Source organism: Lacrimispora sp. (genome assembly GCF_047605665.1).
Lineage (GTDB): Bacteria > Bacillota > Clostridia > Lachnospirales > Lachnospiraceae > Lacrimispora.
This window is the reverse complement of record NZ_JASGFH010000001.1, coordinates 1-115,343: the sequence shown is the minus strand read 5'-3', so window position 1 is coordinate 115,343 and position 115,343 is coordinate 1. Positions and strand designations below refer to the sequence as shown.

The following is a 115,343-nucleotide window of genomic DNA, read 5'->3' as shown; positions in this document are numbered from 1 at the left end:
ATGGCACGGTCTTTTTTTCCGCTACATTACTTCCGGTCCGGTATTACAAGGAGCTCTTAAGCGGAGATCAGGAGGAATACGCGGTTTATGCCCAGTCCCCCTTTGACGGGAAAAAGAGGCTTCTCATGGTGGCTTCTGATGTGAGCAGCCGCTACACCAGAAGAAATGGCCGGGAATATCAGAAGGTGGTATCTTATATCCGGGCAATCGTATCCGCTCATAAAGGAAATTACATGGTATTTCTGCCATCCTATCAGTATTTAAAGGAAGTGGAAGCCCTGCTGGAGAGGACGGAGAAGCTGGAATTTAACTTTCTGTCCCAGGCTTCCCATATGAGCGAGCAGGAGAGGGAGGAGTTTTTAAAGGAATTTTCTGAGGAACGGGAGGATTCTTTTGCAGCTCTTTGTGTCATGGGCGGGGTGTTTTCGGAAGGAATTGATTTAAAGGAAGGGCGGCTCATCGGTGCCATTATCGTGGGAACAGGGCTTCCCATGGTCTGTACAGAACAGGAAATACTGAAGGGATACTTTGATGACAAGGGGCAGAAGGGCTTTGACTATGCTTACCAATATCCCGGAATGAACAAGGTCATGCAGGCAGCAGGAAGGGTCATCCGCACAGTCCGGGATGAAGGAATCATCGCTCTTTTGGATGAAAGGTTCTTAAAGCCGGATTATCAGGCTCTCTTTCCGAGGGAATGGGATGAATATTATCAGGTGAAGTTAAAGAATGCAGAAGAAGTGGTCCGGGAATTCTGGGAAGGCCGGTCAGAAGAAGGCCGGTAACCCGGCGTTCATGGAGCTACAGCATATCCATGAACTGCCGGGAAGCCTGGGAAACGGGAATATTTTCATTATAAGCTACAACCATCTGGCGGGTGGGCAGTTTTTCCGACAGCTTTACCTGGAATAAATCTCTGTCATCCCCCGGAATGCAAAAGTCCGGAACAAATGCGATTCCTAAGCCGATGCGGGCCAGATCAATCAGGAGGTCATTGCTGCTCAGTTCGATTTCAGGCACCAGGTCAAGCTGCTCCTTTTGGAACATATGATGAAGGAACTCGCTGGTGGTGCTTTTCCGCTCCAGCATGAGAATGGGGTAGGTCTGAAGCTTTTGAAGGCTGACAATCTGGTCTTTTAAAGGAAAATACTCTTCGTTGGCGACAAACACATCGGAAAATTCATTGATGACCCGGATGTTCTGGGAGCTTTGCAGGCCGGAATTGGGGTAATTGGTAATGATAAAATCCACCTGACCGTTTTCTAAAAGCTGGGCGCATTTTATGGAGGTCTGGTTGGTGACCTTGATGTGGACGTTGGGATAGGCTTTGTGGAACTGGTTTAAATAGGGAACCAGATAGTAGCGGCAGATGGTGTCGCTGGCCCCGATGCGGAGCTGTCCCCCGTTTAAGGTGTTGGCTTCTAAAAGCTGGTTCTCTCCCTTTTGAATCAGATTGATGGCAGGTTCAATGTGCTTTAGCAGAATTTCTCCTTCCGGTGTGAGCTGGACCTTTTTGGTGCTTCGGATGAACAGGGTCTGGTTTAATTTTTTTTCCAGGACCTTGACGGACTGGCTGACCGCTGACTGGGAGATGAAAAGCTGCTTGGAGGCTTCTGAAAAGCTCAAGGTAGCTGCTACATGATAGAAAACCTTGTATAGTTCATAATTAATATCCATGATTTGTTCTCCATAGTATCATTAAATTTTCTTATAAATTAGAGTTATTTTATCACGAAATTAATTGATTTGCAAAGGAATTTGACAAATTTCCTGGGGTAGGGTATAGTAACGTGCACAGGAAACAGGACGTAAAAAGAGAAGGAGAAAAGGTATGCATGATGATTTTTACCAGATGTATCTGGAAGAGATGGAAGGGATCGTTCCCTGCACTGGAGAGGAAAAGGCGGTTTTGCTGAAAGAGGCGGTAAAAGGAAGCAAAGAAGCGAAAAAAAGGCTTGTGGAAGGGCTGCTAAAGACTTCCCTGGAATATGCCAGAGAGTATCAGGATAAGGGCGTGCTTTTGACGGACCTGGTTCAGGAGGCTAATATGGCTCTTCTCATGGCAGTGGAGGAGTATGACGGGCCCGCAGAGGCAGCGGAATTTGACCGTTTTACAGAAGAAAAAATCCGTCAGGCCCTTATTTTTGCAGTGGAGGAAGAGGAATCGGCAGACAGAACCGGAGAAGAGCTGACTGCCAGAGTCAACGTGCTCCAGACCGTATCCCAGGCCCTTGCAGGAGAGCTGGGGCGGGAGGCCACAGTGGAAGAGCTGGCGGAAAAGATGAAGATGACAGTGGAAGAAATTAAGGGTATCATGAAGATGGCTATGGATGCCATGAGCATGAACGCTGAAAATGCGGATATAGAAGCCTTGTCCGGAATCGAAGGTCTTGAGATTTTAGAGGATGAGGAGCAGGCCGATTACAACAGAGAAGATTAGGAGAATTAAGATGAAGATATACCTGATACGCCACGGACAGACAGACTGGAACATACAGGGAAAGATTCAGGGAACGCATGACATCCCTTTAAATGACACGGGACGCAGACAGGCCGGGCAGTTGGCAGCAGGGATGGATTCCCGCCCCGTTTCCAGGATATTTTCCAGCCCCTTATCCCGTGCTTTTGAAACGGCAAAGGAGATCAGCAGGAGGCAGGAGGTGGAAATATCCCTGCTCCCTCAGTTAAAAGAGGTGGAATTTGGAAAGTGGGAGGGCCTGACCTGGGAGGAAATCCAGGAGTCATATCCCCAAGAGTTTGCCCACTGGCAGATCAATCCCGCCATAGCTGCCCCTCCGGGCGGAGAAACAAGGGCTGAGATCATAAGCCGCTGTAAATGGGCCATTCATGAGATTTTAAGGGTAACAGGGGGAAGAGAAGACGCTGCTGTAGTCACCCATGGGGCTACGGTGGCTTATTTGGTTTCCTGCATGGTGCCGGATCAGGAAGAAGAACCTGTCATTCCCGGAAATGCCAGCATTACAGCCATTCATTACAATCCTCTGACAGAGGATTTCCGGATGGCGGAAAATAATGATACCTCTCACCTTTCAGAGTAAAAGGGAGAGGTAATGGCGCTCAATCAAACAGGGTTTCTACCAGGATTTTCAGCATGGAAGGAGCGGTGCGGATGCAGAGGTGATCGTTTCCCTGGCATCGCAGTGAGGTCTTCATAAGCTCTTCCATAGAAACGGAGCTGTCGAAGATGGTGACCATGTTGGCGCAGGATTCCACGATGGAATTAATCTGCCCTGCTTTTTGGAGAAATAATTCGATGTGATCCTCTAAAAGCTGCAGGGATACCTCCAGGCCAGGTGTTTGCCCGTCGATTTTAAACTGGGCGTTTTCGAATGAATATTTTTGTGACAATTCATGAAGCTGCTGTTGGATATTCATAAAGTGACTTGCTCCTTTTGTAAAAAATTCTTTACTACTATATTGTAAAACTGGAAAACTTTCAAGTGATTTTTATAAAAAACTTGCGGAATTTTGTGGAATTATTTTTTATGGAAAAACCCGGAAGATGTTCTGAAAGTGCTTAAAATATTAATGGTTATAATTAATAGCATAAGATATATTAATTTTTCTTATTGATATGCTTTGTGGTATGATGGTGAAAGACAAATAAAAAGGATTTTTTACAAATAGAAGATCCCCTGGGGAATAAGGAGGAAATGATGAGTGTAAGAAGGGTGTATGTGGAGAAAAAAGCGGTTTATGCCGTAAAGGCCGGAGAGTTAAAAGAAGAAATAGAAGGCTGTCTGGGAATTGACGGCCTGGCCGGTGTGAGAGTGCTGATCCGCTATGACATGGAAAACCTGTCCGATGAAGTCTATGGGCAGGCTCTTACTTCTGTCTTTTCTGAGCCGCCTTTGGATGCGGTCTATGAAGAGGATTTTCCCGGAAAGGAAGGCAGCCTTGTATTTTCCGTGGAATATCTTCCCGGTCAGTTTGACCAGAGGGCGGATTCCGCCGAACAGTGCATCAAGCTGTTAAAGGAAGATGAGGAGCCTGTCATCCGGTCCGCAGTCACTTATGTGATTTCAGGAGCCCTTACCTTAAGCCAGATTTCCGATATCAAAGGCTTCTGCATCAATCCGGTGGATTCCAGGGAAGCGTCTGAGGAAAAACCGGATACTCTTTCTGCTGTATTTGAAACTTCGGCTGATGTGGCTGTTCTTCATGGCTTTCAGGATTTTCCCGAAGAGGAGCTGAAGGAATTGTACCATTCTCTCCATCTTGCTATGACTTTTCAGGATTTTCTTCACATACGCAATTATTATAAAAACCAGGAACAGCGCGATCCATCCATGACGGAAATCCGGGTGCTGGATACTTACTGGTCCGATCATTGCCGCCATACCACTTTCCAGACAGAATTAAAGGATATCACCTTTCTGGAAGGAGATTACAACCCGCCCATGGAGGACACCTACCGCCAATATCTTGCGCACCGGGAGGAGCTGGGAAGGGACAGCGACGGGAAGTTTATCTGCCTGATGGACTTAGCCCTTCTGGCAATGAAAAAGCTGCGCAAGGAGGGAAAGCTGGAGGATTTGGAGGTTTCTGAGGAAATCAATGCCTGCAGCATTGTTGTGCCTGTGGTGAGGGATGGAGAGGAAGAGGAATGGCTTGTGAACTTCAAAAATGAAACCCACAACCATCCCACAGAAATAGAACCCTTTGGCGGCGCTGCTACCTGCCTTGGCGGAGCTATCCGGGACCCTCTTTCCGGGCGGACCTACGTTTATCAGGCCATGCGGGTGACGGGAGCGGCAGACCCTGGGGTGCCTTTGAGTGAAACCTTAAAGGGGAAGCTGCCTCAGAGAAAGATCGTAACAGGGGCTGCAAGAGGTTACAGCTCCTACGGAAACCAGATCGGTCTGGCAACCGGACTCGTAAGAGAGATTTACCACCCCGGATACGTGGCCAAGAGAATGGAGATCGGAGCTGTCATCGGTGCGGCACCCCGAAAGAATGTCATCCGGGAAACCGGGGACCCTGGGGACATCATAATTTTGCTTGGAGGGCGGACCGGACGGGATGGCTGCGGCGGAGCTACCGGCTCCTCCAAGGTTCATACGGAAGCCTCCATTGAGACCTGCGGGGCCGAGGTCCAGAAGGGAAACCCGCCTGTGGAACGGAAGATTCAGCGTTTATTCCGCAGGGAAGAGGTCAGCAGACTCATAAAGAAATGCAACGATTTCGGGGCAGGCGGCGTGTCCGTTGCCATCGGAGAGCTGGCTGACGGTCTGGAAATCGATCTGGACAAGGTTCCGAAAAAGTATGCAGGGCTTGACGGCACGGAAATTGCCATTTCCGAATCCCAGGAGCGCATGGCTGTTGTGGTCAGCCGTTCTGATGCAGAGCAGTTTCTTGCCTATGCGGCGCAGGAGAACCTAGAGGCAGTTCCGGTGGCAGAGGTGCGGTCAGAGCCCAGACTGGTCATGAAATGGCGGGGAAAGACCATTGTGGATATCAGCAGGGCATTTCTGGATACCAATGGGGCACATCAGGAGGCATCTGTTGTGGTGGAGGTCCCGAAACAGGCTGGAAGCGCTTTTATAAAAAAAGAGATTCCGGATGTGAGGGAAGCCTGGCTGTCCCTGCTTTCTGACTTGAATGTATGCTCTCAGAGAGGTTTAGGAGAGATGTTTGACGGTTCTATCGGGGCAGGAAGTGTGCTCATGCCCTTTGGAGGGAGATATCAGCTTACTCCGGCTCAGACCATGGTGGCAAAGCTTCCCCTGCTAAAGGGAGAGTCTGATACCGTCACCATGATGAGCTATGGTTTTGATCCGTATTTATCAAGCTGGAGCCCTTATCACGGTGCGGTCTATGGGACGGTGGCTTCTGTGGCGAAGATCGTGGCAGCAGGCGGAGATTACAGAAAAATCCGCTTCACCTTCCAGGAGTACTTTAAGAGAATGGCGGAAGACCCGGTTCGCTGGGGACAGCCTTTTGCAGCCCTTCTTGGAGCATATAGCGTCCAGATGGGATTTGGCCTTCCTGCCATCGGAGGAAAGGACAGCATGTCCGGCACGTTTCAGGATATGGATGTGCCTCCTACTCTCGTTTCCTTTGCTGTGGATGTGGGAGAGGCAGGTCACGTCATCACACCGGAATTTAAGCGGGCGGGAAGTAAAATCGCTGTATTTTCCATGAAACGGGATTCCTACGACTTACCGGCATATGCCCAGGCCATGGAGGGCTACGAAAAGCTGCATGAGGATATTCTGGCAGGACGGATTATCTCTGCTTATGCGGTGGAAGGCGGCGGCATGTGCGAAGCTGTCAGCAAAATGGCCTTTGGCAATAAAATTGGCGTGAGAATTGAGCACAATGTGGATGCGAGGGATTTCTTCGGAGCAGGCTGGGGAGATATTGTGTGTGAGGTGCCTGACGGAAAGGTGGGCGAGCTGGCAGTTTCCTACCGCATCATCGGGCAGGTGACTGACAGACAAGTATTCGAATATGGAAATGTGTCCATTTCCATGGACGACGCTCTTAAGGCATGGTCCGGGACTTTAGAAGACGTTTTTCCGACTGAGGCGGGGGATCAAAAGACGCTTGCGGAGGAAGCCGTTTACCGGGCAGAGGATATCTATGTGTGCAGGAATAAGGTGGTAAAGCCCAGGGTGTTCATTCCCGTCCTTCCCGGCACAAACTGTGAGTATGACAGCGTAAAGGCTTTTGAGGAGGCCGGGGCTGATCCGGTGACAAGGGTATTTAAAAACTTAAGCCCCGGAGATATCAGGGAATCGGTCAGCGCTTACTGCAAAGAAATCTCCAGAGCCCAGATCGTCATGTTTCCGGGAGGTTTTTCAGCCGGAGATGAGCCGGATGGCTCTGCCAAGTTCTTTGCAGCTCTGTTTCGCAGTGAGGCGGTCAAGGAAGAGATTGAAAAGCTGCTCCATGAAAGGGATGGATTGATGCTTGGAATCTGCAACGGTTTTCAGGCTCTCATAAAGCTGGGACTGGTGACGGAAGGAAGAATCAGGCAGCAGAAGGAAGATTCCCCTGCCCTGGCTGTGAACACCATAGGCCGCCACGTTTCCAGAATGGTTTATACAAAGGTGGTCAGCAACCGGTCCCCATGGCTTTTGGAGGCTCAATTGGGAGCTGTCTACTGCAACCCGGTTTCCCATGGGGAAGGGCGTTTTTCCGCCAATGAGGAATGGCTCAGAAAGCTGGTTTTAAACGGTCAGGTGGCAACCCAATATGTGGATGATAAGGGCCGCCCCACCATGGAGGAACCCTGGAATCCCAACGGCTCCTGTCTGGCTATCGAAGGGATTACAAGCCCTGACGGCAGGATTTTCGGGAAGATGGCTCATTCGGAGCGAAAAGGCCGGCATGTTGCCATGAATGCATACGGTGAACAGGATATGAAGATATTTGAATCAGGAGTGAATTATTTTAAATAATTTTTAATCATGATACGGACTAAGCACCCTGACAGCGTATTGCCGGACCAATGGTCTGCATGCGGCTGTCAGGGTGTTTTATAATGCGCAATATTAAAAAAATCTGCTTGACAGAAGATAAAATTAAGCCTATATTCATCACATGTCCAACATATTCATGAAAAGCGGTGAAAATACTTTATATATTTTGGATTATCCAGGAATACTAAAATCAGATAGAAGAATATACCGGAGAGGATACGAACATGAGTTCAAAGAAAAAAATAAAAAATATATTGCTTGGAAATACGCTGAAAAGCGTTGATCTGGAAGGAGAGAAGCTGGGACCTTTCTGGGGCGTTCCCATTATGGCCAGCGATGCAGTTTCCTCAGTGGCATATGCCATTGAAGAAATGCTGCTGGTGCTGGTCCCGGTTCTGGGACTGTCTTCGGTGAATTACCTTGGGTTTGTCACATCACCCATCATACTGCTGTTTTTCGTTTTGGCATTTTCCTATTCACAGATCATTTCAAGTTACCCAAACGGCGGCGGCGCCTACATGGTATCAGCGGAAAATATCGGAAGAGGTGCTTCTATGGTGGCGGCATCAGCCCTGATCATCGGCTATGTCATGACTGTAGCGGTCAGCTTATCGGCGGCAACGGCAGCTTTGGTATCCGCATTTCCGGATTTTAAGGAATACCGGCTGATGTTTGCGCTGGTTTTTTTATGCATCATCACCTTTTTAAACCTCAGGGGAATGAGGGAGTCTTCCAAGCTGTTTGGAGTGCCCACTTACGGATTCATCGTGATCATGGTGCTGTTGATCGTCATTGGCTTTGCAAAGCTCATGACCGGAAATCTGGCCCCGGTTTCTTACTCTGGCATAGCCGGAATCGCATCAGAAGGGACGGGAATCGTATCTCTGTTTCTCCTCCTGAAAGCCTTTTCCTCAGGCTGTTCTGCCTTGACCGGCGTGGAGGTGGTCAGCAATGCGGTTCCAAGCTTTAGGGAGCCATCCCAGAAGAATGCCAAGAAAGTGCTGTTCATCCTGGTGGGAATCATTGTGGTCATCTTTGGCGGCGCTGTCTTGCTGGTCACATCCCTGGGAATCATTCCGCTGGAAGGAAAGACGGTCATTTCCCAGCTTGGCCTGGCAGTGTTCGGGTCCGGCCCCATGTTTTATGTCCTGCAGTTTGCGACCTCCCTTATTTTGCTGCTGGCTGCCAATACAGCCTATAACGGCCTGCCGACGCTTCTGGCGATTCTGGCGGAAGACGGGATGGTGCCCCGCCAGTTCATGCACAGGGGAACGAGACTCAGCTTTTCCAACGGGATTTTGTTTATCTTCTTTTTGACAGCGCTGCTTTTGATCATCTTCAACGCAGAAACCCATTATCTCATCCCTCTTTACGCAGTTGGAGTGTTCCTTTCCTTCACCCTGTCCCAGGGAGGAATGGTGGCGAGATGGATTCGGATTAAAGGCAGGGGATACCGCCATAAGATGATGATAAACGGTCTGGGCGCTCTCATGACAGGAACCGGAACGGTCATCGTTTTTGTGACCAGATTTGCCCAGGGCTCCTGGGTGCTGGCAATCGTCATTCCGGTCATTGTCTATTTAATGCACCGGACCGAACGGCATTACCAGTTTGTAGGTGATCAGCTCAAGGTGGAGGATTTTACGGAGCATTACCACAAAAGTGTCAGCGATGATACCAACCTCTGTGTTGTTTTGGTGGGCGGAATCAACCGTTCTGTGCTGAAAGCCTTAAATTACGCCAATTTGATTACTTCTAATGTAGTAGCCCTTCATATATGTACAGATGAGGCTCAGGGGGAGAGGATTTTAAAGGAATGGAAAGAAACAGGAGTTGATATCCCGCTGCAGATCATCATGTCTCCTTACCGGGAATTGATTCAGCCGGTGGAGGAATATATAGACGAGAAGGAAGCAAATCTTCAGCCCGGTGAGATGATCACTGTGGTCATGACCCGTTTTATGGAGAAGATCTGGTTTGCAAACTTTCTTCATAACCAGACAACCCACTTCATCATGCAGAGACTGAGGAAGCATAGAAATGTGGCTACGGTTTTAGTTCCCTATCTGTTTACCGGGAACTTCAAGCCAGTAAAAAAACAGAAAGATGAGACAACATCATAAATAGAAGGCTTAAAAAGTGCAGGGTCAAACGCCTTCTGCACTTTTTAAACCTTGACAGGCAGGTACAGTTCTATGTAATGAAGGGATTCCCCTTTTTCATCATCAGCGGCACAGCTTAAGAGAGAGCCGCTGTAAGCGCTGCCAAGGAGGGAATGGCCCTGGCTCTTTGCCCACTCTGCTGCCTTTAAAAGCTCCGGTGTGCCGGGAACAGGGGACTTTAATTCCAGGATGGTGTAAGCGCATTTTTCATGATAAACGGTGGGCGAGCCGCTGAGCTTTTGTTTGATCTTCATGGCGGCAGCCTTGTCCTCTGAAAAGAGAAAATATTCTCCTGTCTGCTCTGCGCTGTCTTTTGACAGCCGGTATTCCCGGTAAGGGCAGCATAAGTCAGAGATTTCCAGCTCATTGATCAGGCTGCTGTCCGTCATCACATAGGAAAGAGGAAGGGGACGTAAGCCAAAGCAGTTTAAGGACTGCTCCACATCCTGATACAGTTTTTGCAGCTCGTTCAGATGAAGAAGGGCCTGCCGGTGTTTTTCCGCCATCTGCTTTTCTTCTTTTATCTTTTCCCGGACCATGGTCCGGTGGGAGGAGATAGAGCTTTTGTAAAGAATCTGCTCAATATCCTCAATGCTGAAATCAAGCCTGCGGTAAAACCTGATTTTTAACAGTTTTAAAATATCCTCATATGTATAGGTGCGGTAGCCGTTTTTCTCTTTTTTTGGATGTATGATTCCTTTTTTTTCGTAAAACCGGAGGGTATCCCGGCTTAAGCCGATCCGGTCTGATACTTCTCCAATGCTGTACTTTTTCATTTCAAGTCCTCGTTTCAGTCAGGTATTACATTTACTATTTTATCATAAAAAATGGGTTTTTCAGCCTTACGGTTTTCTTTCTATGATTACAAAATATTAACAGAAAGAATTCAAAATATTAAAGATTTGTGATATGATGTTACAGGAAATAAAATCATTTTTAAGAAAAAACAAATGGGAAAAGGGGGAATTTACGTGGCAGAGGACAAAAACAAGCTGGTCAAATGCCTGGTGTGCGGTGCAATATTTGAAGAGGGGGAACCAGTTTGTCCGGTATGCGGGGTAGGTCCGGAATATTTCACTCCCCATGAGGAGAAGGAAAAGAAGTTTCGCAAGGACACCGAAGAGATCTATATTATACTTGGAAACGGAGCAGCCGGCGTCAGTGCGGCAGAGGCGGTCAGAGAGAGAAATGATACGTGTTCCATCGTCATGGTGACAAAGGAGGATGTTCTGCCTTATTCAAGGCCCATGCTGACCAAGGCGGTCATGGGAAAGGATGAGAGAGAGGAACTGCTTCTCCATGAACCGGAGTGGTACGAGGAGAGAAGGATTTTAAATCTTACGGGAAAACAGGCAGAACGGATCGATACAAAGGAGAAAGAGGTCATTTTTCATGACGGAATCCGCCTCAAATACGATAAGTGCATTTACGCCCTTGGTTCTGAATGCTTCATCCCTCCCATACCGGGCCATGAAAAGGGAGAGGTCATTGCCATCAGGCGTCTTTCTGATATAGAAAAAATCAATTCCCTTCTTCCAAGGTCTGAAAGGGCTGTGGTCATCGGAGGGGGAGTCCTGGGTCTGGAAGCGGCCTGGGAACTGAAAAAGGCAGGGCTGTCCGTAACGGTCTTAGAGCATGGAAAACAGCTCATGGGCCGCCAGCTTGATCGGGAAGCCGGAGAGTTTTTAAAGTCCCTGATTCTGGAAAAGGGAATTGAAGTGAGATTCCAGGCGGACACACAGGAGATCGAAGGAGATGACCGTGTGACAGGGGTGCGTCTGGAGGGCGGAGAAGTCCTCCCGGCGGACTTAGTGGTCATATCGGCAGGAGTCAGGGCCAATTGTTCCCTCGCCCAGGAAGCCGGAGCCAGCACTGGACGGGCTGTTGTGGTAAATGAGCATATGGAGACAACTGTACCGGGAATTTACGCCTGCGGGGACTGCGCCGAATACGAAGGAATCAACTACGCGATCTGGCCTCAGGCCCTGGAGATGGGAAAGGCCGCCGGAGCCAATGCTACGGGAGAGCGGGTATCCTATAAAACCGTGCTTGCAGCCCTCACCTTTCACGGTATGGACACCTCCCTTTTTGCAGTGGGAGATGCGGGAAAAGACCCTGAAAAGTCATATGAGGTGTCTGTCGAAAAGGACGAGACCCAAAAGACATACAAGGCTTATTATTACCAGGACGGCAGGCTGGCCGGAGCCATCCTCATCGGAGATACGTCTGAGATGGGCAAAATCCTGGAGCAGATGGAAACAGCATAAGAAAAGCAGAATAAAAACAAGTGCGGCAGATTGCTTTCAATCCCCGCACTTGTTTTTTTATTCAATGGAAATATGATACGTTTCCAGCCAGTAATTGATCTGAAGGATATAGGCCAGCATCTGGGGTCCGGCCATAAGCTGACCGTACCAGGGTTTTCCGTAATCTGAGGGGCTGGCTAAAAATCCTTCCAGCTTCTCCTTATCCAGAAATTCCATAACAGGGGAAGAGCTCCCCGCCGCCATATCCCGGACACGGCTGACTAACAGGGCCTCGTAATTGGTGTCATACGTTTTGGGGTAAGGAGATTTTTTGCGGAAGAGGATTTCGTCAGGGAGAAGGCCCTTTCCAGCCTGGCGAAGAAGGTTTTTCACCACGCCATCCCTGGTTTTCATATCCCAGGGCACGTTCCAGACGTATTCAATAATCCGGTGGTCTGCAAAAGGAACCCGCGCTTCCAGGCCGGAATACATGCTGCTGCGGTCCATACGGTTTAACAGTGTCTGCATGAACCAGCGCAGGTTTAAGAAGGCGATTTCCCTCCTTCTGGCTTCCACAGGGCTATCCTCTAACAGGATGGGAGTCTCAGCCAGGGATTTTTGGTAAGCTTCCTGCACGTATTCATCCATCCCCAGATAATCCAGAAAATCGTCTTTTAAAAGCATCTTCCGGGGCTTTAAGTCCATGGTCCAGGGGAAAGCAGCGGTTTTAAAGCATTCTTCCTTGTGAAACCACGGATATCCGCCAAAGATTTCATCGGCGCACTCTCCTGTTAATGTCACCTTGTTGTGCTGTTTGACGAGAGAACAGAAGTGGAGCAGGGAGGAGTCAATATCTCCCATGGCAGGCAGGTCATGGGCCTTTACAGAGTCATAGAGGCGGTCAGCCTGGGTCACGTTGTCGCACTCTAAAAAGTGATGGTCAGAATCCAGGTATTTTACCATCTGCTCCACAAAAGGCCGGTCTCTGGAGGGCTGAAAGGCGCTGGCTTTAAAGTATTTGTCATTGTTGACAAAGTCAAAGGAAAAGGTGGTGAGCTGTCTGCCCTGTTTCTTTAATTCTGCGGCACAGACTGCGGAAACCAGGCTGGAATCCACTCCTCCCGATAAAAGAGTACAGATGGGAACGTCGGAAACCATCTGGCGCCTGATGGAATCCTGGACCAGGAAGGAGGTCTTTTCAACGGTTTCCTCATAGCTGTCTTCATGGACCTTGCTTTCCAGCTTCCAATAGCATTGAAGGTGAAAGCCATCCCTGGAGCAAAGGAGCATATGGCCGGGGAACAGCTCGCTGATCCCTTTAAATACCCCGCATCCGCTGGTGCGGGCCGGGCCTATGGAAAATATCTCGTTTAAGCCCTTCTTATCCAGAACCGGTTCAATGCCGGGATAAGCAAAAAGGCCTTTTAATTCTGAGGAGAATACGATTTCGTCTCCTCTGATGGTATAAAAGAGGGGCTTTACCCCGGAGCGGTCCCGAAACAGGCAGAGCCGCTTTCTGACCGGATCGGCGATGGCAAAGGCGAAGATGCCGTTTAACTGTTTGACAAAGTCGGGGCCGTATTCCATGTATCCGGTCAGGATCACTTCTGTATCGCTGGTGGTGGAAAAGGTGTGGCCCTGTTTCTCCAGATCCAGGCGAAGCTCTCTCGTATTGTAAATCTCTCCGTTGTAGGTGATTCCAAAGGTATATCCGGCATCAGCCTTTTTCATGGGCTGGCCGCCTGTTGTCAAGTCAATGATGGAAAGCCGGGCATGGCATAGGCCGCCCTGTTCAAAGAGCCAGACACCGGAGTTGTCAGGTCCCCGGTGTTTTTGGACCTCGCACATCTGTTTTAATATGGCTTCATAACGGGCATTATCTTTCTGGTAATCCTGAAAAGGATTGTAAAAACCGGCAAATGCACACATATAATTCCTCCTATGAGCGAATGGTTATAAAAGAAAGCAGGCAGCAGCAAAGGTGGCAAGAAAGCCCAGGATAACAGGAGGAAGATTCTTTCTGGCAAGCTCCAGTGGTTCTACACCGCATATGGCGGCCACGGGAATCAGCCCCCAGGGAACGATGGTTCCTCCCCCCACGAAGACAGCGGTGATCTGTCCCAGAGAGGCCAGAACCGGAATGGATGCGTCCACTGCGGTGCCGAAGGTACGGGCCAGGGAACCGGTGAGGGGAAGGCCGGAAAAGCCTGAGCCGTCTAAGCCGGTCAATCCGCCTATTACCATTTGCACGCCGGCGGCTGCATATTTGTTAAGAGGAGCGTGCTGCGCCAGCCAGACGGCCCAGTCATTCATGATTCCCCCTTTAAACTGTTCTCCCATGATGGTGGAAATTCCCTCGCCTCCCAGGAAGAAAAAGGCTCCGATGATGATGACAGGGGCAAAAATCCGTATGGCAAAAAGAAAACCTTCCGTGACATAATCCGTCACCTTTTCCAGAGACTCTTTTCCAAAGCCCAAAACAGAGCCGATGGCCATTGCCAGAATTGCAGTACCGGAAACCATGCTGGTGGCTTCTCCGCCCTTTAAATCTAAGGTCAGCATGAGAAGGATGTCGGCCAGGAACAAAAGAGGGGTGAGAACCGCCATGATCAGGGCTGTTTTCCCGGCTCTCGGCTTTTCTTCCTGAGAGCTTAAGACAGAAAGGTTTCCGATTCCGGCTTTGATATTTCCCCTGTTTAACAGGTATGCAGAACATACGGTAACAATGCCCATGATGAGAAACAGAGGCCGCCCCTCGGTCAGGATATCGGAAGGGGAGATAGAGGCCGCTCCTGCGGAAATGGCCGGTGCTCCCTGGATGACCAGATCATAGCTTAAGGCAAAGCCGTGGCCGAATAAGTTCATGGATATGGCGGCTGCCAGCGGGTTTAAGCCGGCCTTGACGGCAAAAGGCAGCATGATGGCTCCTACCAGGGCAACGGAAGGAGAGGGCCATAAGAAAAAGGAAAATACCATCATGGTCAAACCCAGGACCCACCAGGTCAGATCAGGACTTTTCATGACCTTTGACATGGGAATCATCATCAGACGGTCGCTGCCTAGGTCCTTTAAGCATTTGGACAGAGCAGTGACCAGGGCAATGGTGGCAATGACCTCCATAAATTCCTTAGAGGCATAGAGGACGGCATTAAATATGGTCATAATGCCCCCTGTTACGGACCCAAGGCCCGTCAGTCCCAGCAGAAATAAAAAGGCAATGCACACCAGAGGGGTATCTTTTCTGAGGACCATGACGCTTAGAATCACGATAACACCTATGAGATAAATATAGTGCAGCGGTGTCATCATCAGATTGGGATCAAGCATAGGAACCACTCCTGTGAGAAGAATATATCTTATACTATGACAGGTGGGAATGGGCAGTGTGATTTTTTTACGGCAGAACTTGAAATTTTTCTGTCCGCCTTTTATACTTATATTCTATAAAGAAGTTCCAGAAGGTGATGCCCAGGGGAGGGACCATGCAGATTACATCAGTACACATCAAAAATTTCAAATCGATCCGGGATATGGAAATTCAGGATATTGAAAATGCCCTGATTTTAGTCGGGAAAAATAACACGGGAAAAACAGGAATCCTGGATGCCATAAGGGCAGCCACAGGGTTTTATGAGGTCCGTCCTGAGGATTTTAATGAGCAGAAGCAGAATATAGAGATCACCATGACTCTGGGTATTACAGAAGAGGATTTAAAGCTGTTTCACAAAGGAGGCCTGGTGAGCCAGTATAAGCGGTATGACGGCTGGTTTCAAGATTTTAAAGAAAAGCTCCCGTCTTATCAGGAGGGCAGTCTGACCTTTACTTTATTAGTCAATTGGAACGGAGAGGTGCGTTTTTCAGATGGACACCGGAAGAACAACCGGTATATCAAAGAGATATTTCCAAGGCTTTACTACATCGATTCGGAACGGGATTTAAAGCAGTTTCAGAATGATCTGCTTTTGTTCCAGGAAGATGACCAGTTGATTAAATTAAAGAACAACTTATGCCTGTTTGATGATACGAAGGAATGCAATCAGTGCTTTCAGTGCATCGGCTTAATCAACCAGAAAACGCCGGAAGAGCTGCAGGTTTATGAGACTGTCAAGCTGCTGGAATACAAGATGTACCAGCTTAATTTAAATGACTTTGCAGCCAGAGTCAATGAAAATTACAGGAAAAACGGCGGGTATGAGGAGATTCGTTTTTCCCTCAATATGAGCTCCAATGAGCTGTTTCGTGTGAAGGCAGAGGCCTATCATATGGAAAGAGGGCGGTTAAGCCCCATCGGCACCTTGAGCACCGGCATGAAAAGCCTGTATATGCTCTCCCTTTTGGAGACTTATACAGAGGATGAAAAACTGATTCCCAGCATTGTAATCGTGGAGGACCCGGAGATTTTCCTTCATCCCCAGCTTCAAAAGACCTCCAGTGAGATTCTTTACCGCCTATCAAAGAAAAACCAGGTGATCTTTTCCACCCATTCTCCCGGAATGCTCTTTAACTTCACCCGCCGCCAGATCAGGCAGGTGGTCTTAGATAAGGATGGTTATTCCACGGTCAAGGAGAGGACCGACATCGATGCGATTTTAGATGATCTGGGATACGGAGCCAATGACCTTTTGGGAGTCAGCTTTGTATTCATCGTAGAAGGAAAGCAGGATAAGAGCCGTCTTCCCCTTTTGCTGGAAAAGTATTATTCAGAAATCCAGAATAAGGATGGGAGCCTTTCCAGGATTTCCATTATTACGACAAATAGCTGTACCAATATAAAGACGTATGCCAATTTAAAATATATGAACCAGGTGTATCTGCGGGATCAGTTTCTGATGATCCGGGATGGAGATGGGAAGAATCCGGAGGAGCTGGTGAACCAGCTTTGCAAGTACTATGACGATCGCAGTCTGGAAGACGCTGATAAGCTTCCCAGAGTGACCAGAAGAAATGTTCTCATATTAAAATATTATTCTTTTGAAAATTATTTTCTCAATCCGAAGATTATGGCAAAGCTTGGGGTTGTGGAAAGCGAAGAGGCGTTTTACCGGATACTGTTTGACAAGTGGCGGGAATACCTTCACCGGATCAAAAGCGGAAAGGCATTTTTAGAGGCAGTGGGAAAGGATATGGAATCCGTGGACGAATTAAAGGCTCATATGGAGGAATTTAAAATTCATATGCGGGGGCATAATCTGTATGATATTTTCTACGGGCCGTTTAAGAATCAGGAGGGAGAGCTGTTAAAGAAGTATATTGACCTGGCTCCCAGAGCGGATTTTAAGGATATCTTAGATGCCATTGACCGGTTTGTTTATTTTGAAAGCAGGAAAACAGAAGGGTAACGGGCGGAGAAACACCCCAGGAGCTGCGGACAGAGGGCAGCGCCTGGGGTGTTTTTAATATTTCTGTTTTATGAATTCCGCCACATCGGATATTTCCGGGAAAAGAGAGGCTTTGTTGATGGAGCACTTGTCAAGCTGCTTTAAGATGCCCTCTTTTGCCTTGGATTTCACGATGAATACCTGGGTTTTCTTTTTTTCTTTATAGCGGTATTGGTTAATAGGATTTCGTTTTTCATCAAATAACCCGCAGATGATAAATGCCCCGTCCTGTTTAATGATCCGGTTGTTTTTCTTGGCTGATAAGACGAAAAAGCAGTCTTTTACATCTTCCTTATGGATTTCATCCCGGAAGGCCGGTTTTTCCAGCCTGATTTCATGGAGAAGTCTGCTGGCCTTTTTGTTAAAATCCGCCTGGCTGATTTTCGGATTGGATGCCCAGCTTGAAAAATCCGTTTTTATTTCGTGTGTGAGCTGCGCCAGGCTTGCCAGGATAGACACCGTATCGCTGCCCGGATACTTGATCTTGTGGTCTTCCACATCAAAGACAATCACCTCACCGGAATTTTTCGGATTTTGCTCACATGCGAAGTACAGGGCAACAAGAGGATTTCTCGTTATGTCCAAAAGCCTGGTGGGCAGTCCGTAGTGCTGCATGTGGACCAGATAATCGAGATGGGAAGAACAGTGGCCGAACTCGTCGGGACATTCAATGGCGATCTCGTTATACATATCCCGTTCATGGGTGAGCCAGCCCGGCTTTCGCATGACAGAGGGCAGCAGAACATAGTTTGAATGGGAATGGCCCCTGTAATAAAAATGGTGTTCCGGCCTGTCGATATTCTGGATTTTGTTGAGGAAGCCTGTAAAAGAGGTGATGATATTGATCTCGATCCTGCTTTTGACGTAGATGACACAATCGGCAAGATCCAGGTTTTTCACATGATAGAGTTCACTTATGGCGCTGAGGGAATCTCTTGTGGCGTCCTTGCGGTCTCCGATGGTTTTATAAGCCTGATAAACCCAGTTTACAATGGCTTTTGCCTCCAGAGGATTAAGCTGGAAATCAGATTCAGCCCTCAAATATGCAGGGTCCTTCAGGAACGCATTTTCAAACTCTTCCCACCGCCCGGCAGCATTTTCAAGGGCAGGGTAGGAGCCTTTATACAGAGCGGCAAAGGGTGAATCCGCTGCGGAAAGAGCGTTGAGCATTTCCCTCTTATCCACTCTGCCGAAAATATACTCCTCCATGTCACAGTAGTTGTCCAGGGAAAGCTTTTTGGCGCAGATTTCCCGGAACGCTTCCACAATTATTTGTTTTCCGTATAAACAGTCAAAAAAGAAGAAAAAGAAGATAACCGCCCCCCTCCAATGGTATAGAATCATTATAAATCATGGCGTGAATATAATCAATCCGGTAAATGACCGGAAAATTTACGGCTGAGTGTATAGCTTTGCCAGATTATGAATCCGGCGGATCAATTCATCCCTGACGTGAGCCGGCTCCATACACCGGCATTTATCCCCAAAGAATGCTGCATCATATCAGGAGTGAGTGTAAATTTGCACTTACTCCTTTGTTTTTAAGAATTAAAAAACGTCAATATCATACAAGAGGAATCTGTAAAAGTGTGCTATAATTTACACGAAGCATAAGGAGGACTGATTCATGGATGAATATTACGTGATTGGATTTATAGAGAGCGGTAAAAGGCATCCCAGGCAGTACAGGGATATATTTAAGGAAAGTAAAGGTTAGATAAAACATATGAAAACAAACAAAGGAATGACGGGACATCTGCTGGCAGCTATTACAACTTTTATATGGGGAACGACCTTTATATCCACCAAAATACTGCTTGTCAGTTTTACGCCCATTGAGATATTGTTTTTCCGTTTTCTCATAGGCCTGATGGTTTTAACGGCGGTATTCCCCCACAGGCTGAAAGGGACGACCTGGAGACAGGAAATGCTGTTTGCAGGCGCCGGACTGTGCGGGGTTACGCTTTATTTCCTGATGGAGAATATCGCCTTGACCTACACCCTGGCATCTAATGTTGGGGTCATTATATCCGTCGCACCATTTTTTACAGCTTTGTTTTCCCATTTGTTTTTGGAAAATGAGAAATTAAAAGCCAACTTCTTTATTGGCTTTATGATCGCCATGATCGGGATCATTCTCATTAACTTTAATGGAAGCATGGTTTTGAAATTAAATCCCATGGGCGATCTGCTGGCCGTGTCAGCAGCTTTTGTGTGGGCAATCTACGCAATACTTACGAAAAAGGTCAGCCAGTTCGGGTATAATACCATACAGACTACCCGGAGAATATTTCTTTACGGAGTGATTTTCATGCTGCCCGCATTAACCGTACTTCCCTTTGAATGGGGATTTGAAAGGTTTTTGCAGCCTGTTAATTTATTTAACATTCTGTTTCTTGGTTTGGGAGCGTCGGCCCTTTGTTTTGTCACCTGGAATACGGCTGTCAAGCTTTTGGGGGCAGTGAAAACAAGCATTTATATTTATCTGGTTCCTGCTGTTACCGTTATCACATCGATCCTCATATTAAATGAAACGATCACATGGATTGCGGCCTGCGGAACGCTGCTCACATTGGCGGGATTATTTATTTCCGAAAGGAAAGTGAAGGGAAAGTAAAACGAAAGAGATGCAGGTTATTTTAAAGCTTCGGGGGCAGCAGCCCCCTTTTCTGTTTGTTTTTATACCTTTGCCACCACTCTGCAGGGTAAGCCCGTCATTCCTGCATATTTGACAGGATAGGTGCTGGCAATGAATTCCCTGCTTTTATCCTGCAAAAGCAGAGCCTTTAAATTGCAGATATTCTCAACTACGAAAACATTTCTGTCCGCACAGTATTGATCCTTTGGCGTATGCTCCGCCCCACGTCTGATTCCGGCACAGTCTATGGCTATGATGGAGATATCCAAATCCAAAAGCTTTTCAATTAAATCATCAGAAAGCTGGGGATGCTCCTTAAAATAGCGCTTGCTGCCATAGCCCTCTTTCTCAATAAAGCCCGTATGAAAAGCCACAAACATCCCGCTTTTCACCAGTGAGACATCAATATCTGAAATTTCAATATCCCCCTCCGTCACTCCACTGACATCAAAGACGACTGCATTCCGCTCCACATATTCCAGCGGAAACTCCTTATTCATCACATCAAAATGTGTTCCCAAATGGCCTGCCAGGGCCTTTTTTTCATTTCCCTGAGCATCTGTAACCATTTTCGGCGTAATTAAAACGGTCAAATCAATAAACATAAGATTTCCTCACTTTGCTGTTTCCCCTTTTCCAATGAAAGAAGAAAATAAACTGTTAAGAATCATTCCAAAAACAATCAAAAGGATTCCCGCGCCGCCTAAGCCATCAGGCAGGGAATCACCTAAAAATAGAGTGCCGCCCAGCAATGTAAAAATCACTTCCCCGGCCTGAGTGGATTCCACCACTGCAAGCTGCTTTTGATTGGATTTTACCAAATCCGTTGCCCGGAAAAACAGGAGAGTGGCAATCACCCCGGAAAACAGGGCCACGCAAAATGACTGGAAGGACTGTCCCAAAGAAGGCAGCCCCATATTTACCGTGCCAAAGCCAGCCATGAGGAGCCAAAAGGGAAGACTGCACAAGGTCATTCCATAGGTCCTTTCAATGGTGGACAAACGGTTTTCACTCATCGCCATGGTTTTTCTGTTGCCAAGGGGATAGGAGACGGCTGCGATCAGGATGGGAACCAAAGTCAGGAGAGTGGTGCGCACTTCTAAATTCACGATATTATGTACCTGCATCAGGAAGACTCCCACCAATATGATTCCGGAAGCGGATAAGTTTTTAACAGGAACCGGGCTGCCAAATAATGGGGACATTAAGATTCCCATTACAATCGTCATCTGCCAGGAGGCGGCGATCAGCCAGGATTCCCCATAGTTTCCTGCATAGGAGAGAGGCCCGTAGAAGAGGCCGAATCCAACTGTGCTCCAGAGCAGCCAGTCCTTTGGGTTTTCCATAATGACCTTGTGGACGTTTTGAAAGCCGTGTTTTTTCCTCACGATGAGAGCCAGTATGGGCAGTGTAAACAGATACCGCAGGCTGGCGCTCCATATCCAGCTCCCGCCTGATAAATGCATGCTCCGGTTTAAGATAAATGTAAATGCAAAAAAGAAAGACCCGGCTATGCCCAAGAAAAGCGACTTTTTCATATTCATCTGATTCTGCTCCTATCATAAAATTAATCAGTCCGGAGAGTTTTCTTTCCTGAAAGCAAAATTCCCCCTATAATGGCTGTAATCACCTCTGTTGCCGGGAACGCGCACCAGACTCCGGTTATTCCTCCTATGGAAGAGAGGAAAAATGCCATTGGAATGATGATCAAAAATCCCCTGAGAATGGAGATCAAATGGGCCGGAAGCGCATACTCCGTTGAAGTGAAGTAAACGGATATGATGATATTGAATCCGGCAAACAAACAGGCTGTAAAATAAAGCTTCAGACCGGATACGGCGATGCTCTGCAAAAGAGGATTCTGCTCGCTGTTAAAGACACCGGCAATCTGCGGCGCCTGAAAGAACACTGTAAGATAAATGGCGCCCGACAGGATGAACAGGGAAATCAAAGCGTACTGCAGGACCGCCCGAATATCCCCGCGGCTTCCCCTTCCGTAATAACTGCTGATAAGAGGCTGAATGCCCTGGGCAATGCCCGTATAGATAGAAAGCACGACCAGGGAAAGGTTTGCAATGACCCCGTATGCAGCAATTCCGGCATTTCCCTGTAAGTTCATGATAATGATATTAAAAACAATCATGACAGTTCCGGAGGACACCTCCGTGATCAGAGACGGAAGTCCGCTGGAAAAGATGCGGCTGATTCTCTGCCTTGAAAAACCTGATTTCACCAGGTGAAAATGATTCTTCCTTTGAAAAAAGAAAGGGAAGAGGATGACCATGCTGATCACCGGAGCCAGGCCGGTAGCCAAAACCGCCCCGAAGATTCCCATCCCAAAGGGAAACATAAAGACATAATCCAGCACGATGTTGGAAAAGCTTCCTCCCAGCATTGCCATCATGGAAAGCTGGGGAGCGCCGTCATTTCTTACAAAGCATAAAAGCACGTTGTTTAACAGGAACATGGGAGAAAAGAGCAAAATCACCTGCAAATACGTTTTACTCATTTGAAAAACCTCTTCATCAGCGCCTAAAATCCTTATAATGGATTCAGAAAAAAATGCGCCCAGCAAAAAGAAGACTGCCGCAAAGCTGAGGGCCAGTAAAATGGCCGAGGTAAAGGTGCGGTTTGCTTCCCCCAGCCTGTTCTGGCTTTTGGAAATGGAATACCTGGTGGCCCCTCCCATGCCGAACATCAGGCCGCTTCCGTGGATGAAACTGTATATGGGAATTGCCAGATTGAGGGCCGCCAGCCCGTTGGCGCCAAGGCTTTTTGCCACAAAAAAGGTGTCTGCCAGAATATAGCAGGACAGTCCTATCATGCCCAGGACATTTAGTGATGAGTACTTTAAAAACTCCTTCAAACAAGATGAATTTTTCATAAAACCAGACCTCCATACAAAATAAAAGCGCCAGAGCTTCGTATCTTCTATGGCCTAACGATACGAAGTCTAACGCTTAAGTTTTTACCCGGCGGTAAAAATACGTTTACAGCTTATTTCACTGCACATAAGTGTAGCACAGGGTCTCGTTTTTGTCAAATTCCCGTCTTGTATCCAGTTTCATTGATGGAAGGGTATAAGAAAACCACAAAGCCTGTTTAACTTTGTGGTTCCTGTAGATGGAGATAGTGGGATTCGAACCCATGACCTCTTGAATGCCATTCAAGCGCTCTCCCAGCTGAGCTATACCCCCATGTCCGCTATTATAACAAAGCATGAAAAAAATTGCAACAACATCTTGCATTAATTTTTAAAAATGTTATAATACATCCAGAACATTTGAATATGGTAGTCTTCAGGGCAGGGTGAAATTCCCGACCGGCGGTAAAGTCCGCGAGCGCAGCAGCGCAGAATTGGTGTGATTCCAATACCGACAGTAAAGTCTGGATGAAAGAAGATGTGTTAAATAAGGATAATACACCTGTCTATTTTTAACACCTGAAAGACATACTTTCAGGTGTTATTTATTTTCAGGAGGATAGATATGAACACAACAAAAAAAACAAACAGACTCACCCTGATGGCCATGCTCTGTGCGCTGGCCTTCGTATCCGTAGCCACGATCCGGATACCGCTGATCCCTGCACTGCCGTTTCTGCAATACGAGCCCAAGGATGTCATCATCCTGACCGGAGGATTTATCTTCGGCCCTATGTCTGCGGCATTGATTTCCGTCATTGTCTCTTTCATCGAAATGTTCACCATCAGCAGCACTGGAATCATCGGATTGATTATGAACATCCTGTCAACCCTGGCCTTTGTCTGCCCCGCCGCTTCTCTTTATAAGAAATACCACTCAACAGGAGGGGCACTGGTCGGTATGCTGACAGGCACAATCCTCCTGACCCTTATCATGGTTTTGTGGAACTATCTGATTACGCCCATTTACATGGGATATCCGAGAGAGGCTGTAGCAGAACTTCTTCTTCCGGCAATCGTTCCTTTTAATCTTTTAAAAGGAGGAATCAATACGGGCCTGACTCTGCTTGTTTATAAGCCGCTGGTCACGACCTTAAGAAAATCCGGTTTGCTGGCCTTTGATTCTCCCAGCCCCCAGACCAACCGGAAATTCAGCCCAGGCATGACCTTGACTGCAGCGATAATCCTTATAACCTGCATCATGTTCATACTGGTTCTACGCGGAGATATGTAATGTAATTAAATACAAGAATGCCCTTTGGCTGGCCGGCATCTGCCAAAGGGCATCTTTTTCTTTTGGAAGTCACTGTTTAAATTCCTTCCATCTTTTTAAGCTTCCTTTTTCAAACACGTATTCCGGTGTGATCAAAGTATCCTGTATCTCCGATTCATAATACCAGGGGTCATTTTCATGAAGGGGATTTTTTAAAACGTGGAACTCCTGAGCTGGCATGTAACCCTGGGCCAGCAAGAAACACTGGTTTCCCTGGCTGTCCTCCGCCGTATCCACCACCATGATACAGTGGCCCGGACTTCCGCCCCGGATGAATAAGTCGCCGGACAGAATCCGGCCTTCTTCCACAGGAGTGGATTCCTTATCCAAAGAAAGGGTTCCGGCGTAAACCATAACCTGCCTCAAATATTTGGTAAAAGACTCCCTGGAATCGTCATAAGAAGCTTTCTTCACCCAGGAAACCTGATTTCCATTGACGGAAAGCCTGTTTCCCGACATCCAGGAGGAATAATCCATTAAAAAACCATTAGTAAGATGAAAGGAAATCGATTCATAATCCCCCATCCCCCAGAAATATTCCCCGTACATCCGAATCACGCTGTCCGCGCACTGCTGTAAATCTCCCTCTACCATGGGCATGGCAAAAACTGCTGCATGCACATCCTGAGAAGCTTTTTCCCTGCCATCGTACAGAAGCACCGGACTCTTGTCCGGTTTTAAGGGATACTGCCTTAAATATGCCTGGAAGCTTCCCAGCGGTTTTTCCACCCTCTTATAGCCTTTGGGCACAGAAAATCTCTCTTCCAGAGTCAGGCCGGAGGGATTAATCGCAGGTTTCTCTTCTTTTATGATTTCTTTTCCGGTTTCCTCCGGATAAATGATATCTTCATATGACGGTAAAACGGACGTACTTTCTGCACGTTCTTCCTGCAAAGCAGGCTTTTTATTCCTGGCATGGCTGAACAAGGGTGCTGCTGCGCAAAGAAGGCTTCCGCCCAGCAAGAGTGCCGCAAGTATCCTCATATTCATTTCTCCCTTTCCCATAACACACTTCACTTCCGAATATCCTTTTTCCATTGTAACACAAAAATTTTTTGATTTCCAATAAATAATTTTTTTATATTAATAAGGAAGGAATTTTTTTCCTGCTGTAAAGAAACTATAAAAAAGTGTGAAAAGTATCAACGATTACTTGACACAATCCCGGTATTGAATTATAGTTTTTAATAGAGTATTGTGTGTTTACGACAATGATCCTTCTGCTTTTTCATTGCCGGGACCATACAGTGCACGAGAACAGGGAGCATTGCTTTCTTAAGGCAGAGCGACCAGTTACATAGGCATGACCGAAATGGCATGACCTAAATAAAATTAAGGAGTGCTTTATGAAACAGTATTTTAACCTATCCGTTTCAGAGACCGCACAAGATTTACAGGTTGACTTGAACAAAGGCCTTTCCAGCCAGGAGGCCTCAGAGCGCAGCCAAAAGTACGGTCCCAATGTTCTGGAGGGCGGTAAAGAAAAGAGCCTTCTGGAGATGGCTCTTGAGCAGCTTAAGGATTTTCTGGTTCTGATCCTTATGGTTGCAGCAGTGATTTCGATTTTTCTTGGCGAAGCACTGGAAGGTATCGTTATTCTGGCAATCGTTGTATTGAACACCATTTTAGGTGTGTACCAGGAGAACAAAGCCAGCAACGCGCTCAAGGCACTTAAGGAAATGGCAAGTCCCCACGCCAAGGCGCTGCGTAATGGACAGGTCGTTGAAATCGCTTCCAACGAGGTGGTTCCCGGCGACGTGATCATTCTGGAGGCAGGTGATTATATTCCTGCTGACCTTCGTCTCGTAGAGTCCGTAAACTTAAAGATTGACGAAGCAGCCCTGACCGGCGAATCAGTTCCCGTTGAAAAGGATTGCAAGGTAGTTCTGGCTGAAGATTCCAGCCTTGGAGACCGCATCAACAGCGCTTACATGGGTACCGTCATTACTTACGGACGAGGAAAAGGTGTTATTACCGACATTGGCATGAAGACCCAGATGGGTAACATCGCAGGTATGCTCAATGACGGTGACGATGAAGCTACCCCGCTTCAGAAGAAGCTGGACAGCCTGGGTAAACTCCTGGGTATTGTTTGTCTGGCAATCTGCGGTATCATCTTCCTTCTCGGCTTAGTCCGCGGTATGGAGCTCTTTGATATCTTCATGACCTCTGTATCTCTGGCAGTTGCAGCTATTCCGGAAGGACTTACCGTTGTTGTTACTGTTGTTCTTGCCATGGGTATGCAGAAGATGGTAAAGGTCAACGCAATCATCAAGCGCTTAAGTGCGGTTGAGACTCTGGGAAGTACAACTGTTATCTGTTCCGATAAGACAGGTACACTGACTCAGAATAAGATGACCATTCAGCGCATTTATGATGGTAAAGAGCTGTACGATGTAAGCGGTACAGGCTACAGCCCTGTAGGTGATATTACAGACAAGTCCGGCAGCAAGAAAACAGAAGCAGTGCAGAAGGTGCTTGAAAGTCTTGTTCTTTGTAATGATGCCATTTATGATCCTGAAAAGGAGACCATTGTAGGTGATCCTACTGAGGCCGCCATGGTTGTTCTGGCACATAAGGCAGGTATGGTTAAGAAGCAGTGGGATGAAAAATATCCCCGTCTGCAGGAGGTTCCTTTTGATTCAGACAGAAAGCTGATGTCTACCTTCCACACCATTGACGGAAAGAACGTTATGTACACCAAGGGTGCGCCTGACGAACTGCTCCGCCGCTGCGTTTCCGTCGATTTGGGCGGCAATGTGGAAGAACTTACTGATGCAAAACGCGAGGAAATTCTGTCTGTAAACCAGAGCTTTGCAGAATCCGCACTTCGTGTAATCGGTGCTGCTTACCGCAACGTCGATGTAGTAAACGCTTCCTTTGAAGCAGAAAATGATCTTACCTTTATCGGTCTGGTAGGCATGATTGATCCTCCTCGTGAAGAAGCAAAGAGTGCGATCGACATCTGTAAGAAGGCCGGAATCCAGGTTAAGATGATCACTGGTGACCACAAGATCACAGCTACAGCCATTGGCCGTCAGCTTGGTATCGTTGAAGGAGATGCTGTTGCCGTAGAAGGCCGCAGAATTTCTGAAATGAACGATCAGGAACTCCAGGAATGTGTAAAAACTGTTAATGTATTCGCCCGTGTTTCTCCTGAGCACAAGGTACGCCTTGTTGATGCAGTAAGGGCAAACGGAAACATCGCCGCCATGACAGGCGACGGCGTTAATGACGCTCCTTCCTTAAAGCATGCCGATATCGGTGTTGCCATGGGAATTACCGGTACGGACGTTTCCAAAGAAGCGGCTGACATGATTCTGACTGACGATAACTTCGCCAGCATCGTAAAGGCCGTTGCAGAAGGCCGTACCATCTACAGCAATATCCGTAAGGTAGTAGGATTCCTTCTCTCCTGTAACATCGGTGAGATTCTGGTTATCTTCCTTGCCATGCTGGCAAACCTTCCGGTACCCCTTGTTGCAATTCAGTTGCTTTCTATCAACTTGATCACAGATGCATTCCCTGCATTTGCTCTTGGTATGGAAAAGGAAGAGCCTGGCGTTATGGACAGAGCTCCCAGAGATCCTGCTGAACCTATCGTTGATAAGAAGATGGCTATTGCAGTAGGAATCCAGAGTATCGCTCTGGCACTCGGAACTCTTGGTTCTTTCATGTACGGTTATTACGTACATGACGATCTGGACGTAGCCCGTACCGCATGCTTCCTGACTCTGGTACTTGGCGAGCTGCTTCGTGCATACTCCTCACGTTCAGAGCATATTTCCGTATTCAGAATGCGTATTCTGGAAAACAGCTACCTCAATAAATGCGTATTGGCATCCCTTGTTTTCCTGCTTGCCAGCATTTATATCCCTGCTTTAAATCCTATTTTCAGTACCGTTGCGCTTACCTTAGATGAAATGATCGCGGCTTTGGTTCTTGCATTTATTCCAATGCTGGGCGGCGAGCTGGCAAAGAAGGTAGTCAACAGATAAGTATTCCTAAAAAGATCCCTGACGGGACAGGAGCAGGAAACGGCCTTTTTACGTGGGCGGTTTCCTGCTCTTTTTAATGTTTTTATCAATGGCTGAAAATAATACAGGAGGGGGATATAAAATGAAATTGACGATGTTGGGAACAGGAAATGCACTGGTTACGGATTGCTATAATACCTGCTTTGTTTTGCAGGATGAAGACGAATATTTCATGGTGGATGCCGGCGGCGGAAACGGTGTTTTAAGCCAGTTGAAAAAAGCCGGGATTGACTGGAAAGAGGTCAGGAATATTTTTATTACTCATAAACATATTGATCACCTTCTTGGTGCGGTTTGGCTGATGAGGATGATTTGTCAGTATATGAGGCAGAACCAATATGAGGGTGAAGCAAATATATACGGGCATTCTGAGGTCATACAGACCCTTCGCTCTATTGCAGAGATGGTTCTTCAAAAAAGCGAAGTCACTTATCTTAACCGGCGCTTACACCTGATTGCAGTGGAAGACGGTGAAGAAAAAGAGATTATGGGCCGCCGGGTTAAGTTTTTCGATATACATTCCACAAAGGATAAGCAATTTGGTTTCACCATGGAACTTTCGAAAGGCAAAAAGCTGACTTGCTGCGGTGATGAGCCCTATAATATATCTGAAAAAGAGTATGTGGTGGGAAGCTGCTGGCTGCTGCATGAAGCGTTTTGTCTGCATTCCCAGGCGGATGTGTTTCATCCCTATGAAAAGCATCACAGCACAGTGAAGGATGCCTGCCAATTGGCCCAGGAATTTGGCGTGGAAAATTTGATTTTGTATCATACAGAGGATAAGTCCTTACATCAGCGCAAGAAGCTGTATATGGCGGAGGGAGAGACGTACTTTCGGGGTAATTTATATGTTCCTGATGATTTGGAAACGATTTTACTTTAGGAAATGATTCGTCATTGAGGATATTTATGAGCAGAATTGACAGCGCAGCAGTACCTCTATTTCTTTTTCTCGTCCGGATCATAGATTTCTTCCGAAAATTCCGTCAAAATACGGCGATGCTCCGGTGTTCCTGCCGGATACTGTTTCTGTTGGAGCAGTTTCTGTTTGCTTGCCGCCTTTACAATCACATAGCAGACCGTAAAAAAAGCAACGAGAGCCATGCCCGCAAAAAAGCCTAAGGTCTGCCCTTTTAAAAACGGCATGCTGAACATGGCTATGATCAGTCCGGCCATAGTAAACAGAGAACTATACGGAAATCCGCATAGACGGCACTTCCCTTCCGGCTTTCCGTTCTTTTTCCGGAAGCGGATATGGGTATACATGAGCACAATATAAGTGAAAAGCAGTGCGAACCCTCCGGAGCTGATTAAAAACAGATAGACTCCGGGAAAGAACAGTCCGACATATAGAAACAGTATCATGGATAAACCGGAAAATAAGATTCCCCGGTAGGGAACATCGGTTTTATCCCTTAAAAATGCGGGACCAAGCCCGTCCTCCACAAGAGAACGAAGCATTCTTCCGATTCCAAACATGGCAGCTACCATAGTGGAAAAAATTGCGCTGATTAATATAACCGTCATGGCAGTACCGGCCCAGGTCATTTGATATCGGTTTAAGGCGGTAACCATGGGACTGACGTTTTCGCTTAAGGATTCGCTGGGCACCAGCAGCAAAAGAACTGAAATACACAGAATATAAAGTGCTACGAGCCAGAAAACTGTCAGGTGGATTGCCCGTGGCACATTTTTTTCCTTATTTTCTGTTTCGCTGGCAGCCAGTCCGATGATTTCAAAACCTGCATAGGTGAATAAAACGATCAGCATGCTTCCTGCCAGGCTTTTTAAGCCGCCGGGGAGAAATGGCTCTGACCGCAGTATACTGGTTCCCAGGGGCTGGGAGTTCGGTAAGACACCCAAAACGATCATGGAGCCTAAAAGAATAAATCCGATAATAGCTATAATCTTTATTGCAGACAGAATGCTTTCCAGATGACTTAACTGTTTTGAACCCAAAAGGTTTAATAATGTTACGGCAATGATCAGTACAGTGCCCAGGATCGGAATTGAGACGGATGGAAACCACGTCCGGAACAGTAAGGAGACCGCGGTAGCCTCACTGGACATAGCAATGACCATTCCGGTCCAATAGACCCAGCCTACCACAAAGCCTGTACCATTGTTAATATACTGAGAAGCAAACGTTCGGAAGGAAGCGGCATCCGGATTGGATACCGTCATTTCTGAAAGTGCAAATAGGATAAAATAAACCATAACAGCGCAAATCAGATAAGAAAGAATAATTGCCGGGCCGGCAGCCTGTATGGCAACCGATGAACCTAAAAAAAAGGAACCGCCGATCACGGTTCCCAGAGCCATCATCGTTAAACGGCCTGCAGTAAGACCACTTACTTTATTTTTCATGGGATTCCTCGCTTTTGATTTTTGTATTATTATTCCGGGGAGGGGAAAAGTTATTCGGGACATTAAAAATACAATTATAAAGCGGAGTGCAGAAAAACTGTCAATTGATTTTTCGGCAGAAAGTTTTAAAGACATTCATTATTTTCCATAATTGTATAATTTTTAACAAAAGTGAATATGATGTAATAAAAGTTCCTGGATAAAGCCAATGTTCTGTAACAGTGATGGGAGAAAAATCAGCTCCTTAATGAAGACGATGGTTTTATAGAAGTATTTATAAAAAATCTGAATTCTCCAATTGAGATAGTTTTTAATGAAAACGGGGGAAAGAGAAACCCATGAAGCATATTGCAATATTATCCGACACGCACGGTCTGCTGCGGGAGCATGTTGTAGTTGAACTCGCTGAAGCAGATTGCGTTATTCATGCCGGCGATGCTGACACACCATGCATTATTGAGTCCATAGGGCAACTGGGAGAGACTTATGCGGTGCGCGGCAACAATGATAAAGAGTGGGCCAAAGCCTTGCCTGAAAGCCTTGCCGTCACAATTGAAGGTGTGAGGTTCTTCATTGTTCATAACAGGAAAGATGTACCAGAATACTTAAAAGATGTGGATGTGGTGGTCTATGGCCACTCCCACAAATATTCTGCAGAAGTTATTGAGGGAACACTGTTTCTCAATCCCGGAAGCTGCGGTAAACGGCGTTTTGATTTGGAAATTACCATGTGCCGTATGATTGTGGATGCAGGGCACTACAAGTACGAAAAAGTGATAATTCCCTATGACATCTAAAGGAATGATTATAATCCCCATTGCCTGTACAACCGGAAGTACTGATTTTAAATAAAATGAAAGAACCAGCTTATAAGCCGGAGAATCGGAGTGCCTAAATGCACTTTTATTCTCCGGCTTTGTAATTTTCTGGAAAGGGAAAAGTTATGCTGATGACATCAGTCCTAACTCAAGACCTTCCTTATGTTGATTCTCCTCAAGTTTTGATACAACAGCGCAGTGATGGCAGATAAAATCAAGACAGCGGCCACCGTAATAAGCTGCCCCTGTTCAGGGAACACAATGCCCAATGCAACAGGGGGAGCTATTGCTGCGAATCCAGCCAGCATAGCCGCCATAACTGACATAGACTGCTTTACCGCCTGCTGAGGGCTCTTCCAGTCAAACTTCAGGAATCGAATATTCGCAGACAGGCCCACGACAGCGATAAACCCTGCATAGACTACAGGTGTTACAAAAACCATGAGTATGGAAACGTAATTCAAAGGAAGGGTCATGGCCAGAATCAGGCTGCTGAAGATAATGGGCGGCAGCAAGACCGTTAAATTCACCAGAATCTTGGAGTCGAAAATTTCTTTGGCACTCACCGGCAGGGAGCTCAAAATCCAGCGGTTCTTCCCTTCCATGTTAAGTGAAACTGCGGTAGTGGAAGACATGACGACAAATAATGATGGAAAAAAGGGTGTCATGTGCTGCAGCAGTCCTGGAAGCCCTGGCATCTGCAGCATGGAAGAAAGCTGTTCAGAGCCGAACATCCTGAGGGCCAGGATGGCCGCCACCATCAGTACCGGTCCAATACAAGTGTTGAGAAGATATACCGGGGAGGAGGTCAGCAGCTTTAATTCTCTGCGATATAGTGCTTTGTTCGCCGTAGCGGCGGACAGTTGGGTGATGCGGTAGGAGGTTCGGGTATGCTGTGTGAAAAGTGCAGAGTTGATCTTTGCGTACACCTTGGACAGCAGAAATACGAAAAGGGCAGCAGCAGCGGCTGATAGCAGAACAAATGAGATCAGTGCCAAAACGTTTCTCTGGGACAGCGCAGCAGTGACCAGCCTGGCCGGAGGGTAAAAATGCCCGATTGCCTGCCCAAGCTGGAATCCCAGATCAGCCAGTAAATCCACATCCACCGCCTGCATGGAAAAAGACAGTGCCATTGCGCCGATGGTGGCTCCAAAGCTGAGAAGAGTGATCAACAGATTCTTGTGACGGAACCGGACGCTGATTGCGGTGATCACTCCTCCCACGGTCATGGCCGCAATCATAGGCAGCAGCGGAGCCGACAGCCATATGAGTAATGCAGACAGCCAGAGAATAGCAGGAGACCCGCTTTCTTTTATGAAGACCATCATAGCTGGAAGAAGAACGAGACCGCCAAAGAATAAGTTGCCCAGATATACTGTCAGCAGCCGGCTTAAAATGACTGAGGACCGGGGGACCGGAAGAGACATGATCAAGTCATAGTCAGAAAAGCCAAACAGAGTTCCGCTGCTGTGAATCAGGGTGAAGAACAAGGTAATCATGGAGAAAAGCAACAGAATGATGGCAGGTATCAGCTCCACCAGTCCAATAGCGGCGTATCCTACCGCAGTTATATAACTGAAAAAGACAATCATAGCCCCTAAAATCAGGCCCACCACTCCCATGAGGGCTGCCTGCAGCCGGGCCTGGGAATCCTTTGTATGGATCAACTGATTTATACCAAAGAGTCCCAGAACCTGAATTTTGGTAAGCAGAAATATGTTAGTCATGATCCAGCACCTCCAGGAACGCATGCTCCAGACTGGAGTCTCCCCGTACATCCTCGGTGCTGCCGCAGGCAATCAGCCTGCCATTTTTGATAATACCGATACGGTTACACAGTTTTTCAGCCACATCCAGCACGTGGGTGGAAAAGAAGATAGCTCCTCCTTCGTCACACATTTCCTTCATCATTTCTTTCAGCCGAAACGCTGCTGACGGGTCCAGTCCAACAAAAGGCTCATCCAGTACCAGAAGACGGGGCTTGTGCAAAAAAGCAGAGATGAGTGCCAGCTTCTGCTTCATTCCGTGGGAATAGGAGCCGATTAAATCCCCCAGACTGGCGGTCAATTCCAATCTTTTGGCATAATCTGCAATTCGTGTCTCCCGTTCCTGCTTGTCCACTTTAAAAACATCGGCAATGAAAGATAAGTATTGGATGCCGGTGAGATACTCATAAAGATCGGGGTTATCCGGCAGGTAGGCGGTAACCTGTTTGCAGGCCAATGGTTCATCCTGCAGAGAATGACCGTCAACCGTAATATTGCCATGTTCAAATTCTAATACCCCTACTGCGGAGCGGATCGCAGTGGTCTTGCCTGCACCGTTGTGTCCGATAAAGCCGAAGAGATCTCCTGCATGGACGCTGAGACTCAAGTCATCCACAGCCTTTTTATTTCCATAAACCTTGGTCAGATGTTCTATGCGCAGAATTTCACTCATGTTTGTTCTCCTCCTTCTTTGGGTGGTGTGACGATAATTGCAAGGGAATGCATCTTTCTGCCGGGTTTTGCCGCCTGTTCCGGTGTGCGGTAAGGTGCGGTCAGTTCCCCGATTTTAAGCATTAAGTCTTCCAGCTCCTCTAAATTCACCGCAATGGGACCGGTGGAAAAGCCTGAACCGTCCTTTAAAATATTAATATCATCACGGGCGGCGTAATCGGCAAATTCCCCCATGAGAGCGGCTGAAAACTGGGCAAACAGGCTCATATAGACATCTCCCCGGTTCTCTTCCAACAGGCGGGGGATGTCCTGGGCAGTGTCCATGTCCATTGCATAGACCTTTTCCACCAATGCACGTACCGGCCGTTCTTCCGCTATTTTCAGTACACCGCATTTGACCATTTTTCCCAGATGCCGGTACAGAGAGGCTTGGGGAATGTCGGGCAGTGCTTTAGCCAGCTCTTTGGCAGTGGCGGTTTTTCTCGCTGTAATCTCCATCAGGATTCTGCTGTCGGTGGGGTCTACAAAACAGGATATCAAATTTTTCATTGTTTTATGGTTCATATTATGCCTCCTAATGCTATCACTTATAATAATGTTATCATATTGATAATGTTATTGCAATTGATAATATCTGGATGTTGAAACAAAAGGACCATAAAGATTTAATAGCCGGACCGTCTGCGTAAATTGGCCGCGTCTTATCCAGCTTTTCGGATGAAGGCTGAGGCCATTATTGGCATTGTAGTTTAAATCATGAAATCGGTTGACTTTGCCGTAATTTTAATATATATTTATTTTACCACTTATTATAATTATTATAATAAGTGGTAAAATAGCGGATAACCTTATTAAGCAGGTATCCGGAAACCTTTTGGGAGGAGGAACTATTTATGGATTTTCATATGCATTCCTGCTACAGCGAAGATGGCGAGTACACGCCCTCTGACCTCATTCAAATGTGTATTGATGCGGGTCTTACCACAATGGCTATATCAGATCATAATTGTGTAAAAGGGGCCAAGGAAGCAGTCAAAGTGAAAAGCGCAATTGAAAAAGCAAATAATACCCGTATCTATTATTACCCAGCCATAGAAATTGACTGTACCTTTCAAGATGTCAATTTTCACGTCTTAGGTTATGATATTGATCTTGAAAGCCCTGATTTTGAGGCTATTGAACAAAATGTGAGAAAACAGTGCATTGATTCTTCAAAAGAACGGTTCCGGCTGATCAACCAAATGGGCTTTGACCTCACTGCTGTAGAGCTTAACGCCATAACTGCCGGGGGATACTGGAGCGAACATTGGACAGGAGAGGTTTTTGCCGAGGCCCTGCTGAAAAATGATAAATATAATGAAAATGATCTTTTGCAGCCCTACAGAGAGGGCGGTAATCGAAGTGATAACCCTTATGTGAATTTCTATTGGGACTACTGTTCACAGGGAAAGCCCTGTTACGTTCCAATGACATTTCCCGATATGAGGGATGTCATCGACATCATACATCGAAACGGCGGTACAGCTGTTTTGGCCCATCCGGGGGCCAATCTAAAAGGAAATTTTGATATGATAGATCAATTAATTCCCTTAGGCTTTGATGGAATCGAGGCTTATAGCAGCTATCATTCCGCTGAAACGGCCAAGTGGTTTTCAGAAAAAGCCAGACAATTTGATTTATTTGTTACATGCGGAAGTGACTTTCACGGAAAAACGAAACCAATGGTTAAGCTGGGCCATTGCGGCTTATAGGATATTACTTAAATTTTAAGGCAGGTGATTTTATGGGTATTAACATGCTGGACATGAAGCAGAGCAATGCGCAGACTGTTCTTTGGAAGCTATGTTCCTGCAGGACCTCCACAGTGAAGGACCTGGCTCAATTAACAGGACTCAGCTATGCAACTGTAGGAAACATATTAACTGATTTTGTGAACAGCAAAGAGGTGATGCTTGGAGAAATGCTTTCTGCCACCGGCGGAAGGCCGTCCCAATTTTATACATTCAACGCAGAACACGCTCACGTACTTGCGCTGTCGGCACGGACACGGGAGGGAAAACATATGATTCGTGCCTGTGCAGGAAATTTATACGGCGAGTTGGTATGGCAGGCGGAACAATGTTTTGATGATATCCAGCTTGCGAGTTTTGAACATATGATTGACTCTGCTCTGCATACTTGCCCGTCTATCCGCATTTTATCCTTTTCCCTGCCTGGAGTAGAACGGGACGGTGTCATTATAACCAATGATTATGCCAGGCTGCGGGGAGTTTCTTTTACAAAGCATTTTCAGGAGAAATACCATCTGCCTGTGATCATTGAGAATGATGTCAATGCGGCAGTCTCCGGATACGGGAAAAATGTAGAAACCGATTCTGCTATTGCAGGAATTTATTTTCCCAGGTATTTCAGTCCCGGTGCAGGTATCATCATTGACGGAAAAGTCTTAAAAGGGGCTTGCGGATTTGCGGGGGAAATATCTTTATCTCCGCTTGGCATTGATTGGATTTCCATGGATTATGAAAATCCCCAGGAGGTGGGTGCTGCAATATCCAGGCTCATCAGTGTGTTCTGCGGCATCATCAACCCTAAGTATGTGGTCTTGTACGGGGATTTCTTTACGGAATCTGTAAAGGAAGCGATTACGGAGGAAATTCCTGGAGAAGCTCTGCGCAATATTTTCCCCTCGATTATTTATCAGGATGATTTGGATTGTGACATTATCACCGGATTAATCACACAGGCAGTATCCGCTTATCAGTCAGGATTAAAAGGAGATTTTACATGATTTTTTTGGCATTGATCTATTTGGCATTTATCAGTTTAGGGCTTCCGGACTCTTTGCTTGGTTCCTCATGGCCGTTAATGTATGGGGAATACGGGGTTTTGGTGGGGAATGCGGGATTTATTTCTATCATTATATCCAGCGGCACAATCATATCCAGCCTTTTTTCACACCGGGTGATCCGGCGGTTTGGCACAGGTAAGGTGACTGTTGTCAGCGTCTCCTTTACAGCCATTGCGCTGCTGGGATTTTCTTTATCCCCCTCCTTTATATGGCTGCTGGTATGTGCTATCCCTCTTGGCATCGGTGCAGGGGCAGTGGATTCAGGGTTAAATGAATTTGTTGCGGAACATTACGAAGCAAAGCACATGAACTGGCTGCATTGTTCATGGGGAATCGGAGCCATGCTGGGGCCCATTCTCATATCCGCTTTAGCCCAGTCCAGCTATAGCTGGCGGAGCGGATATAAGAGCATATCAGTCCTCCAGTTTATTTTGGTTGTGCTGCTGCTGTTTTCTCTTCCCATGTGGCACAGGCTGGAAAAACCGGGTGCTGAGGGCGGGGAAACAGAGAAGCAGGCAAAAAGCGAGAGCCAGGGAGTGTTTGCGCCTTTGCAGGCCAAGGGAGCTATTTTTGCCATGCTGACCTTTTTCCTGTACACATCGGTGGAAAATTCCATGATGCTTTGGGGAGCCAGTTATCTGGTGAATATAAAGGACATCAGGCCGGAGAGCGCAGCGGGCTGGGTATCTCTGTTTTTCCTGGGAATTACAGCCGGACGTGCGCTGAGCGGGTTTATCTCCATGAAACTGAGTAATGAAGCCCTCATCCGCATTGGCGGGGCTCTCCTGATCGCAGGGCTGTTTATTATGCTGCTTCCTCTGCCTGCTTCCTTTACCATGGCGGGATTTATTATTGTGGGGCTGGGACTCGCGCCGGTTTTTCCATGTATGCTGCATCAGACACCTGTTTATTTTAAGAAGGAAAATGCACAGGCGGCCATGGGGCTTCAGATGGCGTTTGCATATTGCGGTACTACATTGATGCCGCCTCTGTTCGGCCAGATTTTTGCACACGTTTCTTTCTCCCTGATGCCTTACCTGCTTTTGATCAGCGCAATAGGAATGTTTGCATGCACAGCATGTCTTACTGTGAGAGCGAAAAAAGGTTTCGCTGTCCGGGAATGATGGAATGCAGGCTGTCACTCTCTGCCATTTTATATAAATTCAACACTATATTTTTTCTTTTTTATTTGCTATAATAAATCGGATCAGATTGTGAAGTACATAGATGAGTAAACCATATGAAAAAATAAAATGAGCAGAGGAATTTTGTTATATGAACAGTCATAAACCAGTTAATGCATTGATACCGGGCCTTGGGCAGAGGAGTATAAAAACTGCTTTATCGACGGCAATACTGGCCCTTCTTTACCTTCCCTTCGGTGAAAACCCTACGTTTGCCTGTATTGGAGTTATATTTGGAATGGGAAACGGCATGGAGGATTCGAAAAAGAGCGGCGGAAACAGGCTTGTGGGAACTATTATCGGCGGCCTTTTGGGGATCGGCATATTTTGGATCGAGCATTGGATATTTCCGAAGGGAAATTATTATCTGAGAGTTGTTCTGATCTTTTTCGGGGTGATTCTTTTGGTATGCGCATCAGTCATATTTAAGTGGCCGGGTGCGGTTCAGCCGGGGGGAGTGGTGCTTTGTATAATTCTGTTCAACACTCCGGCAGACCATGTTGATTATGCTTTCGGCAGAATGTTTGATACTGCTATCGGCGTTATTTTTGCCATAGCAGTCAATGCATTTTTCACGAGAGAACGGGTTGACAAATGGCTTAAAAGAGAGGCTGCGGCTGAAAACGTGGAATAAGTCAGGCTTAGGCAGTATACGTTACTGCGGAATACAACCGGCATTATAATGACAGGCAGCTTTTCGTCAATCAGAAGGAAGATGATGAAAAAATAAATCCGCAGGGAGGCTTCCTGTGGATTTATTTTTGGGATTTATAGCTGGTTATAACAATATAATTTAAAGTTATATGAAAGATTCTTAATTTGTATTATTGTTATACCGGCGGATGTGATAAAATGTGGCATATAACCATGAATTGAGGAGAGGTAAAGATGAGTCAAGGTAAAATCTATAAATTTCAGAATGATTTAGACACAGATCAGATTATCGGTTCACAGTATCTGCTGCTGCCCAGCATTGATGAAATGAAAAGCCATGCTTTTGAATCGCTGGATGCGGCATTTGCAGAAAAAGTATGCCCCGGTGATTACGTTGTAGGAGGTGAAAACTTTGGCTGCGGCTCCTCCAGGGAACAGGCTCCTGCCGTGTTAAAGGCGCTGGGAGTTAAAGCAGTGATCGCAAAGTCCTTTGCCCGTATTTTTTATAGAAATGCCATTAACATCGGGCTTCCCGCCATCGTCTGTAAGGAACTGCCGGACCATGTTTCCACCGGTGATCTCATGGAACTGAAATTGAGCGATGGTGTTGCGGCGGTGGGAGATCAGGAATACTCCTGCACAAAATTGCCTGAATATATGCAGAATATTTTAAATAAAGGCGGTTTGATTTCATTTCTGAATGAAGAGGAAAAGGAGGAAAACTAATTATGGGAATGACAGTTGCAGAAAAGATCATCGCAGATGCAGCAGGAGTTTCATTTGTAAAGCCCGGAGATATCCATACCGTGAAGCTTGACCGGATGATGAGTAATGATGGAACCACCCATCTGACCATAGATATGTATCATAATAAATTGAAAAACCCCAGAATTTCAGATGTGAAAAAGCTGGTTTTTATTGTGGACCACAATGTGCCAGCCGACAGCCCCAAAACAGCCGCTTCCCAAAAGAAGATGAGGGATTTTGCAAAGCAGCACAAGATCGATTTCTGGGAAGGAAAGGGTGTCTGCCATCAGATCATGATGGAGAACTATGTGAATCCGGGCGAGCTTATTTTCGGTGCGGACAGCCATACCTGCACTTACGGCGCATTGGGAGCTTTTGGAACCGGTGTGGGCTGTACAGACTTTTTATACGGTATGGTAACAGGCACTTCATGGGTGCTGGTTCCGGAAACCATTAAATTCAATCTGGTCGGTTCCCTGCCTGAGGGAGTTTACGCCAGAGACTTGATGCTTTCCATTATCGGTGAAGTGGGCGCTAACGGATGCAATTATCAGGTGATGGAATTTACGGGTGAAGGTGCAAAGTCCTTGAATATCAATGATCGTATGGTGCTTTGCAATCTTGCGGTGGAAGCAGGAGCCAAAACTGCAATTTTTGAACCGGATGAGGTTGCCCTTACTTACTTAAAAGAGCGGGGAAGAGAAGCAAAAAAGCTGTTTTTCAGCGATGAAGATGCCAATTATGTGAAGGAATACACCTTTGATTTATCAAAAATAAAGCCCGTGGTTGCCAGACCGGATTTCGTTGACGATGTGGTGGTTGTGGACGAGGCAAAGGGCGTAAAAATCGATGAAGCCTTCCTGGGCTCCTGTAACAATGGGCGGATTGATGATTTGCGGGTCGGCGCTGAGATCATCAAGGGCAGGAAAGTGGCGGATCATGTCAGATTTTTAGTGGTTCCAGCCAGTAACGAGGTATATCAGCAGGCCTTGGAAGAAGGGCTGATCCAGACCTTTATGGAGGCCGGTGCCATTGTGATGAACAGCAACTGCAGCGTGTGCTGGGGAAGCTGCCAGGGAGTTATCGGAGAAAATGAAGTGTTGATCAGCACGGGAACCAGAAACTTTAAAGGCAGAGCCGGACATCCGAGTTCTAAAGTATATTTGGGATCGGCGGCTACGGTAACTGCCTCTGCCATTGCAGGATACATCATAGAAAACACGTAAATGAGAGGTCAAGTATGGATGCAATAAAAGGAAAGATATGGACTTTAGGAAATGACATTGATACGGATATCATCATTCCTACGGAATATCTGGCATTAAAAACCATTGAGGAAATGAAAAAATACGCGTTTTCACCGCTGCGTACAGACCTGGCAGGAGAGATACAGCCGGGGGACGTGATCGTGGCCGGTAAAAACTTTGGCTGCGGCTCCTCCAGGGAACAGGCTCCTGAAATCATCAAAGCTCTGGGAGTTTCCTGCGTCATTGCAAAGTCTTTTGCAAGAATATTTTACAGGAATTCCATTAACAACGGGCTGTTGCTGATTGAACAGCCTGACCTTTATGACGATGTTCAGGAAGGCGGTCAGTTGACCGTTTATAAGAATCAAAAGATCGAATACAAAGGAAATTCGTACCCCATTACAGCTTTGCCCGATAATTTGTTGGAAATTATAGAGGCAGGCGGCCTTGTAAAGGCTATGAGAAAGAAAAATGGACTGGAGTAAGGGAAAAATGGGATTAACAGCGATTGAAAAGATCATAAAACATAATGTAAAAAAAGAATCGGTGAAAGCCGGTGACATTGTTACCGTTTCTGTAGACCGGGTCATGATTCATGATATCTTTATCCCATTTGTAGCCGGTAAATTTGAAGAAATGGGATTTGAAAAGCTATGGGACCCGGATAAGGTGGTGCTGATTTACGATCATCTGGTGCCTGCAAGCCAGTTGGATGATGTGCGCCATTTTAAGATCGGAGACCAGTTTGCGGCAAAGTACGGCATGAAGAATGTCCACAGAAGCGACGGAATCTGCCATCAGCTCATGACGGAGGCCTTTTATGTGAAGCCCGGTGATGTGGTATTTGGCACGGACAGCCATACCACAACTTACGGCTGTATCGGGGCATTTTCTTCCGGAATCGGATATACGGAGATGGCCAGCATTTTAGGCACCGGAAATATGTGGGTAAAGGTTCCGGAAACCATAAAGGTTGAAATTAACGGAACACTGCCAAAAGGCGTTATGTCCAAGGACATCATACTGACATTGATCGGAGATATCGGCGCTGACGGCGCTTCCTACTGTGCCCTGGAGTTTACAGGGGACACCGTTTCCAGAATGTCTGTAGCCAGCCGTATGGCCATGGCTAACATGGCGGTGGAAGCAGGTGCAAAGTGCGCGGTATTTACGCCGGATGAAAAAACAGCGGAATACTGCCAGATTGAGTTAAATGACTTTCAAAAGTCTGTTTATGGGGATGAGGATGCAGAATATAAAAGAGTGATCACCTATGATGCGGCGGATTTTGTTCCGGTTATGGCATGTCCGTCATCGGTTGATCTCATCAAGCCTGTTTCAGAATTAAAGGATATTTCCATTGATCAGGTGTTCATTGGTTCCTGTACCAATGGGCGGTTAGAGGATTTGATGGCAGCAGCAGAGGTTTTAAAGGGGCATAAGGTGGCGGATTACGTGAAACTGATTGTCACTCCGGCCAGCAGGAAGATATACCGGCAGGCATTGGAAAACGGAACCTTATCTGTGTTATCGGAGGCAGGGGCCATTATCACCCATCCGGGATGCGGGCTGTGCTGCGGCAGAACCGGAGGCATCTTAAGCGACGGAGAGCGGGTGGTTGCCACCAATAACAGGAATTTCCTTGGACGGATGGGAACTTCCAAGGTGGAGATATACCTTGCTTCACCGGTAAGCGCTGCCAAGTGTGCCGTGGCAGGAAAGATTTCATTGTAAAACAGGATCGGTTCATGATAGAAAGTACTGTGGAGAGCGTAATCACCTTCACAGTACTTTTCATTTAAGCAGAACATTGTGAAATAAATAATTTTATGTATGGAAAGGAATGCATGCGAAGAGCAGGTAAATAATTGACGAGTAAATCTTCCAATGATATAATTTTACTTAATAAACAGATAATCAAATCTGGTTTAGGAATGCACTCATGAAAGAGCATGCGAATACTGCGATTTTGACGGTAAGAGAACTGTCAGAAGTGAATACACCGATGGGAGCGGTTTATCTGAGTGAACGATGTAAATCACTAGCGGAAGCTGTTGCACACAGCAAAATAGCAACAGAATCAGTATACAGGTCAGTTTATTGATTCTACAAATGTGGAGGGATTGAAAAATGCGTGGAGTTGAAACAAGAATACAGGAGATACGTCATAAGATTTTTACAGAAGTTGCATGTCTGGCATATGAGATGGATGGTTCTATTAACAAAAGAATCGAAGAACTTCCCTATAAGATCATACCGGGTGAAGTAGGATCTTTTCGAAATAATGTATTCTGGGAAAGAGCAATCGTTGGAGAACGCCTTCGTCTGGCTCTGGGACTTCCTTACCGCAGTGCAGCCATTCATGCGCCCATATCAGAAGGAATAGAAGAAGCGGATAAACCGGAGAATTACTATACCCCACCTCTTATCAATGTAATTAAATTTGCCTGCAATGCATGTGATGAAAAGAGGGTATTTGTTACGGATGGATGTCAGGGATGTCTTGCACATCCTTGTGTGGAGGTCTGTCCCAAGTCCTGTGTCAGCTTAGATCACTTTAATGGCAGGGCACATATTGACCAGGATGCATGTATTAAGTGCGGCAGATGTGCGGAGGTATGTGCTTACAATGCAATTATCATTCAGAAGCGCCCATGTATGGTTGCATGCGGAGTCGATGCAATCGGCAGTGATGAAAATGGAAAAGCGGATATTGACTATGACAAATGTGTTTCCTGCGGTCAGTGCCTTGTCAATTGCCCATTTGGATCAATCGCAGATAAATCACAGATTTTTCAGGTCATCCGGTCCATTCAATCAGGAGAAAAGGTATATGCAGCCGTTGCCCCTGCCTTTGTCGGACAATTCGGTCCCAAGGTTACACCAGGTAAGCTCAGGGCGGCTATGAGGGAGCTGGGATTTGCCGATGTATTTGAAGTTGCAATCGGAGCAGACCTTTGTGCCAATCAGGAGGCCAATGACTTTATTACAGAAGTGCCGGAGCACATTCCATTTATGGCAACTTCCTGTTGTCCGGCCTGGTCAATGATGGCAAAAAAGACGTATCCGGAATATGAAAACTGTATTTCCATGGCATTGACACCCATGGCGTTAACTGCCCGCCTCATTAAACGTTATTACGAAAACGTAAAGGTTGTATTTATCGGTCCGTGTGCGGCTAAGAAATTAGAGGCAATGCGTAAGGCTGTCAGAAGTGAAGTGGATTTTGTGCTCACTTTTGAAGAAATGGCTGGAATATTTGCTGCAAAGAATCTGGATTTAGAGAATATTGAAGAAGATATGAACGGTGTCAACGATGCTTCCACAGACGGCCGGAACTTTGCAGTGGCTGGCGGCGTTGCACAGGCGGTAGCAGATGTAATTAAGAAACAGCATCCCGACAGGGAGATTAAGATTGCCAATGCAGAAGGCTTAAGAGAATGCAGGGATCTGCTGAAAAAAGCGGTTGCCGGAAAATATCCTGGCTATCTGCTGGAAGGAATGGCCTGTCCGGGGGGATGTGTTGCCGGAGCAGGAACCATGCAGCCCATTAAGAAATCACAGGCAGTTGTGAAACAGTATGCTTTAAAGGCAACCCATAAAGTGGCTGACGAAACAGAGCATGTAAAGGAATTGGATAAATTAGTTAAGCAGTAGATTTACTGCCTGTTGAGTTCTCAATAAAAATACGGTCCTCCAGAGTGAGATGTTTCTGGCTGCCAGAATATATTTACGCATAAAAACTCCTTCTAATGCTGTCAGAAGGAGTTTTTAACATCCCATGTGTGCAGGAAAGGGTAAAGACAAACAGTGCAGAAGTAAACGTTGGAAGCCTGAGAGGAAATGAAAATTTATTTTTTGATTTTTGTATATATGAAAGGTATATAAAAAACATATGAAAGAAGTGAAAAAATGTATTGACATTTTGTGAAGATTTGATACAATAAAGTTATAAAATGGGTTGAAAATATAAAAAATAAACAAAATATATTTTTCTGCGACAAAATGTAATCGATTACACCACAATAATACAAATGACGCGGTTATTTACATAGAAAAATGTAATCGATTACACTTTTAACATCGGAGGCAGAAAACGAAAGAAAAAACAGACTGCCGTTTACACAAAAAACACAAAAGAAGCACAGGGAGGAACAAACATGGTTACAATCGCAGAGGTAGCAAAGGAAGCGGGGGTATCCGTGGCCACGGTCAGCCGTGTGATCAATAAAAACGGTCCGATCTCCCCCAAGTCTCTGGAAAAGGTGAATGCAGCCATTGAGGCTTTAAACTATCAGCCCAATGTCTGGGGCAGGAGGCTGAGGCGGAAGGAAAGCCGTATGCTTCTGATCTTTGTGCCAAACATCGGGAATCCCTATTACGCCTCCATCGTGTCAGGCATTGAGGATACAGCCAGGAACGCTGATTACGGAACTATGCTGTGTATTACAAATCAGGAAAAAATCAGGGAGCGGGAGTTTACAGAGCTGTTGTATAACGGCCAGGCGGACGGAGCTGTCTTTCTCTACAGTGACAAGAACAGCAAAGAAATAAGAAAACTGTCCTCGGAGGTGCCCGTTGTCCAGTGCTGTGAGTTCAGCAGGGATTCCAGAGACGGTCATGTGTCCATCGACAATTTTAAAGCGGCTAAGGAGGCGGCAGAGTATTTGATCAGCCTTGGCCATGAACGCATCGGTTTTGTGGGAAGCGACAATCAGTTTATCAGCAGTGAATACAGACAGAAAGGATTTGAAGCGGGTCTTGCACAAGCCGGAATCGTTCCGGATGAAAGATATTTCGCTTACGGGGATCGGGACTACAGCTTTGAAAGCGGCATCCATGCGGGAAAAGAGCTTTTAAGCTTACAGGAAAAAGAAAGGCCTACGGCGGTATTCTGCGTTTCCGATGTGCTGGCTTTAGGGGTAATACGGGCGGCCGGCAATATGGGGCTTCGGGTTCCTGAGGATATTTCTGTCATCGGCTTTGACGACGTGGAATATGCGACCATGTTTGATCCGATGCTGACGACGATTTCCCAGCCCAGGTATTCTCTGGGGAAGGCCAGCGTAGAGATGCTTTTAAGCCAGATTGAGACAGGGGAGACAGGGGAAGCGGTTTACCTGGAGCACAGGCTTATTTTACGGGATTCTACGGTGAAAAACCGAAAAGAATAGATGCCCGAAGATATGGGCGGAAAAAAAAGGAGGAAGTTTTTTATGAGGAAAGCAATAGCAGCAGTAATGGCATCCGTAATGGTATTATCCATGGCGGCCTGCGGAGGTTCACAGACGGCGGTAACTACAGCGGCTCAGACAGAAGCGTCAAAGACAGAAGCGGCAAAGACAGAAGAGACGAAACAGGCAGAGAGCAAAGAGGGCGCGGGGGCTGCTCTTTCGGGCAAGCTTTTAGGCGTGGTAACTCCGGCGGCGGATCACGGATTTACGGCAGAGTCCATTCAGCACTGCGAAGCAGAAGTAAAGGCTATGGCGGAAAAATACGGCTTTGAGTACAAGTTTATGACAGCAGCAGAGTCAGGAGAACAGAGCAATGCCGTAGAAACGATTCTGGCTTTAAAGCCGGATGCATTTGTATTGTGGCCTGTAACCGGCGACGAGCTCAGAAGTGCAGCTCAGTCCGTTTCTGATGCGGGAATTCCCCTTATCATCTATGACCGTCTGATTGAAGGCTTTGAACCTACCACCTGGATCATGGGTGATAACGACACCATCGGAGAAGATGCAGGAACCTATTTTAATGAATATTTTAAAGATGATCTGGCAGCAGGAGAAGTGGGAATCCTGGAGTTTAAGGGAGATTCCTCTACCGTTCCCATGCAGCGTTCCAATGGCTTTTGGAAGAATGCGGATAAGAATTTCAAACTGATCCAGGAGTTTTCCACAGACTGGAGCCAGCAAAAGGCCATGGAGCAGATGGAAAACTTTTTAAATACAAAGAGCAAGGAAGAGATTGAATCCGTGAAGGCAATCTTTACCCATGACGACGAGATCGTATTCGGTATCGTAGAAGCTTTAAAGAACTACAGCGGCCCGGCAGCTATCAACATCAAACTGATTTCCGGCGTGTCTGCAGGCGAAGGCTTTATGAAGCTGTTTGACGGTTCCGGCCTGGAAGGTATTGAGTTCATGACCTATACGTTTTCCCCGTCTATGGTTCGGGAGGCTGTTGACTTAGGCGTTGAGGCCATGGAGGGCAAAACTCTGGAAAAGAGCTATCTTGTGGAGACACAGATGATCGACAAGACAGACTATAAGGAATATATGAAATCTGACCTTTATAAGATCCGCTACAGCTTAAAATAAGCGGGATTACAAAACAAGCCGGCCGGTCTTTTGGGATCGGCCGGCCTTCAGTTATCCGGGGCGAAGGAGGATTTTCGTTTATGAATCTGGAAATGCAGAATATAACTAAAGAATTTGGCCCAGTCATAGCCTTAAGTGACGTGAATTTCCGGCTGGGTCAGGGGGAGATTCACGGCCTTCTGGGAGAAAACGGGGCGGGAAAAACCACTCTGATGAATGTCCTGGCGGGGACATTTCCTCCAACAGGAGGAAAGATATTCATTGACGGAACAGAGATCACAGATATGACTCCCCAGAAATCCATGGATTTAAAAATCCGTTTCATTCATCAGGAGTTAAACCTCTGCAATGACTTGACTGTGTATGAAAACATGTTTCTGGGAGAGGAGATTACGGGCCGGGCCGGAGTTGTGGATAAGAAGGCTGAGATAAAGAGGGCTCAGGAGGTTTTGGACAGCATGAATGCGGCTGTTGATGCCAGAAGCGTGGTATCTGAGATAGAGACGGCAAAAAAACAGTTGGTGGAAATAGCAAAAGCTCTTTTGTTCCAGTCAGAGCTTATTATTATGGATGAGCCTACTACGGCTCTTAACAATCAGGAAATTGAAAATTTATTTGCCATCATGCGCCGGTTACAGGCACAGGGTGTGAGCTTTATTTATATTTCCCATAAGATGCCGGAGATATTTGCTGTTTGTGATAAATATACAGTGCTTCGGGACGGAAAATTTATTGATACCGGATTGATTAAGGACATTGATGAGCATAAGGCCACGGAACTGCTGATCGGCAAAACCTTTGTGGATGCCAATTTAAAAGAGCAGCAGAAGCCCGGCGTGAAAGAAGAGGTGCTTCTGTCAGTCAAAAATCTGACAGGAGAGTCCTTTGAAGATATATCCTTTGACTTGCATAAGGGTGAAGTAATAGCCGTAACAGGGCTTCAGGGGGCGGGAAGCGCAGAGCTGGCCACGGCTCTGTTTGGGATCACATCCGTAAAAGGCGGAACTGTTGAGACAAAGAATGGGGTAATTCACGGAAGAAGCATTTTACATGTGATGAAAAACGGAATCGCCATGATACCCTGCAACCGCAAGGAAAGAGGAATTCTGCCGGACTTAAGCATCAGGGATAACAATTCCATGTCTTATTTTACGCTGCTTCACAAAAAGCTGGTCATCAGCAATCAAGAAGAAAAGCAGCGTTTTGAAAAGAACCGGGCGAAAATGGAAATCAAAGCAGAGAGCGAAACAGATCCCATTACCTCCCTTTCCGGCGGAAACCAGCAGAAGGTTATTGTAGGAAGATGGCTGGAGACTGATGCGGATATTCTGATCATGGATAATCCCACCCAGGGAATTGATGTGGGTGCAAAATATTCTATTTATAAGCTGATTTTGGATCTGGCCTCAAAAGGCAAGGGGATTCTGGTGTTCAGCACAGAATTTCCGGAGATTTACCAGATTGCCGATCGGTGTCTGGTCATGTACAAGGGACGGCTGCGGGGGATTTTAAACAGGGAAGAGATGGATGAGGCGCAGGTGATGGCGCTTTCCACCGGGACGAAAATGGAGGTATTGAAATGAAAGATATAAAACAGACATGGCATACGGTTACGGCTAATTACAGCCACTGGCTCAGCTTTCTGCTGCTGATGGTGGTGGCGGTCATTGTAAATCCTTCCTTCCTTTCCTTCACAAATTTGACGAATCAGTTTGTTCAGGGAGCCATAGTGGGAATCTGCGCCATGGGCATGAGCCTTGTTATTTCCGCCGGAATGATTGATCTGTCGGTAGGCTCTGCAGTAGCCCTTATATCAGGTCTTGGAGTAACGCTTCTCAACAGGACACAGAGTATCCTGCTCTGTCTGGCTTTCTGCCTGGTATTCGGTCTTCTTTTAGGCCTGTTTAACGGTATTTTCATTACAAAGGGGAATATCGCTCCTTTCATTGTGACTTTGGCCACATTTTCCGCCTACCGTTCCATTATCAACCAGTTGGGACAGGGCGGCCCCTTTACTGTAGACAAAAGCCTGTATGATTCCTTCCGTTCCATTGCTGCGGGAAGGCTTTTGGGCATTCCCAATCTGATGGTGTTTTTCATCATTGTTTCCCTTGTTACCGGATTTATTATGAGCAAGACCAAGTTCGGCCGCTATGTCTATGCGATTGGCTCCAACCAGCAGGCAGCCAGGCTGACCGGAATTAAGGTTGGAAGAGTAAAAACCCTTATTTACTGTTATGCAGGGATTTTATATGGATTGGCGGCATTTCTTCTGGCCAGCCGTCTGACCTCGATTCAGGCCGCCAGTGCCGGAGACGGATATGAAATGGATGCCATTGCCGCTGTGGCAATAGGAGGAACCGCCATGGAGGGCGGACGGGGAAAGATTATGGGTACATTTTTAGGAGTGCTCATGCTTCGTATCATTCAGACTATACTTGTTATGGCAAATGTGCCCCCATTCCTAAGCGGGCTGGTGAGGGGAATTGTTATTTTGGTGGCGGTTCTGGCTCAGACCAGGAAGAAATCAAGGTGAGAGATAAAAAGGAGGCGTACAGCTATGTTTAACATAGGGATCATTGGCTGCGGGAAAATTGCCCAGGTACGGCATATACCGGAATATGCGGAAAATCCCGATGCCAGATTATGGGGATATTATGATTTAAATCAGGAAAGAGCCAAAGAGCTGGCAGAAAAGTACGGCGGAAGAGTTTACGGTTCTTATGAAGAGCTTCTTGAAGATAAGGATATTGACGCGGTCAGCGTCTGCGCGGCGAATCATGTTCACGCAGAAATTACGGTTGCAGCTTTAAAGGCAGGGAAGCATGTGCTCTGTGAAAAGCCTATGGCTATGGAGTTATCTCAGTGTGAAGCTATGGCAGAGGCGGCCAGGGAGACAGGAAAGTTTCTTATGATCGGACATAATCAGCGCCTGGTTAAGGCTCACGCTGAGGCGAAGAAGCTGATTGAAAGCGGTCTGATCGGAAGGATTATTACGTTTAAAACGAATTTTGCCCATGGAGGTCCCGAAACCTGGAGCATTGATCCGGGAAAAAATGTATGGTTTTTTGATAAGACCAGGGCGGTTATGGGAGCCATGGCAGATCTTGGGATTCACAAGACAGACTTGATCCAGTACCTGACCGGTTCTAAGATCAGTGAGGTAACTGCTTACCTGGGAACACTGGATAAAAAAGACGGAGAGGGAAACTTCATATCTGTGGATGACAATGCAATCTGCATCTATAAACTGGAAAACGGTACGGTGGGTACCATGACGGCAAGCTGGACCTGCTGCGGTAAGGAAGACAATTCCACCGTTCTTTACGGTACGGAAGGGGTTATGAAGATCTATGCGGACCCTCTTCATTCTATTGTAGTGGAGGGAAGGGACAGGACTGTGACATATTACGACACAGATCAGATTCAGACCAATGAAAACCAGACCAGGTCAGGCGTGATTGACGTATTTATGAAATGCTTAACAACGAACACGCCTCCCCAAATCAGCGGGGAAGAGGCTCTGGCGGCCATGAAAGCCGTGTTTGCGGCGGTGGAAAGCAGTGAAACAGGGAAAACAGTAAAAATAAGCTGAGAAAGCAATCGTTCCAAGGAGGCAAGATGCAATGAAATTAGGACTTGTAAGCGCAATTCTGGACTGGATGAATTTTGAAGAGATGATAGACACAGTGAGTGAACTGGGGTATGAATGTGTGGAGGTGGCCTGCTGGCCGGACGGAAAGGCGGAAAGGCGCTACGCCGGAGTCAGCCATATCGATGCAGAGAAACTGGATGAGGAAAAGGCGGCGTACATATTAGATTACTGCAAAAAGAAACATGTAGAAATTTCCGCCCTGGCCTTTTATCCCAACACCATGGATCCGGATGAGGAAAAAAGGACAGCTAATATCACCCACTTAAAAAAAGTGATCGAGGCTTCTGCCATGCTGGGGGTGGGAATGGTGACCACCTTTATCGGCAGAGACCAGTCAAAGACTGTGGAAGAGAATCTGGAGCTGTTTGAAGAAATCTGGCCGGATATTATAAGGGCTGCAGAAGATCATAAGGTAAAAATAGCAATTGAGAACTGCCCCATGCTGTTTGGGAAGGAGCAGTGGCCGGGAGGACAGAATCTGGCTGCAACGCCGAACATATGGAGGAAGATGTTTGCAAAAATCCCCAGTGATTCCTTCGGCTTAAATTACGATCCCAGCCATTTTATCTGGCAGCATATGGATTATATCAAGCCGATTTATGAATTTAAGGACAGGATATTTCATGTCCATTATAAGGATATCAAGCTATTTAAAGAAAAGCTGGATGATGTGGGAATTCTGGCTTATCCTCTGGAGTTTATGGCTCCTAAAATTCCGGGGCTTGGAGATGTGGACTGGGGGAAATATGTCTCTGCGCTGAGAGATATCGGTTATGACGGTTATACGTGTGTGGAGGTAGAGGACAAAAGCTTTGAAAAAAACCGTGAGGATGTGATACGGAGTATTGTGCTGAGCAGGAGATATATGAAGCAGTTTGTTATATAGAAAATTTATATGTGTTTTTTGTTTAATTGTTAAAATTGTCACAAAATATCGGATAAAAAGCCATTGACATTGTTCAAATAGTCTGATAATATCAATATAAATAACGGAAGAAGAATCCGAGAGAGAGCATAAAAACATGCCGCCGAAGGGGAATGCGAAAACTCTCAGGCAAAAGGATCGGGTTTGGACGTAACTCTGGAGAACATTTATGTACCGAAGAAGTCAATCTTTCAGGTAAAAGGACAGAGGCAGTTAGGAATATCTTATAGGGATATTTTTTTCTGCCTCTTTTTGTTAGATTAACGGAGGACTTTCCTATTATATGTAAATTTTAAGGAGGATTACGAAATGGAACTGAAAACACCGCTTTATGAAATGCATTTGAAGTATCATGGCAAGATAGTCCCTTTTGCCGGGTATCTGCTCCCCATCCAGTATGAGCAGGGAATTATCAAGGAGCATATGGCAGTAAGAACGGGAGCCGGGCTTTTTGACGTTTCCCATATGGGGGAAATCATCTGCAAGGGAAAAGATGCGCTGGAAAACTTACAGAAGATATTGACCAATGACTTCACTGACATGGCAATCGGACAGGCCCGGTACAGCCCCATGTGCAATGAGCACGGAGGCACGGTAGACGATCTGATTGTGTACAAGAAAAACGATGAGGAATATTTTATCGTGGTAAATGCTTCTAATAAGGATAAGGACTACCAGTGGATGCTGGATCATCAATCTGGAGATGTCGTATTTGAAGATATTTCCGGCCAGATTTCCCAAATCGCCCTCCAGGGACCTAAATCCCAGGAGATATTGATGAAGCTGACTTCTGATATTCCGGAAAAATATTATCATGCTGTTTTCGATGGAAAGGTGGCTGGAATTTCCTGTATCGTATCGAGAACCGGTTATACGGGAGAAGACGGTTTTGAGCTCTATCTGGACAATGAACACGCAGAAACCATGTGGGAAGCCCTTTTGGATGCGGGAAAAGAATACGAAATCATCCCCTGCGGCTTAGGAGCCAGGGACACCTTAAGGCTGGAGGCAGGAATGCCCCTTTACGGCCATGAAATGAACGATGAAATCAACCCTGTGGAAACCGGCCTGGGATTTGCCGTGAAGATGCAGAAGGAAGATTTTATAGGAAAAAGCCATTTACCGAATAAGGATTCCCTGACCAGAAAGCGGGCAGGATTAAAGGTGACGGGACGGGGCATCATACGGGAGCAGGAGGAAGTTCTCGTAAATGGACAAAAGATCGGTTTTACCACATCGGGAACCCACTGTCCCTACTTAGGCTACCCGGCTGCCATGGCTATTTTGGATAAGGAATATACAGCACCGGGCACAAAGGTGAGTGTCATGGTCAGAGGAAGAGAAGTAGAGGCAGAAGTAGTGCCCCTTCCATTTTATAAAAAATCAAAATAATTGATCAAAAAATTAAGAGAAGCCATAGTGAAAAGGAGAAGAAATTATGAAGGTATTGGAAAATCTGGTTTACACAAAAACACATGAATGGGTGAAGTTTGAGGATGAGACAACCGCTTTGGTAGGACTTACGGATTATGCCCAGCATACACTGGGAGAGCTTGTATTCGTGAACCTTCCGGAGGAAGGCGACGAGACAGAAGCTGGCAAGTCATTTGCCGATGTGGAGTCTGTAAAAGCAGTTTCTGATGTGTATTGCCCGGTAACAGGAGTCGTGGCAGAAATCAATGAAGAGCTTCTTGACGCGCCCCAGAACATCAATGAAGCGCCTTATGAGGCCTGGTTTGTAAAGATCACCGACATTACGGATAAGGAAGAATTCTTAAGTTCTGAGGAGTACGAAGAATTTGTGAAAAACGAGATGGAATAAAGAGGAGGTCCGCATATGGGTTCATTTATACCTGCAACCGATCAGGACAGAAAAGAAATGCTGTCAGCCATCGGCGTTGAGAAAATAGAAGACCTTTTTGGACAGCTTCCCCAGGAAGTCATGCTGAAGGGCGAATTAAACCTTCCAAAGGGAATGTCTGAAATGGAAGTTTACAGAAAAGTGGAAGGCATTGCAGCAAAGAATAAGGTGTTTCCGGTGGTATTCAGGGGAGCAGGTGCGTATAAGCACTACATTCCCTCTATTGTGAAAAGCGTGCTTTCAAAAGAAACCCTGTATACGGCTTACACTCCCTATCAGGCGGAACTGAGCCAGGGAATTTTGCGTTCCATATTTGAATATCAGACCATGATCTGCGAACTGACGGGAATGGATACGGCCAATGCTTCCGTATACGACGGTGCGTCTGCGGCTGCGGAAGCTGTGGCCATGTGCAGAGACCGGAAAAAGGATAAGGCCTTTGTATCCGCGGCGGTTCATCCTCAGGTTATGGAGACTATAAAAACGTATTGCTTTGGAAATGGGATGGAGCTGGTTGTCATTCCTGAAAAAGACGGCCTTACAGACCTGGACTTCTTAAAGGAGAAGGCGGATGGCCAGACTGCATGTGTCTATATCCAGAATCCTAATTATTACGGCAGCTTAGAACCGGCAGAGGAGATCGGAACCATAGCAAAGGAAGCCGGAGCCAAGTATATTATGGGAGTGAATCCCATTTCCCTGGCGCTCATAAAGACACCGGGAGAGTACGGCGCTGATATTGCTGTGGGAGAGGGGCAGCCCCTTGGACTTCCGTTATCATTTGGAGGACCGTACATCGGCTTTATGGCGTGTACCAAGGATATGATCAGAAGGCTGCCGGGAAGAATTGCCGGAGAAACCGTTGACGCCAACGGAAAGACGGGATACGTTCTGACCCTTCAGGCCAGGGAACAGCACATCAGGAGAGAAAAGGCGCTCAGTAACATCTGCTCCAATCAGGCTCTTTGCGCTCTGGCAGTATCCGTCTATTTATCGGCAATGGGACCGGAAGGGCTGAAGGAAGCGGCGCTCCAGTGCATGTCAAAAGCTCATTACATGGCTGACCGTCTGGCATCCATCGGATATGCGGTTATCAATGAAGGGGAATTCTTCCATGAGTTTGTAACTGTATCCAAGGTTCCTGCAGAAAAAGTGATGAAGGCGCTGGAGGAACAGGGAATCCTTGGCGGCTATCCTTTAACCGGTGAAAGAGCCGGGCAGATATTATGGTGCTGTACGGAACTGAATGCAAAGGATGACATTGACCGTGTCATCGACATTCTGAAGGAGGTGTAAGGGTATGCTGATATTTGAAAAGGGACGGGAAGGAAGAAGCTTAAGCATTCTTCCGGAGTGTGATGTTCCGGTCACCATGCCGGAGGAAGGAGATTTAAGAAAAATAAATCTGCATCTGCCTCAGATGTCTGAAAATGATATAAGCAGGCACTATACAGAGACTGCAAAGATGGCATACGGCGTCAATGACGGCTTCTATCCTTTGGGCTCCTGCACCATGAAATACAATCCAAAGATTAACGAAGACACTTCTTCACTCCCCGGTTTTACCCAGATTCATCCGCTGCAGCCGGAGCATACGGTACAGGGGTGTCTGGAGATGTTAAAGACAGCAGAGCAGTACCTCTGTGAAATTACGGGAATGGACCGGATGACCTTTCAGCCGGCAGCCGGCGCTCACGGAGAGTTTGTAGGACTTTTGCTGATGAAGGCGTACCATGAAAGCCGGGGCGATAAAAAGAGAACTAAAATCATAGTTCCGGATTCCGCCCATGGAACCAATCCTGCAAGCGCGTCCATGGTGGGATTTTCCGTAGTCAGCATCCCATCGGCAGAGGACGGCGGAGTGGATTTAGAGGCGCTGAAAAAAGCGGTGGGAGAGGATACGGCAGGCCTCATGCTGACCAATCCCAACACCCTGGGACTCTTTGATAAAAATATACTGGAGATCACAAAAATCATCCATGATGCAGGCGGTCTGGCTTACTATGACGGAGCCAATTTAAACGCTGTCATGGGCATGGTAAGGCCCGGTGATATGGGCTTTGATGTGGTTCATTTAAATCTTCATAAAACCTTTTCCACCCCTCACGGAGGCGGAGGTCCGGGAAGCGGACCGGTGGGCTGCAAGAGCTTTTTAGCTGAGTTTTTACCCGGTGATTTAACAGAGAAGGAAGACCGGTATCTGCTTAAGAATCCGCCCCAAACCATGGGCCGTGTGAAGAGCTTTTACGGAAATTTCTTAACTGTAGTCAGGGCCACAACTTATCTGCTCATGCTTGGAAAGGAAGGCGTTCCCCAGGCATCACAGCATGCTGTGTTAAATGCCAACTATATGATGGCAAAATTAAAGGACATTTACGATATGGCATACCCAGGGCTGTGCATGCATGAGTTTGTCATGAGTCTGGCAAGGCTTAAGAAGGAAACCGGAGTATCAGCCATGGACATCGCAAAAGGATTTTTAGACCATGGAATCCATCCGCCTACTATGTATTTCCCGTTAATTGTGCCGGAAGCATTGATGGCAGAGCCTACAGAAACAGAATCCAAGGAAACCTTAGATCATGTGATTTCCGTATTCCGCAGCCTTTATGAAACGGCAAAATCCGATCCGGAAACCCTGCATCAGGCGCCAGTCCGCACACCGGTCACCCGGCTTGATGAAGTGAAGGCAGCCAGAAATCCAATACTAAAATACGACTTCTCAGATAAGGAAACCGATAAAGATGATACAGGAAATTAAATATGTAGACGGAAACGGCTATGATCCCTATTTAAATCTTGCCATTGAAGAATATTTACTGGAGACAACAGGAAAAGACGCCTGCACCTTATACCTCTGGCAGAATGAAAACACAGTTGTAATCGGCAAAAACCAGAATCCGTGGAAGGAGTGCAGAGTCCGGGAGCTGGAACAGGATGGGGGCCATCTGGTAAGACGGCTTTCAGGCGGAGGCGCTGTATATCACGACCTCGGAAATCTGAATTTCACATTTCTTGTTCAGAAGGGAAATTACGATCTGGAAAAGCAGTTGGAAGTCATTTTAAGCGGGGTCAAAAAGCTGGGAATCCATGCGGAAAAATCGGGACGGAACGATATTACCGTGTCCGGACGGAAGTTTTCCGGCAACGCCTTTTATACGAGGGGAGATAAGTGCTACCACCACGGAACTTTGATGGTCAGTGCAGACCTCGATAAGCTGTCCCAATATCTGCAGGTTTCCAAGGATAAGCTGGCACTAAAAGGAGTGGATTCTGTCCGGTCCAGAGTGACCAACCTTTCCGAATACCGGCCTGATCTGACCATTGATTTGCTAAAGGAAAAGCTTCTGGAGGCATTTGAGGAAATTTACGGCTGTAAGGCGGCTATCTGCAAACAGGAGGAGCTGGACGGGAAAGCGCTGGCAGAGGGAAGGGAGAAATTTTCTTCCTGGGACTGGCTCTATGGACGGAACATGGAGTTCCAGTATGAGCTTTCAAAACGGTTTGTATGGGGAAATGTCATCTGGCAGTTTCAGGTGAATGGAGGAATGATAAAGGATTTACAGGTATTTTCTGATTCCATGGAACCGGACCTTATGGATATGCTTCCCGGTTATATAAAGGGCTGTAAATATGCCAATGATGATATCCGCGCCAGGCTGGAAGAAGTTCCTGCCGAAAATCAGGCCCACCGGACCATCATCGAGGATTTAAAAGAGTTTTTTGCAACTGCAGAATTGTAAAAATCAGGGGCGTTTGAAATTCACTTCAAACGCCCTTTAAGGAGGAATTGGATGGAGGAAATGTATGATCTGCTCATTATCGGCGCAGGCCCCGGAGGATATGTAGCGGCCATCAAAGCTGCAAAGCTAGGAATGAAGACGGCGGTCATAGAAAACCGGGAAACAGGAGGCACCTGCTTAAACCGGGGCTGTGTTCCGGCCAAGGCCATGCTCCATGCTGCAAAGCTGTATCAGGAGGTTTTGTCAGGAGAAAAGTTTGGAATCATTTCAAAGGATGTGAGCTACGATTACAGCAAGGTGATGTCCTATAAAGATGAGACTTCTGAAGGCCTCAGACTTGGGGTGGAGCAGCTTTTAAAGGGAAATAAGGTGGACCGCATTCATGGAACCGGAACAGTGACAAAGGATGGAAGCGTCAGGGTCACAACAGAGGATGGGGAAATCCTTCTGAAAGGGAAGCGTGTCCTTCTTGCAACAGGGTCAAAGCCCTCTTTTCCTCCTATCGAGGGAATCCGCCTTCCAGGCGTCATGACCAGCGATGAGCTGTTCCAGCTTGATCATGTGCCGGAAAGCCTGATTATCATAGGAGGCGGAGTCATAGGAGTGGAATTTGCCACGGTATTTGCCTCTTTTGGCACCAGGGTCATGGTGCTGGAGGCGGAGGAGAGGCTTCTGCCCGGACTGGATAAGGAAATCTCACAGAATTTAAAGCTGATTTTGAAAAAGAAAGGTGTTGACATTTACACCAAGGCGTTTGTGCAGAAAATAGAAAAAGAGGGACCGGAATTTATCTGTACGTTTCTGGAGAAGGGAAAAAATAAAGAAACGGTGGGGGTTGTAAAAAGCCCTTACCTGCTTTCAGCCGCAGGGCGGATTCCCAACACAGAGGGACTGATGGAAGAAGGCGTTTCCCTGGAAATGAACCGGGGCAGGATTGTGGTGAAGGAGAACTTTGAGACCAGCATGCCGGGCGTATTTGCCATCGGCGATGTGATCGGAGGAATCCAGCTGGCTCATGCGGCCAGTTCTCAGGGAATCTGCGCGGTGGAAGCGATGAACGGCGAGGAGCTATCCATTGATTTATCAGTCATTCCCTCCTGTGTTTATACTGATCCTGAAATTGCTTGTGTAGGGATGACGGAAGAGGAAGCCAGGGAAAAGGAAATTGAGGTTGTTGTCGGAAAATTCCTGACACACGGCAACTGCAAGTCTTCTGTTACCAAGGAAGAGAGAGGATTTGTCAAGGTTGTAGCGGATAAGGAAACCGGTGTGCTGCTGGGCGCTCAGATGATGTGTGCCAGGGCTACGGATATGATCGGTGAGATGGGGACAGCTATTTCCAATAAACTGACTGTCAGACAGCTTTTAAAGGCTATGCGGGCCCATCCTACGTATAATGAATCCGTTGCAGAGGCGCTGGAGGACTGTCTTGGCGGAGCGATTCATGTGCTGCCCCGCAGGTAGACTGCAATTGAGTTTTCTCTCCAACTATGGTAAAATAATAAGAACAAGCAAACATCAGAAAAATGGTTTGTCATTTATACAAGGAGGAAGGCATTGTGAGATTTTTTGTAGACACAGCGAATTTAGAGGAAATTAAAAAAGCAAATGAAATGGGAATTATCTGCGGAGTGACAACTAATCCGTCCCTGATTGCAAAAGAGGGAAGAGACACCAAAGCTGTAGTGGAAGAAATTGCGGACTTGGTTGACGGACCGATCAGCGGTGAGGTGAAGGCCACTACCGTTGATGCAGAGGGCATGATCGCAGAAGGAAGGGAAATAGCCTCCATTCATAACAATATGGTAGTGAAAATCCCCATGACAGTGGAAGGCTTAAAGGCTGTTAAGGTGCTGACAGCGGAGGGAATTAAAACCAATGTGACCCTGGTCTTTTCAGCAGCTCAGGCTCTTTTGGCAGCCAGAGCAGGCGCTGCTTACGTTTCTCCTTTCCTGGGAAGGTTAGATGACATCTCCATGCCGGGAATTGATTTAATCAGGGATATTGCGGAAATATTCATGGTTCATGAGATCGAAACAGAAATCATTGCCGCAAGCGTGAGAAACCCCATCCATGTGATTGACTGTGCCAAGGCAGGTGCTGATATCGCAACAGTGCCGTATCCTGTTCTGCTCCAGATGACAAAGCATCCGCTGACAGATCAGGGAATTGAAAAGTTCCAGGCTGATTATAAAAAAGTGTTCGGAGAGTAAGAATCATTTCAAAAATGCCGTAATTGCAGCCCTTAAGGAGTCCGCTCCTGGCCGCAGCTGCGGCGTTTTTTTATTTGCCGTGGTCTGTGCTCTGTGGTAAAATGGTATTAACAGGAAAGCACGAAAAAACAGGAGGTAGAGACGTATGAAAGACCCGATTCAGAAATATTTTCAGGTGGGAACCATCCAATGGATGAGCCACCCGCCTGTTCAGTACGATATTCTGGATTCTGTAAAAAGAATCGCATGTGATGAATATTTCGGAGCCATTGAGCTGACCCAGATTGCCGATGAGGAGAAGAGAAAACAGGTGAAAAAGATGCTGGAGCAGTCTCATCTTACGGTGTGCTACGGCGCCCAGCCAAGGCTCTTAGGCCCCAAATTAAATCCCAATGACATCGATGAAGAGGGCAGAAAAGCGGCAGAAAAGACTCTCATAGAAGCAATTGACGAAGCTGAGTACCTGGGAGCCAAAGGAATTGCATTTCTGGCAGGAAAGTGGGAGGCGGATACAAAGGATCAGGCCTATGAGCAGCTTTTAAAAACCACCGGAAACTTGTGCGATTATGCCGCCGCAAAAGGGATGATCGTGGAGCTGGAAGTGTTTGATTTTGATATGGACAAGGCGGCCCTCATCGGACCGGCTCCCTATGCGGCGAGATTTGCAGCAGATATGCGGATGAGCCACAATAACTTCGGCTTGATGGTCGATTTATCCCATTTCCCCACCACGTATGAAACCAGCCGGTTTGTAATCCAGACCCTTCGCCCTTACCTCACCCACTTCCATATCGGAAACGCTGTGGTGAAAAAGGATTGTGAAGCTTATGGAGACCAGCACCCCAGATTCGGTTATCCAAACAGCGCCAATGATGTGGAGGAGTTAAGAGACTTCTTTACCGTGTTGAAAGAAGAGGGATTTTTTAACAGCAAAAATCCATACGTCCTTTCCTTTGAAGTGAAGCCATGGACAGGGGAAGACGGAGATATTATCCTGGCCAATACAAAACGGGTCATCAACCGGGCATGGGCACTTTTGGAGGATTAAAATACAAAAAGATGATTTCACATATCAGAATGGGAGGCCGACGAAATGAAGATTGTGGTATTAGACGGTTATACGGAAAATCCTGGGGATTTATCCTGGAACGGAATGGAACAGTTCGGTGAAGTCACAGTATATGACAGAACCCCGGAAGAACGGGTCATTGAACGGATCGGTGATGCAGAGGCAGTTTATACCAACAAGACGCCTTTGAGCAAATCCACTTTGGAAGCGTGTCCCGGTATCAAATATATCGGTGTGCTTGCCACCGGCTACAACGTGGTGGATATTGAGGCGGCAAAGGAACGGGGCATTCCGGTGTCCAACATTCCTTCCTATGGGACGGAAGCTGTCGCTCAGTTTACCATCGCGCTGCTGCTGGAGCTCTGCCACCGTATCGGAGATCATTCCCGGTCCGTTATGGAAGGGGACTGGACGAGAAGTGAGGATTTCTGCTATTGGAATTACCCCCTTACGGAACTGGCTGGAAAGACCATGGGAATCATCGGATTTGGAAGAATTGGGCAGGCAGTGTCTAAGATTGCCCAGGCTTTGGGAATGAAGATTCTGGCTTACTCCAGAACCAGGGAAGAAAGCCTGGAAACGGAAACCTGCCATTATGCAGAGCTTAATGAGCTTCTGGCAAATTCTGACGTGATTTCCCTCCATTGCCCCCTTCACCCGGATACCCAGGGCATGATCAATAAAGAGACCATTGCCAGGATGAAGGATCATGTCATGATTCTCAACAGCTCCAGAGGCCCTTTGATTGTGGAAGAGGATTTAAAGGAGGCATTAAACAGCGGCAAGGTGGGCGGAGCAGCCGTTGATGTTGTCTCTGTGGAGCCGATGAAAGAGGACAATCCCCTGCTGCAGGCCAAAAACTGCATCATCACCCCTCACATTGCCTGGGCTCCCAAGGAAACGAGGCAAAGGCTGATGGATATTGCAGTGGATAACTTAAGGGCTTATGCCAAGGGCTGTCCCCAGAATGTTGTAAATAAGTGAATGAACTGAAAATTCAGCAGAAAACCGGAACTTATTTTCAGGATGCCGGTAAAAATAAAATGTTTGTGGAATGAAAAGGGATTGTTGCAATTATGATGAAATAAAGTGACTTTTGACCGGAAGAGGAGAGGCATATGATCGTTTCATGGATGACAACAAACCAGTGCAATCTTAAGTGCAAGCATTGCTATCAGGATGCAGGCAGCAAAAAAACGGATGAACTGACCACGGAGGAAGCAAAAAAACTGATTGATGAGATTGCTGCGGCGGGATTTCGCATTATGATATTCAGCGGAGGGGAACCGTTAATGAGACCGGATATTTACACTCTGGTATCGTATGCGTCCGGGAGAGGACTCAGGCCCGTTTTCGGCACCAATGGAATGCTGATCACGGAAGAGGCGGCTAAAAAGCTGAAGGAGTGCGGGGCCGCGTCTATGGGGATCAGTCTTGACAGTCTGGATGAAGAAAAGCATAACCAGTTCAGAGGGGATGAAAATGCATACCGTCTGACTCTTAGAGGAATTGAAAACTGTAAAAAAGCCGGCCTGCCTTTTCAGATTCATACGACCATCATGGACTGGAATCAGGAGGAGGTCAGCCATATCATTGATTTTGCCGTGAGGGCAGGAGCCGTTGCCAGCTACCTGTTTTTCCTGATTCCCGTTGGCAGGGGAATATATCTGGAAGAAACCTCTTTGGAAGTGATGGAGTATGAAAGGCTTTTGCAGACCATTATGGCGAAGCAGAAAGAGGTTCCCATTGATATCAAGCCTACCTGCGCCCCCCAGTTTACGAGAGTGGCAAAGGAGATGGAGGTGGACACCCGTTTTACCAGAGGCTGCCTTGCAGGGCTTTCTTACTGCGTGATAAGCCCTGTGGGAAAGGTCCGCCCCTGTGCCTATATGGTTGAGGAAGCAGGGGACGTCCGTGAGGAAGCCTTTGACAGGATATGGAAGACCAGCAGCCTGTTTGAAAACCTGCGCACCCAGGATTACAAGGGGACATGCCGGGAATGCGCTTATGGGAAAGCCTGCGGAGGCTGCCGGGCCAGGGCGGGATATTACCATGAAGGCGATTATATGGCGGAGGACAGTTACTGCGCTTACGGAAAACAATTATTGGAAAAAGGAGCCCTGCCCAATTGAAGATAAAAATAATGGCTTATGCAGTGATGCTTTTCGTGGTGTTAAACGGGCTTGCAGGATGCGGAAAAAAGGCGGCAGAATCAGTTTCCGCATCCCCGGAAGGATACCGGTTTACCGATGCCCTGGGCCAGGAAGTGACGGTTCAAAATCCTGAGCGTGTGGTGGCCTTGATGGGAAGCTTTGCAGAAATCTGGCTGTCAGCCGGAGGCACTCTGACAGGCGTTACAGATGATGCTTTTGAGGAAAGAGGGCTGGAGCTTTCAAAGGAAATTGTTTCTGTAGGGAAGTTCAACAGCCCCAGTATGGAAAAAATCATAGCCTTAAATCCGGACCTGGTTTTGCTGTCCTCAGAGACAAAAGAGCATGCAGCCCTTAAGGAAGTTTTTAAACAGGCAGGCATCCCGGCGGCTTATTTTAAGGTAACCCACTTTGAAGATTATCTTTCCATGCTTAAAACCTGTACGGAAATAACGGGAAAGCCTGAGCTGTATGAGAAAAACGGGCTGGATGCGGAAGCGGAGATCAAAGAAATTCTTTCCGGCTCAAAGCCTCAGACAACGCCCTCTGTTTTGCTTCTCATTACCTATTCCGGCGGAGCAGCGGGCCAGAATTCCAAGACCATGACGGGAAAAATGCTGAAGGATTTAGGGTGCCGAAACATCGCTGACGAGAATCAAAGCCTACTGAAGGAATTTAACATGGAAAGCATTGTGAAGGAAGACCCGGATTATATCTTTGTGATTCCCATGGGAAATGACGATGATCTTGCAAGGAAGAATTTAAAGGAAACCATAGAAAAAAATCCGGCGTGGAGCGGTCTCACCGCCGTGAAAGGCGGCCGCTATATCCTTTTGCCGAAAGAAAAGTTTCTGTATAAACCAAATGGAAAATGGGCAGAAAGCTATACATACCTTTGGGAGATTCTCTATGGAACGAACGAATAAAGCCAGGCTTTTCATTATCCTTTTATCAGCCGCAGGGCTGGCGGCTTCTGTTTTGCTGGGATTGTGCCTGGGAGCCAGTAATATCCGGCCTTCTGTACTGGTTGCAACCCTCTTTACAGGTGACCCTGATGACTCCCTATACCGGATACTTTTCACAGTGCGCCTACCCAGAGTGATGGGGGCTTTGCTTTCAGGAAGCGCCCTTGCGGTATCCGGCGCTGTGATACAGTCTGTTCTGAACAATCCTCTGGCGAGTCCCAATGTCATAGGAGTCAATGCAGGGGCAGGGCTGATGGTTTTGCTGGCTTCTGCCTTTCTTCCGGCGGCTCCTCTGCTGTTGCCTTTGGCGGCATTTTCCGGCGCGCTTTTGGCCTGTATGCTGGTTCTGGCAATCACCATGTTTGCGCGGATGTCGAGAGTTTTGCTGGTTTTGACAGGCTTTGTGGTCAACAGCATTTTCAGTGCGGGAATGAATACAATTATGATTCTGTATCCCGATGCGTATGTAGGTGCCGGAAATTTTCTCGTGGGAGGGCTTTCGGCAGCCACTTCCGGCGCTCTTTTGTATCCCGCAGTTTTTATTGGAGCCGGGCTCATTCTGGCTTTGTTCAGTTCTAAGGGACTTAATATTTTAAACCTTGGGGCGGACAGCGCAAGAGCATTGGGCATGAATGTAAATGCATGCCGCTGTATTTACTTAACCATTGCAGCCATACTGGCGGGGGCAGCAGTCAGCTTTGCAGGAATGATCGGCTTTGTGGGCCTTTTGATTCCCCATGGGGTGAAACTGATCATAGGGCAGGATAACCGGTTTGTCATTCCGGCCAGCGCTCTGGCGGGAGGCGTGTTCGTTATTTTATGCGATCTTCTGGCGAGAACCGTGTTTCTTCCGTATGAGCTTCCGGTGGGCATTCTGATGTCATTTCTGGGAGGTCCGTTCTTTCTTTATCTGATTTTTAAAAACAGGCAAAAGGGGTGAGGGAAAATTATGATCAGGCTGGAGGGTGTGACTTATTCCTACAGTAAGCAGCCGCTGATTCAGGAAATGGATTTAAGCTTTGAGAAGGGGAAGATAACCACCATCATCGGACCCAATGGCTGCGGAAAGAGTACTGTGTTAAAGTTGGCTTCCCGGCTTTTGCATCCCAATAAGGGAAAGGTGTTTTTAGAAGAGAAAGAGATCGGCGGCATGAAGAGGAAGGAACTTGCCAAAAAGGTGTCCGTGCTGCTGCAAAGCGGTTACATACCTGATATGGCGGTGGAGGATGCGGTGATGTCGGGAAGATATCCTCATCAATCCCCCATCAGCATCTCCTCTGCCGAGGATAAACGCTTGACGGAATATGCCATGGAAGTGACCTGCTGTCAGTCTCTCCGGAAAAAAAGCCTGCGCCAGTTATCGGGGGGAGAGCGCCAGCGGGTTTTTCTCGCAATGGTGCTGGCTCAGGATACTCCGGTTATCTTTCTCGATGAACCGACCACTTATCTGGATATCAATGTTTCCTATGAAATCATGGAACTGATCAGCCATTTAAATAAAGACCTTGGAAAGACCGTTGTTCTCGTTCTCCATGATCTCAATCTGGCTTTGAATTATTCAGACCGTCTGGCTGTGATGGAAAAGGGGAGGGTGGCCGCTTATGAGGACGCATCCAGCCCTGAGATTCATCGCTGCATCAGTGATATCTTTCAAGTGGATATCCGGCGGTTGACGGAGAATGGAAAGTCTTATTACTATTCCTTTAAAATATAAAAGCATATTCATATGATAGGGACAGATTTTATGCTCATGTGAAATATGCATGAACAGGTGGCTATAAAGAATGCTTTGTGGTATACTATCGCTATAACATTTAAGCAAAGGAGATGAGTTCCGATGTTGGTAAAAGCAGATAAAAAATGGGATTATGCCCTTGGTATGATTAAAGTGGATGGTCTGGAGCCTACCCCTGAAATGAAAGAATTGATTAGCAAGGAAAAGCAGGGAGAAATTTCTATGGAAGAAGTGAAAAAGGCACTTGACCGTAAATATAAAATGAAACGGTAGGAAAATATAGATGCGGGACCCTTATTTGTATCCGAATTCAGAAGTATTGAAAAATCTGGCAGATATCCATGATGAACAGACTTTGAAGGACATGGAAGCAGATTATACGTTATATCGGCTTTCTGAAGTTGTAACGGAGGCTGATTGGAGAAAGTTTGATTTTGATTCACTATGTAAAATGCATTATCATATATTTCAGGATATATATGAGTGGGCTGGAAAACCGCGAATAATCAATACGGAAAAGGCAGAAGTGGTTTTGGGTGAACTGTCTATAGAATATTCGGATTGTTATGATATTGAAAGAGATGCGAATCAGGTTCTGTCTGAAATGAATCAGTTTGATTGGAAGGCGGCAGAATTTGCCAAGGCAGCGGAAGCCTTTGCCGATTATATGGCAAGACTTTGGAAAGTACATCCTTATCGTGAAGGAAATACTCGTACAATTGTTACTTTCTGTTCTATGTTTATTGAATCGCAAGGACTTTATATTGAAAGCGATTTATTTAAAGACAATGCATCCTATATGAGAGATGCATTGGTAGCTGCAAATGCAATTTTTAATGATTTGGGTGATTTACGCAAACCCGAATATTTATACCAGATTGTCCAGGATGCGCTAGAACAAGGGCGGGAAATGCGTGAATATATTGAAAGGCAGTTCCAGGAAGCGGGAATACCAATTTCAGAGGAAAAAATTCATAAAATTGTATTTTGGAATCGAAAAGAGAAGGAAGAGCATACGGTAAAAGAAATAAAAAAGTATCTGGAAAGCGAGATAGAGGATTGAATTTGAAGACTTTCAGGCTTATTTTAGAAAGCTTTTCTTTAGGAATAAACTATAAAAAAAATATGAAGAGGGATGTATCCAAAGTATGGATATATCCTTCCTTTTTTCAGAGGAGAAGAATACGGTCAAATACAAACTTTCGTCACAAAAAATATATTGACAATAAATGAATGATCGTTTATTATAAAGGCATAGAGGTGATGTCATGAGAAAAAAAGACGACGAAAAGGCGAGAAGCATTAAAGAAGCAGTCATTAAGCTGATCCTGCAGGAGGGCTTTCACGGCACCTCTGTCTCTAAAATTGCCAGACTGGCAGGGGTTTCGCCGGCAACGGTGTATATCTATTTTGAGAATAAGGAAGATATGCTCCATGACATTTACTCGGAATATTCAGAGGAAATCTATGATTACCTGCTGGAGTGCATAAACCGGGAGATGGAAGGGCGCAAGCAGATTGAACTGCTGATTCGCAGTTACTACAACTATATATCAGAGAACAGGGACGTATTCAGCTTTGTGGAGCAGTTTTCCAACTGTCCCTCTTTAGCCAATAACTGTTCCGGAAAAAAGGGTGTCTGTAATATCTACGATTTGATGACAGACATGAAGAGGAGCCGCATCATAAAGAATTATCAGGAAGATAATTTACTGGCGATCATGTTTCAGCCGGTAAAAGTCATTGCCATTGATAACTGCAAAACCGAAGAACAGAAGGCAGACCTTTTGCAGGAAATGATTCAGATTATTCAAGATGCAATATTGTTATAGTTTTTTTAACAGGCGGGATTCTTTTGTAAAGCTGTTTTTACGAAAAGTCTCGCAAAAAAACAAAACATAATTAAACGAACATTCACTTTTAAAATATGCACAGAAAGGATAAAACCATGATGAATAACTATGAGAGCAAAACAGGAATCGTTTTTCCCGTATCAAATAAAGTTGTACTTCCCCATACCGATGCCATGTTTCTTTTTGACCCGGTAAATAACAGCCAGATTCAGCACTTAGAAGACGGCGAAACCGTAAAAATTGCCCTTCCTGTACACAGCAACAGCGGCGGCAGTCTGAAAGCATCAGATTTTCATAAAGTCGGTGTGATCTTTGCAGTGAGCGGTGCAGAGCTTACGGAAAAAGGCGCCAAGGTGGCTGCAAGGATTTTTGACCGTGTGGAAATAGGAGAAATCCGGACGGAAGGCGGCGTCACATACGCCCAGTACCGGCTCAGCCCGGATCAGGAGGACTTAGATGAAAAGAGCCGGGAGGAAATCCTTGGCTACATTAAAAATATCACCAGTGAGATCAGTGCAAAATTCACAGGCGGAGACCAGTATCAGAAAGTGGTCAACGGTTTTCATGACATAAATTCTCTCATATCCTACTTATCCCAGTTCACCCAGATACCGGCTCAGGAAAAATATGAGCTACTGGAAATCAGCTCCTTAAAAGAACGGAGCCTGCGCTTTATGGATTATCTCTTAAAGCAGAAGGAAATGATTGAGCTGCAGATGGAGATATCCGAGAAGTTTTCAGAAAAGGCCAACAAGAATTACCGGGAAACCGTGCTCAGAGAGCAGTTAAAGGCCATTCAGGATGAGTTGAACGAGGGCAGAGAAGGCGGCAAAAAAGACGTCGATTACCTGACCAGAATTGAAGAGGCCGGCATGCCTGATGAGATCAGGGAAGCCGCTTTGGAAGAACTGGATAAATTAAATGAACAGGAATCCAACAGGCCCGAATATAACATCATCCGCAACTACTTAGACCTTCTCGTCCAGCTTCCCTGGAAAAAGGAAGGGGCGAAGTCCATTGACTTGGAAAACGCCAGAAGGATTTTAGACGACCAGCATTACGGCCTGAAAAAGGTAAAGGACAGGATCATTCAGCATCTGGCTGTTATGCAGTTAAATAAGAACAAAAAAGGCTCCATCCTGCTTCTTGTAGGACCTCCCGGAACAGGTAAGACCAGCTTAGGAAAGAGCATTGCAGAAGCCCTTGACAGAAAATATATCCGTTTAAGCCTGGGCGGTGTCCGGGATGAATCTGAAATCAGAGGCCACCGGAGAACGTATGTAGGGGCTATGCCGGGAAGGATCATCCAGAGCATGAAAAAGGCCGGGGCGACCAACCCTGTTATGATTTTAGATGAAGTGGATAAGCTGATGTCCGGCGGTTTCAGCGGAGACCCTGCCAGCGCCCTGTTAGAGGTACTGGACCCGGAGCAGAACAACACATTTACCGATCATTACTTAGACCTTCCTTACGATTTATCCGATGTCTTCTTTGTGGCAACGGCCAACTCCCTGGATACCATCCCAGGCCCGCTCTTAGACCGTATGGAGGTCATTCAGATATCCAGCTATACGTCAGATGAAAAATTCCACATCGGAAAGAATCATTTGATTCCGGCTGTTTTGGAAGAGCATGGCTTAAAGCAGGAGCAGATTGTGATTGATGACCAGATACTGCAAAAGATCATCAGCGACTATACCCTGGAAGCAGGCGTGCGGGGACTGAAAAAGCAGTTGGCAAGCATAGCCAGAGTGACCACAGAAAAGATCGTCTCCAATAAAGCAGAGCTGCCTTATGAAATCCGTGAGGAAGATTTGGAGGATATCCTTGGAAGAAAGGTATCCCGTCACGACAAGGCACAGCTTGACAATCCTCCGGGAGTGGTGACAGGCTTAGCCTGGACTCCGGTAGGCGGAGAAATCCTCTTTATAGAGGCAACCCATATGCCTGGAAACGGAGCCATTATGCTGACTGGAAAGCTGGGAGACGTGATGAAGGAATCAGCCAGAATCTCGCTGAGCCTCTTAAAATCCAGACTTCCTTTAAATGCCTTTGATTTTAAAGAAAGAGACCTTCATATCCACGTTCCGTCAGGAGCAGTTCCAAAGGATGGCCCGTCAGCGGGAATCGCATTGTTTACAGCGCTGGCTTCTCTGGTCACAGGCAGCAAGGTGGACCCCAAGCTGGCCATGACAGGCGAACTCACTTTAAGGGGAGCCGTACTTCCAATCGGCGGCCTGAAAGAAAAACTGCTGGCAGCCCAGAGAGCCGGAATCAACCGTGTTCTCATTCCAAGGGACAATGTCAGTGACTTAAAAGACGTTCCCGACGAAGTGAAAGACCAGCTTACCATTATTCCGGTAGAAACCATTGAAGATGTGCTGAAAGAGTCTTTAGGCATTTTCCTTCCCAGGATTGAACACGTGCTCATGCAAAACAGCGGCAACGGGCGGCTTTTGGAAGGGCCTGACCCATCATACATGAGTATGAAAGGAAATGCTTGACAAAGGGAATGATCTTATGTCAAGATAGGAAGACACCCTCCTGGCTGCCGGTATAAATCCGGAAAAGGGAGTGATACTATGGGTGAAATCGAAAAAAGGAGTTCAAAAAACTTATGATCAAGCCATACATCTTTTTTAACGGCAATTGTGAAGAGGCGTTCCAGCTATATGCAAATGCCTTTGACGGAGAAATAATCCACATGCAGAAATACGGTGAAATGCCGCCAAACCTTGATTTCCCCATTTCAGAGGAAGAGAAGAATTTTGTACTGCATGCTCAGGTGAGTTTAAAGGAAGCAGGAGTCTTAATGGGAGCTGATGTTGCAAGGCCCCTGGAAGTGGGAACAAACATCAATTTCAGCCTTGAAATGACCTCGGAAGAAGCCGCTAAAAAAGCATGGGACCTTCTGAAAGAAGGAGGCCAGGTGCTGATGGAGCTGGAACCCTCATTTTTTGCAAAGTTACACGGTTCTCTTCAAGATAAATATGGAATAATCTGGCTGTTTTCCGTATCATAGCCAGGATTTAAAAACGGGGGCAGTAAGAATGGCCCCTGCCAATAAGGATGTTTTCCTTTTTTGAGATTTGCCGTAGGATTTTGAAGTTCTACGGCTTTTCTCATGCCCTAAACTCTTCCAACAAAGTTGAAATAGACATCAACCTGCTGGGTGTAGTTTTTCTTCTTCCAACGCTCGGAACGCTCATGCACCACAATTTTTTCGATAAACTCCCGCACGATTTCAGGCGTCAATGCCTGAATATCGGTGTACCTGTCTACAACCGCCATGAAGCGGTCGGCGTTCAGCATGGTGTCCTTCCCATCGCTGATTTCCTGCTCCAGCTTGCCGGACAGGGTGAGCAACTCCTGCTTTTCGGATTCATAGCCGCCAGTCAGCGTCTTAAACTGCACTTCGGACAGATTTTTAAGTGCCAACTGCTCAAAGGCTTTGCGGAACAGCTTATCCAAGTCGGCAAGGCGCTTTTGAGCTTTTTCCAGTTCCCTTGCTTTAGAGGACAGCTCACGCTTTAACTGGCTTTGGTGCTTATCTATTGCCCTCTGTAAGAATTGCTCCGTATGCACCTTAGCCTCCGCTGTCACCCGCTGGATTTCCGACAGTACAATCTGATGCAGCGCCATGACCTTGACGGTGTGGGGCGTACATTCAGCCTTGTGCTTGTGGTATCTGCCACAAGTGTAAGTATACTGTTCCTCGTTCCAGTTTCCGCAGCGGCATAAGTAGTGCTTTGTCGCGCAGGTTTCGCACTCCACCAAGCCGAAAAGCATATCCTGTTCGCCCATCTTGTTGGGTCTGCGCTTGCCCTGCCTTACTTTTTGCACGATGTCCCATGTTTCTCGGTTAATGAGCGGTTCGTGGGCATTCTTAAACCGCAGCCACTTTTCCGGCGGGTTGTCCTTGGACTTTTTGCTCTTGAAAGAGGGTATATAGGAACGACAGTTTACGGTTGTTCCGATGTATTCCTCATGCTCCAAAATCCCGCTGACCGTTTTCTGGCTCCACCCATAGGGTTTATCCGTGTTTAGGAAAATGTGATTTGTTCCCTCCGTCCGATAGGCGTAGGCGGTGGGCGTAAGCACCTGTTCCTCTCGCAGAATCCGTGCAATCTTGCTGGGACCTAAGCCGCTGGCACACAGGGAGAAGATGCGCCGAACAATGGGGGCGGTGTCCTCATTGGGGACAATCCGTTTCGGATTATTGGGGTCTTTCTGGTAGCCGTAGGGCGGTTTTGAACCAATCCGTTCCCCACGCTTTGCCGCCGCCATCTTCACCGCCTTGATTTTCTTGCTGGTGTCACGGGCGTGCCACTCGTTGAATAAGTCACGGATGGCAAGGCTTTCGTCCACCCCCCTATCCGTGTCCACGGAATCATTGATGGCGATGTACCGCACCCCGTAGTCAGGGAATTTCTCCTCAATGAGATAGCCCATGAAAAGACGGTTTCTGCCAAGCCTTGAATGGTCTTTGACAATGATAGTGGACACATTCCCGGCTTCCACTTTGGCCATCATGTCGTTGTAGCCGGGGCGGTCAAAGCTGACCCCCGAATACCCATCGTCCGCCCATACCTTTGGGTTGGGAAAACCATTCTTTTCGGCATACTCCCTCAATATCTGCTTTTGATGCTGGATACTGCCGGACTCGCCCGCAAGCTCGTCCTCTTGGCTTAAACGGCAGTAAAGAGCCGTGATCGTGCCACCGGCGGCTCGCCGGTCGTTTTGCTGTAACATTCAATACTCCTTTCTTCCTTACAGCCAAAACGATTCCGAATAAATTGTATGAATCCATTTTACCCGGAATCGCTCTGCGCGTCCAGACAAAATCGACTCTCTATGCTGTTTCTATCTCTTTTTCAATTAAACGGGCTACCTTGTCCGCAGCAGTCAGTTTGCTCTGCTCTTTGTAGTATGCGGTCACAAGGTAAATCGCCCCGCCGATTTCAAATTTACGCTTCTCTTTGTCGCCTTCGGCAATCGCAATGTTCGATTGACCAAGGCTTTTCATGCGCTCCCTCCCTTCAAAAAGGAATTAAATTGTTTGATATATTTTAAGCCCCTATGGGCGCTTCTTTCGATTTTACGATTTACAGATTGGCTGCTGTCCCGCAGGCGTAGTTACCATCCTGTAAGATTTCATTGATTGTGGAATTGCTCTGCTTCATAAATTCCACGCCCATCCGTCCTGCCTGCTCCGCCATTTGGGCAAAGTCCTCCGCACTGAGATTGCCGGTCAAGTACATCAATACCTTAAGCAGCAGGAAGTATCCGGCAGCGGAGGTCTTACCGCTTTTGCGCTGGGGATTCTCAAACTTTTGGAGCGTTTCCTCCAGTTGTCCCGCCACCAGATGCTGAATGTCAGCAGGGTGGTAAATCGCCGTCAGCTCCTGCCGGATGATGCTGGCAATCAGGTCGATGTGCTGGGTATTGCCGCTCACTGACAGTCCCTCCCCGATGAAGCGGCGGAGCTGCTCGGCAACGGTAATCTGGTTGAAGGCGGCCAGCCGCTTGATTTGGTCTGCGGTGGTATCGTCTACTTTTACATTGAGTTGGATAGTCGTATAGGGTTTCATTTCACACCTCTTTTCCGGCTGTTAAGCCGACAGTCCACAGGGGTTCCATGATACCCCTCGGATTTCCGTTGCAGGCTTTGCCTGTAGGCTGTTTTTGGCGAATGTGACATTCGCCTATTCCTGCACTCCGGTCTAAAAACTGCGTTTTTATCCGGTGTTTTCTCCTGCCGCAAGCGGCAGGGTGTCGCTGCGCTCCAAAAGCTGAAAACCATGCTTGCACCTCCTTTCGGGGAAAAATATAAAGCCTGACAGAACCGACACGGCAGGCGTCGGATTTGTCAGGCTTTGCTCTATTCGATAATCTTCTTTCGGTACGGCCTTTTCTGCCGTGAATTTATGGTAACAGGTCCGGGGAGCTTTGTCAAGCTGGGGTGGGAATGTCAAAAGTGAAAACTATCAACTTATCCTTATGCAATAGAAAAAATAATAGTGCAAACCATTTTGCAGCCCCCCTTGAACTACTCAAGTGAACTGGTATCAATAGCGGAAAATAAGTTAATTGAAAGATCATGCAGTAGCCTGAAATATAAACCAGCCATCCTTAACCGAAAACTGAAATACACCGCCATGCTTTTCCACGATATGAGCCATGCTTTTTGTGCCAAAGCCATGCCCCTGTTCTTTTGATACTGGAAGCCCTTGTTGAAATATTGGCTCTGCCTGAAAGCTATTGTGCAGATCAATGCACAGCTTATTATTTTTGGAATACATACGCAGCCGGATGATGCGTTTGTTGCTGTCAGGTATCTGTTCACAGGCATGGATAGCATTTTCCAAAGCGTTCGACAAGAGCGAGCAAAGCTCAGTATCGCTAAAGGGAAGCAAATCAGGCAGTTTCGCATCTACTGTCAGCATGATTGACCCTTGTTTTGCTTTCGTAGCAAAAGTGGACAAAATCAGGTTGACGGTTTCGTTTCCACAAAAGCGTGTGGGCGTGATGGCATCCATGTCGGACTGGGCAGTTTGTAGGTACTCTTTGATCCCCTCGATGTGTTCCTTGGAGGCCAGTCCCTGTAAAAGAGCAAAATGGTGGCGCATATCATGCCGGTAGGATGCGGCGTTCTGCTGTAACTGCCGCAGAGAAGCAAACTCTGTCTGCGCCAGTCTAAACTGTGCATCCAGCATATCCTTTTCTCTTTGAAGGCTTGCCTGTTTTTGTGTCTCAGCGTAGTAGAGGATCACAAACACAAAATAGAAAACAGATATTGTTGAGGGCATGAACTGTACCGCCCATTCGGTTCCGCTGTAAAGCACATCGGTGTAGATGGCGGTCACATAGTCAAACAGATAGTAAAAAAGCGGAACTCCGCCTAAAAATAAGCAAGATTTCGTGGACTTCTCCATCAACTGCCGAACAGATCCGGCTACATATCTTTTCAAGAAATAATAGGCCAAAAACACGAATGCTATGTAAAAAATATGGTCTGCAAGCCTGCTTTCTAAAGCGGCTCCTGCAAGGAAACCAAACCAGCGCGGCGCTTGACAGCAAAGATAACCGGAAAGCACGCTGACGGCGGATATGAGCCACGGGCGCTTATAGTATAGGGTGAATATCACAATCAGCGGCAGGTGGATAATCAGCGGATACAGCTTTGATGTCAAATCCAAGCCCAAAAGCCAATAGCTGGCGGTCTGGACAAAAAGAAAAATGACACAGAGCAGGCCGGTGACAAGCCTGTTTTTCTTTGTGGGTTCTATTCCTGCAAAGAGAACGGACACCGTGAGGCCAAAGACCAAAGAAACACCAAATCGTAAGAGCCCAATCACGATTACTGCCATTTTAAGCGCCCCCCTCCATTTGATAATGCAGATATTGCTGCTTCATCTCCTTTGCCTTGCCCTGTGCAACAGGAACAGAGGAAAGAGTCTGCAAGGTAATCTGATGATTTTCAATGGTGTCCACATACTGCATATTCACAAGATAGGAGCGGTGGGGCTTCATAAAACACCCATATTTCATCAGATTATCACAGACAGAGGAAAAGGCTTCGGTACATTCGATAACTTTACCGGAGCGCAGATGATAGAGCACGTTTCTGCCGATGACCTCGGCAAAAGCTAAATTAGAAATCAATATTTTTTGGATACCCTCGTTACTCTTTACAATCAACGCATCCTCTTCTTTTTCCACGTTCATCTGTTCCAGCAGCTCATCAAAGGTGAAGAATAGTTTTTCCTTTGAGATTGGTTTGAGTACATAGTTGATAGCCTTCACCGAATAGCTTTCCAAAGCAAATTCTGGCGATGAGGTAAAAAATAAAATCGGTGCGGTTTTGTCAAAGGTGCGAATTTCCTTTGCCGCATCAATGCCGGTAAAGCTTGGCATCATAATATCCAGACAGTATATATCAAATCGCTTTCCTTTTTCCAATGCCGAAACCAGTTCAAACCCGTTTGGAAAGACGGCGTGTTCACAGTTTAGATGTCTTGATGTTCGATACAGGTCGATGAGCTGTACCATATTGGATAGCTCGTCAATATTGTCGTCACATAACGCAATTTGCAGCATAAGCATTCCTCCGCTTCTCCATAAATCTACTTCTCCAAAATAATTTTACCATAAAAGTCGACAATCTAAAACTATGATTCATGTCGAAAAAATCATGCTTCATGCGACAAGCGGTTTTCTGCGGCAAGATTTTGATAGAGTGAACACATGGGACTTTGCCCTACACACCCCAACAGAAAACGGAGGAGTTAGAAATGAAAAAATTACTGGTACTTATGATGGCGCTTGCCATGACACTGAGCCTTGCAGCCTGCGGCGGCAATGCCGAACCCCCTGCATCCACGCCGGAATCCACCCCCGCCGCTGCGGAACGGAAAGACAACGTAACCCCCGAGCAGGCAGCGGCAATTGTAGACATTATGGCGAAGATGGGCCCGCTGTACGAAGAGGCGGCGGCAGCGGCTACGGCAAACGGCTGGGATCAGGACGAGGAGGCGGTGCAGGAACTGAACGCAGTATATGCCACGATGGACTCCGCAAGAGTTGGACTTGGAGAACTTGACGGATACGGGGACACCAGCACAGAAGGAATTGACGAGGTTGTGGCAATGTATCAGGCTATGTTGGACGAAATGCCCAACATAATCGCCAAGTACAGCGAGCCTTACAGCAACTGACCATCGCCGTTTTATCAAATAGATAAAACATAAAAAATAATCTCATGGCAAAAGCGGATGCGGAACACCCGCATCCGCTTTTGCAAAAAGGAGGAAATGACTATGCTGCCAACTTTCATCACAATCACCGTAATTATTGCGGTTATTGCTCTATGGATTATCTCCACGCAGCGCAGACTGGTAGTGCTGGATGAGAATATCAGCAATGCCATGAGCCAGATCGGGGTGCAGCTTTCCAGCCGCTTTGATGCGCTGACGGCCCTTTTGGATTTGACAAAGGGCTATGCCAAGCACGAAAGCGAAACTCTGATTGAAACAATCAAATCAAGAAGAAGCGTCATCACGGCAAAATCCACGCCGGACGAGGTGATGCGTCAGGAAGGGGTTATTTCCGAAGCCCTTGGCAGGATTTCCATGGTAACGGAGCAGTACCCCGACCTGAAAGCCAATCAAAATTACATCAAAACCATGGACGCGGTGCAGACCTTTGAAAACATGGTTCGCACCAGCCGTCTGATCTATAACGACAGTGTAACAAAGCTGAACCGTGAAATCCGAATGTTTCCAGTCTCCATGGCCGCCGGAATGCTGGGTTTTAGGCAAAGAGACTATCTTGTGGAGCAGGCTGACAAGGCGAATATGCCCTGCATGAAATGAGGTGCCCGATGCGTAAAAAGGTGAGCAGCCTAATTCTATGCTTTGCCTTATTATTTGCCCTCCCTCTCCCGGCTTTTGCGGCAAATCAGGTCGATACCATGGATATTCAGGCGGTCATTTACGAGGACGGCTCCATGTATGTGACACAGGTGTGGGAGGGAGATTTTAACGAGGGAACCGAAAGCTACATTCCCATGAACGCACCCGACTATCTGACCATCAGCCAGCTTATGGTCTCCGACCAAAACGGGAGCTATGAGACGGTTTCGGATTGGAACATTGACTGGAGCTTTAAAGAAAAGGCGAGAAAATGCGGCATCCATGATACGGACAGCGGGTATGAAATCTGCTTTGGCATCAGCCGATATGGACAAAACCGCTATGCGATTGAATATAAGCTGGACAATGCGGTGGGCGGTTACAGCGACAGGGATGGCGTAAACTTCCGATTTGTAAACGATGGGATGAACACCACACCCACCGATGTGAAGGTTGAAATCCGGCTGGCGGACGGCACACCCATCACCGATGAAACCGCCGACATATGGGGTTTTGGCTATGATGGACAGGTGGAATTTTCAGACGGCGCTATTCTGGCCTACACGGAAAGCCCCATTGCTCCCGAAAACCATGTGACGGTACTGTTTTCTCTGGAGAAAGGAATCCTGTCCCCCTCACGGAAAGAACAGGGCAGCTTTGAGGAAGTAAAAGAAACTGCCTTTTCAGGCAGCGATTACGATGATACCGGCGAAGAAGTATCCACATTTGAAGCGATTGTCACGATGCTTTTGTCCATCGGACTTCCCATCGGGTTGATGATTTGGTTTTTCAGAATGAAAAAGAAACGTGCGGAGAAAAAAAGGCAACGATTTGCAGAGCGGTTCGGGTATTTCAGGGACATTCCCAACGACGGCAATCTGAGTGCCACCTATGCGCTGGGACGGCTGTTTGATGTGTGTGAGGACGGTGCGATTCTTTCCACCGGAATGCTGCGGCTGATTCAGCTTGGCTGCCTGTCCCCTGTGGAAACGCAGCAGATCGGTTTGATGGGCAAAACCAAAGAAATAGTGAGCCTGCGGCTGGTGGGCAGCAATCATAGCAGTATGAACGAATATGACGAGTACCTTTATACGGTGCTCGAAAGCGCGGCCGGTTCGGATTCCACTTTACAGGCAAAGGAACTGGAACACTTTGCAAGTCAAAACGACAAACTGCTGCGTGCCTACATACAGAAATGCGAAAACGCAGGCAGAACTTGGCTGAATCAAAAAATCTGCCTGAAACGGTGGGATATGCCCGCAAAGCTGACGGATCTGACGCCAACCGGTGAACAGGCGCTGGGCGAGCTGATGGGGCTGAAACGGTATCTGACGGATTTTTCACTCATTGCCGAGCGCGGCGTCAAGGAAATGCCGATTTGGAGGGAACTGCTGACCTATGCCATGCTGTTTGGCATCGCCGATCAGGTGGCGGAGCAGATGAAAGAGCTGTACCCCCAAATTTCTGCCGAGCTGACCGATTACAGCGGGAGCATGGCGGCCGCCTATTCCTACCACTACTTGCTTTACAGCAATATGAAGCAAGCCGAACAGCGGCGTGAGCAGGAAAAACGCAGCGGAGGCGGCGGATTTGCTTCCCTTGGCGGGGGCGGCGGCTCTATTGGCGGCGGTTCAGGCGGTGGAACAAGATAATGCGAACAAAAGGAGGAACGGGATATGGGCTTATTTTCTAAAAAACCCCCTTGCCCCATCTGCGGCGGCAAGATTCCACTGATTCTGCCATCGAAAATCGAGGGCGAATATATTTGCAACGACTGTTATAGCAAGATTGATATGGGTGCCGACAAGGAAAGCAATCTGACCATGCAGGGCTTTCGGGAGTATCTGACATTCTATGATCAAAACCAAATACTGAAAGGCCAGTTCGTGGTTTCTGAGCGGATTGATTTCGGCCTTTGGGATACTAAAATCATCTTTGATTACCAGAACAAGCTGTTCTGTATGAGCAAAAACCCGGATAAAACCGTGTTTGAAGGAAGGCAATTGAAATCCTTTACCATCAGGGAGGACAGTACCCCTCTGTTTGAGGGGTCAGCGTCAGGCATACGCCGTTATACCAGCACCGTAACCGAGCGGGCTATGGCGATGGCGCCGCAAATCGCACAGTTTGCAGCAAGTAAGCGGATGGCACGAACCCTTGACAGGCTGGACGACGGCAAGGTAAATAACTCCGCACCGGTGCAGTATTTTGATATTCCTGAACCCTTTCAGGCGTTTCACGTGGAGCTGCATTTCGACCACCCCTACTGGACGGTACTCAAATGTGATATGGACGGTCCCCGGTTTAATAACACCCTCCCGGATGTGAACAACTACCTCCGCTCCTATCAGCAAAGTATAGAAGAAATTGAAAAGCTGGTGGCTGCACTTAGGACGGTAGCCTTTTCCGGCGTGGCCGAGCAGTCTGTTGGCCACGGTATGATGGGAATGGGGGCGTTACATACCAACATGGCTCCACCTACCGACGCCATCGAAGAAATCAAAAGATACAAGGCGCTCATGGAGGACGGCGTACTTTCCCAGCAGGAGTTTGAGGCAAAGAAAAAGCAGCTCCTTGGGATTTGAAGAAAATCAGCCTGTCTATGCGGAAGGGGGACATGACATGACTTACGCCTGCGAGGACTGCGGCTTTTTATTCTGCCGGGTGGGAGCGGTAAAGGAATGCCCTTCCTGTGAAAAATCCCATATTCGCCCCGCCACTGAGGAAGAAATCGGGATGCTGGAAAAACTTTTGGAACAAGGAAAAACAAGTTTAGAAATCAAGGAGGGACAGACCTTATGAACAAACGACTATTAAGTATGTTTCTTGCGCTGTGCATGATTGTGACCATGCTGCCGGTATCGGCAATGGCGGAAGAAATACATACGACCATTGGCGGGAGCGGAGAAATTATCAGCTTTGCACCGCTGACAGAAACCAAAAAAGCGGTATCACTCGGAACATCCATTGAGGATTTGGAGTTGCCCGAAACACTGACCGCCACGGTGCGGACAGCCGTGCCTGCCGATGAAAATCCCACACAGGATTCCGGCAGCCCGGAAACGGCAACTCCCACAACGGCCTCCGAGCCTAAATGGAAAGAAACCACCGGGGATATTCCAGTGGAATGGGATTCGCCTGACTACGACCCAAACACCGGGGGCGTTTATGCCTTTACGCCGGTGATTGAAGGCTATACCGTCAGCGCCCCGCTACCGGAAATTAGCGTGACGGTTGGCGCGGCAATGCTGATTGACAAGACGCAGGCGCGGGAAAAGCCAACGTTGACGGCACAGTCGGCAGAAACCCGCGACCTCTACATTGTCCTTGTGGGGGACCGTATGTCCCCGTCCTCCCTTGGGTTTTTGAGCAACGACTGCGGCCTTTCTCCAATCAGCACGGCTGACAGTGACGATTATGCGCCTGATGATGATGGAAACGCAATGGTTAAATCATATCTATACCGAGCCGCTGTCGGCCAAACCATCACTTTTCACTGGGGTTTAGGTGAGGACGGCTTTCGCGGTTTGCTGTACGCATACTATGCGGACGATGACCCCATCCTCGATGCAACATTCGGTGCACAATGGGCTGTTTTGAGGAATTCGGGTCTGATAGGGTTTGCAACTGGCGCTAAACAGCCTATAGGCTTACAATTTGAAGTCGCGTCTCCGCCTGTGCTTTTGGCGCCTGACGCTGTCACCAACTACGACATATGGGTGGGCGGCGTGCAAGTGGCCAGTGATAACAAAGCGGATGTGCTTGGCGCAGCAGATGGTGAGGGAGCAACCGTCACCTATAACAGTGACACAAATACCCTCACACTGAACGGCGCTACTATCAACGGGAGCTATGAGGGGACATGGATTGACAGTACTACATCCGCCTATTACGGCATTTACGCCGACACCGCTCTGAAGATTGAGATGGTGGGAGACAGCACCATCATAGGCAAAAATCTGGCCAACATCGCCAGTATCGGCATCTATACCGGTAGCACGCTGAACCTCTCCGGTAGCGGCAGCTTGTACGTCAGCGGCGGCACAGGAAAATTTAGCGTCGGCATATACAGCGGGGGAAGTATCACAATTGAAGGCAGAAGGGTTACGGCTGTCGGCGCAGCAGCAACCCAGACCTCCATCGGCATAGCCTCTAATGCTGATATAACGATTCACGATGGAGGCGTAGAAGCGTCAGCGAACACTGCCGCAAGCACATCTTGGGGAATGATGGCAACCGACGGTTTCACGATTAACGATGGCGAGGTAACTGCAAGCGGAAAAACAGGCTTGCACACGAACGCAGCAGAAGGCCCCGTCACAATCTCCGGCGGCAAGGTAACTGCAAATGGCTCTCAGGTAGGCATAGCCGGTGTGGTAAGCGTCACAAGCGGCACGACGACGGTCAAAAGTGATACGAAGGCGCTGAACGGCAGCTTAACGACTTCGGGTTATGAGGGGTGCATCGTTACTGCGGGAGCCAATAAAAACGGAGATGGTGCGGGTACGTATAATGCGGCGAATCTCTCAACCTACAAATACATCAAGGTTGAGCCGGGCGCAGTGGGCACAGATGTTGCCCAAATCGGCGCACAAGGCTACCCCACCCTGCAAGCGGCTGTTGATGACGTTACAGAAGGGCAGACAATTACGCTGCTGGATGACATTACCGCGCCCAATACCGGCTCTTTGGCCACCGCAAACCAAAGCATAGCATTTACGGTTGACTTTAACGGATACACAATTACGGCATCCGGTAATTTCCCTGTAATTATTCACAATGGAACAGGTACAATCACTTTGAAAGACAGCGGGGAAAACGGGGGCATACAATCAACCGCAGCGCGGACGATTTATATAAACGGCGGCGCTATTATTATTAATGGCGGCGTATTTTGCACGGGTGGCGCCGGGTCGGATCTTGATACGATATATGTCCGCTCGGGTTCTTCATTAACCATAAACAGCGGCACGATTGCCACTAACGGGACAAGAAACAACGCTGTTTTCGCTGAATCTCTCGCCACCATAAAGATTAACGGAGGAACAATCGATGCCTCGGGTACAGATTCCATAGGCGTATCCAAGTCTATCGGTCATGCCGTTGAAATCGGTGTGGAAAGCGGTTCCGCCACGATTAAAGGCAAATACCGTGCGATGAGTTTGGCTCCGACGCTTGCCGATGGTATGCAGGTCACGGCAAGCACCAACTACAGCGGGAGCTCGACGGTCATTTATAATGCAGGGAATATAAACAACTACAAATACCTACGGTTTGAACCTGCCCCCCCAAAACACTCCATCCCCACCATCCAAATTGACTATGTCAGCGAGGCACTGACGGGTTTTGTGTCAGGCGAACAATACAGTATTAACGGTAGCTCTTCGTTCACGGTACCCGACGGCGATATATTTTCCATCCCTTCACAATTGATGGGAACAAGTGTATCCATTGTCCACAAGGGTGACGGTGCTACCACCTCGGATAGCCCCGCGCAGACACTTGCCATTCCCGCACGCCCTCCCGCGCCGAGCGGCAGCTACTATGAGGTTGAGCATGAAACCACGGCAGGCGCAAACGACGGCAAGCTAAAGGTAACCATCGCGGATTGCGAGTATAGATCCTTGAGCCACTACAGTGGATTTTGGCTGGATATTCCCCAGAATGAATGGAAGGAAAACTTGGCGCCCGGCATATATTATGTGCGCAAAAAGGCGGTCGAAAACAGCTCCTTCGCAAGCGAAAACAGTGCAGCGATTGTCATTAACGCAGGCGTGCCCGCACCCGTACCCAGCCTTTCCGTTGCCGATGTTACCCTTGGCGCCGTTACTGTGGGCTATATGTCGTCCGCCTACAAGTCTGTCGTCATCACCAACAGCGGCGACGCGCAGGCGACCATCGCCAGCGTGACAACTGACCGCCCATCCGTGTTTTCGATACATTCCGGCCAATCCTTTGTTAACGCCAACAGCAGCATCAACTCATGGCAAATAAGGGCTGCAACGGGTCTTGCGGTGGACACATATACCGCCACCATTACCGTCACTTATGACGGCGGACGCACGGCAACGGCAACAGTTTCCATCACCGTAAACGAGCTGGGAAGCCACACCGTCACCTTCAACCCGAACGGCGGCACGGTCAGTGAAGCTTCACGCTCGGTTGCGCCCGGTACGGTGGTAGGAACGCTTCCGATACCGACACGCTCCGGCAGTTACAGCTTTGACGGCTGGTATACGGCGGCAAGCGGTGGAACTCAAATCTCCGCAAGCACAACCGTCAGTGCAAATGTGACCTACTATGCCCATTGGACTTACACCAGCGGCGGTGGCTCTGGAAGTGGCGGCGGCAGCTCCTCAAACGACAACAGCAGCCCTGTCATCGTCACCCCACCCGCACCGGATAAGCCGAATTCACCCACTCAGGGAGAAATCAAGGTTCCCGGCACAGTGGACGGCAAGGGCAATGTCACAGTGAGCATCACTGACAAAACTGTGACTGACGCTTTTAACAAGGCATTGGCTGAGGCCAAGAAAAACGGCACGGAGCAAAATGGCATCACGGTGGTTCTTCGTGTGGATACCGGCAACAAAACCGGCTCCAATGTTACGGTCAATCTGCCAAAGGCCGTGCAGGATACCATCATTGCAAAGAAAATCGTCAACACCATTGTGGTGGTAGACAACCCCGACATCAGAGTCGGTATGGATTTGGCGACCGTACAGGAAATCAATAAGCAGGCAAAATCTGATGTAAATATCACCGCCACCCGCACGAACAGCGGCAAACTAACAGGCGAGGCGAAAAAGGCAATTGGCAGCCGTCCGGTATTTGACCTCAAGGTGAACTACGGCAACGGCAAGGCGGTCAGCAGCTTCGGCGCAGGCAGCGTATCGGTAACCATCCCCTATACCCTCGGCGCAAATGAAAAGGCAGGGAATGTGCAGGCTGTGTATGTGGACAGCAAGGGTAAGGTGCATTGGCTGGTAAACTCGGTCTATGACAGTGTGGAAAAGGTACTGCGCTTCAGCACCGATCATTTTTCCACCTACGGCATCGGCTATAAACAGGCCAACACCGCATTTACTGACATTGCAGGCCATTGGGCAAAGGAAGATATTGAGTTTGTGGCAAGCCGTGGGCTGTTCAGCGGAACTTCTGAAACCAAGTTCAGCCCGAACACCGCCATGACAAGAGGAATGTTCGTCACGGCGCTGGGGAGGCTTGCAAACGCCGATGTGAGAGGCTACGCAAAGAGCAGCTTCAGCGATGTGCAAGACGACGCCTACTATATGGGCTACATTGAGTGGGCAAGCAAAAATAACATTGTAAACGGGGTTGGCAATGGAAAGTTTGCCCCGGATCAGTCCGTCACCCGTGAGCAGATGGCGGTCATTATGAGCAATTATGCCAAGACCATCGGTTATACTCTGCCGAAGGTTCATATCGAAAATATCTTTACAGATAACGCTAAAATCAGTACCTACGCCAAGGAAGCCGTGAAGCAGATGCAAATGGCAGGCGTGATCAGCGGCAAAAACGGCAATCTCTATGATCCGCAGGGTACAGCCACAAGAGCCGAGGTGTCCGCTGTGCTGCGCCTCTTTGTGGAGCTGGTGATCTCCAGCGACACGGCTCAGGGCTGGACAATGAATGATTCCGGCAAATAGATGTACTACGAAAACGGCAAGCCTATCACTGGCGCGAAAGACATCGACGGCTCAACCTATATCTTTGATGGGTACGGCGTGACGGCGGATGTGCCGAAAAACCTGCGGTACACCACCTATATCGTGCAGAAAGGAGATAGCTTCTGGTTCATTGCTCATAAGCTAGGCTGCACCATGAGCGAGCTGGAGCGACTGAACAACAAAAGCCGGTTTTCTCTCATCTATCCCGGAGATGTACTCCGGGTGCCGGAGAAGTAAACAGGAACAACAAATCAATACAGCCATGGGCAAATCCGGTTAAAACAAAGGCAAACACCGGATATGCTCAAAAGGGCGCACAAGCTGAAGGTTTCAGCTTGTGCGCCCTTTGTAATATGGGAAATTATTTGGAATAAAGTCTGCGGGACAATTCTTGTGCAAGGTTTTTGTAACAGGCTTCCAGTCCGATTGTATGGAGATACTCTATATAATTGGGGAGCGCATTGGAAAATTCCATATAGCAATACCGTTCCAAAAGCCAGTCCATAAACCCCATGGGCGCATAACCAAACGCTAAGAGCATCTGCTCAATGTGCAGATATTTATATTCCTTGCCCTGTGGTGTTTCTTCAAAAAATGTCTTATGAACGGAACCGATTATATTAAACCGTTCCTGATAGCGATTGGCGAGTTTCTCCAAGGCCATAACCTCAGCCTGTAAGATTTCCAATTCTCTGCTGACAATCATCTGCTCACAGTATCGGCAGAAATCTTCCTCTGACAGAAATGGTACTTCTCTATTTTCTCCAAGCAATCCGTTTGCTTTCATTTTCTCAGCTATCGTTTCGCAATATTCTAAAACAACGGGGTTTTCCATGCACTCACCACGCTTCTGATTTTCTTACCATCATTATAGCAGCCGGAGTATTCGGATTCAAGAATGTGTGCGTTAGAAATGCCCTGCTGTTTGGTCAGCAGGGCATTTCGAGTTATTGGGAAATCAGGTCATGTATCACGCACTCGTCTGTAATTTCTTGTGCCATTTCAGATAAGCGGATGCGTTCCATGGTATCCTCATCCGATATAGGATGTGTTTTTAGATAGCCAGCTCGAATACGCTCCGCCATTTCAAAGCCTGCCTTGTCAATCTTCGCACAATGCTCTGCCAGCTTGCCGGTGAGAAGCAGTTCCCGGTACATCCCCGGTTTTTGTTCGTGCAAATAGATTAAACGAAGCCGCCCATATTTCCCCAAGTTATCAATCTCGGCTTTTCCATCAATCTCAATGTTAGGGTACAACAATCTGTCAATCTCAGTGTATTGAAATTCAAATCTTGCCATAAAGCAAATCCTCCAATAAAGACTATTTACAATTCATCGGTAATCGTTTGGCTGTGTGCTGAACAATCATGATTTTGTAAACATCCTTATTGGAGGACTGCTAAAAACTGTCTCCGTTTTTATTTGAGCTTTAAAAACTTTTCCGAAAAAGATTGACAAAAACGCAAGGGACTAGTATAGTAAACATATATGTTTAGTATGCTATGAATATGAGAGAGGAAAAAAGATATGAAAATCAATCGCCGACAGACCATGAATAACAAAATGCAGTGCTGTTGTTGCTGTAGATGCTTCGTCCATGAAGAGATACAGCCTGTTGGTGTGCGCATTTAAGTGTCTGATTTCCAATTTTTGTCTTGGAGTATTGAGAGAATAAATGGAAGGGAGCGGGTGTGTGCGCATGCCGCTTCCTTTTTCATTTTATATGAATGAGGGAGGAATATGATCATATGTATCAAATAGAGGATAAGGCGGGAGGAGAGAAAAATCATGGATTTTGAATTTATCCAAGCCCATGTGCCTATGTATATAGAAGCGGCGGGTATCACCCTCCGGATATCCCTGGTGGGGATTTTGCTGTCAACGGCCATTGGGCTTTTATGCAGCCTGGTCAAGGTTTTTCATATACCGGTGCTTAAAAATATCGTAAACGGATACATCGAGGTTTCCAGAAATACACCTCTTTTGATCCAGTTATTCTTTTTATATTTTGGTCTTCCCAAACTGGGGATCGTTTTAAGCTCTGAAAGTTGCGCCATTATCGGCCTGTCCTTTCTGGGCGGAAGTTATATGGCGGAGGCGTTTCGAACCGGAATTGACCAGGTGCCGCCCATTCAGTCGGAATCGGGACTCAGCCTGGGACTCACAAAGGGGCAGGTATTTCTCCACATCATCCTTCCCCAGGCCATTACCACATCGGTTCCGGTGTTTTGTGCCAACATCATATTTCTCATCAAAGAGACATCGGTGTTCAGCGCAGTTGCTCTGGCTGACTTGATGTTTGTGGCAAAGGATTTGATTGGAATTTACTATAAAACAGATGAGGCCCTTTTCATGCTGGTCATTGCGTACTTAATCATCTTGCTTCCAATATCCTTACTTTGTACCTGGTTAGAGAGGAGGGTCCGTTATGCAGAATTTGGGAATTAGAATCCTGTTTGAGGGAACCAACTTCCTGCGCCTGCTTGGCGGGCTCTGGGTATCCCTCCGGATTGCGGTCATAGCCATGGCGCTGTCTGTGGGCCTTGGAATTATTCTTGGCATGGTCATGACCAGCAGGAAAAAGCCCATTCAGATATTATGCCGCCTTTACTTAGAGACTGTGAGGATCATGCCTCAGCTTGTGCTCTTGTTCCTGGTTTACTTTGGAGCGGCAAAGCATTGGAATGTCAACCTTTCAGGCGGAACAGCAGCCATTATCGTATTCACCTTCTGGGGAGCCGCGGAAATGGGAGATTTGGTGCGAAGCGCCCTGGAGTCCATACCGGTTCACCAGTATCAGAGCGGTTTTGGACTGGGAATGACAAAGCTTCAGGTGTACCGCTACATCATCATCCCGCAGACCGTGAGAAGGCTGATTCCGTCGGTCATGAATCTTTTGACCAGAATGATCAAGACTACCTCCCTGGTGGTGCTGATCGGAGTCATTGAAGTGGTCAAGGTGGGAAAACAGATCATTGACGCTTCCAGATATACCATTCCCGATGCATCCCTTTGGGTGTACGGTGTGATCTTTGTGATGTATTTTGCAGTCTGTTACCCGTTTTCCAGGGCAGCCGCTCTGTTGGATAAAAAATTAAAGGATTGAGAAAAATGAGACAGGAAGAGATTTTAAAAATAGAAAACCTCAGGAAATCTTACGAAAATGGGCAGCCGGTATTAAAGGATGTTTCCTTCACCCTGGAAAAGGGAGAGGTAGTCGTGGTAGTAGGGCCTTCCGGATGCGGAAAGAGCACATTTTTACGCTGTATCAACATGCTGGAGCCCATTGATTCCGGGACGATCCAGTTTAAGGACCAGGTCGTTGACAGAAATGGCCGTGATGTTTATGAGATCAGGCAAAAGATCGGCATGGTATTCCAGAGCTACGATCTATTTCCCCATAAGACCATTCTGGGAAATATCCTGTTAGCGCCTTTGAAGGTGCAGAACCGGGATAAAAAGGAAGTAACAGCAGAAGCGGAAAAGCTTCTGGAACGGGTGGGGCTTTCAGATAAGAGAGATGCTTACCCAAGACAGCTTTCCGGCGGTCAGAAGCAGAGAGTTGCCATTGTGCGGGCCCTCATCATGCACCCGGAAATCCTGCTTTTAGATGAAATTACAGCCGCCCTGGACCCGGAAATGGTGCGGGAGGTTTTACAGGTAGTATTGGAACTGGCAAAGGACGGTATGACCATGGTCATCGTCACTCACGAAATGGAGTTTGCCAAGGCAGTGGCGGATCGGGTCCTGTTTATGGATCAGGGCGTCATTGTGGAAGAGAGCCGGCCGGAAGAATTTTTCACCTCTCCGGAAACAGACCGGGCGAAACAGTTTTTAAATACGTTTCATTATGAAGCGTTATAAAAAAATATAAATGGAGGATATTATTATGAAAAAGAAAGTATTAGGTGCATTGTTGGGCGTTGCCATGGCAGCAAGTCTTTTAGCAGGCTGCGGTCAGGCCGGAGGAACAAAGGAGAGCGCAGGAGCGGCAGGCGGAGCATCTGCACAGGCCAGAACTCTGGAAGAAATCAAGAAAGACGGAACCATTAAAATCGGCGTATTCAGCGACAAGAACCCATTTGGATACGTGGATTCCAACGGAGAAATCCAGGGCTATGACGTTTATTTTGCAAAGCGTATGGCAAAGGACCTGCTGGGAGGCGAAGACAAGGTTGAATTCGTATACGTTGAGGCTGCAAGCCGTGTAGAATATTTAAAGTCCGCTAAGGTAGATGTGATTTTAGCTAACTTCACTGTAACCGACGAGAGAAAAGAGCAGGTAGATTTTGCACTTCCTTACATGAAGGTTGCTCTGGGCGTGGTATCACCGGATGCAAATCTGATCAAGGATGTGGCAGAGTTAAAGGATAAGACTCTCATTGTGGTAAAGGGAACAACAGCGGAAACGTATTTCTCTCAAAACCATCCGGAAGTGAAGCTGTTAAAGTTTGATGAGTACCAGGAAGCATACGATGCGCTGTTAGACGGAAGAGGAGACGCTTTCTCAACCGATAACACAGAGGTTCTTGCATGGGCAATCCAGAACAAAGGATTTACCGTAGGAATTGAGTCCATCGGAAATCTGGATACCATCGCTCCAGCCGTTCAGAAGGGCAATAAAGAGCTGTTAGACTGGATCAACAGTGAGATTGAAACTCTTGGAAAAGAGCAGTTCTTCCATAAGAATTTTGAGGAAACCTTAAAGCCGGTATACGGCGATGAGATCGATCCGGAAAATCTGGTTGTAGAAGGCGGCCAGGTTTAAGAAATAGAAAACAGAATGAAACGGGCAGAGGCAGTCGGAGAATATCTGACGGCCTCTGCCCGTTTTAATATTGGATGGAAAATGGGGGGAGATGGTGGTACAATACAGATATGCGGGATGTTTTACTGTAATAGTCAGATGAAACTGAGAAAATAAAGGAATGGAAATGATATTGAGAAAAGAGGAGTCGGTGCGGGTATGAGATTATTTCAGATTTATTTTAGTCCGACAGGCGGGACAAAAAAGATTGTGGATATCATGAGCAGGTCATGGGACTGTGAGAAAACAGAAATAGATTTGTCAAATTCTTCGGAGGATTTTTCGGAATATGTATTCGGTGAAAATGACGTCTGTATGGTGGCAGCTCCTGTATTTGGAGGGCGTGTACCTATGCCGGCGACGTCAAATATCCGGAAGATGAAAGGGAATGGCGCAAAAGCAGTTCTCGTTGCAGTGTATGGAAACCGGGCTTACGAGGATGCATTGCTGGAGTTGAAAGATACCGCAGCATTGGCCGGATTCTGCAGTGTTGCCGGGGTTGCTGCTGTTGCACAGCATTCTATTATGAATCAGTTTGCAGCGGGCAGGCCGGACTTGCAGGATGAGGAGGAATTGACAGAGTTTTCTGAAAGGATTAAGGGGATTGCTGGACAAAATACATTGGAAGCTGAATTATGGGTTCCTGGAAATGATCCATACAAAGAATATAAAGTGGTTCCGGTGATTCCGAAAACCGGAGAGGAATGCAACCAGTGTGGTTTATGCGCGGAAGAATGTCCTGCTAATGCCATTCCCAGGGAGAATCCTATGTTGACGGAACCGGAGCTGTGTATTTCCTGTATGCGGTGTGTGGTGATCTGTCCTCAAAAGGCCCGTTATGCAGATGAGGGGCTTGTAGAGATGATGTCAAAAAGATTATGGGAAGTCTGTTCTGTCAGAAAGGAAAATCAATTGTTTCTTTTGGATTTTGCGGAGAATTGATATGAATAAGGGGATTCAGGAGTATATTGAAAGGTACAGCAAAGAAATACAAGAACTTTTTGCCGAGATACGGAAACTTATCATTGAAAGTACCCCGTGTAAGACAGAAGAAAAATTATGGGCAAAACTGCCAAGTTTTTATGTTGGGGATAAATTTGTAAGAATCATTCCTTTTAAGGATCATATTAATATTGAAGCTGCGGCAGTTATTAAGTATAAATCGCAATTGGAACAGTATAAAATCACTCCTAAAGGGATGCTGCAGATTTATCTGAATCAGGATATTCCATGTGTTATTTTAGAGTCGATTTTTATAGAATCATTAACATAGGTATATTTTAGGAAGGAAGGGCAGATGGAAATTAAAAATATTGATCAGCTTTCAGATAAATTTATCTGGCAGGATTCTGTGGGGTTAATTACAAAGTCATTGGGTGCTGCGGGAGGCAGTCAGAAGGTTTATGTGAATATCGATTATGTTCCGCCGAAAGCATACAGTACGAAATACCATAGTCATTCCCAGCAGGAAGAATTTTTTTTGATTCTTTCCGGCACCGGGACCTTGCGTTTGCAGGATGAGGAACGGGCAGTCAGGCAAGGAGATTTTTTTGCAAAGCTTCCAGGGCAAAACATTGCTCATACATTTTATAACTCCAGTGATGAAACTTTAGTTATTTTGGATGTTGGGACAAATGAAAAAGAAGATACCTGCTACTATCCGGATGAAGACGTATATATGCAAAAGTCAAATGAGCAGCGCCGTGTTTTTCGGGGGTCGGATTTAGATATGCTGTGGACATCAAAACCGAATCCTTGAGCGCTGCACGAGTTTAAATCTCAACACATGAGTAAAAAGAGGGATATTAAGGATGTGCGCTGCGATGGAAATTAAGATATTAAAACCAACATTTTCAGTATGTAAAATTAAGGACTTGTCCAAAGTGGACTATTCAGATGAATTCTGTTTTATTGGAAAAACAGATGAAGAATTGTCTTTGGTTTGCAGTTTGGAAAAAGTGCCGGAAAACATCACGGAATGCGATCATGGCTGGAAAGCATTCAGGATTCAGGGAGTATTAGACTTTTCTCTTATAGGAATTTTGTCTAAAATATCCTCTTTACTGGCTGAAAATAAAATTGGGATATTTGCAATATCTACATATAATACAGATTATATTTTAACGAAAGAAAAGGATTTTGAAAAAGCCATTGATGTTCTTAGATGCAATGGCTACGAAATTGAACAGTAAAATTCCCGTTTTTGGGTTGAATTATAAGCTTGTGTTATGGGTTTCAAAGCTGAACCGTTTATCAGATGCAGAATATGTTTCAAAGCAATATACCAAATGGCCGCTGATTGATCGAAGTTTTCTGGATACTGCCTTATGGCTGAATGGGGAATTGATGAAGAATGCAGCAGAAATAGGTTACGGGCGATTTTTATATAAACCGTGTGAAAAATAGGCGGGAAAACGTGATGAATATAGGAGGAAAGGCATGAAATATACCGCATTGTTCAGAGGGATCAACGTCGGAGGAAAAAACATTGTCAAAATGGAAAACTTAAGGCAGCTTTTTCTTGATCTGGGAGTGTCTAAAGTAAAAACTTATATTCAAAGCGGAAATGTGGTTTTTGAAACGGACTTGGAAGAAACGTATTTACAGGGAGCAATTCATACAGGCTTTGCTGAACGCTTTGGATTTGAAAGCCATGTCATTTTGCGAGATATAAATGAAATAGAGACATTAATTACTCAGATTCCAATCACACCGGATGAAATTGCGGCAGCAGAAGCGGCTGATCCGAAGGTGGAACATCTTTATGTCTGTTTTTTAGATATTGCGCCGGAACAATCGCAGATTGATTCCATTTGCAGGGAGTATGTCGGAAAAGATATGCTATTGGCAGGAGAGAAGGAACTATACCTTTTGTGTTATGAAAGCATACGAAATTCAAAGATGGCAGTTTATATAGGAAAATCGTTTCCGGTTTCCACTATGCGCAACTGGAAAACTGTTAATAAATTGTACGGTATGATGACTGATCTATGACGCCTGCATTGTGATGAATTGCAGCGGTTGAAGCAGAAATTACGAAAGGACATAATCCATATGGCTGATGCACTGGTTGTTTATTATTCACTTTTCCATAACACGGAAAATCTGGCATTAGAAATAGCGGCACAAACGGGTGGTGATTTAAGAGAGTTAATTCCTGAAAAGAATTACTCCTTTGACTATAATACGGCTGCTAAAGAAGTGAGAAATCAAATCGCTCAGGGATACACCCCTAAGCTAATATCCGGACATGAGCCAATCGATGAGTTTGGAACAATATTTATAGGATCGCCTAACTGGTTTAAAACAGTAGCCCCTCCTGTTCTGAGTTTCTTAAGGCATCATGATTTTGCAGGCAAAACAGTGATCCCTTTTTGCACCCATGGAGGAGGCGGATTTGGGCAAATTGTAAATGATATATCCAAAGAATGCCCTGATTCCATAATTTTGCCCGGTATTGCTGCAAACGGTATTGCAGCACCGGAAGATGTTGTGAATTGGCTTAAGGCGATTGGGTATGAGATACGATAGGTTCTTCTTTTACAGAAGGGGATGGAAAGCTGCAAAACTAAATTTCAGGACAATTTGAAAAGTTGGATTTATTCCGTGAATAAGAACTTTATAAGGAAACTGGAAGCACTTTAAAATAATAACATGGAGGGATAAGAGAGATGGAACATTGTGGAACTCAGGTATTGGAAACAGACAGACTTTTATTGCGCCGCTTTACAGCGGACGATGCAGAGGCAATGTATAAAAATTGGGCATCGGATTTGGAGGTCACAAAATATCTCACCTGGCCAGCTCATGAAAGTGTTTCAGTCAGCAGGGCGGTTCTCGATGGATGGGTTTCTGCTTATGAACATGAAAATACCTATCAATGGGCCATTGTTTTGAAAAACGAGAGCATGGAACCCGTCGGATCAATTGGAGTTGTGCACCAGGAAGAAAGAATTTCAATGGCCAGCATTGGTTATTGCATTGGACGAAAATGGTGGAATCAAGGCATTACTTCTGAGGCATTGAGCGCGGTAATGGATTTTCTGTTCGATACCGTTGGTTTTAACCGCATAGAAGCCAGACATGACCTGCTTAATTACAATTCAGGGCGGGTAATGAAAAAGTGCGGAATGAGATATGAAGGAACTATGCGGGCTGCGGATTTAAACAATCAGGGGATTTGTGATGCCTGTTATTATGCATTGCTGAAAACAGACCGTTAAGTTCCATTGCCGGAATGAGCTAAAAAGCAAGGTTACATATCATCAGCATACGGTTGAAACCGTAGAACAGGGATTTCACAGGTGATTAAAATGAAAGATTTTAACAGGACAAACTTATCTTTTTCCCTTTGCGGACTTAATTGCGGATTGTGCCCAATGGGTTTAGACGGGCATTGCCCCGGATGCGGCGGCGGTGTTGGAAACCAATCCTGTGCCATTGCAAGATGCAGCTTGCAGCATGATAACGTTGAATACTGCTTTCAGTGCCCGGAATATCCTTGCCAGAGGTATGAGGGGATAGAAGAATATGATTCATTTATTACGCATCAGCGGCAGTTAAGAGATATGATAAAGGCCCAGGAAACAGGAATAGAAACCTACAATGAGGAACAGCATCAAAAGGCCAGAATCTTGAAAACACTTCTGTCTGATTATAACAGCGGGCGCAGAAAAACATTCTATTGCGTTGCAGTAAACCTTTTACCTTTGAAGGATATAGAAAACGTGATGGAGCAGGTTGTTAAAGATGCATCGTTTCATGACCGGACAGCAAAAGAAAAGGAAGAAAACATAGCTTCCCTTTTTCAGGAGATGGCAGCTCGGCAGGGGCTGATACTCAAGCTCCGCAAAAAGCCGGCTAAAAAGAGTGAATAAGAACTTGCGGCAGCTTTTGGTGCCGCAAGAGTAGGTATAGCAGAGGTAAATATGGATAAGCGGATACAGGAAGCCATTTTGAATTTGCAGCGGAATAATATGGCTGGATATTTTGTTGAAACGAAAGAGGAGCTGCTTCAGCTTATGGCTTCCTTGATAAAAAATGGAGAACAGGTTGGCTGGGGAGATTCTGTTACCCTGGAAGAAACAGGAGTGTTTGAATTCATCCGCAGCGGGAGCTATATTCTCAACGACAAGCATCAATCTGGCTTGACACCGGAGGAAAAACGGGCGGTATATCTGAAAAATTTTGATGTTGATACATTCCTGACCGGCACAAATGCTGTTACACTCGATGGGAAACTATTTAATATCGATGGAAACGGGAGCAGAGTTGCTCCTATGCTGTATGGGCCCAGGCAGGTAATTGTTGTGGCCGGTATCAATAAACTGACAGATCATGTGGAAGATGCCATGAGACGAACAAGGCAGATTGCGGCACCGCTGGATGCGGTAAGGCTTAATAAAAATACGCCATGCACAAAGCTGGGCAAATGTATTGATTGCAGGCACGAACAAAGAATTTGCAATGATTTTGTTTTGATTGCGGGACAATTTGTGAAGAACAGGATAAAAGTAATTCTCATCAATCAGGAATACGGTTTTTAATTGGCGAATAAAAATTGCAAAGGAGAGATGTGAGTTGAGTAAATATAATTTATTGTGGGAATATGTTCAGAAAAAAGGAAGTCAGTCATTCAAGTTGAGTTTTGATGAAATCAAAGATATTGCTGGAATACCAATAGACCATTCTTTTTTGAACTTTAAAAAGGAATTGGCGGATTATGGATATCAAGTGGGTAAAATATCGATGAAGGAACAGACTGTTATTTTCAATAAAATTGACTGATCAGTTCTTAACTCCGTGGTGTTAGAGAATCTCATCTGGCAGAAATGATGGCTTTTCCCTTTGTGAGGGAAATGAGTCCTGGGCATATACATTTGTTCTGAGGGGGTGATTTTGTGCTTAATGCTGGAACCAGAATTGTGAACAATTGGATTTATTCTATCCCAGAAGGGTTTGTATTAATTGATACCGGATATGAAAACGGATTTGCGCGCCTTAAGAAGCGGCTGTCTTTACAAAGAATCGATATACGAGACATACGTTATGTTTTTTTGACCCACGCACATGACGATCATGCAGGTTTTTTAAATGAACTCTTTATGGAATCGGCTGATGTTCAGGTAATTATGAGCGCCAGAGCCATAGAGGGACTATATAGGGGACAAAATTCATTTGCCGGGGGATGTACCAGCCGGCTGGCTCTGTTTTTCTGTTATTTCATGAAACTGCTGGGAAAAGGCGGGCATCGTTTTCCGCCGTTGAACGGAGAATTTGAAAAAAGATGTATCCTCGTGTCGGATCACAATCGTGAAGAGGCGGGAATGAGGCTGGGCGGTTCCATTATAGACACGCCTGGGCACACTGCTGATTCCATTTCTCTTTTGCTTGGTGACGGCAGCCTGTTCTGCGGAGATGCTGCGATGAATGGGTTTCCAAGCCTGCATAAAACAGCAATCTGGGCAGAGGATAAGGAAGCCTTTCTGCAATCGTGGCAAACAATTATTGGGCTTAAGCCTGCAAAGATTTATCCGGGACATGGAAATCCATTTGATTACAGCGAATTAGAGAAAAACCAGTCTTATGCCCGTAAAATGAAGCTGTATTCTTTAAAAAATACAGAATAAACAGGCTTGAAAGGAGAGCAACCCATGAAATACTATAAAAAATTGGTTGGCAGCAAGGTTTACTTATCACCTATGTGTCCGGAAGACGCTGCAACCTATACAAAATGGCTCAACGATCTTTCCGTAACTGAAAAACTTGGCACATCACATAATACCGTATCTGTTTCTGGCGAACAGGAGTGGATGAGAGAGAATGCTCAAGGCAGACTATTTGCCATGGTCAAGACCGAAAATGATGAACTCATCGGCAATTGCGGATTTAATTCTATTAATCAGGTACATCAATGCGGTGAAATTGGGATATTTATAGGTGATGAAGAAAACCGAAATAAAGGCTATGGGTCAGAGGCGATGTCTCTTCTTGTGGATTTTGGTTTTAACTATTTAAATCTCAATAATATAATGCTGACAGTTTTTGATTTCAATGAAAATGCGGTGAGCTGTTACAAAAAAGCTGGTTTCAAGGAAATTGGCCGGAGGCGCCAGGCGTATTACTTAAAGGGTAAATATTACGATCAAATCTTTATGGATATCATTCGGTCAGATGGACACGGGTGTCATTAAAATTGAACAGCAAGTCTTTTAAAGCCATAAAGTGAGCCGTGAGAGCGGTTTTTTCAGCGCTTTTGCAGCATGAATATAATTATTTTAGAGGGGGATTTTATATTGTGGAAGGAAACACGATGAGAATTGAAAAAGGATGTCCAGATGATATTAATGAGTTGGAATGTTTATATAACGATTTAAATGATTATCTCGAAACACATATCAATTTTCCGGGCTGGAAAAAAGGAGTGTATCCTGTTAAGGAAACTGCTTTGGAAGGTATTGAAGAAGGCAGCTTATTCGTGATTAAAAATGGTAAGCAGATTGCAGGCAGCCTGATTCTAAGACACGAGCCAGAACCGGCTTATTCCAGTGCTGATTGGAAAACAGACTTGGAATATGAAGATATTTTTGTCGTATATACATTTGCCGTGCACCCTCTTTATCTAAAACAGGGAGTGGGAAAGGCGTTGATGGATTTTGTTATTCAACACAGCAAAGATATGAATATGAAAGCAATTCGTTTGGACGTGTATGAAAAAAATACACCCGCGATCTGTCTTTACAAAAAATATGGCTTTCAATATATTGATGCGGTGGATTTAGGCTATAGTGAGTATGGCCTGGATAAATTTGAGCTTTATCAAAAGCTTTTATGAATTTAAATATGTAAAACAATCCAAACGAGGCATTTAAATGAGTGGCTGCAGCATTTCATTTGAATGCTTTCGTGAAACAGATAGAGATGGGATAAAAATTGCTTTATTATTCCGAAGTGAGAATATGAACAGGCAAAAGAAGTGTTAAAATAGGACAGTAATAAAAAAGCATTAACTGAGCTGCACAGTAGAATAGCTAAAATCTCGTTTAATGAAGAAAAATAAACGCGAATTTTGATTTTCCCATAAAGGAGTTTTTATATGAATCAAAAGATATATGAATTTGATGAAATCATTCATAAGGTTCCTGACATGGACGGCGCATATGTGGAAATCCCGTTTGATGTAAAGGCGGAATTCGGCAAGGGCCGTGTGCTTGTTCATGCCACATTTGACGGAGAGCCATATGAAGGGCAGATTGTGAGAATGGGAACACCATGCCATATTATTGGCCTGCGTAAAGATATACGCCAGAAAATAGCGAAGCAGCCAGGTGATACGGTTCATGTGACAGTGCAGGAAAGAGAGAAGAGTTAAACAGGAACAGAATTCGATAGAAAGAGAGGACATCAGCCATGAAAACACACACGACGAACTATTCAAATGTTTTTATCGAAACAGCAGAAGATTGCCCGGTAAAAACAGCAGAAATTCCACCCGAAAAGGAACCGAAAACAGCGGCGCGGAGAGAATACGAAATGCTGGCTGGTAGTCCATATCGATACACCTCAGATGATGTGATCTATGAAACAAAGGGAGAGCCCAAAGGAATCAGCCGTGAGGAATTTTTCTCAAAAGGCCAGCCATGTTTCAGAGCATCGGCGCTGACCAAACGATATGGCTGGGGTGTTCATAGCGATGCAGAAAGGAAAATAGCCATTTATGCCATGGAATCTGAAGAATACAGTCACCTCAAGTCTGACGAGTCCATAGACCATGTAAAGGTCATGCGAAATAAGAAAAAGTAAGAGCTCTCAGGAAGCTGACAGTATTTGCTGGGAATCGCATCACCTGATGGGATGAGCCGGGAAAACATGATTGTGGATTGTCAATATATGAAAAAACAGTAAAACAAGAAATTATGGAGGAAAAATTTTGAATATACAACTTAGTTACGAGGCTCCAATGGCACAGGATTATGTGAATCTTCGTTTACGTTCTGGGATGGGAAATAAAGATATAAAGAGAAGCCAGATTGCACTGGGAAATTCCCTGTTCACAGTATCCCTTTATGATGAAAAAAGGCTGGTCGGATTCGGCAGAGTAGTTGGTGACGGAGGAATAACCTATGTTGTGAGCGATATTATGGTAGACGAAGAATATCGGCGGAAGGGTTTTGCAGAGCGGATTATGGGAGAAATTGACAATTATTTTGAAGAAAATACACATGAGGACAGCTATATCTGTCTGATAGCGAATTGCCCTGCGGACAAGCTTTATTATAAACATGGATTTCAGTATTTGCCAGAAGGAAGATGTGGAATGCTGCGGAATCAGAAGGGTAATAGCGCCAAATTCTGAGTCTGATTCGCATGAGGAAATAAGTTTGCCGGCAATTGGTTTATCTGAACGTGATGGAAAATGCAGTTACAAATTATTGAATTGTATATGAGATGATAAAACGGAAATTTGTAGTTGTAAAGGATGACTTTGGCAGGTTGTTGAAACGAAACATAAAATTAAAATTCTTCTGAAGAATTATGACAGAGAGGTAAAAATACACATATGCAAGAATTGGTAATAAGAAAAGCAACTGACCTGGATATGGGCGACATCATGAAGCTGCAGGTAAATGTATTTTCAGGAGAACAAAAGATACCCGAAAATATGATTGAAGTGATTGGAGAAGAGGCTGTCCAGTGGTGGTGTGCTACGATTGAGTCATCTATTGTAGGGGCGGTAGCGGCATGGAAAGAAGATGAGAAGATTCATTGGGGAAGGTTTGCAGTGAACAGCAGTTATAGAGGAAAACATATCGGCACGGCCCTGGCTAAATACTCATTGGAAGACTTATTTTCACAAGGGATAAAAGAGGTATATATGGAAGCGCGGGAGGCGACGGTGAAGATTATTTGTGATATGGGCGGGAAAATTGTTGGTAAGCCTGTCTCTTTTTACGAAGGTACAATAACTCCGGTGCTCATATGCGAAGAAGATTATTATAAATGAATGCCTTTTTACCATAACCCTAATTGACAGGAGGAAATAATTTGAAAACAATTGGATTGCTCGGCGGAATGAGCTGGGAAAGCACGGTTACATATTATCAAACCGTAAATGAAATAGTAAAACAAAAGCTGGGCGGATTGCATTCCGCGAAAGTACTGCTTTACAGTGTGGATTTCGCTGAAATTGAGAAATGCCAGGCAGAAGGTGACTGGGAAAAGAGTGCTGATATTCTGTCCGAAGCAGCAGAAAATCTTGAAAAAGCCGGTGCGGATTTTATTGTGATCTGTACTAATACCATGCATAAGGTATCCCCTCAGATTCAAAGCAGGATTAACATCCCTATTATTCACATTGCTGAAGCAACGGCAGAGGAATTGAAGGGCCGCAATATTACAAAAGTTGCACTTCTGGGAACAAAGTATACGATGACACAGGATTTCTACAAGGAAAAACTGATAAATGCAGGGATTACGGTCCTTGTTCCGGGCGAACAGGAAATTGAGATAATAAACGATGTTATTTACCATGAATTATGCCTGGGAATTATTTCAGAAGCATCAAAGGAAAAATACCGCCGGATTATTGACGGACTGGCGAAACAAGGCGCCCAGGGAGTGATTTTGGGATGTACGGAAATCGGTCTGTTAATCCAGCAAAAGGATACGGATTTGCCTGTATTTGATACAACTCAAATTCACGCTTTAAAGGCTGCCATGCTTTCCATAGAAAATTAAAAAGTGAAAATTTTTGAAGGTGAGAACATGAAAAATATCTTAGTCGTTCAGGGCGGCGGACGCCCGAAAGGAAATACAGCACAGCTTGTAAACGCATTTATAAAAGGAGTACAGGAAGCCGGCCATCAGATTGAGCTTGTGTCTCTGCTGAAAACAGAAGTAAAGGGCTGCCTCGGATGCAATGCCTGCCGCTTTGGCAAGCCCTGTATCCAAAAAGATGGTTTTAATGATCTGGTTCCTAAAATAAAGGCTGCCGATCTGATCGTATTTGCATCTCCTGTCTATTTCTGGACAATTTCTTCCCGGATCAAGGCTTTTATCGAGCGTTTTTACTGCATTGCAGAGGAGGACCCCAATCCGCCTTTAGGCCGCTACGAGAGGTATCCGATCAAAGACTGTGCGCTGCTTATGACAGCAGCAGACGATTTCTTCTGGACCTTTGGGCAGGCGGTTTCTTATTATGAATTTGCACTGGTAAACTATATTGGCTTTCACGATAAGGGCATGGTGCTGGCAGGCGGATGCGGCGATACCAACGGCAAGGCCCAGATCCATAAGACAAACCATTTGACCAGAGCGTATGAATTCGGCAAAACCATATACAACGGCTGACGGCAAGCGTGAACCGGAGCCTGATAAGGAGGACCTCATGATTAATCACGGTAAAGAAGAATCAGATGCATTGAAAATAATATCTTCCACCATCAGCAACTGTGAAAAGGCGCAGCTCAAATTTGCAGCCGGAACATCCCAGCATTCTCTGCTGAAAAACAGGATAAAAGCGCTCTATATATCCCAGGCAGTGATATCAAATGACGGTTCTATCAAGACGTATACCGGGGAAGAGCTGTCAAAAGCATTGCCTCCTGTAATTTCCATTATCAGTAAAACAGAAAAAGCCCAGAGCAAATACGAAAAGGAAAGTGCACAGTACAGGCGGTTTGAGCCAATTATTAAGGCAATGAGAATTTCTGAATCACTGATTAAGGAAGAATTATGTAAAAGAGAATTGTGAAAAAGAGAAGACCGTTAAATTTTCCATTGCCATTTTGAACTTGAATATAAAATTTACAGGAAGACTGCGCATGGTAAAACTCCCTGTTGACATTTTAGCACACTTGTACTATTCTATATTTAGTACAAGTGTGCTAAAATAAACACATAAAACAAGTCCTGCCTAACCGGCATCCCCGTAAGACATGCCAGCAGGAAAGCCCCACTCACCGCGATAAAGGAGAAGCCACATGAGCAAAGAGACAAAAAAGACAACGTATGAGGCGATCATAACCGCTGCCCGAAAGCTGTTTATAGAAAATGGATATGACAATGTCAGCATGCGTGATGTGGCGGCAGAGCTTTCAATCAGTGTGGGAAACTTAACGTATCATTTTAAGAAGAAAGAGGACTTGCTGGAGGCAGTGGTCATGGATTTTTCCAGCCGGTATTCCCCTCATTCTGTCTGCACCACATTGGAAGAACTGGATGACCTCCTGAAGTTCTTTGAACAGTTGGAGGAAGAGAATTTATTCTATTTCAGCAACTATACAAAGATGTCCCGGATGAGCGGACAAATCCGGGAAATCCAGCGCAGGGTTTTCATGGACAATACGGTTTTATGGGAGGATTCTCTTAAAAAACTGAATGAGGCGGGCCTGGTACAGCCGGAAGAATTTCGGGAGCAGTATGCGGAAACAGGAAATACGCTTCATTTTATGAAAATTTACTGGCACCAGAGGGAAGAATCCCAGCGGCAAATGGGCGTTCCCATTTCAAATTTCAGGCAATCGGCATGGGGGATTTTATTTATGCTGCTGACGGAAAAGGGAAAAGAATTTTACTTTAAAAATGTGGAAAAGGAGAAATTATCATGAAGGTGATCGCATTGGAAGAACATTTTATGTCAGCAGCCGTAAACGAAGAGTATACAAAAATCTTCTCAGAACATGCGAGTCCTGCGGCACGGATAAGGGCTGCGTTCGTGGCAAATTATATAGAAAAAGACAACAGCCTGCTGGAAGTAGGGGAAAAGAGACTGTCTTATATGGACAGAAGCGGTGTGGACATTCAGGTTATCGGATACGGAAACAATAATCCCATGGAGCTTCCCGCCGTACACGCCATACCTCTATGCAGACAGGCCAATGATGAGCTGGCAGCCCACATTGCAAAGAACCCGGAACGGTTTTACGGCATGGCCAGCCTTCCGGTTGCCGATCCGAAGGCGGCGGCAGAGGAGCTTGACAGAGCGGTAAAGGAACTGGGTTTTAAAGGTGCCATCCTCAACGGAACTTACAACGGCCGTTTTTTTGATGATGAGGAGTTCTTCCCCATTTTTGAAAAAGCCGCAGAGCTTGATGTTCCCGTTTATTTTCACCCCGGTGAAATTAATGAGCAGGTAGCCGGTTATTATTACAGCGGAAGCTGGTCTGATTCTGTGGCCTCTATTCTGGCGAATCAGGGTTTTGGATGGCATGTGGACAGCGGAATCCATGTGATCCGTATGATTCTCTCCGGTATTTTTGATAAGCTTCCTGACCTCACCATCATTTCCGGTCATTGGGGAGAGCTTGTACCGTATTTCCTGGAGCGCCTTGACAGACAGCTTCCCCCTGGTCTGACCGGGCTGAAACAGGAATTCTCAAAGTATTACAGGGAGCACGTCTATGTCACACCAAGCGGAATGCTCTATAACGCTCCGTTTCGCCTCTGTCTGTCTGAACTGGGAGCAGACCGCATCTTATGGGCCGGGGATTATCCTTACTTAAGGCCTGAAAATGCCAGGGAATACTTAGAAAGTGCAGATATATCCCAGGAGGATAAGGAAAAAATCGCTTATATCAATGCAGCCAGGTTATTAAAGCTTTAAAAGGAGGTGCATGAGCTTAAATGCGCACCAACGAAAGCAGACGAGTTTTGAGCTGCATAAGAACCATCAGATATCCGGCCTTTCCCTGGAAACCATACGGGCGGATTTAGGATTTACAGCGGAGGAGCTTTCTGCTGCATTTGAGCTTTCTACTCCCGGACACGATCCGACTGATGTGTGGAAGCTGCGGGACTATCTGGAAAAGAGCATCAGGGAACAGGGGAAAGAACCTTATCCATATTCGTCGCTGAAAGTGAATATCTGGTATCAATATTAGAGATAATAAATGAGGAAAGACCGGCTTATTAAGCCGGTCTTTCCTCATTTATTATGGAGAGAACCGTCTGATCAGGCAGATGCTTGTTTCAAAAAAAGGATGAGGTGTATCCTTTTATGTATTTTTGTAATATAGTAAACACTATTTATTGAAATGTAATTTTTGTAAACTATTAATGCACAAATAAAAATTCTAAGTTACAAAGACGGGGTAAGAATAGAATGAAAAAGACATTAGGAAGAAGAATCAACCAGTTACGGAAAGACAAAGGTATGACCTCTGAACAATTGTCAGAACAGTGCGGTGTGAATGCGGTGCATATTCGCAGGATTGAAAGCGGAAGCGGCTTGCCAAGCTTCCATCTTTTTCTGAAAATATGCAATGTACTTGGAACTTCCGCAGATTATCTGCTGGGAGATCTTTTGGACAATCCTGTCATTCCTGACAGCGTCCAGCAATTGGGAAAGCAGCTCAAGCATTTAGAGCCGGAACAGGTTGACATGATCAATGAGATGATCGAAGTCATGATCCGGCACACCAAAAAGGAACAGGTGTAAGATGAGCGGGAGCCTCTGGTGAAGAGGCTCTATTTTAATATCTTAATTTGTCTTGCTTTTTTAATGCATTGTAGTATATAATGATACAAAAGAGGTTATTATGTTACAATTTTACAACGAAAGAACGTAAAAATAACTGTATCGGTTGGCATAAAAGTGAGTCCCCTGGAATTTTGGGCAAATATGAACACCCCAGTGAGAAATACCATACAGCAGATGAAGAATGGAGAAAGCGAGATGCGCAAAAGATCCAATCGCCAGAAAAAGTATTATTTCCCGGCCAGACTCATAAAACAGCTTGGCCGGATACAGGACTATCCATTGACCATTGTGGAGGCCCCGTCGGGATTTGGAAAAACAACAGCCGTCAGGGAGTACTTAAAAGGCAATCTTCCTGAGGGTGCCTGTGAGTATTGGTATACGTGTCTGGGAGGCCCTGTCTCTGTTTCATGGCAGGGTTTTTGTGAGGTATTTGCAAAGGTTGATGAAAAGGTGGCTGAAGACCTTAAAAATTTAAAGCTGCCGACCAGGGATACACTGTTTTATATGGCTTCGTATTTAAAAGATATTTTCTGTCAGTCAGAAACCTACTTTGTAGTGGATAATTTTCAGTTTTTTGACTGTGAGCTTCCTCACAAGGTGGGTATCGCTTTTTTTATGCATGAAAATCCCAATCTGCATATAATCCTCATCACGCAGCAGATGAAAATTGAACAGAAAATATCGCTCTATAACAGTGATGCTCTTTTGATTGATGCCCCTTATTTTTTCTTTGACAAAGAGAGTACTGATATTGTACTGCGCATGGAAGGGATTCAGTTAAATCGGGAGGAATTAGACAGGATATATGAGAATACGGAAGGATGGATATCGGCAATTCGGCTTCAGGCAATTAATTTGATAGAAACAGGTTCATTCAGTTTTAATGCGAGTATTGAACAGTTGGTGGAGACCTCCATCTGGAACAAACTCGATCCGGAGGAACAGGACTTTCTGCTTTCCGTATCGGTTTTAGACAGCTTTACAGCACATCAGGCAGCGATTATGCTGGGACAGGATTTCATCCCTCACAAGATTGAAGAGCTTCTTAAAAATCATGATTTTATACGCTATTTTCACGATAAACACCTCTACAGCATCCACAGCATCCTGCAAAATTATCTGAAAAACCGCTTTTATCATTTCTATCCGGAGGCATATCAAAAGCAAGTGTACTGCAGAGCTGGTGCCTCCTATGCTGCTATCTCACAGAATTACCTGGCTGCCATATTTTATTATAAAATCAGAGACTTTGATGCGATCCTGTCACTGCCCTTTACCGTTGAATGCATGGACATACAGGAAGCAAAATACCAGCCTGAATTTATTGTGAAAATAGTTCAGGGATGTCCGGAAGAAACCTGGATTAAGTATCCCTTTGCCATACTGGCTTTCGGCTATTATGCCCTGCTCCAGGGAGATATCCAGATATATGAAAGGCTCAGCGGTCTGCTTTACCGGGCGGTTGAGGATGAGACAAGGTTCAGTTTGGAGGAATTACGGCGAATAAAAGGAGAACATGCCATTTTAGAGACTTTGGGAAATTTCAACCACGTTCCCAAGATGATAGAAGGCCATGAGAAAACACTTCAATATTTAAACAGCCATTCCAACATGATCAAACCTGATACCCCCTGGCTGTTTGCAGCAACCTCTGTATTAAATATGTTTTGGAGGGAATCCGGCACATTAAGAGATACGCTGCGGCAGGTAGACAGAGGGGCCCAATTATATTGTAAGTTCACACAGGGAAATGGAGCCGGATATAACAGCATCATGTATGCGGAGGCCATGCTCATGTGCGGAGATGATAATGAGGCTGAAATTTTATGCTATAAAGCCCTTTATGAGGCCCGCAGCAATAAACAGACCGGCATGTGCATCTGTGCAGAGCTCATACGCGTCCGGATTGCCATTCTTCGCGGGGATGTGCGAGGTTACACAGAGTCCTTAACCAATCTCCAGAACTATGGGAAAGAAAACTCGAACTTGTATATCTTGAATATGATTGAATACTGTATGTCGGTCATCAGTGTTATATTAGGCGTTAAAGATTACGTGGCCCCCTGGCTTTACGATATGGAGCGCATAAAAAAAGTATTGCATGTACCGATCATCCCATTCGCCCAGTTGATTTACATAAGCCTTCTGCTCATGGATAAAAAGTACAATGAATTTTATGGGATTTGCCATATGGTTATGGATAAGAGGAGAGACTACAATGGGAGAATAAAGTATATCATGTATGATGTATACAGCCTCATATTTTTCTCTATGGCAAAGCGCAACAGCGGGGACTATCTGGGGGCTCAGAAGTGTCTGAAAGAAGCCCTTGATCTGGCGCTGCCGGACCAGATTTACCTGCCCTTTGCCCAGTTTTTAAGCATGGAAGAGTGCCTGTCTGAGCTGGTGGTGCGCCATTTTGACATGGAAAATGAAACAGAAGATCATGTGGACTGGGGCAGGGGAATGGCTGCCTTAAAGCTTCTTTGCAGCAGGCAGCAAAAGGGGGTATCCGTTATAAGAAAGGCCATTTTACAGGAAAAATCCCCGCTGACATCGAGGGAGAGAGAGGTTGCCCAACTGGCCAGGGAACGGCTGACCGCAAAGGAGATTGCTGAGAAGTTATATATTTCTCCGACAACTGTAAAAACAATCCTCAGAAATGTGTACAGCAAGCTGGATATTCATTCAAGAACCGATCTGGCTGCAAGAGATTTTTGACAAAATAGTCAAAAAAGGAGTATGCCATAAAAAATAATCTGCTGTATGTTTTATATAGCAGATTATTTTTTATGGCATACTCTCTTAGCTGATTTCGGAGGTGAAGAATATGAAAACCCGGCTTGAAAACAAAGACAGCTTAAATCCTGAAAAAAAGAAGAGGGACCGGTACTTTAAAAGTGTGAAGGCCTTACCGGATTACCAGTTGGAAGTGATCATGGAGACAGGTTCCATTATTCAGTTTGATTTTCGCCCCAGGCTGAATACTGCACGCTTTGGTGAGCTTCGCGATGAGAAACTGTTTCAAAGCGTGAAGACAGACGGCGATTATCTGATTTTCTGCAAAGAAAAAAGGATGCCGGTTAAGATTACGGCTTCCGAGTTTATGGACCTGGTACTGATTGATCGTGGGAAATAAGCAAAAAATATACCAATAGAGAAAGGACAAATGATATGTTAAATTCAAATTTAAACTCAAATCAAACAAAAAACAGCATTTTTAAAAATCTTACTGTTACAAAAAAGTTAGGTGTCGGATTTGGAATTGTACTCGCTTTGATGATGTCTGCGTCTCTTTTAGCTCTGTTTTGCATCAATAACATCAATAAACAGGTGGCGCTGTACGGAAAGTACACGGTGCCGAATGCAGAGCACGTCAGGAGCATGCAGGTGAATATGCAGGGAATTCTTCATTATCTGCTGGATGCAGTGGTGGAGGAGGACATTGCATCTTCCAAAACCAGCCTGGATGCGGCCGGCGCTCACGGGAAAGCGGTCATTGCTTCCCTGGATGCATATGAAAGCAACCAGCGCAATCATGACCTGGATGCAGATATTGAAACGGTCCGCACGATTTTGACAGAGGCTGCCCAGGAACGGGAGAAAATCTCCGCCCTTGTTTTGGAACACTCGGATGCGAGTCTTGGAGAAGCGCTGGCCTCTTTTAAGGATAAGTATGAGCCGAGAATTGAAGAGGCAATGGAAATCCTGTTTAAGCTGTCCACAGTCGCCCGGGAACGTGCTGTGCACCAGAGTCAGGAAGCTGAAGCTGCCCAGCGGCTTGCGTGGATTTTGCTGGTCGCTTTCGGTGTAATCTCCTTATTGCTCACGGTCCTGGTGGTCCTTCAAATCAGAAAATCAATCCTGCTCCCCATCAATGAGATCGTAGATGCTTACCGTGAAATGTCCAAAGGAAATTTAAATACGCAGATAACGTATAAAAGCAGGGATGAAATGGGCCAGATGGCTGAATTCATCCGAAACGGCAACAGCATGCTGATGGCCGTTATTCGTGATGTCATAGAGAAAATCACCCTGATCGCACAGGGGGACCTCCGGATCAGGGTAGATTTAGACTACCCAGGTGATTACACGGTTTTAAAAGAGGCGATCATCAATACTGCTTCATCCATAAACGGCACCATGCACACCATCAATGCCGCAGCCGGACAGGTCAGCATCGGTGCCGATCAGGTTTCCGGCGGAGCCCAGGAGCTGGCAGCTGGTTCCACGGAACAGGCCTCCTCTGTGGAGGAGCTGAGTGCGTCCATCATGCAGGTTGCAGAACAGGCTGCAAAAAATTCAGAAAGCGTCACAACCGCCGTCCGTTACGTGAAGCAGGCAGGGGAAGCGATTTCAAACAGCAATGAACACATGGAACAGCTCACCAGGGCCATGTCAAACATCGCTTCTGCATCAAAACAGATTGCCAGCATCACAAAAGTGATTGAAGACATCGCATTCCAGACCAACATCCTTTCCCTGAATGCTGCCATCGAAGCCGCCAGGGCAGGAGAAGCCGGAAAAGGGTTTGCCGTTGTGGCTGACGAGGTCCGCAATCTTGCTGTAAAATCTGCAGAAGCCGCCCAGCAGACAGGGACTCTCATACAGAATACGGTCAGTACCGTATCGGACGGCACGAAAATAACAGAGGACACAGCACACGTTCTCCAGGAAATGGAGGCTGACGCCAATCAGATCGGGGTCATCATGGGCACCATCAGAAGGGCATCTTCTGAACAGGCCGATGCAATCGAGCAGATCAAGCAGGGCCTGGAGCAGGTTTCTGCCGTTGTCCAGACCAATGCGGCAACTGCCGAGGAAAATTCTGCCACAAGCGAAGAGATGTCGGCACAGGCAGCCACACTGCGGAAAGAAGTGGAAAAGTTTAAGCTGAACTCCCTCCCTCCTTTTCATTTCGACGGACCTGTGACCGAAGCGGTATCGGTTTTGGGAAAATATTGAATACAGGGGATAGGAGAGTATGATTATGAACTTAAGAAAAATGAAGCTGGCGGCCAAAACATCTCTGGTGATGGCAGGTGTCTTGAGCGTTTCGCTGATCGTACTGATCAGTGCAACGGTTCTGTTCGTCAGAAAAGAGATGGGGGAAACCATTGACAGCGAGTTTTCAGGTATTGCCGAACAGAATGGGATCATCGTGCAGGGAATTATTGACGATGCCGCGAATGTGGCTCAGGGCTTTCAGGATTATCTGGAAGAGAGCTATGCGGAATATGATGAAATGCTGGTCTCACAGGCCGTAGATTCACAGGGAAATAAGGTGCCTTTTCCCACAAAAAAGAGTGCTGTTTATGAGACAGAGCTCATGGAACTGAACTATGAGGTTGAAAATTATATTTTACATAATGCCTGGACAACCGTCAAAAACAATCCGGATATCATCGGCATTGGGGCGTATTTTGAGCCGTACGCCTATGACGAATCGGTAAAGGATTACTCCCTCTATGTCAATGAGGAAGGCGCAATGAATCAGACCGCTGAAACCGATGTCCCTTATGAAGAGTATGGAGGAATGGAATGGTATTCCGTGGCGGCTTCCTCCCAAAAGAAGAATTTCACGAATCCATATGCGGAAAGCGGGGTCACAATGGTGACCGCATCATTTCCAATTGTTTCAGGAGGCAAAACACAAGGCGTGATCGTCGTCGATATTGCCGTAGAAAACTTTGCAAAGACAAAGTCTTCGGATGAGAAATATCCGACCATGTTTACGGATATCCTGACCCAGGATGGCACCATTGTTTACGACAGTGAGTCTCCGGAATTTACCGGCCAAAACCTCAGTGACCTGGTTGGCAGTGAGATCTATAACCAGATCAGTGAAAAGGCAAAGGCAGGCTCTGCCTTTAAAATAGAGGCTGCCTATGAGGGGACGGAATTAGTGGAATACTATTATCCGATTCAAGCCGGAGAAGAAATCTGGTGGTCTTCCACGGCTCTTGAAAAATCCGATTTAAATAAAGCTGTACGAAATCTTTGTATATTCATGGTTATCATGGCAGTTTGCGCATTGGCAGTCATTATTTCCATCACCGTCCTGCTGTTAAGGAAGATGTTAAGCCCCATCAACGGTGTTGTGGCCGCAGCAGAAAAAGTTGTAAGGGGTGAGCTGGATATTCACGTTGATATAAGGTCAGAGGATGAGATCGGAATGCTTTCCAAAGCATTTGCAGAAATGTCGGACAGGCTTAAAACCATCATTTCCGATGTGGGTTATCTGCTGGGAGAGATGTCTGAAGGGAACTTCCGCCTTTTAACCAGCCACGAAGAAAAATACATCGGTGAGTTTCAAAATATTTTACTTGCCATGGGCGGTATCAGCCAAAATTTAAGCAGAACCCTCAATGAAATCAACGTGGTTTCAGACCAGGTATCGGCAGGCTCTGAGCAGGTATCCAACGGGGCCCAGGTTCTCAGCCAAGGCGCCACGGAACAGGCCAGCTCCATAGAAGAGCTGTCAGCCGCGATCCTGGAGGTATCACAGCGCATTAAAGAAAATGCGGAAAACGCATCTGACGCAGGCCAGCTCTCAAACCAGGCCGGTACAGGCGTTATGGAAAGCAGCCGGCACATGGATGCATTGATTGGTGCGATGGAGGAAATTAAGAGCTCTTCCAGTGAAATCGGTAAGATTATCAAGACCATCGACGATATCGCATTTCAGACCAATATACTTGCTTTAAATGCAGCCGTGGAAGCAGCCCGTGCAGGCGAGGCAGGAAAAGGATTTGCCGTAGTCGCCGACGAGGTGCGCAGCCTGGCCGCAAGGTGCGCCGAAGCGGCAAAGAGTACGACAGAATTAATTAACAGCGCAGTCAGTGCTGTTGCAACCGGCACGGATCATGCGTCTGAAACAGCCCAGTCATTAAAAACTGTTGTAAAAAATGCAGAAATCATGGATGAAAAGATTCAGCAGATTGCCAGGGCCTCTGAGGAACAGTCTCAGGCCATCGCTCAGATTACAACAGGGATTGAAGGCGTCTCCGCCGTTGTCCAGACCAACTCCGCAACCGCCGAAGAAAGTGCCGGGGCCAGCGAGGAGTTAAGCGGACAGGCACAAATCCTTAAAAACCTTGTGGGTCAGTTTCAGCTTAGATAAAAGGATAGCGCTCATAATAACTTAGCCTTTATAGAAAGGATGATATAAATGACTGCAAACAACCTTCCTCTGGGTATCGGACATTTAGAACTGTTTTACCATCCTGCTGATTGCGCAAACATTATACGTTCAGGAAAGGTACATGAATCAACACAGTGGATCGAAGTATTTCAGCGGTATATGAAGATTACGGTCATTCCTTCGGATGACACGCATTTTAAGCTCACCCTCAGGGAGGTGGCGGAGGAATCCATTGCATGCAGCACTCCTCATCAGGGCCTTTCTGATGAGAGAAGCCGCAGGGATACCGTTATCCATACGCTGTTTGCCACACTTTGTGAAAAGAACGCGGAAGTAGAGAAGCATTCAAAGAGGATGGAAAAACTCTGTTATTCCATTGGCCGAAAGCTTCAACTGTCGCCAAAAGAGATTGATGAACTGACTTTGCTGGCGCTCATCCACGACATCGGAAAGGTGAGCATCAGCCCCAATATTTTACATAAGCCAGGCCCCTTAACGGATATGGAATGGGAGGAGATGAAAAAGCATCCGGAAATCGGTTACCGCATTGCCCAGACCATACCTGAGATTTCCTCTGCATCGAATTTAATCCTTGCCCATCATGAACGGTGGGATGGAAAAGGATACCCAAATGGATTGAAGGGAGAAAAAATTCCTTTCGCCTCCCGGATCATATCTGTCATTGACGCTTTTGACGCAATGACCAATGAACGTGTATACAGAAAGGCTTTAAGCACCCAGGAGGCGGTTTCTGAGATTGAAAAGAATTCGGGGAATCAGTTTGATCCGGGAATCACAGGATTGATGATTGAAGAAATTTTGAAGGAAGCCCAAAGCACCATGGGCGGGGGTATATAAATAGGAGGTGCCATGTTGTATAATCTGAACATATTTGCTCTGCTTGTCTTCGCGGCAACGCTGTGCTCAATACTTCTGGTATTATACTCTATCAAGCAGCACTATGCTGAAAAAGCTTACTTTCTGATTTTTTTGTCTGTCACCAATTTTATGTATAACTTCGGCTATCTGCAGGAAATCACTTCCAACACGCTGGAAACGGCTTTTTCCAACGTCCGCTTGCAGTATATGGGGCTGCCTTTTCTCCTGCCCATATCTTATTTATTCGCGCGTGATATTTACGGGCAGAAGAGGCTTAATAACGTAAGGCTTTTTCTGATTTTCTTTATGCCTTTCCTCAGCATGCTCGCTATGCAGGCATACCCGGTACTGAAAATTTTTTACAGAGATATGGAATATATCTCTAATGGCTATATCGCCAACTGCAGGGTATATCCCGGACCGGTGTACCACATGTATACCGTATACAGTTACGCAATTTTCCTCCTGATTCTCCGTCTGATCGTCAGGCATTTGTTTTCAAAGGAAAGCAGCAGGCTGAAAAGGCAGCAGAGCCGCCTCCTTTTGGTGGCATGTCTCGTTCCCATGTTGTGCAGCATTCCCTATGTGCTTTCTTCGGCCAAATTCCGGTATGACCCGACCCCGGCCGCCAACACCGTTTCCATGGTTCTGCTGCTTTATTCGGTCAGATACCACAACCTGCTCAGCGTAGTGCCTTTGGCCCGTGCCAAAGTGATCGAATCGATGGATGACGCCCTTATCGTCTGTGATAGGGATTTTAATTTTCTGGATGCAAACGAAGCTGCCAAAAGGCTGTTCCCTGTTTTAAAATCCCTGATACCCGGTGATGCCGTACCCGGCATAGAGCGGTTTAAAAATCCAACGGAACTGATGAGACTGCGGACGGATATAGGGACCCGGTGCTACAGGGCAACCCAGACCCCCATCCTGCAGGATGCCGTAGTCATCGGCATCTGCTTTCTGCTTCACGATGTGACTGAAAATGAAAAGCTGTTAAAGAAGCTGAGCATTCAGGCCTCCTTTGATTCCCTGATGTGCATTTATAACCGGAGGACGTTTTTTGACTTAGCCAGGCTCATGCTGTGTAATGGGGAGGCAAAACACATTCCCTATGCTATGATGATGATTGATATTGACTTTTTTAAGCGGGTAAATGATACGTACGGGCATCCCGCAGGCGATGCCGTCTTAAGGGCCGTGGCACTTATGGTGAAGAACAGCTTTCGCAGGGAAGAGGATATTGCGGGACGATACGGAGGGGAAGAAATCGTTGTTCTTCTCGGAAATATTTCCATGGAACGAACCCTTGCCGCTGCCGAAGAACTGCGCAAAAATATTGAGAAGATGCCTGTTTCTTACCAGGAGCACACGATGAATATCACAGTCAGCATAGGAATCGCCTGTTCCCCTGACGGAGAAAACGGTTACTCCCTGGAAGATATGTTAAATCAGGCAGATATAGAGCTGTATAAGGCAAAAGGAAGCGGGCGTAACCGGATAAGCCCTCCGTTACCAGATTCCCAGAAAGTGCTGTAACAAAAGGCTCACCGCCGTAATCCCCATCCAGCAGCAAAACCCCATGATCAGCGGTTTTCCTCCTGATTTCACCAGTTTGATCACATCGGAATTCAACCCAATGGCTGACATCGCCAGTACAATTAAAAATTTGCTCATTTCCTTAAACGGCAGAAAAACGGAAACCGGAACCCCAAAATGTGCAGCCGCTGTCGTGACAACAGACGCCAGTATGAAATAAATGATAAAAAACGGAAAGATATTTCTCATACTGACTTTCTTTCCGTCACCATTTCCCTTGCCTTTTGTCCGGGCGAATGCCAGCACAAGAGTGATGGGAATGATGGCCAGAGTTCTTGTCAGCTTAACCGTAACGGCTTTATCAAGGGTTGCAGAGCCTAAGCGGTACATGCTGTCCCAGGTGGAAGCGGCGGCAGTTACAGAAGAAGTATCATTAATTGCAGTTCCGGCAAAGATGCCGAAGGCTTCTCCTGAGGAAGAGGAAAATCCCAGCCATGCCCCAAGAGAGGGAAATAAGACAGCAGCAATGATATTAAAAAAGAAAATCACCGAAATCGCCTGAGCTATTTCCTCATCGTCTGCACCGATGACCGGAGCAGTGGCAGCGATGGCAGAACCGCCGCATATGGAGGAACCTACCCCAACTAAAGCGGATATGTTTGCCGGTATGCGCATGGTTTTATGCAGGATGAAAGCGATAGCGAGGGAGGCAGTGACGGTGCCCATGATAATCGGGAGAGACTGCCTTCCTGTTTCCAATATGACAGAGAGATTCAGCCCAAACCCCAACAGGATAACCGCATACTGCAAGACCTTTTTTGAAGTGAAATGAATGCCTGATTCGAATTTTCTTTTGTCTTTCACAAAAAAGGTGACAATCATGCCGGAGACAATTGCGATCACAGGCCCTCCGGCAATGGGAAACCGGCTGCCCATGAACCAGGACGGAACAGCAATAAGCAGGCACAGAGCCAGCCCGGCTCCGTTTTTTCTGATGAAGTTCATAGTTGCGCACTCCTTTTTCTATGTGAATATGTAAATCAGGTCTTTGTAAACGTCTATAAAGATATCACAAGGAGACAATAAAATGAAATTATAAATATTTATTATTTCATAAGAAAACATTATGGGTTGTGGTATAATATAAATAATTACTTAAGCGTATCAGAAAAGGAATGCAAAAAACATGAGAGACTTTCGAATTGACACATTTTTAGAAGTTTGCAGATGTATGAATTTTACAAGGGCCTCCGAAGCACTCAACATCACCCAGCCCGCAGTATCCCAGCACATTCATTATCTGGAAAGCTTTTACGGCGCAAAGCTGTTTAAATATGAAGGCAAAAAGATGTACTTAACCGATGCCGGAAACACCCTGTATCAGGCGGCCATTACCATGAAGCATGACGACCTTTACTTAAAGCAGATCATCAGGGACTCCGGAAAGAAGAAAAACAGTCTGGTCTTTGGCGCCACCTTAACCATAGGAGAATTTGTCATAGCCAGGGGAATCAGGAAGTATTTAAGCCTGTACCCGGATACCGAGGTGCGGATGCTGGAGGGCAATACCAGTGAGCTGCTGGAGAAGCTGAACGCAGGAGAAATTGATTTTGCAGTTGTAGAGGGGAATTACAGCAAGAAAAAGTACGATGATCTGCCTTACTCCCAGGAGCGTTATATCCCTGTCTGCGGCAGAGATCATGTATTTCAAAGCAAACCGAAAAAACTGGCGGATTTGCTGTCAGAGCGGATCATCATAAGGGAAAGCGGTTCCGGAACAAGGGATATATTTGAAAAAAACATGGAAGCCAGGAATCTTGAAATAAGAGATTTTAAATACACAGTTGAAATAGAAGGGATCAATGCCATAAAGTCCCTGGTAGAAGAGGGCTGCGGAATCACCTTCCTCTACGAAGCAGCAGTGAAAAAAGAACTGGAGTCAGGAAGTCTCATGGAAATCAAATTAGAAGATTTTCAGGTGCTCCATGATTTCGCGTTTATCTGGAACAGGGGAAGCATTTTTTCAGAGCATTACCGTGAAATATATAAGATACTGAAAACGTGAATATCCGGAAAAGAAAATCAATGATCAAAGAACAAGAGTGCTCTCAAAGCCATGAAATGACTTGAGGAGCACCCTTATTTATATTGCGGTTATATTCCCATTTCCAGGGTCCTGGCAGATAAAGCGCTTCCTTTACGCAGCTCCTGACGTGCTGTCTGTATGAGGGAATCCATTTTTTCCAGTTCCTCCAGCAGGACTTTTTCTTCCTCGCTGGTATCGATCACCTTGCTGATTCCGCCGTTTTTAATGATAATACGCCTGTCAGCCATGAGAGCCAGAAGAGGATCGTGAGTTGCCATTAAAACGATCTTGTCGGAGGACACCAAAAGGTCAAGAGCCTTTTTGCGGTCAATTCCGGCATTTTCAATTTCGTCGATCAAAACGATGGGAGAGGAGCTTAAGATGGCGGTATCCGCGATCATCAAAGCTCTGG

111 protein-coding genes, 1 tRNA gene, 1 pseudogene and 2 riboswitches (1 of these 115 running past the window's edge) are annotated in these 115,343 nt (G+C 46.3%); of the genes and pseudogenes, 89 read left to right on the top strand and 24 right to left on the bottom strand.

Annotation, left to right across the window (positions count from 1 at the left end; genetic code table 11):
* A protein-coding gene (locus QM657_RS00565) for an ATP-dependent DNA helicase (protein WP_415064578.1) crosses the window boundary here: on the top strand, window positions 1-785 show its 3' end. 1,633 nt of this gene lie to the left of the window's left edge; the window shows 785 of its 2,418 coding nt (coding positions 1,634-2,418); its start codon lies off the left edge, out of view; it ends in the stop codon at window positions 783-785.
* 16 nt (window positions 786-801) lie between these two features.
* Here QM657_RS00565 and QM657_RS00560 read toward each other — a convergent pair whose 3' ends face one another.
* Window positions 802-1,677, bottom strand: a complete 876-nt coding sequence (locus QM657_RS00560; RefSeq protein WP_415064577.1) for a LysR family transcriptional regulator — start codon at window positions 1,675-1,677, stop codon at window positions 802-804.
* 154 nt (window positions 1,678-1,831) lie between these two features.
* Between QM657_RS00560 and QM657_RS00555 the strand changes: the two genes are divergently transcribed.
* Window positions 1,832-2,440 (top strand): sigma-70 domain-containing protein, encoded by a 609-nt coding sequence (locus QM657_RS00555; RefSeq protein ID WP_415064576.1) that lies wholly within the window; start codon window positions 1,832-1,834, stop codon window positions 2,438-2,440.
* Window positions 2,441-2,450: 10 nt separating this feature from the next.
* Window positions 2,451-3,059, top strand: coding sequence for a histidine phosphatase family protein (locus QM657_RS00550; protein ID WP_415064575.1), 609 nt, complete (start codon window positions 2,451-2,453; stop codon window positions 3,057-3,059).
* A 19-nt stretch (window positions 3,060-3,078) separates the two neighbouring features.
* Here QM657_RS00550 and QM657_RS00545 read toward each other — a convergent pair whose 3' ends face one another.
* The gene (locus QM657_RS00545) at window positions 3,079-3,396 is read right to left on the bottom strand and encodes a hypothetical protein (RefSeq protein ID WP_415064574.1); all 318 of its coding nucleotides are present in this window, start codon (window positions 3,394-3,396) and stop codon (window positions 3,079-3,081) included.
* 281 nt (window positions 3,397-3,677) lie between these two features.
* Here QM657_RS00545 and QM657_RS00540 point away from each other — a divergent pair, with 281 nt between their 5' ends.
* Complete coding sequence (locus tag QM657_RS00540) at window positions 3,678-7,427, top strand: phosphoribosylformylglycinamidine synthase (RefSeq protein ID WP_415064731.1); 3,750 nt, start codon at window positions 3,678-3,680, stop codon at window positions 7,425-7,427.
* A gap of 245 nt (window positions 7,428-7,672) precedes the next feature.
* Window positions 7,673-9,571 (top strand): APC family permease, encoded by a 1,899-nt coding sequence (locus tag QM657_RS00535; RefSeq protein ID WP_415064573.1) that lies wholly within the window; start codon window positions 7,673-7,675, stop codon window positions 9,569-9,571.
* Between the two features lie 44 nt (window positions 9,572-9,615).
* Here QM657_RS00535 and QM657_RS00530 read toward each other — a convergent pair whose 3' ends face one another.
* Entirely contained in the window at window positions 9,616-10,386 is a 771-nt protein-coding gene (locus QM657_RS00530; protein ID WP_415064572.1) for a MerR family transcriptional regulator, read from the bottom strand.
* A gap of 195 nt (window positions 10,387-10,581) precedes the next feature.
* On the opposite strand from QM657_RS00530, the gene QM657_RS00525 reads away from it, so the two are divergent.
* Window positions 10,582-11,877, top strand: coding sequence for an FAD-dependent oxidoreductase (locus tag QM657_RS00525; RefSeq protein WP_415064571.1), 1,296 nt, complete (start codon window positions 10,582-10,584; stop codon window positions 11,875-11,877).
* A gap of 57 nt (window positions 11,878-11,934) precedes the next feature.
* Here QM657_RS00525 and asnB read toward each other — a convergent pair whose 3' ends face one another.
* Complete coding sequence (asnB, locus tag QM657_RS00520; RefSeq protein ID WP_415064570.1) at window positions 11,935-13,785, bottom strand: asparagine synthase (glutamine-hydrolyzing); 1,851 nt, start codon at window positions 13,783-13,785, stop codon at window positions 11,935-11,937.
* Window positions 13,786-13,809: 24 nt separating this feature from the next.
* Entirely contained in the window at window positions 13,810-15,183 is a 1,374-nt protein-coding gene (locus QM657_RS00515; RefSeq protein ID WP_415064569.1) for a citrate transporter, read from the bottom strand.
* A gap of 155 nt (window positions 15,184-15,338) precedes the next feature.
* Between QM657_RS00515 and QM657_RS00510 the strand changes: the two genes are divergently transcribed.
* Window positions 15,339-17,195 carry an ATP-dependent nuclease gene (locus QM657_RS00510; protein ID WP_415064568.1) on the top strand — a complete coding sequence of 619 codons (1,857 nt, stop codon included), beginning with the start codon at window positions 15,339-15,341 and terminating at the stop codon, window positions 17,193-17,195.
* 54 nt (window positions 17,196-17,249) lie between these two features.
* On the opposite strand, the gene QM657_RS00505 is transcribed toward QM657_RS00510, so the two are convergent.
* On the bottom strand, window positions 17,250-18,500 hold the full coding sequence (locus QM657_RS00505) for an FRG domain-containing protein (RefSeq protein WP_415064567.1): 1,251 nt from the start codon (window positions 18,498-18,500) through the stop codon (window positions 17,250-17,252).
* Between the two features lie 460 nt (window positions 18,501-18,960).
* On the opposite strand from QM657_RS00505, the gene QM657_RS00500 reads away from it, so the two are divergent.
* Window positions 18,961-19,851 (top strand): DMT family transporter, encoded by an 891-nt coding sequence (locus QM657_RS00500; protein WP_415064566.1) that lies wholly within the window; start codon window positions 18,961-18,963, stop codon window positions 19,849-19,851.
* A gap of 62 nt (window positions 19,852-19,913) precedes the next feature.
* Here QM657_RS00500 and QM657_RS00495 read toward each other — a convergent pair whose 3' ends face one another.
* The 4 genes from QM657_RS00495 to QM657_RS00480 all read right to left on the bottom strand — a co-directional run bounded on the left by QM657_RS00495 (window position 19,914) and on the right by QM657_RS00480 (window position 23,069).
* Window positions 19,914-20,477, bottom strand: a complete 564-nt coding sequence (locus tag QM657_RS00495; protein ID WP_415064565.1) for a cyclase family protein — start codon at window positions 20,475-20,477, stop codon at window positions 19,914-19,916.
* A 9-nt stretch (window positions 20,478-20,486) separates the two neighbouring features.
* Window positions 20,487-21,416: a multidrug resistance efflux transporter family protein gene (locus tag QM657_RS00490; protein WP_415064564.1), complete on the bottom strand. Its 930-nt coding sequence runs from the start codon at window positions 21,414-21,416 to the stop codon at window positions 20,487-20,489.
* Window positions 21,417-21,439: 23 nt separating this feature from the next.
* The gene (locus tag QM657_RS00485) at window positions 21,440-22,756 is read right to left on the bottom strand and encodes an MATE family efflux transporter (RefSeq protein WP_415064563.1); all 1,317 of its coding nucleotides are present in this window, start codon (window positions 22,754-22,756) and stop codon (window positions 21,440-21,442) included.
* 240 nt (window positions 22,757-22,996) lie between these two features.
* Window positions 22,997-23,069 (bottom strand) — tRNA-Ala (locus QM657_RS00480).
* 94 nt (window positions 23,070-23,163) lie between these two features.
* Window positions 23,164-23,279, top strand: a riboswitch (FMN riboswitch).
* Window positions 23,280-23,360: 81 nt separating this feature from the next.
* On the opposite strand from QM657_RS00480, the gene QM657_RS00475 reads away from it, so the two are divergent.
* Window positions 23,361-24,029 carry an ECF transporter S component gene (locus tag QM657_RS00475; protein WP_415064562.1) on the top strand — a complete coding sequence of 223 codons (669 nt, stop codon included), beginning with the start codon at window positions 23,361-23,363 and terminating at the stop codon, window positions 24,027-24,029.
* Window positions 24,030-24,098: 69 nt separating this feature from the next.
* On the opposite strand, the gene QM657_RS00470 is transcribed toward QM657_RS00475, so the two are convergent.
* Window positions 24,099-25,106, bottom strand: coding sequence for a DUF4846 domain-containing protein (locus QM657_RS00470; protein ID WP_415064561.1), 1,008 nt, complete (start codon window positions 25,104-25,106; stop codon window positions 24,099-24,101).
* 308 nt (window positions 25,107-25,414) lie between these two features.
* Here QM657_RS00470 and QM657_RS00465 point away from each other — a divergent pair, with 308 nt between their 5' ends.
* Window positions 25,415-28,066 (top strand): cation-translocating P-type ATPase, encoded by a 2,652-nt coding sequence (locus QM657_RS00465; protein ID WP_415064560.1) that lies wholly within the window; start codon window positions 25,415-25,417, stop codon window positions 28,064-28,066.
* 121 nt (window positions 28,067-28,187) lie between these two features.
* Window positions 28,188-28,988 carry an MBL fold metallo-hydrolase gene (locus QM657_RS00460; protein ID WP_415064559.1) on the top strand — a complete coding sequence of 267 codons (801 nt, stop codon included), beginning with the start codon at window positions 28,188-28,190 and terminating at the stop codon, window positions 28,986-28,988.
* A 56-nt stretch (window positions 28,989-29,044) separates the two neighbouring features.
* On the opposite strand, the gene QM657_RS00455 is transcribed toward QM657_RS00460, so the two are convergent.
* Complete coding sequence (locus QM657_RS00455) at window positions 29,045-30,472, bottom strand: amino acid permease (RefSeq protein ID WP_415064558.1); 1,428 nt, start codon at window positions 30,470-30,472, stop codon at window positions 29,045-29,047.
* Window positions 30,473-30,810: 338 nt separating this feature from the next.
* Here QM657_RS00455 and QM657_RS00450 point away from each other — a divergent pair, with 338 nt between their 5' ends.
* Window positions 30,811-31,269, top strand: a complete 459-nt coding sequence (locus QM657_RS00450; RefSeq protein WP_415064557.1) for a metallophosphoesterase family protein — start codon at window positions 30,811-30,813, stop codon at window positions 31,267-31,269.
* A 164-nt stretch (window positions 31,270-31,433) separates the two neighbouring features.
* Here the strand turns inward: QM657_RS00450 and QM657_RS00445 are convergent, their stop codons facing one another.
* Genes QM657_RS00445 through QM657_RS00435 form a run of 3 tightly spaced genes read right to left on the bottom strand, consistent with a single transcriptional unit; the run spans window position 31,434 to window position 34,292 of the window.
* Window positions 31,434-33,017 (bottom strand): hypothetical protein, encoded by a 1,584-nt coding sequence (locus QM657_RS00445; RefSeq protein WP_415064556.1) that lies wholly within the window; start codon window positions 33,015-33,017, stop codon window positions 31,434-31,436.
* The gene (locus tag QM657_RS00440; RefSeq protein ID WP_415064730.1) at window positions 33,010-33,720 is read right to left on the bottom strand and encodes an ABC transporter ATP-binding protein; all 711 of its coding nucleotides are present in this window, start codon (window positions 33,718-33,720) and stop codon (window positions 33,010-33,012) included. Before QM657_RS00440 ends, QM657_RS00445 begins: the two co-directional genes overlap by 8 nt.
* A 5-nt stretch (window positions 33,721-33,725) precedes the next feature.
* Window positions 33,726-34,292 (bottom strand): helix-turn-helix domain-containing protein, encoded by a 567-nt coding sequence (locus QM657_RS00435; RefSeq protein WP_415064555.1) that lies wholly within the window; start codon window positions 34,290-34,292, stop codon window positions 33,726-33,728.
* A 329-nt stretch (window positions 34,293-34,621) separates the two neighbouring features.
* Here QM657_RS00435 and QM657_RS00430 point away from each other — a divergent pair, with 329 nt between their 5' ends.
* The 33 genes from QM657_RS00430 (at window position 34,622) to QM657_RS00270 (ending at window position 69,919) form a co-directional block, all read left to right on the top strand.
* Window positions 34,622-35,479, top strand: coding sequence for a PHP domain-containing protein (locus tag QM657_RS00430; protein WP_415064554.1), 858 nt, complete (start codon window positions 34,622-34,624; stop codon window positions 35,477-35,479).
* Window positions 35,480-35,511: 32 nt separating this feature from the next.
* On the top strand, window positions 35,512-36,516 hold the full coding sequence (locus tag QM657_RS00425; protein WP_415064553.1) for an ROK family protein: 1,005 nt from the start codon (window positions 35,512-35,514) through the stop codon (window positions 36,514-36,516).
* Window positions 36,513-37,700 carry an MFS transporter gene (locus tag QM657_RS00420; protein WP_415064552.1) on the top strand — a complete coding sequence of 396 codons (1,188 nt, stop codon included), beginning with the start codon at window positions 36,513-36,515 and terminating at the stop codon, window positions 37,698-37,700. The genes QM657_RS00425 and QM657_RS00420 overlap by 4 nt, the downstream gene beginning before the upstream one ends.
* 151 nt (window positions 37,701-37,851) lie before the next feature.
* The gene (locus tag QM657_RS00415) at window positions 37,852-38,394 is read left to right on the top strand and encodes an FUSC family protein (RefSeq protein WP_415064551.1); all 543 of its coding nucleotides are present in this window, start codon (window positions 37,852-37,854) and stop codon (window positions 38,392-38,394) included.
* A gap of 254 nt (window positions 38,395-38,648) precedes the next feature.
* Complete coding sequence (leuD, locus tag QM657_RS00410) at window positions 38,649-39,140, top strand: 3-isopropylmalate dehydratase small subunit (RefSeq protein WP_415064550.1); 492 nt, start codon at window positions 38,649-38,651, stop codon at window positions 39,138-39,140.
* Window positions 39,141-39,142: 2 nt separating this feature from the next.
* Window positions 39,143-40,387, top strand: a complete 1,245-nt coding sequence (locus QM657_RS00405) for a 3-isopropylmalate dehydratase large subunit (RefSeq protein ID WP_415064549.1) — start codon at window positions 39,143-39,145, stop codon at window positions 40,385-40,387.
* 14 nt (window positions 40,388-40,401) lie between these two features.
* Entirely contained in the window at window positions 40,402-40,893 is a 492-nt protein-coding gene (locus tag QM657_RS00400) for a 3-isopropylmalate dehydratase (RefSeq protein ID WP_415064548.1), read from the top strand.
* Window positions 40,894-40,900: 7 nt separating this feature from the next.
* Window positions 40,901-42,142: a 3-isopropylmalate dehydratase large subunit gene (locus QM657_RS00395; RefSeq protein WP_415064729.1), complete on the top strand. Its 1,242-nt coding sequence runs from the start codon at window positions 40,901-40,903 to the stop codon at window positions 42,140-42,142.
* A 396-nt stretch (window positions 42,143-42,538) separates the two neighbouring features.
* On the top strand, window positions 42,539-44,065 hold the full coding sequence (locus QM657_RS00390; RefSeq protein ID WP_415064547.1) for a 4Fe-4S dicluster domain-containing protein: 1,527 nt from the start codon (window positions 42,539-42,541) through the stop codon (window positions 44,063-44,065).
* Window positions 44,066-44,568: 503 nt separating this feature from the next.
* A complete protein-coding gene (locus tag QM657_RS00385; protein ID WP_415064546.1) occupies window positions 44,569-45,582 on the top strand; it encodes a LacI family DNA-binding transcriptional regulator in 1,014 nt (337 codons plus the stop codon).
* 42 nt (window positions 45,583-45,624) lie between these two features.
* Complete coding sequence (locus QM657_RS00380) at window positions 45,625-46,728, top strand: sugar ABC transporter substrate-binding protein (RefSeq protein WP_415064545.1); 1,104 nt, start codon at window positions 45,625-45,627, stop codon at window positions 46,726-46,728.
* Between the two features lie 80 nt (window positions 46,729-46,808).
* Window positions 46,809-48,311: a sugar ABC transporter ATP-binding protein gene (locus QM657_RS00375; RefSeq protein WP_415064544.1), complete on the top strand. Its 1,503-nt coding sequence runs from the start codon at window positions 46,809-46,811 to the stop codon at window positions 48,309-48,311.
* On the top strand, window positions 48,308-49,264 hold the full coding sequence (locus QM657_RS00370) for an ABC transporter permease (RefSeq protein WP_415064543.1): 957 nt from the start codon (window positions 48,308-48,310) through the stop codon (window positions 49,262-49,264). Before QM657_RS00375 ends, QM657_RS00370 begins: the two co-directional genes overlap by 4 nt.
* Window positions 49,265-49,288: 24 nt before the next feature.
* A complete protein-coding gene (locus QM657_RS00365) occupies window positions 49,289-50,323 on the top strand; it encodes a Gfo/Idh/MocA family protein (protein ID WP_415064542.1) in 1,035 nt (344 codons plus the stop codon).
* A gap of 31 nt (window positions 50,324-50,354) precedes the next feature.
* Window positions 50,355-51,269 (top strand): sugar phosphate isomerase/epimerase family protein, encoded by a 915-nt coding sequence (locus tag QM657_RS00360; protein ID WP_415064541.1) that lies wholly within the window; start codon window positions 50,355-50,357, stop codon window positions 51,267-51,269.
* Between the two features lie 107 nt (window positions 51,270-51,376).
* Window positions 51,377-51,459: riboswitch (glycine riboswitch) on the top strand.
* Between the two features lie 158 nt (window positions 51,460-51,617).
* Window positions 51,618-52,700, top strand: coding sequence for a glycine cleavage system aminomethyltransferase GcvT (gcvT, locus tag QM657_RS00355; protein WP_415064540.1), 1,083 nt, complete (start codon window positions 51,618-51,620; stop codon window positions 52,698-52,700).
* A gap of 46 nt (window positions 52,701-52,746) precedes the next feature.
* Window positions 52,747-53,130 (top strand): glycine cleavage system protein GcvH, encoded by a 384-nt coding sequence (gene gcvH / locus QM657_RS00350; protein ID WP_415064539.1) that lies wholly within the window; start codon window positions 52,747-52,749, stop codon window positions 53,128-53,130.
* 15 nt (window positions 53,131-53,145) lie between these two features.
* Window positions 53,146-54,465 carry an aminomethyl-transferring glycine dehydrogenase subunit GcvPA gene (gcvPA, locus tag QM657_RS00345; protein ID WP_415064538.1) on the top strand — a complete coding sequence of 440 codons (1,320 nt, stop codon included), beginning with the start codon at window positions 53,146-53,148 and terminating at the stop codon, window positions 54,463-54,465.
* Window positions 54,466-54,469: 4 nt separating this feature from the next.
* Window positions 54,470-55,930 carry an aminomethyl-transferring glycine dehydrogenase subunit GcvPB gene (gene gcvPB / locus QM657_RS00340; protein ID WP_415064537.1) on the top strand — a complete coding sequence of 487 codons (1,461 nt, stop codon included), beginning with the start codon at window positions 54,470-54,472 and terminating at the stop codon, window positions 55,928-55,930.
* Window positions 55,914-56,912: a lipoate--protein ligase gene (locus QM657_RS00335; protein WP_415064536.1), complete on the top strand. Its 999-nt coding sequence runs from the start codon at window positions 55,914-55,916 to the stop codon at window positions 56,910-56,912. The genes gcvPB and QM657_RS00335 overlap by 17 nt, the downstream gene beginning before the upstream one ends.
* Before the next feature lie 51 nt (window positions 56,913-56,963).
* Window positions 56,964-58,376: a dihydrolipoyl dehydrogenase gene (lpdA, locus tag QM657_RS00330; RefSeq protein ID WP_415064535.1), complete on the top strand. Its 1,413-nt coding sequence runs from the start codon at window positions 56,964-56,966 to the stop codon at window positions 58,374-58,376.
* 95 nt (window positions 58,377-58,471) lie between these two features.
* On the top strand, window positions 58,472-59,125 hold the full coding sequence (gene fsa, locus QM657_RS00325) for a fructose-6-phosphate aldolase (protein WP_415064534.1): 654 nt from the start codon (window positions 58,472-58,474) through the stop codon (window positions 59,123-59,125).
* 145 nt (window positions 59,126-59,270) lie between these two features.
* Window positions 59,271-60,173 carry a sugar phosphate isomerase/epimerase family protein gene (locus tag QM657_RS00320; RefSeq protein ID WP_415064533.1) on the top strand — a complete coding sequence of 301 codons (903 nt, stop codon included), beginning with the start codon at window positions 59,271-59,273 and terminating at the stop codon, window positions 60,171-60,173.
* A 45-nt stretch (window positions 60,174-60,218) separates the two neighbouring features.
* Window positions 60,219-61,178 (top strand): D-2-hydroxyacid dehydrogenase, encoded by a 960-nt coding sequence (locus QM657_RS00315; protein WP_415064532.1) that lies wholly within the window; start codon window positions 60,219-60,221, stop codon window positions 61,176-61,178.
* A gap of 134 nt (window positions 61,179-61,312) precedes the next feature.
* A complete protein-coding gene (gene nirJ2 / locus QM657_RS00310) occupies window positions 61,313-62,326 on the top strand; it encodes a putative heme d1 biosynthesis radical SAM protein NirJ2 (RefSeq protein ID WP_415064531.1) in 1,014 nt (337 codons plus the stop codon).
* Window positions 62,323-63,270: an ABC transporter substrate-binding protein gene (locus QM657_RS00305; RefSeq protein ID WP_415064530.1), complete on the top strand. Its 948-nt coding sequence runs from the start codon at window positions 62,323-62,325 to the stop codon at window positions 63,268-63,270. The genes nirJ2 and QM657_RS00305 overlap by 4 nt, the downstream gene beginning before the upstream one ends.
* Complete coding sequence (locus QM657_RS00300) at window positions 63,254-64,249, top strand: FecCD family ABC transporter permease (RefSeq protein ID WP_415064529.1); 996 nt, start codon at window positions 63,254-63,256, stop codon at window positions 64,247-64,249. The genes QM657_RS00305 and QM657_RS00300 overlap by 17 nt, the downstream gene beginning before the upstream one ends.
* A 9-nt stretch (window positions 64,250-64,258) precedes the next feature.
* Window positions 64,259-65,023: an ABC transporter ATP-binding protein gene (locus tag QM657_RS00295; RefSeq protein WP_415064528.1), complete on the top strand. Its 765-nt coding sequence runs from the start codon at window positions 64,259-64,261 to the stop codon at window positions 65,021-65,023.
* Window positions 65,024-65,146: 123 nt separating this feature from the next.
* Window positions 65,147-65,317, top strand: a complete 171-nt coding sequence (locus QM657_RS00290) for an antitoxin VbhA family protein (protein WP_415064527.1) — start codon at window positions 65,147-65,149, stop codon at window positions 65,315-65,317.
* 10 nt (window positions 65,318-65,327) lie between these two features.
* Window positions 65,328-66,107 carry a Fic/DOC family protein gene (locus QM657_RS00285; protein ID WP_415064526.1) on the top strand — a complete coding sequence of 260 codons (780 nt, stop codon included), beginning with the start codon at window positions 65,328-65,330 and terminating at the stop codon, window positions 66,105-66,107.
* Between the two features lie 205 nt (window positions 66,108-66,312).
* On the top strand, window positions 66,313-66,876 hold the full coding sequence (locus tag QM657_RS00280; RefSeq protein WP_415064525.1) for a TetR/AcrR family transcriptional regulator: 564 nt from the start codon (window positions 66,313-66,315) through the stop codon (window positions 66,874-66,876).
* Window positions 66,877-66,992: 116 nt separating this feature from the next.
* Window positions 66,993-69,401: an endopeptidase La gene (gene lon, locus QM657_RS00275; protein ID WP_415064524.1), complete on the top strand. Its 2,409-nt coding sequence runs from the start codon at window positions 66,993-66,995 to the stop codon at window positions 69,399-69,401.
* A 113-nt stretch (window positions 69,402-69,514) separates the two neighbouring features.
* The gene (locus tag QM657_RS00270) at window positions 69,515-69,919 is read left to right on the top strand and encodes a VOC family protein (protein WP_415064523.1); all 405 of its coding nucleotides are present in this window, start codon (window positions 69,515-69,517) and stop codon (window positions 69,917-69,919) included.
* A 107-nt stretch (window positions 69,920-70,026) separates the two neighbouring features.
* Here the strand turns inward: QM657_RS00270 and QM657_RS00265 are convergent, their stop codons facing one another.
* The 5 genes from QM657_RS00265 to QM657_RS00245 form a co-directional block, all read right to left on the bottom strand.
* Window positions 70,027-71,649: a recombinase family protein gene (locus tag QM657_RS00265; RefSeq protein ID WP_415064522.1), complete on the bottom strand. Its 1,623-nt coding sequence runs from the start codon at window positions 71,647-71,649 to the stop codon at window positions 70,027-70,029.
* 100 nt (window positions 71,650-71,749) lie between these two features.
* Window positions 71,750-71,923 (bottom strand): hypothetical protein, encoded by a 174-nt coding sequence (locus tag QM657_RS00260; RefSeq protein WP_415064521.1) that lies wholly within the window; start codon window positions 71,921-71,923, stop codon window positions 71,750-71,752.
* Window positions 71,924-72,002: 79 nt separating this feature from the next.
* Window positions 72,003-72,488 carry a hypothetical protein gene (locus QM657_RS00255; RefSeq protein WP_415064520.1) on the bottom strand — a complete coding sequence of 162 codons (486 nt, stop codon included), beginning with the start codon at window positions 72,486-72,488 and terminating at the stop codon, window positions 72,003-72,005.
* A 507-nt stretch (window positions 72,489-72,995) separates the two neighbouring features.
* Window positions 72,996-74,267, bottom strand: coding sequence for a sensor histidine kinase (locus tag QM657_RS00250; RefSeq protein ID WP_415064519.1), 1,272 nt, complete (start codon window positions 74,265-74,267; stop codon window positions 72,996-72,998).
* 1 nt (window position 74,268) lies between these two features.
* Window positions 74,269-74,997, bottom strand: coding sequence for a LytR/AlgR family response regulator transcription factor (locus QM657_RS00245; RefSeq protein WP_415064518.1), 729 nt, complete (start codon window positions 74,995-74,997; stop codon window positions 74,269-74,271).
* 359 nt (window positions 74,998-75,356) lie between these two features.
* On the opposite strand from QM657_RS00245, the gene QM657_RS00240 reads away from it, so the two are divergent.
* The 7 genes from QM657_RS00240 (at window position 75,357) to QM657_RS00210 (ending at window position 84,238) form a co-directional block, all read left to right on the top strand.
* On the top strand, window positions 75,357-75,614 hold the full coding sequence (locus QM657_RS00240) for a hypothetical protein (protein ID WP_415064517.1): 258 nt from the start codon (window positions 75,357-75,359) through the stop codon (window positions 75,612-75,614).
* 102 nt (window positions 75,615-75,716) lie between these two features.
* A complete protein-coding gene (locus QM657_RS00235; RefSeq protein WP_415064516.1) occupies window positions 75,717-76,271 on the top strand; it encodes a LemA family protein in 555 nt (184 codons plus the stop codon).
* Window positions 76,272-76,279: 8 nt separating this feature from the next.
* Window positions 76,280-77,962, top strand: coding sequence for a DUF2207 family protein (locus QM657_RS00230; protein WP_415064515.1), 1,683 nt, complete (start codon window positions 76,280-76,282; stop codon window positions 77,960-77,962).
* A gap of 24 nt (window positions 77,963-77,986) precedes the next feature.
* Window positions 77,987-78,895, top strand: a complete 909-nt coding sequence (locus QM657_RS00225) for a DUF4428 domain-containing protein (protein WP_415064514.1) — start codon at window positions 77,987-77,989, stop codon at window positions 78,893-78,895.
* Window positions 78,885-79,112 (top strand): hypothetical protein, encoded by a 228-nt coding sequence (locus QM657_RS00220; protein ID WP_242854345.1) that lies wholly within the window; start codon window positions 78,885-78,887, stop codon window positions 79,110-79,112. The genes QM657_RS00225 and QM657_RS00220 overlap by 11 nt, the downstream gene beginning before the upstream one ends.
* Window positions 79,109-83,980 (top strand): S-layer homology domain-containing protein, encoded by a 4,872-nt coding sequence (locus QM657_RS00215; RefSeq protein WP_415064513.1) that lies wholly within the window; start codon window positions 79,109-79,111, stop codon window positions 83,978-83,980. The genes QM657_RS00220 and QM657_RS00215 overlap by 4 nt, the downstream gene beginning before the upstream one ends.
* Window positions 83,981-84,238: a LysM peptidoglycan-binding domain-containing protein gene (locus QM657_RS00210; RefSeq protein ID WP_415064512.1), complete on the top strand. Its 258-nt coding sequence runs from the start codon at window positions 83,981-83,983 to the stop codon at window positions 84,236-84,238.
* A 124-nt stretch (window positions 84,239-84,362) separates the two neighbouring features.
* On the opposite strand, the gene QM657_RS00205 is transcribed toward QM657_RS00210, so the two are convergent.
* Together QM657_RS00205 and QM657_RS00200 are read right to left on the bottom strand one after the other, a co-directional pair.
* The gene (locus tag QM657_RS00205; protein WP_415064511.1) at window positions 84,363-84,836 is read right to left on the bottom strand and encodes a hypothetical protein; all 474 of its coding nucleotides are present in this window, start codon (window positions 84,834-84,836) and stop codon (window positions 84,363-84,365) included.
* 112 nt (window positions 84,837-84,948) lie between these two features.
* The gene (locus QM657_RS00200; RefSeq protein ID WP_415064510.1) at window positions 84,949-85,299 is read right to left on the bottom strand and encodes a TnpV protein; all 351 of its coding nucleotides are present in this window, start codon (window positions 85,297-85,299) and stop codon (window positions 84,949-84,951) included.
* 489 nt (window positions 85,300-85,788) lie between these two features.
* Here QM657_RS00200 and QM657_RS00195 point away from each other — a divergent pair, with 489 nt between their 5' ends.
* The 36 genes from QM657_RS00195 (at window position 85,789) to QM657_RS00020 (ending at window position 112,845) form a co-directional block, all read left to right on the top strand.
* A complete protein-coding gene (locus QM657_RS00195; protein ID WP_415064509.1) occupies window positions 85,789-86,448 on the top strand; it encodes an amino acid ABC transporter permease in 660 nt (219 codons plus the stop codon).
* Window positions 86,429-87,106: an amino acid ABC transporter permease gene (locus QM657_RS00190; protein ID WP_415064508.1), complete on the top strand. Its 678-nt coding sequence runs from the start codon at window positions 86,429-86,431 to the stop codon at window positions 87,104-87,106. The genes QM657_RS00195 and QM657_RS00190 overlap by 20 nt, the downstream gene beginning before the upstream one ends.
* Before the next feature lie 5 nt (window positions 87,107-87,111).
* Window positions 87,112-87,864 (top strand): amino acid ABC transporter ATP-binding protein, encoded by a 753-nt coding sequence (locus QM657_RS00185; protein ID WP_415064728.1) that lies wholly within the window; start codon window positions 87,112-87,114, stop codon window positions 87,862-87,864.
* A 25-nt stretch (window positions 87,865-87,889) separates the two neighbouring features.
* Entirely contained in the window at window positions 87,890-88,768 is an 879-nt protein-coding gene (locus QM657_RS00180; protein ID WP_415064507.1) for a cysteine ABC transporter substrate-binding protein, read from the top strand.
* 15 nt (window positions 88,769-88,783) lie between these two features.
* Window positions 88,784-88,924, top strand: a complete 141-nt coding sequence (locus QM657_RS00175; RefSeq protein ID WP_415064506.1) for a hypothetical protein — start codon at window positions 88,784-88,786, stop codon at window positions 88,922-88,924.
* Window positions 88,925-88,966: 42 nt separating this feature from the next.
* Window positions 88,967-89,749: a 4Fe-4S binding protein gene (locus QM657_RS00170; protein ID WP_415064505.1), complete on the top strand. Its 783-nt coding sequence runs from the start codon at window positions 88,967-88,969 to the stop codon at window positions 89,747-89,749.
* Window position 89,750: 1 nt separating this feature from the next.
* Window positions 89,751-90,080, top strand: coding sequence for a DUF1801 domain-containing protein (locus tag QM657_RS00165; protein WP_415064504.1), 330 nt, complete (start codon window positions 89,751-89,753; stop codon window positions 90,078-90,080).
* Between the two features lie 24 nt (window positions 90,081-90,104).
* Window positions 90,105-90,566 (top strand): cupin domain-containing protein, encoded by a 462-nt coding sequence (locus tag QM657_RS00160; RefSeq protein WP_415064503.1) that lies wholly within the window; start codon window positions 90,105-90,107, stop codon window positions 90,564-90,566.
* A gap of 64 nt (window positions 90,567-90,630) precedes the next feature.
* Window positions 90,631-90,999, top strand: coding sequence for an ACT domain-containing protein (locus QM657_RS00155; RefSeq protein ID WP_415064502.1), 369 nt, complete (start codon window positions 90,631-90,633; stop codon window positions 90,997-90,999).
* Window positions 90,977-91,213: a hypothetical protein gene (locus QM657_RS00150; protein WP_415064501.1), complete on the top strand. Its 237-nt coding sequence runs from the start codon at window positions 90,977-90,979 to the stop codon at window positions 91,211-91,213. The genes QM657_RS00155 and QM657_RS00150 overlap by 23 nt, the downstream gene beginning before the upstream one ends.
* 33 nt (window positions 91,214-91,246) lie before the next feature.
* Complete coding sequence (locus QM657_RS00145; RefSeq protein WP_415064500.1) at window positions 91,247-91,801, top strand: DUF1697 domain-containing protein; 555 nt, start codon at window positions 91,247-91,249, stop codon at window positions 91,799-91,801.
* A 60-nt stretch (window positions 91,802-91,861) separates the two neighbouring features.
* Window positions 91,862-92,338 carry a flavodoxin gene (locus QM657_RS00140; RefSeq protein ID WP_415064499.1) on the top strand — a complete coding sequence of 159 codons (477 nt, stop codon included), beginning with the start codon at window positions 91,862-91,864 and terminating at the stop codon, window positions 92,336-92,338.
* Between the two features lie 140 nt (window positions 92,339-92,478).
* The gene (locus QM657_RS00135) at window positions 92,479-93,030 is read left to right on the top strand and encodes a GNAT family N-acetyltransferase (RefSeq protein ID WP_415064498.1); all 552 of its coding nucleotides are present in this window, start codon (window positions 92,479-92,481) and stop codon (window positions 93,028-93,030) included.
* Window positions 93,031-93,120: 90 nt separating this feature from the next.
* Window positions 93,121-93,684: a DUF3795 domain-containing protein gene (locus QM657_RS00130; protein ID WP_415064497.1), complete on the top strand. Its 564-nt coding sequence runs from the start codon at window positions 93,121-93,123 to the stop codon at window positions 93,682-93,684.
* 51 nt (window positions 93,685-93,735) lie between these two features.
* Entirely contained in the window at window positions 93,736-94,353 is a 618-nt protein-coding gene (locus tag QM657_RS00125; protein WP_415064496.1) for a lactate utilization protein, read from the top strand.
* Between the two features lie 34 nt (window positions 94,354-94,387).
* Window positions 94,388-94,594, top strand: a complete 207-nt coding sequence (locus tag QM657_RS00120) for a hypothetical protein (RefSeq protein ID WP_415064495.1) — start codon at window positions 94,388-94,390, stop codon at window positions 94,592-94,594.
* 113 nt (window positions 94,595-94,707) lie between these two features.
* Window positions 94,708-95,436 (top strand): MBL fold metallo-hydrolase, encoded by a 729-nt coding sequence (locus tag QM657_RS00115; RefSeq protein WP_415064494.1) that lies wholly within the window; start codon window positions 94,708-94,710, stop codon window positions 95,434-95,436.
* A gap of 24 nt (window positions 95,437-95,460) precedes the next feature.
* Window positions 95,461-96,000 carry a GNAT family N-acetyltransferase gene (locus tag QM657_RS00110; protein ID WP_415064493.1) on the top strand — a complete coding sequence of 180 codons (540 nt, stop codon included), beginning with the start codon at window positions 95,461-95,463 and terminating at the stop codon, window positions 95,998-96,000.
* A 119-nt stretch (window positions 96,001-96,119) separates the two neighbouring features.
* Entirely contained in the window at window positions 96,120-96,641 is a 522-nt protein-coding gene (locus tag QM657_RS00105; protein ID WP_415064492.1) for a GNAT family N-acetyltransferase, read from the top strand.
* Window positions 96,642-96,902: 261 nt separating this feature from the next.
* The gene (locus QM657_RS00100; RefSeq protein ID WP_415064491.1) at window positions 96,903-97,178 is read left to right on the top strand and encodes a DUF1905 domain-containing protein; all 276 of its coding nucleotides are present in this window, start codon (window positions 96,903-96,905) and stop codon (window positions 97,176-97,178) included.
* A 38-nt stretch (window positions 97,179-97,216) separates the two neighbouring features.
* Window positions 97,217-97,609: a DUF6157 family protein gene (locus QM657_RS00095; RefSeq protein WP_415064490.1), complete on the top strand. Its 393-nt coding sequence runs from the start codon at window positions 97,217-97,219 to the stop codon at window positions 97,607-97,609.
* 127 nt (window positions 97,610-97,736) lie between these two features.
* Window positions 97,737-98,162: a GNAT family N-acetyltransferase gene (locus QM657_RS00090; protein WP_415064489.1), complete on the top strand. Its 426-nt coding sequence runs from the start codon at window positions 97,737-97,739 to the stop codon at window positions 98,160-98,162.
* 204 nt (window positions 98,163-98,366) lie between these two features.
* Window positions 98,367-98,810, top strand: a complete 444-nt coding sequence (locus tag QM657_RS00085) for a GNAT family N-acetyltransferase (RefSeq protein WP_415064488.1) — start codon at window positions 98,367-98,369, stop codon at window positions 98,808-98,810.
* Window positions 98,811-98,851: 41 nt separating this feature from the next.
* Window positions 98,852-99,544 carry an aspartate/glutamate racemase family protein gene (locus QM657_RS00080; protein ID WP_415064487.1) on the top strand — a complete coding sequence of 231 codons (693 nt, stop codon included), beginning with the start codon at window positions 98,852-98,854 and terminating at the stop codon, window positions 99,542-99,544.
* Window positions 99,545-99,571: 27 nt separating this feature from the next.
* A complete protein-coding gene (locus QM657_RS00075; RefSeq protein WP_415064486.1) occupies window positions 99,572-100,156 on the top strand; it encodes a flavodoxin family protein in 585 nt (194 codons plus the stop codon).
* A 37-nt stretch (window positions 100,157-100,193) separates the two neighbouring features.
* Complete coding sequence (locus QM657_RS00070; RefSeq protein WP_415064485.1) at window positions 100,194-100,559, top strand: hypothetical protein; 366 nt, start codon at window positions 100,194-100,196, stop codon at window positions 100,557-100,559.
* A 229-nt stretch (window positions 100,560-100,788) separates the two neighbouring features.
* On the top strand, window positions 100,789-101,415 hold the full coding sequence (locus QM657_RS00065; RefSeq protein WP_415064484.1) for a TetR/AcrR family transcriptional regulator: 627 nt from the start codon (window positions 100,789-100,791) through the stop codon (window positions 101,413-101,415).
* Window positions 101,412-102,410: an amidohydrolase family protein gene (locus QM657_RS00060; RefSeq protein WP_415064483.1), complete on the top strand. Its 999-nt coding sequence runs from the start codon at window positions 101,412-101,414 to the stop codon at window positions 102,408-102,410. The genes QM657_RS00065 and QM657_RS00060 overlap by 4 nt, the downstream gene beginning before the upstream one ends.
* A gap of 10 nt (window positions 102,411-102,420) precedes the next feature.
* The gene (locus QM657_RS00055) at window positions 102,421-102,687 is read left to right on the top strand and encodes a DUF2316 family protein (protein WP_415064482.1); all 267 of its coding nucleotides are present in this window, start codon (window positions 102,421-102,423) and stop codon (window positions 102,685-102,687) included.
* 221 nt (window positions 102,688-102,908) lie between these two features.
* Window positions 102,909-103,244: a helix-turn-helix domain-containing protein gene (locus QM657_RS00050; protein WP_415064481.1), complete on the top strand. Its 336-nt coding sequence runs from the start codon at window positions 102,909-102,911 to the stop codon at window positions 103,242-103,244.
* A gap of 216 nt (window positions 103,245-103,460) precedes the next feature.
* The gene (locus QM657_RS00045) at window positions 103,461-106,007 is read left to right on the top strand and encodes a LuxR C-terminal-related transcriptional regulator (RefSeq protein WP_415064480.1); all 2,547 of its coding nucleotides are present in this window, start codon (window positions 103,461-103,463) and stop codon (window positions 106,005-106,007) included.
* Window positions 106,008-106,116: 109 nt separating this feature from the next.
* Entirely contained in the window at window positions 106,117-106,425 is a 309-nt protein-coding gene (locus QM657_RS00040) for a hypothetical protein (RefSeq protein ID WP_415064479.1), read from the top strand.
* Between the two features lie 35 nt (window positions 106,426-106,460).
* On the top strand, window positions 106,461-108,251 hold the full coding sequence (locus QM657_RS00035) for a methyl-accepting chemotaxis protein (RefSeq protein WP_415064478.1): 1,791 nt from the start codon (window positions 106,461-106,463) through the stop codon (window positions 108,249-108,251).
* 25 nt (window positions 108,252-108,276) lie between these two features.
* Window positions 108,277-110,409, top strand: a complete 2,133-nt coding sequence (locus QM657_RS00030; RefSeq protein ID WP_415064477.1) for a methyl-accepting chemotaxis protein — start codon at window positions 108,277-108,279, stop codon at window positions 110,407-110,409.
* A gap of 48 nt (window positions 110,410-110,457) precedes the next feature.
* A complete protein-coding gene (locus tag QM657_RS00025) occupies window positions 110,458-111,288 on the top strand; it encodes an HD-GYP domain-containing protein (RefSeq protein ID WP_415064476.1) in 831 nt (276 codons plus the stop codon).
* Window positions 111,289-111,300: 12 nt separating this feature from the next.
* On the top strand, window positions 111,301-112,845 hold the full coding sequence (locus QM657_RS00020; RefSeq protein WP_415064475.1) for a diguanylate cyclase: 1,545 nt from the start codon (window positions 111,301-111,303) through the stop codon (window positions 112,843-112,845).
* Here QM657_RS00020 and QM657_RS00015 read toward each other — a convergent pair.
* On the bottom strand, window positions 112,819-113,850 hold the full coding sequence (locus tag QM657_RS00015) for a YeiH family protein (RefSeq protein WP_415064474.1): 1,032 nt from the start codon (window positions 113,848-113,850) through the stop codon (window positions 112,819-112,821). The two genes, QM657_RS00020 and QM657_RS00015, sit on opposite strands and share 27 nt — an antisense overlap.
* Window positions 113,851-114,031: 181 nt before the next feature.
* Here QM657_RS00015 and QM657_RS00010 point away from each other — a divergent pair, with 181 nt between their 5' ends.
* Window positions 114,032-114,910, top strand: coding sequence for a LysR family transcriptional regulator (locus QM657_RS00010; RefSeq protein WP_415064473.1), 879 nt, complete (start codon window positions 114,032-114,034; stop codon window positions 114,908-114,910).
* 89 nt (window positions 114,911-114,999) lie between these two features.
* On the opposite strand, the pseudogene QM657_RS00005 reads toward QM657_RS00010, so the two are convergent.
* Window positions 115,000-115,343, bottom strand: a pseudogene (locus QM657_RS00005) (ABC transporter ATP-binding protein); the annotation flags it as partial.

Bases quoted from the DNA above. Each gene is read 5' to 3' on its own strand.
- QM657_RS00560 (WP_415064577.1), bottom strand. From the start codon at position 1,677: ATGGATATTAATTATGAACTATACAAGGTTTTCTATCATGTAGCAGCT.
- QM657_RS00555 (WP_415064576.1), top strand. From the start codon at position 1,832: ATGCATGATGATTTTTACCAGATGTATCTGGAAGAGATGGAAGGGATC.
- QM657_RS00550 (WP_415064575.1), top strand. From the start codon at position 2,451: ATGAAGATATACCTGATACGCCACGGACAGACAGACTGGAACATACAG.
- QM657_RS00545 (WP_415064574.1), bottom strand. From the start codon at position 3,396: ATGAATATCCAACAGCAGCTTCATGAATTGTCACAAAAATATTCATTC.
- QM657_RS00540 (WP_415064731.1), top strand. From the start codon at position 3,678: ATGAGTGTAAGAAGGGTGTATGTGGAGAAAAAAGCGGTTTATGCCGTA.
- QM657_RS00535 (WP_415064573.1), top strand. From the start codon at position 7,673: ATGAGTTCAAAGAAAAAAATAAAAAATATATTGCTTGGAAATACGCTG.
- QM657_RS00530 (WP_415064572.1), bottom strand. From the start codon at position 10,386: ATGAAAAAGTACAGCATTGGAGAAGTATCAGACCGGATCGGCTTAAGC.
- asnB (WP_415064570.1), bottom strand. From the start codon at position 13,785: ATGTGTGCATTTGCCGGTTTTTACAATCCTTTTCAGGATTACCAGAAA.
- QM657_RS00515 (WP_415064569.1), bottom strand. From the start codon at position 15,183: ATGCTTGATCCCAATCTGATGATGACACCGCTGCACTATATTTATCTC.
- QM657_RS00510 (WP_415064568.1), top strand. From the start codon at position 15,339: ATGCAGATTACATCAGTACACATCAAAAATTTCAAATCGATCCGGGAT.
- QM657_RS00500 (WP_415064566.1), top strand. From the start codon at position 18,961: ATGAAAACAAACAAAGGAATGACGGGACATCTGCTGGCAGCTATTACA.
- QM657_RS00495 (WP_415064565.1), bottom strand. From the start codon at position 20,477: ATGTTTATTGATTTGACCGTTTTAATTACGCCGAAAATGGTTACAGAT.
- QM657_RS00490 (WP_415064564.1), bottom strand. From the start codon at position 21,416: ATGAATATGAAAAAGTCGCTTTTCTTGGGCATAGCCGGGTCTTTCTTT.
- QM657_RS00485 (WP_415064563.1), bottom strand. From the start codon at position 22,756: ATGAAAAATTCATCTTGTTTGAAGGAGTTTTTAAAGTACTCATCACTA.
- QM657_RS00475 (WP_415064562.1), top strand. From the start codon at position 23,361: ATGAACACAACAAAAAAAACAAACAGACTCACCCTGATGGCCATGCTC.
- QM657_RS00470 (WP_415064561.1), bottom strand. From the start codon at position 25,106: ATGGAAAAAGGATATTCGGAAGTGAAGTGTGTTATGGGAAAGGGAGAA.
- QM657_RS00465 (WP_415064560.1), top strand. From the start codon at position 25,415: ATGAAACAGTATTTTAACCTATCCGTTTCAGAGACCGCACAAGATTTA.
- QM657_RS00460 (WP_415064559.1), top strand. From the start codon at position 28,188: ATGAAATTGACGATGTTGGGAACAGGAAATGCACTGGTTACGGATTGC.
- QM657_RS00455 (WP_415064558.1), bottom strand. From the start codon at position 30,472: ATGAAAAATAAAGTAAGTGGTCTTACTGCAGGCCGTTTAACGATGATG.
- QM657_RS00450 (WP_415064557.1), top strand. From the start codon at position 30,811: ATGAAGCATATTGCAATATTATCCGACACGCACGGTCTGCTGCGGGAG.
- QM657_RS00445 (WP_415064556.1), bottom strand. From the start codon at position 33,017: ATGACTAACATATTTCTGCTTACCAAAATTCAGGTTCTGGGACTCTTT.
- QM657_RS00435 (WP_415064555.1), bottom strand. From the start codon at position 34,292: ATGAACCATAAAACAATGAAAAATTTGATATCCTGTTTTGTAGACCCC.
- QM657_RS00430 (WP_415064554.1), top strand. From the start codon at position 34,622: ATGGATTTTCATATGCATTCCTGCTACAGCGAAGATGGCGAGTACACG.
- QM657_RS00425 (WP_415064553.1), top strand. From the start codon at position 35,512: ATGGGTATTAACATGCTGGACATGAAGCAGAGCAATGCGCAGACTGTT.
- QM657_RS00420 (WP_415064552.1), top strand. From the start codon at position 36,513: ATGATTTTTTTGGCATTGATCTATTTGGCATTTATCAGTTTAGGGCTT.
- QM657_RS00415 (WP_415064551.1), top strand. From the start codon at position 37,852: ATGAACAGTCATAAACCAGTTAATGCATTGATACCGGGCCTTGGGCAG.
- leuD (WP_415064550.1), top strand. From the start codon at position 38,649: ATGAGTCAAGGTAAAATCTATAAATTTCAGAATGATTTAGACACAGAT.
- QM657_RS00405 (WP_415064549.1), top strand. From the start codon at position 39,143: ATGGGAATGACAGTTGCAGAAAAGATCATCGCAGATGCAGCAGGAGTT.
- QM657_RS00400 (WP_415064548.1), top strand. From the start codon at position 40,402: ATGGATGCAATAAAAGGAAAGATATGGACTTTAGGAAATGACATTGAT.
- QM657_RS00395 (WP_415064729.1), top strand. From the start codon at position 40,901: ATGGGATTAACAGCGATTGAAAAGATCATAAAACATAATGTAAAAAAA.
- QM657_RS00390 (WP_415064547.1), top strand. From the start codon at position 42,539: ATGCGTGGAGTTGAAACAAGAATACAGGAGATACGTCATAAGATTTTT.
- QM657_RS00385 (WP_415064546.1), top strand. From the start codon at position 44,569: ATGGTTACAATCGCAGAGGTAGCAAAGGAAGCGGGGGTATCCGTGGCC.
- QM657_RS00380 (WP_415064545.1), top strand. From the start codon at position 45,625: ATGAGGAAAGCAATAGCAGCAGTAATGGCATCCGTAATGGTATTATCC.
- QM657_RS00375 (WP_415064544.1), top strand. From the start codon at position 46,809: ATGAATCTGGAAATGCAGAATATAACTAAAGAATTTGGCCCAGTCATA.
- QM657_RS00370 (WP_415064543.1), top strand. From the start codon at position 48,308: ATGAAAGATATAAAACAGACATGGCATACGGTTACGGCTAATTACAGC.
- QM657_RS00365 (WP_415064542.1), top strand. From the start codon at position 49,289: ATGTTTAACATAGGGATCATTGGCTGCGGGAAAATTGCCCAGGTACGG.
- QM657_RS00360 (WP_415064541.1), top strand. From the start codon at position 50,355: ATGAAATTAGGACTTGTAAGCGCAATTCTGGACTGGATGAATTTTGAA.
- gcvT (WP_415064540.1), top strand. From the start codon at position 51,618: ATGGAACTGAAAACACCGCTTTATGAAATGCATTTGAAGTATCATGGC.
- gcvH (WP_415064539.1), top strand. From the start codon at position 52,747: ATGAAGGTATTGGAAAATCTGGTTTACACAAAAACACATGAATGGGTG.
- gcvPA (WP_415064538.1), top strand. From the start codon at position 53,146: ATGGGTTCATTTATACCTGCAACCGATCAGGACAGAAAAGAAATGCTG.
- gcvPB (WP_415064537.1), top strand. From the start codon at position 54,470: ATGCTGATATTTGAAAAGGGACGGGAAGGAAGAAGCTTAAGCATTCTT.
- QM657_RS00335 (WP_415064536.1), top strand. From the start codon at position 55,914: ATGATACAGGAAATTAAATATGTAGACGGAAACGGCTATGATCCCTAT.
- lpdA (WP_415064535.1), top strand. From the start codon at position 56,964: ATGGAGGAAATGTATGATCTGCTCATTATCGGCGCAGGCCCCGGAGGA.
- QM657_RS00320 (WP_415064533.1), top strand. From the start codon at position 59,271: ATGAAAGACCCGATTCAGAAATATTTTCAGGTGGGAACCATCCAATGG.
- QM657_RS00315 (WP_415064532.1), top strand. From the start codon at position 60,219: ATGAAGATTGTGGTATTAGACGGTTATACGGAAAATCCTGGGGATTTA.
- nirJ2 (WP_415064531.1), top strand. From the start codon at position 61,313: ATGATCGTTTCATGGATGACAACAAACCAGTGCAATCTTAAGTGCAAG.
- QM657_RS00300 (WP_415064529.1), top strand. From the start codon at position 63,254: ATGGAACGAACGAATAAAGCCAGGCTTTTCATTATCCTTTTATCAGCC.
- QM657_RS00295 (WP_415064528.1), top strand. From the start codon at position 64,259: ATGATCAGGCTGGAGGGTGTGACTTATTCCTACAGTAAGCAGCCGCTG.
- QM657_RS00290 (WP_415064527.1), top strand. From the start codon at position 65,147: ATGTTGGTAAAAGCAGATAAAAAATGGGATTATGCCCTTGGTATGATT.
- QM657_RS00285 (WP_415064526.1), top strand. From the start codon at position 65,328: ATGCGGGACCCTTATTTGTATCCGAATTCAGAAGTATTGAAAAATCTG.
- QM657_RS00280 (WP_415064525.1), top strand. From the start codon at position 66,313: ATGAGAAAAAAAGACGACGAAAAGGCGAGAAGCATTAAAGAAGCAGTC.
- lon (WP_415064524.1), top strand. From the start codon at position 66,993: ATGATGAATAACTATGAGAGCAAAACAGGAATCGTTTTTCCCGTATCA.
- QM657_RS00270 (WP_415064523.1), top strand. From the start codon at position 69,515: ATGATCAAGCCATACATCTTTTTTAACGGCAATTGTGAAGAGGCGTTC.
- QM657_RS00265 (WP_415064522.1), bottom strand. From the start codon at position 71,649: ATGTTACAGCAAAACGACCGGCGAGCCGCCGGTGGCACGATCACGGCT.
- QM657_RS00260 (WP_415064521.1), bottom strand. From the start codon at position 71,923: ATGAAAAGCCTTGGTCAATCGAACATTGCGATTGCCGAAGGCGACAAA.
- QM657_RS00255 (WP_415064520.1), bottom strand. From the start codon at position 72,488: ATGAAACCCTATACGACTATCCAACTCAATGTAAAAGTAGACGATACC.
- QM657_RS00250 (WP_415064519.1), bottom strand. From the start codon at position 74,267: ATGGCAGTAATCGTGATTGGGCTCTTACGATTTGGTGTTTCTTTGGTC.
- QM657_RS00245 (WP_415064518.1), bottom strand. From the start codon at position 74,997: ATGCTGCAAATTGCGTTATGTGACGACAATATTGACGAGCTATCCAAT.
- QM657_RS00240 (WP_415064517.1), top strand. From the start codon at position 75,357: ATGGCGAAGATGGGCCCGCTGTACGAAGAGGCGGCGGCAGCGGCTACG.
- QM657_RS00235 (WP_415064516.1), top strand. From the start codon at position 75,717: ATGCTGCCAACTTTCATCACAATCACCGTAATTATTGCGGTTATTGCT.
- QM657_RS00230 (WP_415064515.1), top strand. From the start codon at position 76,280: ATGCGTAAAAAGGTGAGCAGCCTAATTCTATGCTTTGCCTTATTATTT.
- QM657_RS00225 (WP_415064514.1), top strand. From the start codon at position 77,987: ATGGGCTTATTTTCTAAAAAACCCCCTTGCCCCATCTGCGGCGGCAAG.
- QM657_RS00215 (WP_415064513.1), top strand. From the start codon at position 79,109: ATGAACAAACGACTATTAAGTATGTTTCTTGCGCTGTGCATGATTGTG.
- QM657_RS00210 (WP_415064512.1), top strand. From the start codon at position 83,981: ATGTACTACGAAAACGGCAAGCCTATCACTGGCGCGAAAGACATCGAC.
- QM657_RS00205 (WP_415064511.1), bottom strand. From the start codon at position 84,836: ATGGAAAACCCCGTTGTTTTAGAATATTGCGAAACGATAGCTGAGAAA.
- QM657_RS00200 (WP_415064510.1), bottom strand. From the start codon at position 85,299: ATGGCAAGATTTGAATTTCAATACACTGAGATTGACAGATTGTTGTAC.
- QM657_RS00195 (WP_415064509.1), top strand. From the start codon at position 85,789: ATGGATTTTGAATTTATCCAAGCCCATGTGCCTATGTATATAGAAGCG.
- QM657_RS00190 (WP_415064508.1), top strand. From the start codon at position 86,429: ATGCAGAATTTGGGAATTAGAATCCTGTTTGAGGGAACCAACTTCCTG.
- QM657_RS00185 (WP_415064728.1), top strand. From the start codon at position 87,112: ATGAGACAGGAAGAGATTTTAAAAATAGAAAACCTCAGGAAATCTTAC.
- QM657_RS00180 (WP_415064507.1), top strand. From the start codon at position 87,890: ATGAAAAAGAAAGTATTAGGTGCATTGTTGGGCGTTGCCATGGCAGCA.
- QM657_RS00175 (WP_415064506.1), top strand. From the start codon at position 88,784: ATGAAACGGGCAGAGGCAGTCGGAGAATATCTGACGGCCTCTGCCCGT.
- QM657_RS00170 (WP_415064505.1), top strand. From the start codon at position 88,967: ATGAGATTATTTCAGATTTATTTTAGTCCGACAGGCGGGACAAAAAAG.
- QM657_RS00165 (WP_415064504.1), top strand. From the start codon at position 89,751: ATGAATAAGGGGATTCAGGAGTATATTGAAAGGTACAGCAAAGAAATA.
- QM657_RS00160 (WP_415064503.1), top strand. From the start codon at position 90,105: ATGGAAATTAAAAATATTGATCAGCTTTCAGATAAATTTATCTGGCAG.
- QM657_RS00155 (WP_415064502.1), top strand. From the start codon at position 90,631: ATGGAAATTAAGATATTAAAACCAACATTTTCAGTATGTAAAATTAAG.
- QM657_RS00150 (WP_415064501.1), top strand. From the start codon at position 90,977: ATGGCTACGAAATTGAACAGTAAAATTCCCGTTTTTGGGTTGAATTAT.
- QM657_RS00145 (WP_415064500.1), top strand. From the start codon at position 91,247: ATGAAATATACCGCATTGTTCAGAGGGATCAACGTCGGAGGAAAAAAC.
- QM657_RS00140 (WP_415064499.1), top strand. From the start codon at position 91,862: ATGGCTGATGCACTGGTTGTTTATTATTCACTTTTCCATAACACGGAA.
- QM657_RS00135 (WP_415064498.1), top strand. From the start codon at position 92,479: ATGGAACATTGTGGAACTCAGGTATTGGAAACAGACAGACTTTTATTG.
- QM657_RS00130 (WP_415064497.1), top strand. From the start codon at position 93,121: ATGAAAGATTTTAACAGGACAAACTTATCTTTTTCCCTTTGCGGACTT.
- QM657_RS00125 (WP_415064496.1), top strand. From the start codon at position 93,736: ATGGATAAGCGGATACAGGAAGCCATTTTGAATTTGCAGCGGAATAAT.
- QM657_RS00110 (WP_415064493.1), top strand. From the start codon at position 95,461: ATGAAATACTATAAAAAATTGGTTGGCAGCAAGGTTTACTTATCACCT.
- QM657_RS00105 (WP_415064492.1), top strand. From the start codon at position 96,120: ATGAGAATTGAAAAAGGATGTCCAGATGATATTAATGAGTTGGAATGT.
- QM657_RS00100 (WP_415064491.1), top strand. From the start codon at position 96,903: ATGAATCAAAAGATATATGAATTTGATGAAATCATTCATAAGGTTCCT.
- QM657_RS00095 (WP_415064490.1), top strand. From the start codon at position 97,217: ATGAAAACACACACGACGAACTATTCAAATGTTTTTATCGAAACAGCA.
- QM657_RS00085 (WP_415064488.1), top strand. From the start codon at position 98,367: ATGCAAGAATTGGTAATAAGAAAAGCAACTGACCTGGATATGGGCGAC.
- QM657_RS00075 (WP_415064486.1), top strand. From the start codon at position 99,572: ATGAAAAATATCTTAGTCGTTCAGGGCGGCGGACGCCCGAAAGGAAAT.
- QM657_RS00070 (WP_415064485.1), top strand. From the start codon at position 100,194: ATGATTAATCACGGTAAAGAAGAATCAGATGCATTGAAAATAATATCT.
- QM657_RS00065 (WP_415064484.1), top strand. From the start codon at position 100,789: ATGAGCAAAGAGACAAAAAAGACAACGTATGAGGCGATCATAACCGCT.
- QM657_RS00060 (WP_415064483.1), top strand. From the start codon at position 101,412: ATGAAGGTGATCGCATTGGAAGAACATTTTATGTCAGCAGCCGTAAAC.
- QM657_RS00055 (WP_415064482.1), top strand. From the start codon at position 102,421: ATGAGCTTAAATGCGCACCAACGAAAGCAGACGAGTTTTGAGCTGCAT.
- QM657_RS00050 (WP_415064481.1), top strand. From the start codon at position 102,909: ATGAAAAAGACATTAGGAAGAAGAATCAACCAGTTACGGAAAGACAAA.
- QM657_RS00045 (WP_415064480.1), top strand. From the start codon at position 103,461: ATGAAGAATGGAGAAAGCGAGATGCGCAAAAGATCCAATCGCCAGAAA.
- QM657_RS00040 (WP_415064479.1), top strand. From the start codon at position 106,117: ATGAAAACCCGGCTTGAAAACAAAGACAGCTTAAATCCTGAAAAAAAG.
- QM657_RS00035 (WP_415064478.1), top strand. From the start codon at position 106,461: ATGTTAAATTCAAATTTAAACTCAAATCAAACAAAAAACAGCATTTTT.
- QM657_RS00030 (WP_415064477.1), top strand. From the start codon at position 108,277: ATGAACTTAAGAAAAATGAAGCTGGCGGCCAAAACATCTCTGGTGATG.
- QM657_RS00025 (WP_415064476.1), top strand. From the start codon at position 110,458: ATGACTGCAAACAACCTTCCTCTGGGTATCGGACATTTAGAACTGTTT.
- QM657_RS00020 (WP_415064475.1), top strand. From the start codon at position 111,301: ATGTTGTATAATCTGAACATATTTGCTCTGCTTGTCTTCGCGGCAACG.
- QM657_RS00015 (WP_415064474.1), bottom strand. From the start codon at position 113,850: ATGAACTTCATCAGAAAAAACGGAGCCGGGCTGGCTCTGTGCCTGCTT.
- QM657_RS00010 (WP_415064473.1), top strand. From the start codon at position 114,032: ATGAGAGACTTTCGAATTGACACATTTTTAGAAGTTTGCAGATGTATG.